The organism is Glycomyces sp. NPDC021274 (assembly GCF_040641195.1).
Lineage (GTDB): Bacteria > Actinomycetota > Actinomycetes > Mycobacteriales > Micromonosporaceae > Glycomyces.
This window is the reverse complement of the sequence record NZ_JBFADC010000008.1, coordinates 1-115,343: the sequence shown is the minus strand read 5'-3', so window position 1 is coordinate 115,343 and position 115,343 is coordinate 1. Positions and strand designations below refer to the sequence as shown.

Sequence of the window (115,343 nt, the reverse complement as noted above, 5' to 3'; positions counted from 1 at the left end):
CTCCTCCTCCGCCGAGGAGCCCGGCAAGGTCATCCGCAACGAGGACGTCTTCATCGAGAAGGTCAAGCAGCGCAACGAGCTCAACCAGCGCCTGCGCCACCTGCTCAGCCCCGTCCTGCTGCTCCAGTCGAGCCGCGGCGAGGAGCTGCACGCCGCGATCGAGGCCGCCGTCGCCGAGGCGGGCGAGCCCGTCGCGAAGGACGTGGACGAGGCCGGCCGCTCGCACGAGATCTGGGCGATCGGCGGCGAGGCCGGCGAGGCACTGACCGCGCTGGCCGGGGACGGCGACCTCATCGTCGCCGACGGCAACCACCGCTCGCTGGCCGCGCAGGTGGGCGGGCTCGACCGGTTCCTCGCGGTGATCACCACCCCGCAGTCGGTCGTCATCCGCCCCTACCACCGCCTCGTCAAGGGCCTGCCCGGCTCGGCCGCGCAGCTGGTGGAGCAGATCGGCCAGATCGGCGCCTCGGTCATCGAGACTGACGGCCCGCCCGAGACGCCGTCCGAGGGCGGCACCGTGGTCGTCTACGGCCAGGGCCGCACCTGGGAGATCGCGTTCCCCGCGACCGAGGGCTCCGTGGTGGACCGGCTCGACCACACGCAGGTCGAGAACGAGGTGTTCACGGGCCTGCTCGGCTGGGACGCGGGGGACAAGCGCATCACGTACGTGGGCGGCGACTACCCGGCGTCGTGGCTCGCCGCGCAGGTGGACGCGGGCAAGGCCGACCTGGCGATCCTCATCGCGCCGGTCACGGTCCCCGACTTCATCGACGTGAACCTCCAGCGGTTGAAGATGCCGCGCAAGTCGACCTGGTTCGTGCCCAAGGCGCGCGCCGGTCTCGCCATCGTCGAGCTCCCGAAAGGCTAGAGTCCCATCGTGCGCATTTATCTCGCCTCCGACCACGCGGGCCTCGAGCTCAAGGACCACCTGGTGAAGCATCTGGGCGGCCGCGGCTTCGAGGTCGTCGACGTGGGCCCGCACCAGTACGACGCCGAGGACGACTACCCGCCGTTCTGCCTCAACGCCGCCTCGCAGGTGGTCGCGGACCCGGGCAGCCTCGGCATCGTGGTCGGCGGCTCCGGCAACGGCGAGCAGATCGCCGCGAACAAGGTCCCGGGCTGCCGCGCGGCCCTGGCCTGGAGCGTGGAGACCGCGAAGCTCGGCCGCCAGCACAACGACGCGAACGTGGTCGCCATCGGCGGCCGCATGCACTCGCTCGAGGAGGCCACGGCCTTCGCCGACGCGTTCGTCGACGAGGACTTCTCCGGGGCCGAGCGCCACCAGCGCCGCATCGACATGCTCACCGAGTGGGAGACCACGCACGAGCTGCCCGAACTGCCTTAGGCGGCACGAGACCACAGGAGAGGCCCGGGCGAACGTCCGGGTCTCTCCTCGTCGCTAAAACCAGGCGAATTCGGCACATCGGATCTGGAGTATTCCGACGCGTGTTGGTAGCGTCAGTACATGTCCAAGGGTCTTCGCGTTCTCCTCCAGATCTTCCAGGTGCTGTTCCTCCTGGCTGCCCTGCTCTTCATGACCATCAGCTTCCTCATGGCCTACATCGACTTCGGCGGCACCGAGGGCGAGGAGCGGTTCATCGACACGTGGATCCTCGGCTTCGCACTGCTGTCGATCGCGGCCTCGCCCGCGCTGTGGTCGCTGATCCGCCGCGGCGGCCAGGCGGCCCCCGCCGCGCAGCCCGTCGGCGCCTACGACCGCGTGCAGGCCCCGTCCCAGCCGCAGCAGCAGCCCGGCGGGGTGTTCGAGCCGATGCAGTCGAACCAGGCCCCGGCGCCGCCGTCGAGCTCGTACGGCCAGCCCTCCGCTGGTGGCATCACGCCGACCTCCTCGCCGCAGGCGGGCAGCCCCTGGGGTTCGGGCCGCTGAAGCCCGACCCGAACCGGGAGGGCGCGGGTTGCTCGCTGAGATGATGCGAACAGCACCGCCTCCGGGGGCCGTGGAAGGTGGGTTCCGGGCGTTACGCTGTATGAATTTACGGCTCGCAAGCGTCGCCGAGGGCGGGCTCGGAACTACCTGCGCGAAGGACCACTCATGTCGAACGCCACCGTCGACCTCGTCTGCGGCCCGGCCGACCCCCTGCCGGGGTCTGAGCAGAGCTACCGGCTGACCGGCCTGCTCGGCTCGGGCGGGCAGGCCGACGTGTACCAGGCCGTTCGCGTCTCCGCCGGGGTCGCCTCGGCGCCCTTGAGCGTCAAGGTCCTGCGCCTGAACCCGCACGACACCCGCGAGCACCAGTTCCGGTCCTGGGACAAGGGCGACGCGGTTCTCATGGACCTGCACGGCCGGGGCGTGGGCGCGATCTGCCGCCGCATCGACGCCTTCTACGGCCGCCTGCCGCACCCGCCCGGCCAGGCGCCCCAGGGCGAGCCGGTGCCGTTCCAGGTGCTCGAGTACCTGCCCGGCCACGACCTGCGCCAGCTGCTGCAGTGGCGGCTCGGCCGCGTGGACGCGGCCCGCACCCTCAAGTCCGTCGCCGAGGTCATGCAGGCGATGCACCATCCGCCCGTGGGCGCGCACCCGGTGCTGCACATGGACCTCAAGCCCGCGAACGTGATCATCGGCCCCGACGGCTCGGCGAAGGTCATCGACTTCACCGGCGCCCGCTACTACACCCCGGCGCACCTGACCACCATCGCGTACACGCGCGAGACCGCCGGCCCGGAAGCGCACCAGGGGACCGTGGGCCCCGCCTACGACGTGCACGGCTTCGGGTCGATCGCGTTCTACCTCGTCACCGGCGCGAGCGCCCGCACCGACTCGCCCGGCCAGGAGCAGTCGGTCCCGTGGGCGCGGCTGCGCAAGCACCCGGTCCTGGAGTCGAACCCGCGCCTGCGGGAGCTGCTGACCGCGCCGCTCGACGACAACCCGGAGAACCGGCCGCGCACCGAGGAGCTGCCGCGCTGGATCTCCGAGCTGTGCGCCGTCGTCTCCCGCGCGAACCTCCCCGACCTCGGCGTCGACTGGCACACCCAGCACACCGGCGGCCCGCACTCGATGCCGGTGGGCGGCGCGCCCATCGACTCCGCGGCCACCCGCCGCCTCGACCGCCCCGCGGCACCGGTCGCCGCGCCCACCCAGGTCGCGCCCGCCGCGGACAGCACCCGCGTGATGGCCGACGGCACCCGCGTCATGGAAGCCGGCGTCCCGGCCCCGAGCCCGGTGCAGGACAAGCCGGTCGCCGGGCGCGTCCGCGTTCCGGGCCAGAACGAGCGCCAGGACGGCTTCTCGCCCGGCCGCTCCGCCGGCCCGCCCCCCGGCCGGGGCCCGCTGCCGCGCCTGAAGCTCTCCACCGACCCCGAGGAGCCGAGCGAACGCGAGCTCGACAAGGCCGACCGGCCGCCGCTGCTCGGCCCGCCCGGTTCGCTCTCGAAGGGCTTCGAGCTCTCCGTGATCGGCGGCCTCTTCTCGCTCATCATGTGGCTGATCTGGGCGATCCAGCAGGGCATGGACACGCTGCGCAGCCAGGTATTCAGCTACCTGTTCGTGCTGGCCGTCGCCGTGGGCCTGTTCTTCCTGATCCGCATCGCCGGCGGCATCCTCTGGGGCCGCTGGCTGCACACCAAGCGCAAAACCGCCCGTCTGGCGCACCTGGCGACCGGGATCTTCCTCTTCATGGTCGGCATGAGCTACCTCGATCAGCTCAGCTGGAGCTGGATCTCCCTCGACTTCGGATGGTTCGACTGGATCACCGACCTATTCGGAGAGTGACGAACCGCTGCCGAATCGCGTGCCGCGCTCGTTTTCCACGGTTTCCCGCGCGACTTCGCGACTTTCTCCAACGCTGCCGAAGCGATCGCTACTACGCTTTCCGGTAACGAGCACCGCGGGGATCTTGCCTGATTTTCCGACTCCCGCGGTGCAACCGCGAAGGGCGGAACGCGCGTCTAGGTAGACGACAGATCCCCCTGGAAACCGGAAAGGCATTGAGATGACCGCATTGACATCGGTCGGTGCCGCAGCTCTCACCCCTGAGCAGCGTGAAGCCTTCGATCGCGACGGCTATCTGATGATCCGCGGCGCGCTCGACGCCGATGAGATCCAGCGTTGCTCCGACGCGCTCGACCGCGTGTACGAGGTCGAGAAGGAAGCGGGCCGGCTCAGCCCAGAAGGCGCGATGCACCGCCTCGACGCCGTGACCTCCTGCCCGGAGCTCGCATTTCTCCTGAACCACCCCAAGACCTTCCACTATGTGTGGTCGATCCTGGGCTGGAACTTCCACGTCTACCACTCGCACGTGGACAAGCACCCGCCCATCGCCGGCAAGCGCCCGTTCCGCTTCGAATGGCACCAGGACGGCGGCCGCCAGAACCGCGAGACCGAGACCGACCCCCGCCCGCGCCTGTCGGTCAAGCTCGCCTACTTCTTCAGCGACCTGACCGAGGAGGGCCGCGGCAACACCAAGATCATCCCCGGCTCGCACCTGTGGAACACCATCGACGGCCCGCCGCGCCGCGACGTCGAGTGGCCCGACCCCGAAGGCGCCATCGAGGTCACCGGCAACGCCGGCGACGTCATGTTCTTCGACCGCCGCATCTGGCACGCCCGCAGCGACAACTACTCGGACCTGACCCGCAAGGTCGCGTTCTTCGGGTTCACGCCGCGCTGGATCCGCGCCCGCGACCTGGTCGACCACCTGCCCTCAGAACCGTGGTGGAACGACCTCGACCCGGTCCAGCAGCAGATGCTCGGCGGCCACATGGCCACCGGCGACCACGGCTGGGGCCACTGGCCGAAGGAGACCCCGCTGTACAACTGGCTGGCCGAGCGTGACCTCCTCGACCCGGATTACCCGCCGCTGCGCCCGTAAGGGCCCGCACGTGGCAGGCTGACCGCATGAGCACCAGTGACGCCGAGCTCGCGCGCGACATCTTCAACCGTTCGCACCTGACCGGGGAGTTCACCCTCCGGTCCGGTGTGGTCGCGCGCGAGTACTTCGACAAGTACCTGTTCGAGTCCGACCCGGTCCTGCTGCGGCGCATCGCCGAGGCGCTGGCGCCCCTGGTGCCCGCGCACGGCGTGGACGCGCTGGCGGGCCTGGAGCTCGGGGGCATCCCGATCGTGACCGCCCTGTCGCAGGTGACGGGCCTTCCGGCCCTGTTCGTGCGCAAGGAGGCCAAGACGTACGGCACGTGCCGTCTGGCCGAGGGCGGCGAGGTCGAGGGCCGGCGGCTGTTCATCGTCGAGGACGTCATCACCTCGGGCGGCGCCGTGCTCGACGCCGTCGAGGAGCTGCGGAACCGCGGCGGCATCGTCGAGCAGGGCCTGTGCGTCATCGACCGCGAGTCGGGCGGGTTGAAGAACCTGACCGACGTCGGCGTGGCGATCCAGCCGCTGTTCACGATGACCGAGCTGAAGGCCGCGGGAGCGAACTGAAGCGAGCAGGAAGGGGGCGGACGCTACGGCGTCCGCCCCCTTTCCGCTGTGCGCCTACCGCGCCCAGAGCCAGATCTCGGCGCCCTTCTCGGCCTCGGTGCCGCCGTCGATCGACTGCTCGAAGACGGTGCCGCTGAACCAGATCTGCGCGGTCTTGACGGTGAACCCCAGGCTTTCGAGCTCCTCGGTCGCATCGTCGACGTCCATGCCCAGGACGTCGGGGACCGCGATCATCTCGGGGCCGGAGCTGACCACGAGGTTCACGGGGTTCTCGGGGCCGACCGGCGTGTCCGGGCTCGGGTCCTGCTCGATGACCAGGCCTTCGGCGATGGTGTCGCTGGTGCGCTCGGTGACCTCGCCGACCGGGAGCCCCGCGGTCTCGATCGCGGCCCGCGCGTCGGCCTCGGTCAGGCCCACCACGTCGGGCACCTTGTTCGGCGGGAAGCCGTCGGAGACGAAGAGCGTCACCGTGGCACCGGCGTTGACCTCCTCGCCCGCGGGCGGGTCGGTGCGGGTGATCTCGCCGGCCGCGGCGTCGACGCTGTACTCGTGCTCGACCTTGACCTCGGCGGTGAACGCCGCGAGCTCTTCGCGGGCCTTCGCCTCGGTCAGGCCCGCGAGGTTCGGCACCTGGTACCGCTCGGGCCCTTGGGAGATGACGACGGTGATGGTGGCGCCGCGGCGGATGCGGTCGCCCACGCCCGGTTCCTGCGAGACGATCCCGCCGACGGGGACGCTCTCGCTGTAGCCGTCCACCAGGTCGACCTCGAAGCCCTCCTCCTCGGCGTACGCGGCCACGGACTCCCGGGTCTGGTCCAGCAGCGACGGGGTCGCGGTGTACCGGCCGATGCCGATCCACCACCCGGCGGCGGCGACGCCGACGAGCAGGAGCGCGATGAGGCCGAGCGTGAGCAGCGCCTTCCACGAGCGCTTGGTCTTCGGCGGGTCCACGACCATGGTGGTCTGCACGACCCGGGTGGGCCGCGGGACCTTCCCGGTGCTGCCCTTCGCGGGCCGCACCTCCACGGCCTGGAGCCGGCGCAGGAACGCCCCGGCGTCGACCGGCCGCGCGCCGGGCCGCCGCGCGGCGGCGGCGGTCACGAGCTCCGCGAGGCCGTCCGGCACGTCAGGGGTCTTCAGCTGCGGTGACGGCACGTCCTCTTCGACATGCCGGCGCGCCACCGCGCCCGAGTCGGGGCCGTCGAACGGCACCTCACCGGTCAGCAGCTCGTACAGGAGGATCGCAGTCGAGTAGACATCGCTCGCGGTCGTCGCGGGCCTGCCGTTGACCAGCTCGGGCGCGACGTACGCGGCGGTGGCGACGAGCGGCCCGCCGGTGTCGCGGTCGCCGTGGACCGCTTCTGCCAGACCGAAGTCCACCACTTTGACGCGGTCGCCCCGGCCGCCGTTCTTGAGCAGGATGTTCTCGGGCTTGATGTCGCGGTGCACGAGCCCGGCGTCGTGCGCGGCCTGGAGGCCGTCGAGCACCTGGCCGCACAGTTCCACGGCCTCGTCGATGCGCAGGCGCCGCCGCCGGTTGAGCAGGTCGCGCAAGGTCGTGCCGGGCACGTACTCCATGACGACGTACGGCAGACCCTCGTGGACGCCCTGGTCGAACACGGCCACCACGTTCGGGTGCGAGAGCCTGGCGATCGTCTTGGCCTCGTCGGCGAACGCCTTCACGTCGAATCCGGCCACGGCGGCGTTCGTGATGATCTTCACCGCCACCGTGCGGTCGAGGCGCTCGTCCCGCGCCTCGTAGACATCGGCCATCCCGCCGCGCGCGATGAGCCGCGCGAGCCGGTAGCGCCCGTCGACGCGCGCACCGGTCAAGTCCCCTGTCGTCGTTGTCAACCCGCACCTCACTCGTTTACGGCTGGTACGCGGGCGCCGTGCCCCTCCACCTGGTGAACAGTGTAAGAGCTCGATACGACTTCTACAGGACCTCTGCGCCGGGGAACACAGGCTTGTCGGGCGCCACGACGCCGAGCCGCTTCGTCGCCCGCGTGAGCGCCACGTAGAGGTTCCGCAGGCCCGAGGCCGCGATCGCGTCGGGGTCGACGACGATCACGCTGTCGAACTCGAGTCCCTTGGCCTGCTTCACGGTGAGCACGGACGCCTCCGCGATCCCGGCGAGTCCCGCGGCCCGCTCGGCGGTCGTCACGATCGCCACGCTGCCCTCGCCGACGGCGGCCTTCTCGGCCGCGCACAGCGCTTCGACCCGCCCGTCGAGATCCTCCTGGGCGATCTCCAGCCACGGCCGGTGGCCCGATTCGCGCACCGCGCGCGGCCGGGCCGCCTCGACGTCGATCGCGTCGAGGACCCGCGTCGCCACCTCCATGATCTCGGCGGGCGTCCGGTACGAGACCGTCAACTGCTCGGCCCGCCATGCGAGCCCGGAGCTGCCGAACACCTCGCCCCAGCTCTTCGGGGCCGTCGGGCCCGCGGCCTGCGCGAGGTCCCCGGCGATGGTGAACGAGCGGGTCACGCAGCGCCGCAGCAGCGCCCGCCACTCCATAGGGGACAGTTCCTGGGCCTCGTCGACGATCACGTGCCCGAAGATCCAGCGCCGGTCCGCCGCCGCCCGCTCCGCCACGGACACGAACACGTCGTCCACCTGCCGCTCGCCGAGCCAGAACTCGTCGATCACGTCGGTGGCCTGCAGGATCTCCGACTCCTCGTCCTCGAAGTCGAACGAGGCCGAACCGGCCGCGATCGTCAGGACGTCCTGCGCGTACGCGATCTGCTCGGCGGTCAGCTCACCGGCGCGCTTGGGCGCCTCGATCTCGCCCAAGTGCTCCGCGGCCTCGTCGAGCAGCGCCACATCGGCCTCGCTCCAGCCGCCGGGCCGGCGGAAGAGCAGCGCCCGCTCCTCCTTCTTGAGCACCGCGGCCGCCGAGGCGATGAGCTCCCGGGACGCGAACAGGTCCTCCAGCAGCTCCCTCGCCGAGAGCTGGGGCCACAGCACCTCGATCTGGCCCCTGATGACCGGGTCGGAGGCGATCTCGACCGCGAACTGCGCCCGGTCGGCCAGGCCCAGCAGGTTCTCCCCGCCGAGCGGGTCCTCGCCGATGATGTCCGCGTACTGCGTCGCGAGGTCGGCGATCACCCGCTTGTGGAAGGTCTCGCGGGCCTCGTTGTGCGGCAGGCCCGTCTCGCGCGCCGCGTCCCGCGCCGCCGTGATCTTCTCGGGCCGCAGGTACAGCTCGTGGCCCTCGAAGTCGATCGGCACGGGCTCGCGCGGCACCACCTGGCGGTCGGCGACCGCGCTGGCGATGACGCCGGCCATCACGGCCCGGCCCTTGATCGCGGCGACGGCCTCGGTCTCGGGGCGGTCGGCGACGACGCCGGGGAACAGCTGCGCGGGCGTGCGCAGGAGGACGTCGGACTCGGCCAGGCCCGGCAGGACCTCGGAGATGTACCGCAGGAACTGCTTGCCGGGGCCGATGATGAGCACGCCCTGGCGCTTGAGCCGCTCGCGGTGCTCGTAGAGGAGGTAGGCGGCGCGGTGGAGGGCGACGGCGGTCTTGCCGGTGCCCGGCGCGCCGTCGACGATCATGACGCCCTCCAGGGGCGCGCGGATGATCCGGTCCTGCTCGGCCTGGATCGTGGCGACGATGTCCTGCATCGTGCCGGTGCGGGCCGCGTCGAGCGCGGCCATGAGCGCGCCTTCGGAGCCGATCGTGGAACCCGACTCGCCCGCGGCGTCCAGGTCCAGGACCTCGTCGTTCACCGAGCGGAGGCGGCGGCCCTTGGTGTGGAGGTGGCGCCTGCGGCGCACCCCGGCCGGGGACGCGGCGGTGGCGAGGTAGAACCGGCGGCCGGCCTCGCTGCGCCAGTCGACGAGCAGCTGCTCGCCGCCTTCAGCGTGGATCCCGATGCGGCCCAGGTACATCGGCTCGTCCGAGGCGAGGTAGTCGAGGCGGCCGAAGCACAGCCCCTCCTCGACGGCGTCGAGCTGGGCGATGCGGCTGCGGTACAGGTGGGTCTCGGCGTCGCGCTGCGAACGCTCCTGGTCGTTCTCCACGTGCTTGCGCCGCGACTCCCCGAGCCGCTCGGCGGCCTCGTCGCGGAGCCGGTCGAGGCGTGCGTACAGCTCGTTGAGGCGTTGCTGCTCGAACTTGACGGCCGGAGTGATGGCAGCGGACACGGCTCTCCTCGGATGCGGAGCGGATGGGATTCAAGACGAAGGTGCGCGAATGGTCTGGGCGCTGCGAGCGTGGTGGCCTCGCCAGTGTCTCCGAGCGTCAAGCGCAACTGAAAAAGCTTAGCGCTTGCGAGGGGGCATCGTCTCGTTCCGGGCGTGAACGTGACCGCCCGCTCGGCCGAACGCCCGGATGTCCGCACAACCGCTGTTCCACTATGTGAGCATTGGTAACGTACGTATAACAAGCATTTGACCTGCTCTGCGCGTCCCATTAGGGTGAGCCGGAAATGTGCCCGGAGTACCGCGTGACTGGAGAGAGCCAAAGATGGCCAAAGAGAGAGTGATCAGGGAGAACTGGGGGACCAGAGTCGGGTTCATCCTGGCCGCCATCGGTTCGGCGGTCGGACTCGGCAACATCTGGCGCTTCCCCGGCGTCGCCTACGAGAACGGTGGCGGCGCCTTCATGGTGCCCTACCTGGTGGCCCTGCTGACGGCGGGCATCCCGCTGCTCATCATGGAGTTCACCATCGGCCGCAGGCACCGCGGCTCCGCGCCGGTCGCCTTCCGGCGCATGAACCGCAACGCCGAGGTCATCGGCTGGTGGCAGGTCGCCATCTCGATCGTCATCGCCGTCTACTACGCCGCCATCATCGCCTGGGCCGGCTGGTACGCGATCTTCTCGATCGGCCAGCAGTGGGGGACCGAGCCCGAGGCCTACCTCTTCACCGACTTCCTGCAGATGACCCCCGACCTCTACGAGTTCGGCGGCTATCAGATCGGCCTGCTCCTCGCCATGGTCGTAGTCTGGGCCTTCACGCTCTGGGTCATCGGGGCGGGCGTCAAGAAGGGCATCGAGACCACCAGCAAGGTCTTCATCCCGCTGCTCCTGGTCATGTTCGGCGTCCTCGTCGTGCAGGCCCTGACGCTCGACGGCGCCATCGACGGCCTCAACGCCTTCTTCACCCCCGACTGGAACGCCCTCGTCGACGAGCCCAAGGTCTGGCTCAACGCCTACGGCCAGATCTTCTTCTCGCTGTCGATCGGCTTCGGCATCATGATCACCTACGCGTCCTACCTGAAGAAGAAGTCGGACATCACGACCTCGGCGCTCACCGTGGGCTTCGCGAACTCCTCGTTCGAGATCCTCGCCGGCATCGGCGTCTTCTCGGCCCTCGGCTTCATGGCCCTGCAGTCCGGGACCCCGATCGACGAGCAGGTGAGCACCGGCGTCGGCCTGGCCTTCGTGGCCTTCCCGACCATCATCAACACCCTGCCCTACGGGGCCGACCTGTTCGGCGTGCTGTTCTTCGGCTCGCTCGTGGTCGCCGGCTGGACCTCGATGGTCAGCATCGTCCAGGTGCCCATCGCGGCCATGGAGGACCGCTTCGGCTGGGGCCGCAAGAAGGCCACGATGATCTTCGGCGGCGGCATGGCCCTCGTCTCGCTCGCGCTGATGCCCGCCGCCAACGGCCTGATGATCCTCGACGTCTCCGACTACTTCATCAACCAGTACGGCATCGTCGTCGCGGCCCTCGTCTCCATCGTGGTCGTCGTCTGGGTGCTGTGGAAGTGGGCCGCGCTGCGCGACGACGCCAACGCCACCTCGACCTTCAAGATCGGTCCGGTCTGGCTGGTCTGCCTCGGCGTGATCACCCCGATCATGCTGGCCATCATCCTGTTCCTCAACGTCCGCGACCTGCTCTCCGCCGACGCGGAGAGCTCCCTGTTCGGATACCGCACCTACCAGGCGTTCGGCTGGTCAGTGGCCGGAGGGGCGCTGGCCTTCGGCGTCATCATGGCGCTGATCCTGCGGCGCAGGGAACTGCCCGAGCTCGAGACCGAAGAAGAAGTCCAAGAGGAAAAGGAGGCGACCCGATGAGCGCCAGTGCCCTGACCATGATGATCATCGCGATCGTCATCATCGGCGGAGGACTCCTCGTCTCGGCCGTCACGCTGATGACCCACCCCGACGAACCGGAAGACTGACCGACCGCCGAGGGGCCGATCCCCGGATCGGCCCCTTCTTCCTGCGCCCCTCCGCAGCCGAGACTGAAGTGGAATGACGCATGACCACCAGAGAGACGTGGGGGACCCGCGCCGGGTTCATCCTGGCAGCGGCCGGATCGGCCATCGGCCTGGGCAACATCTGGCGCTTCCCCGGCGAGGCCTACCAGTACGGCGGCGGGGCCTTCCTGCTGCCCTACCTGTTCGCGATCCTCACGGCGGGTATCCCGCTGCTGCTGCTCGAGTACACGATCGGCCGCAAGTACCGGCTGGGGCCGCCTTCCTCCTTTCGTTCGCTGTACCGGCCCGCCGAAGGCATCGGCTGGTGGCAGAACGCGATCGCGTTCTTCCTGGCGACCTTCTACGCCGTCATCATCGCCTGGGCACTGAGCTACATGTTCTTCTCGCCGAGCCTGGCGTGGGGCGACGACGCCGGGGCGTTCTTCGGCGTTGAGTACCTCCAAGCGGGCGAGCCGCTCGACTTCTTCGAATATCGCCCGGCGATGCTCGGCGCATTGGCCGCGGTCTGGGCCGTGGTGCTGTTGATCATGGCCGGAGGTGTCCGCAAGGGCCTCGAACTCGCCAACCGGATCTGCATCCCGCTGCTCCTGGTGTTGTTCGGCATCGTCGTGGTCCGCGCCCTGACGCTCGAAGGGGCCGTCGACGGCCTGAACGCCTTCTTCACGCCGCGGTGGGACAAGATCGGGGACCCCGAGATCTGGCTCGCCGCCTACGCCCAGGTCTTCTTCTCCCTGTCGATCGGCATGGGCACGATGATCGCGTACTCCTCCTACCTGAGGCGGAACAGCGAGTTGTCGACGACGGCGGTGACGGTGGGCTTCGCGAACTCCTCATTCGAGCTGCTGGCCGGCATCGGGGTGTTCTCGGTCCTCGGCTTCATGTCGAGCGATGCAGGCGTCCCGATCGACCAGCTGGTCGGCACCGGCGGCGGGGTCGCCTTCGTGACCTTCCCGACGATCCTCAGCCAGATGCCCGGCGGCGCCTTCGTCGGTGTGCTGTTCTTCGCCACCTTGGTCGTCGCGGGCATCACCTCGCTGATCTCGATGGTGATCGTGCCGTTCAGTTCCTTCGAGGACCGCTTCGGATGGAGCCGCAAGAAGAGCGTGCTGGTGCTGGGCCTGCCGATGGCGGCGTTCTCGCTCCTCATCTACCCGACCGCGAACGGCTCGTCCATGGTGGACGCGGTGGACTTCGCCGTCTCGGGCTACGGCCTGGTGCTCGGCGGGCTCGCCACGATCGTGCTGGCCTTCGCTACCGGCAAGATCAAAGCGCTTGCGGCCGAAGCGAACCGAACGTCGATGCTCAAACTCGGCAACGTCTGGTACGCCTGCCTGGCGCTGACCGCAGCGGTGCTCGTCTTCACGCTCTACAAGAGCATCCAGGGGCAGATCGCGGACCTCTCCGACCCGGCGGTGGCGAACGAGCTCATCTACATCAACTGGGGCGTGGGCGGGGCCATGATCCTGTTCGGTGCCATCATGACCGCGGTGCTGTGGCGTCGTCCGCTCCCGCAGCGGGCCGCCGACGAATCGGTCGCGGAGACCGTCTGACCGCTCCATCGGCAATGGCCGCACGCGCTTCGCGTGCGGCCATTGCCGTTGCGTGCGAAAAGAGCACGCGTATGCGGGTTGCGGTGATTGGCGCGCGCTTGCCCCTTGTGTTGAGCAACCTTAACTGTTAGGTTCCTTTCTAATTCAGTTCATCGACTTTCATCGATGCGTTGAAGGCCTGCTGACCCATCGTCGATAGGAGACGAAGATGCGCGCGAAGCGCAAAATCATCCTGTCCATCGCCGGCGCCGCAACCCTCGCGGTCTCGGCGTCCATGGCGGCCCTGGCCTGGGGCCACGGCTACACCTCAGACCCGCCGAGCCGCTCGGCGCTCTGCGCCGACGGCGAAGTCGCCGACTGCGGCGCCATCTCCTACGAACCCCAGAGCGTCGAAGGCCCCAAGGGCTTCCCCGCCGCCGGACCCGCCGACGGCGAGATCTGCTCGGGCGGCCACGCCGAGTTCGCCGAACTCGACGACCCGCGCGGCGGCGACTGGCCCACCACCCCCGTGAACGCCGGCACCCGGACGTTCACCTGGACGATGACCGCCGCGCACGCCACGGCGACCTTCGACTACTACCTCACCAACGACCGCTACGACCCGACGAAGCCGCTCACCCGCGACATGCTCGACCTCAAGCCCTTCGCCTCCTTCAACATGGGCGGCGCCCGGCCCGACCACACGATGACCCACAGCGTGACCCTGCCCGAGCGCAGCGGACAGCACCTCGTCCTCAGCGTCTGGAACATCGCCGACACCGTGAACGCCTTCTACTCCTGCATCGACGTCCACTTCGGCGGCAGCGGCGAGGAGACCCCCACGACCGCGCCGACCACCGACGCCCCCACCGAGCAGCCCACGGGCGGCACCGACTGCGGCGCCTGGGACGCCGCGGCCGTCTACACCGCCGGCGACACCGTCACGCACAACGGCATCACCTACCGCGCCGGCTGGTGGACCACCGGAGAGGAGCCGGGCACCACCGGCGAATGGGGCGTCTGGCGGCCGGCCGCCGCCTGCTAGCCGCGCCTGCACCGCCACGGGCCGCCCAGCACGAGGCCCGTGGCGGTCATCTCCCTTGACGACGCCCTCGACCCTGGCCTAACCTTGACGACGTCCTTGTTCCCGACGTTAGGCACTCACTTGAAGCTCTAGGTCGTAGACATCGCGCCATCACGTCTCTGTGCACGTGACCGGTGTGTCTTCGATCAAGAGGGTGCCTGTTCCCGGGATTCCTTTTCTTCTCTGCCGTCTCCGGCGCGATGTCTCTCATCTCGATTCCGTTCCACATCGACCTGAGAGAGGTCTCATGACCACCTATATCAACGTCCAGCAGCTGCGCTTCCTCTGGCCCGAGGGCGAGCGGGTCTTCGACGGGCTCGACGTCGTCTTCTCCGACGGCCGCACCGCGCTCATCGGCGACAACGGCACCGGCAAGTCGACCCTGCTGAAGCTCGTCGCCGGCCTCCTGAAGCCAGAGTCGGGCACGATCACGGCCTCCGGGCTCATCGAGTACCTCCCGCAGGAGCTGCCGCTCCGCTTGGGCGACACCGTGTCCGACCTGCTCGGCATCGCCGGGAAGCGCCGCGCGCTGGCGGCCATCGAGGCCGGCGACGTGGACGAGGCCAACTTCAACGTGATCGGCGAGGACTGGGACTTCCTGGACCGCTCCCGCGTGGCCCTCGACGAACTCGGGCTCGACCACGTGGGCTTCGACCGCACCGTCGGCACCCTGTCCGGCGGCGAGTCGATGCTCGTGGGCCTGGCCGGCCGCCTCGTGCGCCGCCCCGACGTGCTGCTCCTCGACGAGCCGTCGAACAACCTCGACACCTCGGCGAGGAAGCGCCTTTACCAGGCGATCCGGCGCTTCAACGGCACCCTCGTGGTCGTGAGCCACGACCGGGCGCTGCTGGAGCACGTGGACGCCGTAGCCGACCTCTACAAGGGACGCATCCGCGTCTTCGAGGGCAACTACAGCGCCTACGAGCAGGTCATCGAAGCCGAGCAGGAGGCCGCCGCCCGCGCCGTGCGCGACGCCAAGCAGGACCTCACCCGCCAGAAGAAGGAGCTCATCGCCGCCCGCACCCAGAACGACCGGGGCGCCTCGTCCTGGCGCCGCGAGCAGGCGCGCGGCGGCACGCCGAAAATACTGCTCAACGCCAAGAAGAACGCCGGCGAGGTGTCCTCCGCGAAGCTGCTCAACGCGAAGCTCGACGACGTGGCCGAGGCCCGCGACCGCCTCGACGAGGCCGAGGAGGGCCTGCGCGACGACGGCGGGATCAGCATCGACCTGCCCGAGACCAGCGTCTCCTCCCACCGCGACATCGCGATCATCAAGGGGCTCAAAGTGAGCGACCTCTACGGGGAAGGCGGCCTCGGACTGCACCTCCGCGGCCCCGAGCGCGTGGCGGTCACCGGGGACAACGGCGCGGGCAAGACCACGCTGCTGCGCGCGATCGCCGACGCCGCCCGCGTCCCGCACGGCTTCCTCACCCAGCGGCTGGAACTGCTCGACGACGACGCGAGCGTGCTCGACAACGTGCGCGCCAAAGCGCCCGAGGCCCCGGAGAAGATCCTGCGGACCCGCCTGGCCCGCTTCGGGATGCGCCGCGACTCGGTCTTCCAGCTGGTGTCGACCCTCTCCGGCGGCCAGCGCCTGCGGGCGGCCCTCGCCGCCGTGCTGTCCTCGCAGCCGGCGCCGCAGCTGCTCCTGCTCGACGAGCCGACGAACAACCTCGACATGAGCTCGATTCGGCAGCTCCAGCAGGCGCTCACGGCGTTCCAGGGGGCGCTGGTGGTCGTGAGCCACGACGAGGCGTTCCTCGACGGGCTGGGCCTGACGCGCCGGGTGGAGCTGACGCGCGGGGAGGGGATCGCGGTCGACGTTCCGGTCGCGGCGTAGCGACCGGCGTGGAATCCCGGATGGACGGCATCGGCGGGCCGATACTGGGTTCGCCCAACGATGAAGGAGCGCCGATGCCGTCCACCCGAGCAACGACCCTGGCCGCGGTCGTCCTCGCCGGAGTCCTCGCGGGCTGCGGCGACGACGACCCGAAGGACCCCGAGCTGGGCGGTGCGTGGAGCGCCGCGCTCGCGGTCACGACGGCTTGGAAGGAGGCGGCCCCGCGGGCGACCGGCACCGCCGACGTCTCCTCGACCGGCAGCACCTCGGTCCAGCTCGCGGTGGTCGGCCTCGCCCCGAGCACCGAGTACATGGCGCACGTCCACGACGGCGAATGCGACGAGAACCCGCCCGGCGGCGGCCACTGGCTCGCCGACCCGAACGGGGAGGACGCGGCCGGGAACATCATCGAACTGAGCTTCAGGACCTCGGACACGGGTGTCGGCTCCGCCACGGTCTCGACCGACCTCGTGCTCGACGACCGGGCCGAGAGCGTCGTCGTCCACGCTCCTCAGGCGCTCACCGAGTCCGAGGGCCTGGACGCCGACCGGGTGCTGTGCGGAGACCTCGAAGACGACTGACCCACTGCGGCGGTTAATGCGTGGCGACCGGCCCGGGTGCCCACGTATCCTTGACCCTCGTCATGCCCAGTAGCGTCCCCGACTCCCGAACCAGCCTGCGCGAGCGCGTCTTCGCCCTGCGCACGGCCGATCAGCGTGCGCTGCGCCGCCGCCTGCGCGAGGCCCGCGAAGCGGAAGGACCGGCCCGCGCCGAGGCCTTCGCGAAGCTCGAGGCCGAGGTCGAGCGGAAAGAGGCCGCGCTGGCGGCCCGCGCGGCCGGCGTCCCGAAGATCGTCTACCCCGAAGAGCTGCCCGTCTCGCAGCGCAAGGACGACATCCTCGAGGCGATCCGCGACAACCAGGTCGTGATCATCGCGGGCGAGACCGGCTCGGGCAAGACCACGCAGATCCCGAAGATCTGCCTCGAACTCGGCCGCGGCGTGCGCGGCATGATCGGGCACACGCAGCCGCGGCGCATCGCCGCCCGCGCGGTGGCCGAGCGCATCGCCGAAGAGGTCGGGTCGCCGCTCGGCGAGGCCGTGGGCTGGAAGGTCCGCTTCACCGACCAGGTGTCGGACAAGAGCTACGTCAAGCTGATGACGGACGGCATCCTGCTCACCGAGATCCAGCACGACCGGCTGCTGAGCGCGTACGACACGATCATCATCGACGAGGCGCACGAGCGCAGCCTCAACATCGACTTCATCCTCGGGTGCCTGCGCCAGATCCTCCCCAAGCGCCCCGACCTCAAGGTCATCGTCACCTCCGCGACCATCGACCCCGAGCGCTTCTCGAATCATTTCGCGGGGGAGAAGGGCCCGGCCCCGATTCTCGAGGTCTCCGGCCGCACCTACCCCGTCGAGATCCGCTACCGGCCGCTGCAGGCCGAGGACGGCGAGGAGCAGCGCGACCAGATCGACGGCATCCTCGACGCCGTCAACGAACTGGGGCGACTCGGGGACGGCGACATCCTCGTCTTCCTCTCCGGCGAGCAGGAGATCCGCGACACCGCCGACGCCCTCGAGAAGGCGAAACTCCGCCACACCGAGGTCGTCCCGCTGTACGCGCGCCTGTCCGCGCAGGAGCAGCACCGGGTCTTCTCCTCGCACACCGGCCGCCGCATCATCCTCTCCACCAACGTCGCCGAGACCTCCCTGACGGTGCCGGGCATCCGGTACGTCATCGACGCCGGGTACGCCCGCATCTCCCGCTACTCGGCCCGCACCAAGGTGCAGCGCCTCCCCATCGAGGCGATCAGCCAGGCCAGCGCCAACCAGCGGGCGGGCCGCTGCGGCCGCGTCGCCGAAGGCGTCTGCATCCGCCTCTACTCCGAGGACGACTTCAACGCCCGCCCGGAGTTCACGGACGCGGAGATCCTGCGCACCAACCTCGCGAGCGTCATCCTGCAGATGACCGCGGCGAAGCTCGGCCGGGTCGAGTCCTTCCCGTTCGTCGACGCGCCGGACTCGCGGAACATCAAGGACGGCATGGACCTCCTGGTGGAGCTCGGTGCTCTCGAGGACGTGCGCGACGGCGAGCGGCGCCTCACCAAAGCGGGGCGCGACATCGCGAAGCTGCCGATCGACCCGCGCCTGGCCCGCATGATCCTCCAGGCCCGCGAGGAGGGCTGCGTCCACGCCGTCGCGGTCATCACCGCCGCCATGTCCATTCAGGACCCGAAGGAGCGCCCGTCGGACAAGCGCGCCCAGGCCGACCAGTCCCACGCGCGCTTCAACGACCCCGACTCCGACTTCTCCGCCTACCTCAACCTGTGGCGGTACCTCGAAGACGAGCGCAAGACCCGCTCCTCCAGCTCCTTCCGGCGCATGTGCAAGCAGGAGTACCTGCATTACCTGCGCATCCGCGAGTGGCAGGACCTGGTGCGCCAGATCCTCGGCGTCCTCAAGAGCCTCAAGATCGCGATCGAGGACCCGGGCACCACCCCCGACCCCAAGAAGGTCCACACCGCGCTCCTGGCCGGGCTCCTCTCCCACATCGGCGTCAAAGAGGCCGACACCCGCGAGTACCTCGGCGGGCGCAACGCCAAGTTCGCGATCTTCCCCGGCTCGGGCCTCGCCAAGAAGCAGCCGCGCTGGGTCGTCGCCGGCGAGCTCGTGGAGACGAGCCGCCTGTGGGGCCGCGTGTGCGCCAAGATCGAACCGGAATGGGTCGAGCCGCTCGCCGAGCACCTCAGCAAGCGCACCTACTCCGAACCGCACTGGTCGAAGAAGGCCGGGGCGGTGCTCGCGTTCGAGCGCGTCACCCTCTACGGCGTCCCGATCGTCGCCCGCCGCAAGGTCAACTTCGGCCGCATCGACGTCGAGACCAGCCGTGAGCTGTTCATCCGCCACGCCCTCGTCCAGGCCGAATGGGACACCCACCACAAGTTCCTCGCCCAGAACCTCGCCAAGATCAGCGAGGTCGAAGAGCTGGAGAACCGGGTGCGCCAGCGCGGCCTCCTCGCCGACGAGCAGACCCTCTTCGACTTCTACGACGAGCGCCTCCCGGCCGACATCGTCTCCGGCCGCCACTTCGACTCCTGGTGGAAGAAGCAGCAGGACAAGACCCTGCTCGACTTCGACGAGTCGCTGCTGCTGGGCGACCGCGCCGAAGGCGTCGCCGCCGACGCGTACCCCGAGGTCTGGACCTCCGAAGGCGCCGACCTCGAACTCGACTACGAGTTCGAACCCGGCTCCGCCCGCGACGGCGTCACCGTCGCCGTCCCGCTCCCGGCGCTCCAGCAACTCGACCAGGACGCCTTCACCTGGCAGGTCCCGGGCCTGCGCGCCGAGTTCGCCGAAGCGCTCATCAAGAGCCTTCCCAAGTCCCTGCGCCGCAGCTTCGTGCCCGCCCCCGACTTCGCGAGGGCCGCCGTCGCCCGCATGGCGCCCGCCCCCGGCCGGCCCATGATGGCCGCGCTCGCGGACACGCTCAAGTCGATGACCCACGTGCACGTCCCCGAAGACGCCTTCGACCTCACGAAGGTCCCCGGGCACCTCCTGGTCACCTTCCAGGTCAAGGACGAGGAGGGCACGGTCCTCGCCGAAGGCAAGGAACTCGGCGCGCTCCAGCGCCAGCTCGCCCCCAAGACCCAGGAGGCCGCGTCCGAGGCCTTCGACCTCGAACGCACCGGCCTCAAGACCTGGGACTTCGACGCGCTGCCGAAGATCCACGAGACCCCGCGCAAGGGCTACACCGCGAAGGCCTACCCGGCGCTGGTCGACGAGGGCGGATCGGTCGGCATCAAGGCCTTCCCCGATCCTGGTTCGCAGGCCGCGAACATGTGGGCGGGCACGCGCCGGCTCCTGCGCCTGAACTGCCCCGACCCGCGCCTCAAAGACGCCCTGACCCGCAACGAGCAGCTGGCGCTGGCCACCGGGTCCTACGCGAACGTGGACGCGCTCCTGGCCGACTGCGTGCGCACGGTCCTCGACAAGGTCCTCATCGAAGGCGGCGGCCCGGCCTGGGACCGCGAGGGCTTCGAGGCACTGCTCAAGCGCGCGCGGCCGGAGGTCGCGGGTGAGGCCGCCGCGGTGGCCCGCAAGGCCGCGGCGGTGCTGACCGAGGCGCGCGAGGCGTCCCGGCTCCTCGAGGGCAAGTTCGACCTGCGCGTGCTCCCGGCACTGAGCGACATGCGCCGCCAGCTCGAAGGGCTCGTCGGCGCGGACGGTTTCGTGGGCGCGACCGGCTGGTGGCGCCTCGACGACCTGCTCCGCTACGTGAAGGCCATCAGCTTCCGCGCCAAGCGCGCGGTCGCCGACGTGGCCGCGGACAAGGGCAAGATGGACGTCATCCAGTCCCTTGAGGCCGAACGGGACTCGCTCGCGCGCACCCGGCCGGCCGCACTCCGCTCCGGTGAGGGCCGCGAGGTCCGCTGGATGCTCGAAGAACTGCGCGTGAGCTTCTTCGCGCAGCAGCTCGGCACCCGCTACCAGGTCAGCGAAAAGCGCATCCGGAAGCTCCTCCAGACCCTCTAAACGCCGATCGCACCCCGGATGTCACACCCCGGGTGCATGATCGAGTTCCGGTGTACGCCGCGCACGGTACGGCGAACCGCCACCACAAAGGTGATGTCAAACACGCATCAGTATGACATCATGATCTCGGGTGCACGCTGCCCCGGAAACCAGAACTCGAAACCCTTCCACGACACCACTCCGAAGGAGGACGAAGTGTCGCAAGACAACGCCATCGAAACCGAGGGCCTGACCAAGCACTTCGGCGACCTCGTCGCACTCGACCACGTCGACCTCACGGCCCGGGCCGGGACCGTGCTCGGCGTCCTCGGCCCCAACGGCGCGGGCAAGACCACCATGGTCCGCATGCTCGCCACCCTCTCCCAGCCCACGGCCGGGACCGCCCGCGTGGGCGGCTACGACATCGTCAAGGACGGCGCCCAGGTGCGCACGTTCATCGGCCTCACCGGCCAGTTCGCCGGCGTCGACGAACTGCTCACCGGCGAGGAGAACCTGCGGTTCATCGGCCGCCTCCTCGGCATGCCCACCCGGGACGCCAAGGCCCGCGCCCGCGAACTGCTCGCCCAGTTCAACCTCTCCGACGCCGCCGAGAAGCCCGCGAAGGCCTACTCCGGCGGCATGCGCCGCCGCCTCGACCTGGCCGCCAGCCTCGTCGGACGGCCCCGCATCCTCTTCCTCGACGAGCCCACCACCGGGCTCGATCCCAGGGCGCGCGGTGAGCTCTGGGGACTCGTGCGCGGCCTCGTCGCCGACGGCACCACCGTCCTGCTCACCACGCAGTACCTCGAAGAGGCCGACCAGCTCGCCCACGAGATCGCCGTCATCGACCACGGCAAGGTCATCGCCACCGGCACGCCGACCCAGCTCAAGGCCAAGATCGGCGGCCAGAGCCTGCGCATCCAGCCGGAGGACCACGCCCGGCTCGACACCGTGCGCGACCTCGTCGCCGCCCGCTTCCCCGAACTCGAACCCGTGGTCGAGGCCGGGGCGATCACCGTCGGCGTCAACGACGACGGCATCATGCCGGCCCTCGCCGCCGACCTGCGCGACCGCGGCATCGCGCTCACCGAGTTCCACCTCGGACTCTCCAGCCTCGACGAGGTCTTCCTGACCCTCACCGGCCGCCGCACCGAATCCGAAGACACCGATGCCGAAGGCACCGATCTCGACAGCGCCGCCCAGACCGAGGAGCCCGCGAAATGACCGCCGCCACCATCGAAACCCCGGTGGTCCACCGCCCCGGGATCGGCGCCACCGTCAGCCAGACCCTCTCCATGGCCTGGCGGCAGATGGTCCGCATCAAGCACAACCCGTTCGAACTCGTCGACCTCAGCCTCAGCCCGATCATGTTCCTGCTGCTGTTCGTCTACGTCTTCGGCGGCCAGATGGCCGGATCCACTTCGGACTACCTCCAGTACGTCCTCGGCGGCCTCATCGCCCAGAACGCCATCTTCCTCACCATGTACACGGGCACCGGCATCAACGCCGACCTGCGCAAAGGCGTGTACGACCGCTTCCGCTCCCTGCCGATCGCCCGCTCCGCGCCGCTCGCCGGCAAGATCTTCGCGGACATGTTCAAGCAGGTCTGGTCGATCGTGGTCATGCTCGGCCTGGGCCTCCTCATGGGCTTCGAGCTGCGCACCGTGGCAGGCGCATTCCTCGCGATGCTGGTGCTCGTGGTCTTCGCGCTGGCGATCTCGTGGATCTCGGTGCTGATGGGCGTGGTCGCGGACTCGGAGGAGAAGGTCCAGATCTACGCGTTCGTGATCATCATGCCGCTGACCTTCACCTCCAGTGCCTTCGTCGACATCAACACGATGCCCGGCTTCATGCAGGCCTGGGCGAAGGTCAACCCGGTCACGCACCTCGCGGACGCCATGAGGGGCCTGCTGTCGTTCGGCCCCATCGCCCAACCGCTGATGTGGACGTTCGTGTGGGCCGTGGCGATCTTCGCCGTCACCGCCCCGCTCGCGATGCGCGCCTACAAACGCAAGATGGTCTGACAGCGAAGGGCCGCAACCGGAACGGTTGCGGCCCTTCGCCGTTCAGGCCTCCTCGGCCCCGCGCTTGCGCAGTATCAGGTGACCCGCTTCGAAGCCGCGCGTGCTGTGCGGCGAGGCCGACTCGATCAGCCGCGCCTTCTCCCGGAACCCGTGCTCCCGCAGGACGCCCGCGAGGCGGTTGGTCGAGTGCCGCCAGGCCGGCGCGACCGCGTGGTCGAACTTCCAGCCCAGCCTGGTGTCGTCGGTGTGCGCGAAGAACCCCAGCACCAGCACGCCGTCCGGCGCGAGCACCCGGTGGAACTCGGCGAACACCTCGGGCAGCCGCTCAGGCGGCGTGTGGATGATCGACCACCGCGCGAGGACGCCGCCCAACGAGGCGTCGGCGAGGTCGAGCGCCGTCATCGACCCTTCGACGAACGCCGTCCCGGGATATTCGCGGCGGGCGATCGCCAGCAGCTCGGGGGAGAGGTCGATCCCGACCGCGTCGAGACCCAGTCCGCGCAGGTGTGCCGTCACATGCCCTGGGCCGCAGCCGATGTCGGCGACCGCAGGCGGATCGACGGCCCTGGCGAGACCCGCGAACACCTCCAGCATCGCCAGGTCGAAGAGGTTCTCGCCCCAGGTCTCGCGCACGAGGTCGTGGTACTCCTCGGCCATCTTGTCGTATCCGGTCCGGGTGGTGCTCAAGAACTCTGGCTCGCTCACAGCAGCCGAGCCTACCCGCCGACCCCGCCCTGCGGCCGATGGTCTTCCCGGAAAGCTGCATGAGAGGTTACACTTTGTTGATGGCAGACACTTATTCGATCACCGAGGCTCGCAAGGAGCTCGGCGCTATCGCCCGCCGCGTGCAGCGCAACGAGCATGTGCTCATCACCGACCACGGCCAGCCCGTGGCTGCCGTCGTGCCGCCGAATCTGATCGAGGATCTGGAAGACGCCCTGGCCGTCGCCAGACTGGAGCGGGACAGGGCGCTCGGCATCGCCGCCGCCCCAGTCCCGTGGAGTGAGGCGCGTAAGGCGCTACTGGAAGCGGCGGGTCGCGGAGAATGACGTATCGGGTCGAGGTGGAACCGTCGGCGTTGTCGGCGGCGACCCGATACCTCAAAGACGATCCGGACTCGGTCGAGGCCCTGCTGGCCGCGATCGACGGTCTTGAGACCGATCCGAAGCCGATGGAGTCACGGCCTTGGGGCCCGAGCTATCGGCGAGCGCACTTCGGTGCGTGGCGTGTGCTGTATTTCCTCGATGAGGTCGAGCGCCTGGTCCGTGTCGTGAACATCGGCAAGTCGGGCTCGTGAACGCCGCTGGTCCCGTTGCCCGTGACAACGGATGGCAGATCGGCGTCAGGTGGCCGCGGCGCTAGTCAGCCACGGTCGGTGGCCGACGCTGCCGGCGGCTCCGAAAACGATGATGCGCATGGGGTGTCCTTTCGGGAACGGTGCGGCGGCCCGGCGCGATCGTGCCGGGCCGCCTCGGGATCAGATGCGGGCGAGGGTCTTCGGTTCCGGGTCGGGCTCGGGCGCGGGAGCCTTCGGCCGGTTCTGGAGCTGGGCGGCCACCGTCGCGGCCAGGGCCACGGCGAAGCCGGCGGTCTGCCAGGGCGCGAACGTCTCACCGAGGGCGAGCCAGCCGACCGTGGCGGCCGTGAGCGGGGACAGCAGGCCCAGGAAGCTCAGGGGCACGATCGAGAGCCGCCCGATGCCGCGGAACCAGAGCCAGTAGCCGAGCGCGGTGTTGACGAGCCCGAGGTAGAGGTAGCCGAGCAGGTTCGTGCCGGTCATCACCGGGATGGCGCCTTCGACCGCGAAGGCCAGGGGGACGAGCAGGAGGCCGCCCGCGGTGAGCTGCCAGCCCGCGAGGGCGGCCGGACCCGCGTCCTTCGGCATGCCCCAGCGCTTCGTGAGGGTCACGGCGATCGCCATCGAGACGGCGCCGCCGATGCCGGCCACCGCGCCGATGGTGTCAAGCTCCGCTTCGGCGGTCAGGACGACCATTCCGACGCCGCCGACGCCGGCGAGGCCCAGCAGCCAGGTGCGCAGCCGCACCTTCTGGTGGAGGATCAGCAGCGTCGCGCCCGCCGTCGCCAGCGGGCCCACGGCCGCCGCCACGGCCGCGACGCCGCCGGGGAGCCGGTAGGTCGCGATGAAGAGCAGGGCGAAGAACGCGGCGATGTTCAGCGTGCCGATCACGGCCGACTTCCACCACCAGGAACCCCTTGGAAGCCTTCGTGACAGGAGGATGAGGAGGAGTCCGGCGGGGAGCGCCCGCAGCATGGCGGTGAGGAAGGGGCGGTCGGCGGGGAGGAACTCGGTGGTCACCACGTAGGTGGTGCCCCACATGACGGGGGCGAGGGCGGTGAGGAGGAGGTCCTTGGTACTGCGGTGCATCGTGGCTCCTTGGGGTAACTTGATAAGAAGTAGATTACTCTCAAGCTACTTAAAGTCAAGATACTTTGGCTTGAGTTAGATCACCCCGAGGTACTTCAGCGACAGGAACGCAGGTGGGCCACAATGACCCTCATGACCGAAGACGCCGTGGAGCGCGACGCCGTTGACAGGATCGTCGAGCAGTGGCACCGCGAGCTGCCCGATCTCGAACTCGAATCCATGGCCCTGTACGGGCGCATCCACCGCATCTCGCAGAAGCTCGGCGCGCGGCTCCACGAGCTCCGGGCCCGGCAGGGGCTGGGGCGCAACGAATTCGACGTGCTCGCCTCGATCAGGCGGTCGGGGGAGCCGTTCACCCTGTCGCCCAAGGAGATCGGCGCGACCCTGATGCTCAGCTCGGGCGGGCTCACCGGGCGCCTCGACAAGCTCGAGGCGGCCGGATTCGTCGAGCGCCTGCCCGACCCCGCCGACCGGCGCGGCCTGAAGGTCCGCATGACCGAACGCGGCCGCGAGGTCATCGAGGAGGCCGTGCGCACCGGCGTCGACCTGCAACTCGAGACGCTGTCGGTCCTCACCGACGAGGAACGGAAGCAGCTCGGCGCGCTGCTGCGCAAACTGCACCTCGGCTTCGAGGACCAGCCCTTCGACGATTAGGCCGGTCCGCAGCCCATCGCGGCGAAGCCTGCGAGCCGCGAATTCAGCGCTGCGTCAGGTCGACGCTGTAGTCGAAGATGTCGTACACGATCACCGGAGGCGGCGGCGTCTGCGGCTGCGCCGCAGGGGCCTCCGGCTCCGGCGGCGGGGGAGGGGTCAGGGCCTTGCACCGGTCGAGGGCCGCCCGCATCGGCGCCTCGCCGAACGGGTTGTGCGCCAACGCCTCCTGCTCGGTGAGGAACCCCTGCGCCACCTCGGCGCACATCCGCGCCACCTCGGCCAGGTCCCTCGCCTGCGCCCGCGCCCACCAGTAGTCCGCCGGGTCGCCGTGCCCAGGCACCACGACCGAGGGCTTCCAGCTCAGCAGGTACTCGACCGCCTGCGGCCACTCGTACGGGAAGGCCCCGTCGTACGACGGCGGCGCGCCGTTCTCCAGCAGGTCCCCGGCGAACAGGACGCCCGCGTCGGGCACCTCGATCACCATGTCCGTGTCGCTGTGCGCCAGGCCGGCCTGGCGCAGCACCACCGTGCGCCCGCCCAGGTTCAACCCGATCGCACCGGTGACCCGGCAGTTCGGCGGCACGAGCTTCGTGCGGCCGATGCGGCGGGCCTCCTCCTCCCGGCCCTCCCTGCGATACGACGCGGCCCGGATCTTGCGGGCCTCGTCGCCGACGCGGAGGTAGTGGGCCCCGTCCCCGACCGCCCAGATCGCGGACTCGCCGAACGCGGAGGTTCCGAACCAGTGGTCGAAGTGGTCGTGCGTGTACGCCACCTGCCAAGGCAGGTCGGTCTTCTCGCGGATCGCCGTCGCGAACTCGAACCCCGCCTCGGCGTTGATGCCGGTGTCGATCACCAGGCAGCACTCGTCACCGATGACCAGTCCCAGCGTCTGGTCCAGCTCCTTCAGGCGTCGCACCCACACGCGCGGGGCCACCTCGATCCACCGATCACTCATGCCCGCAATCGTATGCGGTCCCTGCGCGATCACATCGAAGGTCATCACAGCGTCCCGGTGGGAGCGAGGCCCGTCGCTTTGCGGAGGGGCCGCCGGGAAGCGCTTCACCCGCAGGTTCTACGTTCGTTCCGGATGGTCGCGAAATCTTCGAGCACGGTCCTTGAACGCAGCGGGGGGAATAAGGCGCGATGCGCCTTCCCATCCCGTTTCGTCCCTCCTTCCAGGACACGGTTCGATCACGGAATGACCCGATTTGGCGAGCTTTCCACTCGTGTAAGTTTCGGGGGTGAAATGAGCCCCCTCCCTGTACGAAGGAGTACGTCCCCCATGCACCTCAGTCGTCGCGGCCTGTTGTACGGAACGGCAGGCGTCGCAGCCGTATCGCTCGCCGCATGCGGCAAGGGCGAGGATTCCAAGCAGCTCACCGGCTTCACGGGCATCGCCATGCCCACCATGACGTCCGACCGGTGGGTACTGGAGGGCGCCGACCTCGAGAAGCGGCTGCAGGACCTCGGTTACAAGACCATCCTCGAAAACGGCGAGGACGACATCCCCACCCAGGTCGCCCAGATCGAGTCGATGATCGAGCAGGGCGTCGAGTTCCTCATCGTCGCCGCCATCGGCAACACCTCCCTCGGCGGAGTCCTCCGGAAGGCCAAGGACGACGGCATCACGATCATCGCCTACGACCGGCTCATCCTCGAGACGCCCGACGTCGACTACTACGCCTCGTTCGACAACTACCAGGTGGGCGTGCTGCAGGCCAGCCACATCATCACGAAGCTGGGTCTCGACCAGGACACCACCGAGCAGTACAACATCGAGCTGTTCTCGGGCTCGCCGGACGACAACAACTCCCAGTACTTCTTCCAGGGCGGCCTCGACACCCTCGAGCCCTACATCTACGGCGGCTCGGTCGTGATCCCCTCCAACGAGACCGAGCTGGACGTCACGTCCACCCTGAAGTGGGACCGCAAGGTCGCGCGGACCCGGATGGCCAAGCTCCTCGAAGACCACTATCAGGACCGGCCCCTCCATGCGGTGCTCTCGCCCTACGACGGCATCAGCCGCGGCATCGTCGAGGCGCTGGTCGCGGCCGACTTCGAGCCCGGCTCTGACGACTTCCCGATCATCACCGGCCAGGACGCCGAGCTGCGGTCCCTCAAGGCGATCAAAGAGGGCACCGGCCAGACCGAGACGGTCTTCAAGGACACCCGCCTGCTCGCCGAGATCGCCGTGGACATGGTGAGCGCGATCGTCGACGGCTCGAGCCCCGACGTGAACGACCGGGGCACCTACGACAACGGCTTCAAGTTCGTCCCCTCCTTCCTGCTCGACCCGGTCGACGTGACCGTCGAGAACTACAAGGAGGTCGTCGTCGACTCGGAGTACGCCACCGAGGAAGCGATCGACACCGCCCCCGCGGACGTGGACTGAGCGCGCGCATCTGACGGACAAAGCGGCGACGGCCGGGCGTTTCGCCCGGCCGTTTCCCTGTGCTCACTCGGTTCCGTTGCGCCACTTCTGGTCACCGTCGACCCGTTACGCGATCGTTATGCGACCTCTCCTCGCGCGGCGGCGTGTCTCCTTTGGTAAGTTGCCGAAGCCGGACGAGCGCTCACACCCTCGGCCGCGCGGCTCCGAATCCCCCCAAAGCAATTGCCATCCTTAGGAGAACCATGAACCGTACCCTCAAGCGGGTGCTGGGACTGAGCGGTAGCGTCGTCCTCGGCCTCGCAGGAGCGGTCACCTTCGCTTCCGCCGCCCAAGCCCACCACCCTGAGATCAAGGGCACTGTCGACTGCGCCGATGACGGCGGCTGGACCGTGACCTGGCAGGTCACCGACTGGGATGACGACGACAAGACCGCAGGCACGATCACCTCCGTCGACGCTGAACTCAACGAGGACTCCGAGATCAAGGTCGGCGCCCCGCTGCCGGGCATGAACTCCGGCGACTACCTGGAAGGGACCCAGGACTTCGCAGCCGACGTGCCCTCAGCCGAGATCACGATCGCTGCTAAATGGGAGTACGACGGCAAGGTGTTCGAGGACACCAGGACGGGCAAGGTCGACGCGCCCATCGGCGGCTGCACCGAAGAGCCTCCGGCCGAGCCGGAGCCTGTGGTCGAGGCCTATGGCGGGTACGACTGCTTCAGCGTCTACGTCGAGGCCAACAACCTGAACGAAGAGGCCCTCGCCGAGTTCACCTTCGTCCCGAGCAACGGCGACCCGATCTCGTACACCCCCGAGGTGGACGAGTGGTTCTGGGAGGAGTTCCTGGTCGAGGACGCCGCGGCCGGTCTGACCGTTGACATCCTCGTCGACGGTGAGCTCTACGAGACCATCACCTGGCACGACAATCCGCTGTGCCACTACGCGTCCGTCGAGGTCGACTGCGAGTCCGGCCTGACCTACACCCTCACTGTCCCCGCCGACGGTGAAGAGATCACCTTCTACTTCTACCCGAGCTACAACGAGGAAGAAATCGTCGAGGTCGTCGCCCCCGGTGACTCCAAGACCGTTAACTTCCCGCCGGTCGACAACGAGGAGTTCGTCGTCTACTGGTACATCGAATCTCCGAAGGACGCCGCCTCCGGCGACAATTCGTGGACCCCGTGCGACGAGGAGACCCCCTCGCCGAGCGACACTCCGTCCGCTCAGCCGCAGCTGCCCACCACGGGTAGCTCGATGACGATCATGATCAGCTCGGCCGCCGCGCTCATCGTGGCCGCCGCCGCCATCTTCCTGATCATGCGTCGCCGCCGCGCCGCGCAGGACTGGTAGCAACACCCGGAGCCTGACTGAACGGCTCTGACGAACGGGGGCCGCGCGAATGCGCGGCCCCCGTTTCGTGCGCTCAGAGGGTGAAGGTGACCTCGTCGGTGCCCGTCCCGGCCGCGTTCTCGATCGTCACCTCGACGGTGAACGTGACGCCCTCGGTGCCACGGAACGAGGACACGGTGCAGGGCTTCTCCACCATGATCTGGTACACCTGGGTCGTATCGCCGTGGGTCTCGCGGTCGTAGTTGTGTGTGGTTTCGAAATCGCAGGTGATCGTCCCGCCGCCGTCCTCGGCGGTGACGTCCAGCCTCGCGGACGCGCCAGAGGTCGAGCGCACTTCGATGGCAACAGTCGGAACTGCAACGGTGGAGGCGGAGCCGGTCGTCTGCTGTGATTCGCCCGCTGCGTTGACCGCGGCCACGCTGACTTCGACGGTCTCGCCGTCTGCGAAGCCGTCGAGCAGCACCTTGGTGCCGGTGACGTCCTGGCTCTCGCCGTTGGCGGTCACCACATAGTGATCGATGGGCCGACCATTCGATTCCGGCTGGCCCCATTCGGCTTCGACCGTGCCCGCCGTGTCGACCTCGGTCGTCACCTCGAGGCTGCCTGGAGCGTCGGGGACGTTGTACGGGGTCACGGAGGGGGACTGCGGAGAGGGCTCGGCCGCCGCGCCTCCCGCGAGCGTGCGCACGGTGAACATGTATCCGGTCCCGTACCTGAGTTCCCCGGCGGTGAACGTGTGGGAGGTTCCGGCGGTCTCGGCCATGACCTGGCCGCTGCCGTCGCCGCCGACGGACTCGATCTGGTATCCGGTGACGGCCGGACCTTCGCTTCCCGCCGCAGGCCAGGACAGGTCGACCGTCCCGTCAGCGTTGGCGACGGCGCTCACCGAAGCGACCGGATCGGGAAGCGCCGAGGTCGGGACGATCGGGAGCGAGGTCGCGGCGGGTCCGCTGCCGATCGCGTTGTGGGCGGTCACTGTGAAGGTGTAGGCCTGCAAGTTGGTGAGCCCGTCGACCTCGAGCGAGCGCTGGTTCGGGGCGACCTCCCAGGTCCTGCCCGCACCTTCGATGACGTACTTGGAGATCGCGGAGCCGTTTCGGGAGGCCGCATTCCATGACAGCGAGACCGACCTGTCACCGCCGACGCCGGTGAGGTTCGTGACGGCGCCGGGAGCCGAGGGTTCAGCCGCTTCACCGCCCTCTTCGGACTCCGAGCCCTCGCCTTCGTCGCCGTTGCCTTCATCGCCTGGCTCGTCTTCCGCTTCGGGCGGCGGGGCGTTGCCGCCGAGGATGTCGTCGCGGTCCTTCTCGGCCTGCCGCGCGTTCCCGTTCGCGGACACGACCACCGCCGCGTTCGTGTTCAACGCATTCGCGAACAACGTGTCACCGGTGTGGTACATCTCCACCGGACCGCCGCCCGCATCGATCTCGATCCGGTCCAGCTCCTTACCGTCCAGGTCGTACACCCACACCAGACCCGACGCACCATCGGGCACATAGATCCGCTGATGGAACTCCACCGACGCACCCAGCAGGTTCGACGGGGCCGCCGCGATCGCGAACCGCTGCGACTCCTCATCGTTCACCGTGATCACCGACGGCGGGTCCGTCACGGTCACCGACGCGATCGTCCCCGGACTCGTCTCCGCCGTCTCCGCCGGACCCGCAAGCTCGACATCGGTCACCGACCTGCGACCATCCGAACGCAGCGTCGTCATCTGCTTCGCCGTCGAGTTCAACACCGCCACACCGTCACCGAGCACCGTCAGCGCCAACTCCTGGCGCGGCTCGGCCACGACCTCCGTCGCCACGGTCTTCGCGCCCTGGTCCTTCGGCTCGATCTGCACGATCGTGCCCTCACGCGGCACACCCACCCACAACTTCCCCGACTTGTCGAACGCACCACCGGTGAGCCCGGCCGGGAACTGCAACGGGTCACCGATCGCCGCGAGCGTGCTCGGATCCACCTGGTTCACCAGGCCCTGCGTCTGATCGATGATGAACGCGCCCTCGTCATGCAGAGCGAGACGGACGCCTTCACCGGGAGTGGTCTCGGCCGAGCCGGTGAGCGCGAGTGTCGTCAGGTCGATGGCCGAGACCTTCCCCGAGACGATCTCGCGCAGGAGGAGGTGCGAGTCGGTCTGCACGATCTGGACGGCGTTGCCGGCGGCGTCGGTCAGTTCGAAGCGCGCGTCGGTGGCGGCGGTGAGGCCGTTGACCCGGGCGATCTCACCGGCCGGGGTCGTCCACAGCCACAGGCTCTCGTCCTCCAGCTCACTGTCGCGGCTGAACGCACCCGTCCCCAGCAGCGTCGCCACCAGCGCGCCGACGAGTACCACCGGCAGGCCTATCGCTATGAGCAGACCTTTGACGTTGAGGCGTCGATGGGCGAACGGTGCCGAGAGAGGCATGGGGAGTCCTTCGCGCGCGGAGGGGGGAACGCAGGTGCGTCTGGGACAAGTGGGGTCGGTGATACACCACAAGGGACGTGGCGCATGACCGGACCCCCATGGTAGCGAAGCGCTTCCACCACTCCCCGAAAGGGGTTTTGTCCTACGTCAGGCGATGCCGCCGAGTCGGAGCAGCGCCGTCGTGCCGGCCGCGGCGATGACGACGATGAGGATCGGGGCCCTGCGCCAGGCGAGGAGGCCGCCGACGAGGACGCCGGCGGGGAGGGCCCAGCCCGCGAAGCCGCCGTCCGCGAACAAAGCGCCGGTGATCACGAGGGCCGCGAGGACCACGATGGCGCCGCGCTTCATGAGGATCTCCGACTGCTCGGAGACGTTGATGCGGCTGCGCATGAGCGGTCCGGCGAGGCGGACCAGGAAGACGCCGACGGCGAGGGCGAGCACTGCGGTCATGGTCATGCCGCGTCCTCCTTCGGTTTGCGGCGCGGCCAGGTCGCCAGGAGGCCGAGGAGGCCCAGCAGGACCGGGATGCCGGTGGGCAGGAACGGCGCGGTCGCGGCGGCGACGGCCGCGCCGACCAGGGCGGCCAGGAGCGTGTCGCGGTCCTTCAACGCGGGCATCACCAGCGCGAGCAGCAGCGCGGGGAACGCGGCGTCGAGGCCGAACACGTTCGGGTCGGGGATGAAGCCGCCCGCGAGGACGCCGATCACGGTGCCGGCGTTCCAGGCGACGAACATGGTCAGGGTGGTGATCCAGTACGCGGCCTTCGCGCGCTGCCGGTCGTCGCCGGCCGCGAGCGCGAACGCGGTCGACTGGTCGATGAGCATGAAGGTGCCGAGAAAGCGGGTCCACCACTTGTCCCAGTAGAGGTTGCCGACGGCGAGGCCGTAGGGGATGTGCCGCAGGTGGACGAGCACGCCCGCGGCGAGGCCGGCGATGACGCCGCCTCCGGCCATGACGACGGCGAGCATCGCGAACTGGGAGGTGGCCGCGAACGTCAGGAAGGACATGGCGACCGGGATCCACCAGGGCAGCCCGGCCGAGGTGGCCAGGGCGCCGAAGGAGACGCCGACTATGCAGATGCCGATCGACATCGCGAGGGCGTCGCGGAAGACGGCCCGGTCGCGTTCGGGTAGGAAGCGGGGAGGCACCGGGCGAGTATCCCTCGCGGCGTCCGGGGTGAACAAACGTTCAAGGGGCGCGGCAGGTGCATCACACACCCGCCGCGCCCCTCGAGCACTGCGTACTACGCCTCGTAAGCCGTCCCTTTTGGTACTACTCGTTACACTTCGTAGTACAGGTCGAACTCGTGCGGGGTCGGGCGGAGGCGGATCGGGTCGATCTCGTTCTCGCGCTTGAAGGAGATCCAGGTCTCGATCAGGTCCGGGGTGAACACGCCGCCCTCGGTGAGGAAGTCGTGGTCGGCCTCGAGGTTGTCGAGCACCGCGTCGAGCGAGCCGGGGACCTGCTGGATGTCGCCGTACTCCTCCGGGCCGAGCTCGTAGAGGTCCTTGTCGACCGGCGCCGGCGGTTCGATCTTGTTCTTGATGCCGTCCAGGCCGGCCATGAGCATGGCCGAGAACGCCAGGTACGGGTTGCTCGACGGGTCCGGCACGCGGAACTCGACGCGCTTGGCCTTCGCGTTGGAACCGGTGACCGGGATGCGGGTGCACGCCGAGCGGTTGCGCTGCGAGTAGACCAGGTTCACGGGGGCCTCGAAGCCCGGCACCAGGCGGCGGTAGGAGTTCACCGACGGGTTGGTGAAGGCCAGCAGGCTCGGGGCGTGCTTGAGCAGGCCGCCGATGTAGTGGCGGGCCGTGTCGGAGAGGCCGGCGTACCCGGTCTCGTCGTAGAACAGCGGCTCGCCGTTCGCCCACAGCGACTGGTGGGTGTGCATGCCCGAGCCGTTGTCGCCGAACAGGGGCTTGGGCATGAACGTGACCGTCTTGCCCGCCTGGGTGGCGGTGTTCTTGATGATGTACTTGAACTTCTGGACGTCGTCGCCGGAGTGCAGCAGCGTGTCGAAGCGGTAGTTGATCTCCGACTGGCCCGCGGTGCCGACCTCGTGGTGGGCGCGCTCGATGGTGAGCCCGCCCTCGATGAGGTTGGTGACCATGCGGTCGCGGAGGTCCGCGAAGTGGTCGACGGGGCCGACCGGGAAGTACCCGCCCTTGTGGCGCGGCTTGTAGCCGAGGTTCCCGCCCGGCTCGTCGGCGCCGGTGTTCCAGGCGCCCTCGATCGAGTCGATCTCGTAGAACGCCTGGTTCGCGGTCTGGTCGAAGCGGATCGAGTCGAAGATGTAGAACTCGGCCTCGGCCCCGAAGTACGCGGTGTCGGCGATGCCGGAGCCGGCCAGGTACTGCTCGGCCTTCTTGGCGACGTTGCGGGGGTCGCGGCTGTAGGCCTCGCGGGTGAAGGGGTCGTGGACGAAGAAGTTCAGGGCGAGGGTCTTCTGCTCGCGGAAGGGGTCGACGAACGCGGTCGCCACGTCGGGCAGCAGCAGCATGTCCGATTCGTGGATCTCTTGGAAGCCGCGGATCGAGGAGCCGTCGAAGGCGAGGCCCTCCTCGAGGAGGTCGTCGTCGAAGGACTCGGCCGGGATGTTGAAGTGCTGCATGACGCCGGGCAGGTCGCAGAAGCGGACGTCGATGAACTTCACGTCGTTGTCGCGGACGTAGCCGAGGAGCTCTTCAGGGCTGGAGAACACGAAGGTATTCCTCTCGGTAGGTGAGTGCCGGCGGGTCCGGAAAGGCCGGTTCCCCCGTCAGCCGTACTCAGGGCCGGCTCGCAAGCTTCGCCGGGCAGGCCGACCTCGCTGTCGACGCCTAAGCTTATTAGGCGAAACGCTAACCTCGATCAATTGCCCCACCGTAAATCAAATGTTTCGTACGTGTTACTTGCGTTGTTCAGGTCTGTTCCACATTGACCGAAACCACTGCTCACGGCGGCGCACAAGCCACCTTTCGGGCCGCCAGTAGACTCGCGCCATGACGAGCGAACGCAGTGCGAACTCCTCCCGAACCACCGGCGCAGGCCAGGATCTGGCGACCCTCGGTGCGCGCTTCGTTGCACTGTTCATCGACTGGATCGCCTGCACGGTCGTCGCCGTCGTCCTGACCTGGTTCGACCTGGTCACCGCCGACCCCTTCGGCCAGGCGCTGGTGCGCGCGGTGCTCTTCGCCGCGTACTGCACGGCCCTGCTGGCCTTCGGCACCCAGACGCTCGGCATGTGGCTCATGCGCATCGCGTGCGTCTCGGCCGATCACGGCGGGCCGATCGGGCCCCTGCGCTCCCTGGTCCGCGCGGTCCTGCTCTCGCTGGTGCTCCCGGCCCTGACCGCGCTGGCCCACCCCTACCACCGCGGGCTGCACGACCTCGCCGCCGGCTCGGTGATGCTGAAAGTGTCCCCGCGCCGGCCGTAGACCCGCTGCGTCAGCTCCGCTGCAACCAGCGGCTCTACTCAACTCCGCTGCAGCCAACGGACGAGCAGCGGCGACGGCACCGGGTAGGCGCCTTCGCGCCGGACCCGCGTCGCGACCTCCTGGTCGGAGGACACGACGATGACCGGCCGGCCTTCGGGTTCGACCCGGGCGAGCTCGACCACCACGTCGTCGGCGATCTGGCCCTTGGCGCTGAACAGGACCCGCACGCCGCGGGCGCCCGGTTTGGCGCCGAAGATCGCGTCGGCGCCGTCGAAGACCACGGTGATCTCCGCGTTCGTCTGCGCCGCGACCGCCCCGAGGCCGTGCACGAGCCGGTTGCGCTGCTGCTCGAGCGTCAGCGTCTCGCCCCAGGCCGAGATCGTGACGTTGTAGCCGTCGACGATGAGGTGCGGGTTCGGCAGCGACAGCAGGTGGTCCAGGCGCTGCGGATCGGTCTGGTCGAGGCCCCGCGAGCCCTCGGCGGTGCGCTCCTCGGGTTCGTCGCAGAGTTCGTCGGCGATGTAGTCGGCGGGCCGTTCCGCGACCGGTTCGAGCCCCAGTTCGCGGCGCAGGCCCGTGGCCGTGCCAGAGAGCGTCTCCATGAGCAGCCAGAGCCGGGCCGAGGTGAGCCGCTCGTGCTCCCTGTCGGCCTTGCGAACGCGTTCGAGCTGCGCCTTCAACGACTCGACCTCCGCTTCGATGCGGCGGCGTTCGGATCGGCGCTCGGTGTCGAGGTGCTTGAGGCGGCCCCGTTCGGCGGCGAGGTCGCCGGCGGCCTTGGCGGCCCGGTCCTCGGCGTCCTTCAGGTCGCGGCGGGCCCGCCGCAGCTCCTCCTGCAGGACCGCGGCGGCCGACCGCTGCTCGGCGAGCGCCCCGCGGAGCTTCCCGTTCTCCTTCTCCAAGGACGCCAACCGCTTCGCGTCGCCTTCGGTGGTGGTCTCGGCGGCGGGGGCCTCCGGGGCCTCGGCCACGGCCTGGGTCGCGGTGGCGATGAGGTCGCGCCAGCCTTCGGGCCGGATCAGGTACGCGAGCGCGGCGACCTCGGCCGGGTCGGCCATCGGCGAGACCTCATCGCCGTGGGCGATGGCCGCGATCAGCGGCGAATCGGTCGTGGTGAGCACCTCGGCCAGGCCCTCGCGGAACGCGGCGTCGGCGGCGAGCGCGACGACGAGCTCGGGTTTCGCGAGCTTCGCCCGCTTGACCGGACTGAACTTGAGGAAGCGTCGGAGCCGGGCCGGAACCCTCCCCGGGCCGAGCCCCGGCATCGCCACGGCGGCGATCTCGACGGCCCTGCGCCGCACCGGTTCCGAGAGGAAAACGGCCGGGCCGTCGCTGTCCTGAACGGCACCGCCCGACGACTCGGCCCCAGGTTCGGCGGGGTCCTCTTCGGACGCCCCGTCCGCACCGCCCCCGTCCCCGGAGGCCGTCGGTTCAGGGCCTTCGTCGCCGCTTGCCTGGCCGCTCAACATAGGCACCAGTGTGCCACCGCCGTCACAGGCGGGGACTGCCGACCGCGGCTCTTCACTCCCTGGTCATGCGGATCGCAGCGCGCGTCCGGACCCGCGTGTCAGACTGGTCGGATCATGTAGGGGGTCATGATGAGCCGGACACTGCTGGTGACGAACGACTTCCCGCCCCGCCGGGGCGGCATACAGACCTTTGTGCACGGCATGGCCTTGCGGCTGCCCTCCGACGACCTGGTGGTCTACACCTCGACCTCGCCCGGCTGGGCCGAGTTCGACGCCGTCCAGCCCTTCACCGTCGTGCGCGACCGCAGCACGATGCTCGTGCCCACCCCCCGGGTCGCCCGCGCCGTCACCGCCGTCGCCCGCGAGCACCGCTGCGACCGCGTCTGGTTCGGCGCCGCCGCACCCCTCGGCCTGCTCGCGGCAGGTCTCAAGCACGACACCGGGATCGAGCGCGCCATCGCACTCACCCACGGGCACGAGGTCGGCTGGGCGATGATGCCCGGCACGCGCGGCGCCCTGCGGCGCATCGCCGAATCGCTCGACGTCATGACCTACCTGGGGGACTACACGCACCGGCGCATCGCGCCGGTCGCCGGGCACCTGACCCGGCTGGAGCAGTTGACGTTCGGCATCGACACCGAGACGTTCCATCCCGGCGTGGACGGTTCCCTCGTGCGCGAACGGCACGGCCTCCAAGGCCTGCCGGTCATCGTGTGCGTCTCGCGGCTCGTGCCGCGCAAGGGCCAGGACATGCTCATCGCGGCCCTGCCGCATGTGCGCGAGCAGGTGGGCGCGGACGTGCGGCTCCTCATCGTCGGCCAGGGCCCCTATGAGGCGCGGCTGCGCGCGCTCGCGCGGATGCACGGCGTGCAGGAGCAGGTGGTCTTCACCGGCGGCGTGCCCGAGCACGAGCTGGCCGCGCACTTCGCGGCCGGCGACGTGTTCGCGATGCCGTGCCGCACGCGCCGCCGCGGCCTCGACGTGGAAGGGCTCGGCGCGGTGTTCCTGGAGGCGGCCGCGTGCGGCCTGCCGGTGATCGCCGGCGACTCCGGCGGCGCACCGGACACGGTGCTGCACGACCGGTCCGGGTGGGTGGTCGACGGCCGCGACCTCGGCGAGATCACCTTCCGGCTCTCGCAGGTCCTCGCCGATCCCGCGCTGGCGCGAACGTTCGGCGAGGCCAGTCGCGAATGGGCCCTGAGCGAATGGACGTGGGACCGGCAGGCCGGCAGGCTCGAGGGCATGTTGTACGGCGAGACGGTCTGAGGGGCGCGGCGCGGGCGCGGCCGGCTTTCGGCCGTGCGGCATGCGTAGGGGATGCCCCGTACCCACCCGCTCCACCTCCGACCAACCGAAAAGGACCACACTCCCACAAGGGTCCGACAATCCGGTGTCAGCGCAGGTCAAAGGCGCTTTAGAACTTCGGCTGGTCCGGGGCTTCCAGGAGGCCGAGCTTCAAAGCGGTCATGAGCGCCTGGGCGCGGTTGCCCGCACCGAGCTTCTCGTAGAGCTTCGAGATGTGCGTCTTCGCCGTCGACTCCGAGACGTACAGCTGCTTCGCGATCCCGGCCACCGAGAGGCCGTCCGCGAGGAGCTTCAGCACCTGGGACTCGCGCGGCGAGAGCTGCGGGCCCGTCGGGGTCAGCCGCCGCTGCATCGCCTCGGCCAGGTCCGCGGCGCTGAACGCCGTCGGGTTCGCCGCCGCGTGCCGCGCCGCCGAGACCACGTCGTTCGCCGGGGCCGACTTCGGCACGAACGCCGAAGCGCCCGCGTCCAGGGCGCCGAACAGCTGGTCGTCGCCCGCGTACATCGTCAGCACCACGATGCCCATGTTCGGGTGGGCCTTGCGGAGCTTGCGCGTCGCGTCCAGTCCCGAGCCGTCGGGCAGGCGCAGGTCCATGATCACCACCGACGGCATGAGGGAAGCGGCATGCCGGAGTGCGTCCGCGGCGGTGTCGGCCTCGCCGACCACCTCGAACTCGGGGTCGCGGTCGAAGGCATGCCGGAGACCCTTGCGGATCAGGTCGTGGTCGTCGACGATGAGCACGGTCGTCTGACCGGTCGTCTCCTGCGCCTCAGCGTTCATGTCGTCTCTCTCCTCATTGGCTGCCACGGCCACGCAAGGCCTTGCTTGCAAGCCTTCAGTTGTTGTCGCGGTCGGGCCGTCGGGCCGGCTGTTCAGTTCTCGCAATGCGGTCGGCGGCCGCCCAGGCGGCGGAACCGGGCCGCGGGGTCTCGGCCCGGGGCGTCGGTCGTGCCCCGGCGTTGAGCACCACCGCCACGGTCGTCCCGTGCGGCTGGTGCGGCCGGATCTCCAGTGATCCGCGGATCCGCTCCGCCCGCTCGCTCATGATCGCCAGTCCGTAGCGCCCCTCCGAAGCCTCACCGGAGAGGCCCTGGCCGTCGTCGGTCACCTCGATGCGCGTGTAAGGCGGGTCGACCTCGCACGTCACCCACAGATTCTCGGCCCGGGCATGCTTGCGGGCGTTCGTGATCGCCTCCTGCGCGATCCGCAGCAGCTCCGCCTCGGTACTCGCGGGGAGCCTCGCCCCGCCCTCGTCGAGCGACAAGTGCACCCTGAGGCCGGCGGAAGCGCCCACAGTACGAGCATAGTCCGCGATCGCGGAGGCCAGACCGCCCTGACGGTCGACGTTCGACCGCAGTTCGAACAGGGAGAACCGCAGCTCGGTCACCAGCCGCGTCACCTCCGAGCGCAGGTCCTCCAGCTCGCCCTTCGCCTCCCCGGCGTCGGCCGGCAGGATCGCCATGGCGTTGTCGATGCCGTAGCCGAGCATCGCCAGCTCCTGGGCGATGCCGTCGTGGATCTCGCGGGCGAGGCGCTGGCGCTCCTCTGTGGTCGCCATGGACCTGACGTCCTCGAACAGCAGGGCGGTCTCCAGGCGCAGGGCCGCGCCCTTGGTGCGGTCCTCGGCGGCGGTGATGGCCTCGGGGCCGAACGCGGCCGGGTCGTCGGATTCGATCGCGACGAGGCCCACGGTGCGGCCCTCGGCGACGAGCGGGATCACCAGGGACGCCACGGGCCCTTGGGTCGAGCGCGAGAGCGGCACCTGCCCGGCCTGCGGTTTCTGGCCGGCCCAGGCGTCGGCGAGGAGCGAGTTGAGCTGCGGGGAGGTCTCCCAGTCGACGCGTTCGTCGGCGTGCTGGGCGAGCACGACCAGGCGTCTGCCGGAGGCCGCGGAGAGCACGGCGGCGCGGGCGACGCCGGGGATCCGGGAGGCGGTGTCGACGATCTCGGTCGCGATCCCGCCCGGGTCCAGGGTGGACCCGGGCAGTTGGCGGGCGACGACGCGCAGCTGCGTGAGCAGTGCGGCCGCTTCCGCGTACGGCAGCTGCGAGTGGTGCAGGTCCGAGGAGCGGGAGCGGCGCATCCACCATGCGCCGACGGCCGAGGCGAGCCCGAAGGCGAGCGCGATGGCGACCGTGGTCACGTAGGTGCCGCGGTCGTACGCGGAGACCCGCGGGGTCTGCGCGATGAGGCCGATCGCGGCGACGGCGACGAGCACGGGCGGGCCCCATGCGCGCATGCGGCTGTGCCGGTCGTCCTCGCCGGTCGTGTCGGCCGCGTCGAACGCGGCCGTGGCGAACGGCGCGATGAGGTACGGCAGCATCCAGGGCGGCAGCCCGTCGGTGGCGAGCGTGCCGAGCACGACGACGGCGACCTCGGCGAGCTGCCCGGCGGGAGCCAGGAGCCGGTGCCGGGGGAGCACGACGCCGGGCAGCGCCGCGAGCGCCAGGATGCCGCACCAGGTCAGGGCGTCGGCGAGCCCTTCATTGGCCCAACCGAAGACCGCGACCAGCGCGAACAGCACGCCCCTCAGCGCGACGGCGGGCAGTCGCCACTGGCGCTCCAGCACCGCCTCATCGCCCATGCGGGCACCTCGCTTACTCGTTTCGTTGCGCTTTCGCCGTGTCGTAGAGCGCGTTGATCTCGCTTGAGTATTTTTCCATGACGACGTGTCGTTTGACCTTGACCGACGGGGTGATTTCCCCGGCGTCCTCGCTCAGTTCGACCGGCATGATCCGGAACTGCTTGATCTGCTCTGCCCGCGACACCGTGCGGTTGGCCTCGTCGACCTTCTCCTGGAGTTCGGCGCGCAGCTCGGGGTCCTCGGTGAGGGCGCTGATGGGCGTCTCCGGGTCCTTGTCGTGGCGGGAGAGCCAGTCGCGGAGCATCTCGCCGTCGAGGGAGATGAGGCAGCCGATGTAGGGGCGGCCCTCGCCCACGACCATGGCGTACGCGATGAGCGGGTGGGCGTCGAGGATCTTCTCGAGCGGTCCGGGGGCGACGTTCTTGCCGCCCGCGGTGACGATGATGTCCTTCTTGCGGCCGGTGATGGTGACGTACCCGTCGTCGTCGATCTCGGCGATGTCGCCGGTGGAGAACCAGCCGTCGGCGTCGAGGACCTCGGCGGTGGCGGCGTCGTTGTTCCAGTACCCGGGGAATACCTGCGGGCCCTTGGCCTGGAGTTCGCCGTCCTCGGCGACGCGCAGGGCGGTGCCGGGGGTGGGGCGGCCGATCGAGCCGACCTTGATGGCGGTCTGGAGGTTGAGCGAGAGGACCGGCGAGGTCTCGGTGAGGCCGTAGCCCTCGTAGATGGTGACGCCGGCGCCGCGGAAGAAGTGCCCGAGCTCGGGGCCGAGCGCCGCGCCGCCGGAGACGGCGGAGGTGCACTCGCCGCCGATCGCGGCCCGGATCTTGGAGTAGACGAGCACGTCCCACAGCTTGTGCTTGAGCTTGAGCATCAGGCCCGGGCCGCCCGGCTTGTCGAGGGCGCGGCTGTACTCCTTGGCGACGACCGAGGCCTTCTCGAAGAGGTGGCCCTTGCCGCCGTCGACGGCCTTCTGGTACGCCCCGGCGTAGACCTTCTCGAACACGCGGGGGATCGCGAGCAGCGTGGTCGGTTTGACCACGGGCATGATCGCGGTGAGCTTGGTGCGGTCGGCGTGGGCGATGGTGGTGCGCGATTCCATCCCGGCGAGCTGGAGGATGCGGGCGAGCACGTGGGCGAGGGAGAGGAACAGCAGCATGCGGGCGCCGTCGTAGAGGACGCCGGGCACCTCGGGGATGACGTTGCGGATGTCGGCCAGGAGGTTGCGGTGGGTGAGCATGCAGCCCTTGGGCTTCCCGGTGGTGCCGGAGGTGTAGACGATGGTGCACAGGTCGTCGGCCTTGCGGCTCGTGCGGCGCTCCTCGATGTCCACGTCGGCGTCGGCGCCGAGCGCCCCGAGGGCGTCGAGCGCGCCGTCGTCGATGGTCCATACGTGCTTGACCTGGGTGCCGAGGCCTTCGACCATCGCGGCCATCTCGGTGTCCTCGCAGATCACTGCGACGGAGCCGGAGTCTTCGAGGATGAACTTCGCCTGGTCGGCGGAGGAGGTCTCGTAGATGGTGACAGTGACGGCGCCGGCGGCCCAGATCGCGTAGTCGAGGAGGGTCCACTCGTAGCGGGTGGCCGACATGAGGGCGACGCGGTCGCCGGGCTGGATCCCGGCCGCGGCCAGGCCCTTCGCGGCGGCGATGACCTGCTCGCGGAACTCGACCGACGTGACGTCCTGCCAGGTGGCACCGTCGTCGAACGAGCGCATGAAGAGGATCGAGGCGGGGTGGTTCTCGGCCGCGTCCCACAGCGCGGTGAGGGTGTTGTCTTCGTCGGGCACAGTCACCACGGGGGGGACGGCGAACTCGCGCATGGAAAGGCTCCGTTCAAGACGCCATGTTCACGGCTTTGTAAAGTGGCTCACAGCTCATGTTACCGGTGGGTCAACTTCCAATGGAAGAGGGACTGTGAGGCAGACCATGATGCTAAGGGCAGCTTAGCGGAGCAGGAGCGGGACCGTCGAACGCACGCTGAGGGACTGTCACGCAAGCGACCCTCTCCCCTCGCGCCCGGTGATACCTTCGCCGAGGGGGACGGAACGGCCGATTTCATCTCCAGGTCATCGCGCTGTAAAGTCCTCGGTGGCCCGCAGCGTCGCGCGGCATCCCACGCCTCAAACCGTGAACCGCTGGAGGGTACAGCAGTGAGTCTGACTATCGGGGTCGACATCGGGGGCACGAAGGTCGGCGGCGGCCTCGTCGACGAGCACGGCAACGTCCTCGCCACGTCCCGGCGCCCCACCCCAGCGGACGACACCTCCGGCGTCATCCAGGCCGTCAAGGAAGTCGTCGACGAGCTGCGCACCGGCCGCGAGGTCGAGGCCGTCGGCATCGGCGCGGCGGGCTGGATCTCCTCCGACCGCTCCACGGTGATGCTCGCCCCCAACCTCTCCTGGAAGGACGAGCCGCTGCGCGACAAGGTCGCTGCGGCCATCGACCTCCCCGTCGTCGTCGAGAACGACGCCAACGTCGCCATCTGGGGCGAGCACAAGTACGGCGCCGCCAAGCGCCACCGCTCCTCCGTCCTCTACACGATCGGCACCGGCGTCGGCGGCGGCATCGTCGTCAAGGACAACCTCCTGCGCGGCACCAACGGCGTCGCGGCCGAGATCGGCCACATCCGCTCCGTGATGCCCGGCGGCCGCGACTGCGGCTGCGGGCGCAACGGCTGCCTCGAGCAGTACGCCTCCGGCCGGGCCCTGACCCGCGCCGCCCAGGAGGGCGCCGCCGAGCACCCCGAGAAGGCCGCGGTCCTCCTCAAGCTCGCCGGCGGCGACCCCGAGTCGATCACCGGCCGCCAGGTCACCGAGGCCGCCCGCCAGGGCGACGAGGTCGCCCTGAGCGCCTTCGACTTCATCGGCTTCTACCTCGGCAACTCCGCCGCGGACATGGTCAACCTCATCGACCCCGGCGTCATCCTCATCGCCGGCGGCGTCGTGGACGCGGGTGATCTCCTCCTCGACCCGATCCGCAAGCACTACAAGGAGGCCCTGGCCAGCCGCGCCCAGATCCCGGTCGCCGAGGTCCGCGCCGCCGAGCTCGGCTCCAAGGCCGGCGTCATCGGCGCGGCCGACCTCGCCCGCCACCGCGAGATCGTCCCCTAAGGACACCGAACGAAACAGGGCCGGAGCGATCGCTCCGGCCCTGCGCTCGTGCCGCGTCAGCAGATGTTCCGCGAGCCGTTGCCGCTCAGGGTCCAGTTGGTGTTCTCACCGCACGGCGACTCCCGCACCGAGGTGTTGTCCACCCGCAGCGTGATCCAGATGTCGCGGTTGTTGGCGAACTCCGAGCGGGCCGCGAGGCGCACCTCGCCGCCGCCGTTGACCGTGCCGCCCCTGATGGAGACGTTGTAGCAGTTCTCGATCAGGATCGAGTTGTTCCCGTTGTTCGCCAGGTCCACGTTCTTGATGACCACGCCGCCGGACTGCGAGACGCAGAAGACGCCGCGCCCGCCGCCTCGCGAGATGACGTTGTCGACGTAGATGTTGGTGCTGTACGAGCCGTTCGACAGCCGGCCGTTGGTGTTCGCCATCCGGAACGTCGCGTAGCCGGTCCCGGCGGCGACGTTGTTGCCGTCGACCGTGCCGACCCAGCCGTTGCGCGAGTTCTGGATGAGCAGGCCCGACTGGCCGACGTTCCGTGCCGTCACCTTGGTGATGTTGAAGCCGTCGATGTTCCAGGTCTCGACGGCGTGGCTGCCCGCGCCCGACACGTAGATGTCGTTCATGGTCACGTTGTAGTTCCAGGCGGCGTCGCGGTCGAACCGGATGCCCAGGCCGCCGCTGAGGGTGAGGTCGATGTCGCCCAGCTTCAGGCCGTTGGTGCCGGAGAACCGGAGGCCGAAGTAGGGGTTGCCGCTCATCTTCAGGTACGCGATGTTGACATTGGTGGTGTTGATCGCCTCGATGGCGCCGCGGCCGGAGCGGTTGCCCACGGTGATCATGCCGCAGCCTTCGAAGGTCTTGCCGCTCTGGATGGTGATGGTGCTGGCCCCGATGTTGCCCGAGGCCATCACGGCGACGCGCTGGCCGCTGGAGATGGTGTCGACGCCGGCCTGGACGGCGGCGCGGTAGTCGCTGCCGGAGTAGACGGTGGTCGAGCCCTCCTTGGTCACGTAGGCGCCGCTGGAGCCGGTGACGGTGGCGTGGGGGGAGTTGGCGCCGCAGGCGGCCTGGGCGACTGCGGCGCCGTCGAGTACCGGGAGGGCGACGGCGCCGGCGGCGCCCACGAGGAAGGCGGCGGCGGTCGCGACGAGGGTGCGGAGTCTTCGCGTCGGTGCGAGGGACATTGGTGCTCCTGTGCATGGTTCCGATGAAACGATTCAATTGAGGCATTGATATGAATCGATTTAAAGGATCATAGCGGGCGCATCGCCGTTTGGAAAGCGTTCGCTGCGGACAAATCGTATTTCCAAGCGGCCCAGGGGCGAAGGGGCGACGGTGCCCTGGGCGCGAACGGCGGGGGCCGTTCGAGACGAACGACCCCCGCCCTGCTCGGTCAGGTGACTGTCAGCAGATGTTCCTCGCCCCGTTGCCGGAGAGGTTCCACGTGGAGTTGTCCGCGCACGGCGACTCCCGCACTGACGTGTTGTTCACGGTCAGCGTGATGTTGGTGTCGCGGGTGTTGGCGAACTCCGAGCGGGCCGCGATGCGCACTTCGCCGCCGCCGTTGACCGTCCCGCCCTGGATGGTGACGTTGTAGCAGTTCTCGATGAGGATCGAGTTGTTGCCGTTGCCCGACAGGTCCACCTGGCGGATGTTCACCCCGCCCGACTCCGAGACGCAGAAGACGCCCCTGCCGCCGCCGCGGGAGATCACCTTGTCGACGTAGATGTTGGTGTTGTAGGACCCGTTCGACAGCCGGCCGTTCCGGTTGGCCATGCGGAAGGTCGCGTAACCGGTCCCGCTGCCGACGTTGTCGCCGTCGACGAGCCCGATCTGGGCGTTGGTCGTGTTCTGGATGAGCAGGCCGGACTCGCCGACGTTCCGGGCGGTGACGGTGCCGATCTCGAGTCCGTTGATGTTCCAGGTCTCGACGGCGTGGCTGCCGGCGCCCCTGACGTAGACGTCGTCCATCGTCACGTTGGTGCTGCCCGGCTGATCGCGCTCGAACCGGATGCCCATGCCTCCGCTCAGTTCCATGTTGATGTCACCGAGGTGCAGGTTGCTGTTGCCGTAGAACCGCATGGCGAAGTACGCCGAACCGGTCAGGTTCAGGTAGGGGATCGACACGTTCGAGGTGTTCAGCGATTCGATGGCGCCTCTGCCGCTGCGCCATCCGATGTCGATCGTGCCGCAGCCCTCGAAGATCTTGCCGCTGCCGATGGAGATGGTGTTGGCGCCGATGGATCCCGAGGCCATGACGGCGACGCGCTGGCCGCTGGAGATGGCGTCGACACCGGCTTGGACCGCCGCCCGGTAGTCCGAACCGGAGTAGACGGTGGAGCTGCCTCTGCGGGTGACGTAGGCGCCGGAGGAGCCGGTCACCGTGGCGTTCGGGGTGCCTGCACCGCAATCCTGGGACGGCTCGCCCGTGGGCCCTCCGGTGGGTTCCCCGGTGCCGCCGACGGGGACGAGCTGGAACTGCTGGTTGGTCCCCCCGTTCACGGTGTACTGCGAGATGCGGGCTCCCGAAGCGGTGGATCGCTCCCACACGTCGAGGGCCTTGCCGGAGAACCGGCTGACGATGGTGGCGTAGCCGCCGCTCTCGTTGACCTGCCACTGCTGGTTGGTGCCGTTGACGTCGTCGTACTGGGCGATGGTCGCCCCGTCGGCCCGGTTCTGCTCCCAGACGTCCAGCACCTTGTTCGAGTGCCGGGCCTGGATGCGGTAATAGCCCCCGCCCGAGTCGACGAAGCGGAACTGCTGGCTGGAGGCCCCGCTGTCGTTGAGCTGGACCAACTGGGCGCCGTTGGCGCTCGATCCGCCCTCGATGCCGAGCGTCAGCCCGGAGGAGCGGCTGACGATCTTGTACCACGTGCCGACCTCGACCGCGCTCGCCTGCGGAATCGCGAACAGCGTGATGGCGGTGGCGAATACGGCCGCCGACAGGGCGGTGACGAGGAGTAGGAGCTTCCGTTTCAATGCTCTGGTCATGTCTGGTCCTCTGCGTCTGTGGGGGATGCCTTCGGGGTGAAGCGATCGGTGCCGGGTCTGAGGTCGGCCGGCAGGTGCCGGCAGGCGGTATGCGCCTCGCCGGAGGGGCTCCGAGCGAGGGGCGCTTCCTTCGGGAGCCCTGCCTTGGAACGTTTCAGTTTCACGGTGAAGGTGTTGCGATGCAGTCGATCGGCGGGTTCCGCGGTGCGGGCGGGCCCCGGCGGTGACGGGAGGCCGCATCCGCGGCGGGGTCGGGATGTCCGGGCGGGCCGGAGGCTCCTGGTCGGAGCGCTCCTGCCGGTATCCGATCGATGTCGATCAAATATAAACATGTATCGATGCAATGTCAATCGATGCACCCGGCGAAACCCCCGGCAATCGGGGCGTTCGGGGCGGGCCGCGCCAGTCGGGGGGGAGTCGACGCGAGCGCCCGCTGGTGTGAGTGAGTGCGGCGACGGACGACGGCCGGCACCCGCTCGGATGCCGGCCGTCGACCGATGGGACCCGCAGAAGCAGGCGGAGTGCTTAGTCGCGCTTGTAACCCACCACGAGCTCGCTCGCGAGCTGCTCGCAGAACAGCCCGATGTCGGTGATCACGCCGATCGCCTGCGCCGAACCCCGGTCGGCGAGCTTCGTGACCGTCGCGGGGTTGATGTCGACGCTCACGAGCGGCACCTTCGCGGGCAGGAGGTTCCCGGTCGCGATCGAGTGCAGCATCGTGGCGACCATGATCGCGAAGCCCACGCCCGGCAGCGCGGCGCGCATCGCGCGCTGGCCTTCGATGACGTCGGTGTAGACGTCGGGCAGCGGGCCGTCGTCGCGCACGGAGCCGACGAGCACGAACTCCTTCTGGTTCTTGACCATCGCGTGCATGATGCCGCCCTTGAGGACGCCCTGGTCGACGGCCTCGCGGATGGAGCCGCAGGAGCGGATCTTGTTGATGGCCCGGATGTGGTGCTCGTGGCCGTGCGGCACGCCGTGCCCCTTGTCGAGGTCCACGCCGAGCGAGGTCCCGTACAGGTTCGACTCGATGTCGTGCGCGGCGAGGGCGTTGCCGGCGAAGATGACGTCCGCGTAGCCCTCGTTGATGAGCGCCTCCAGGGCCTTCCCGGCTCCAGTGTGGACGATCGCGGGGCCACCTACCCACAGGATCTTCTCGCCGCGGGCCTTGACCTCGCGCATGCGCTCGGCGATCTGGCGCACCTGGAGCGCTTGGGGCCGCTCGGAGGAGACGCCGCCGCTCATGAACTCGAAGTTCGAGGACTCGGGGTTCTTGCGCTCGGGCTCGGGCAGCGGGAGGACCTTGACGCCGAGGCCGCCGCAGACGACGAGCTCGCCGGCCTTGACGTCGGAGACCGGGAGGGTCCAGGCCCTGGCGCGGTCCTCGGACACGATGATGCCGCAGTCCATTTCGGAGTTCTCGACGGCCATCCAGTTGCCGTTGAGGCGGATCTGGGTGTCGAAGTTGGTGGTCGAGTAGAAGTCCTCGGGGAAGACGCCGTCGCGCGGGGCCGGCTTGAGGACGGCGATGCCGGGGTCGAGCGGGTTCGCGCCGTGCGTCTGGAGGCGCATGACGATGCGTTCGACCTGCTCCGGCGTCTCGGCGGAGACGGTGAGCTGGACGTAGGACTCGTCGGTGTGGTGGCGGCCCACGTCGAAGCGGTCGATCGTGTAGGCCCCCGAGTACTCGAGGACGTCGTCCATGACGCGGGCGAAGACGCCCTGGTCGATGAGGTGTCCGCGCAGCTCGACGGTCTTTGCGTGTTCCACGTTGGTGCTCCTGTTGCTTCCCGGCCTCGTGTCCCCGGCGAACTACGGGCTCGCGGGCGTCGCCGCGGGCGCCGGCCCGGGGACGCCGAGACGAGCCTAGCTCTCGGCCGCGGGGGTGCAGAGCGAAGGCTCCTGGGGGATCAGGCGGCGGCGGGCGGCGGTGCGGCCGCGGCCTTGGTGGCCTCGATCTCCTCGGGCGTGGGCCAGTTGCGGGTGACCAGGTACTGGATGAGGAAGCCGATGAGGCCCCAGGCGCCCACGACGTACGGCAGGGACGCGCCGAACTCGACGATGAGGCCGATGCCGGCGATGGCGATGCCCTGGCTCAGCTGCAGCCCGGAGTTGGCGGCGGCGACCACGCGGCCGCGCCAGCCGTCGGGGATGCATTGGGCGAGGGTCGCGTTCATCGGCGCCATGATCATGTTCGCGACGCCTGCGCCGATCGCGATGAGCAGCACCCCGGCGAGCGGCGGGTCGAGCAGCGCCGTCGCGAGGACCGCCGGGCCGATGAACGCGAGCGGCCGGATGAGCTTGTCGCGCACCGAGGGCCGCACGAAGCGGGTGAACAGGAGGGTCGCGACGACCGCGGCGGCGGCGTCGACGGCCATGATCAGGCCCTGCGTCTTCGAGTCCGCGTGCAGGTGCACCGACCACAGGACCGCGACGCCCTCGGGGACGGCGGTGAGGGCGAAGAGTCCCCAGATCCCGAAGGACACGGTGCGCAGGACCTTGTTGTCGCGCAGCATCCGGAGGCCGTCGGCGGTCTCGGTGAGCACGTGGCGGCGCTCTTCGCGCTTGTTGACCGAGGGCCGGTACTGCACGAGGAGGCTGATCGCGATCGCGCTGACCACGAAGAGCGCGGCGTTGATCGCGAGGGCCGTGTACGGGTCGACCGCTGCGAGCAGGCCGCCGGCGAGGTAGCCGATGATCTGGGCGGTCGCGGCGGCGCTGAACGTGAGCGCGATCGCGACCGACAGGGCGTCACCGGTGAGGATCTGCGCGAGGGTCGCGACGCGGGCGGCGTTGTAGGCGGGCTGGACGGCGGCGACGGCGAAGACGATCGCGATCATGACGCCGATCGGCAGGCCCGGGATGAGTAGCAGGCTGATGAGCGCGGCGCGCAGCACGTCGCACACGATCATGACGTTGCGGTACGAGTAGCGGTCCACCACGGCCCCGAGGACCTGGGCGAGGCCGAGGTAGGGCGCGAAGCTGATCGCGAACGAGGCGGCGGCGAGCGCCGAGGACTCGGTCTGCTGCCAGACGAGGAAGGTGACGGCGACGCGGTTGAGCATCGCGCCGGCGTTCGAGAGGCAGAACGCGAGGAGGAACCCGGCGGCCTCGCGGTCGCCGAAGACCTGGGAGAACGACGGCTTGCGGTCGGACTCGGGCGCGTCGTCCGCGGGCCCGGCCGGAGCCGGCGGGGGGTTCTGGTTCGACACTGGGCCTTCCTCGTTCTCGGCTCCGCGAGCGTCGGCCTCGGGCGCCGGTCTGCACCGTTGCAGCTGGCCGCCACGGGGTGGTGCGGCCCCGCCGGCATCGGACGCGGAAGGGGCCGCGTCGGCGCAGGGAATCGCCGAGATCCGTTACCTGAAGGGCGGTAAGTGACAATCCTCCGCGATTGCCGCAAGTGTCACTAGTCTGCCCGTGGCGCATGTGGTTGTCAAGCGTCCCACTGTGTTCAAAGTGCAAAAACCCGGACGCAGCCGGTGGGTCCGTAATGACCGCCCAAAACTACGCCTGCCGCCTCGCGAAGGCGGCGGCGGCCTCGGTTCGATAACGGTGGAGTCAAGGGCTTCGCTCGACGGTGTAAATGGACGGCTCGCAAGCTTCGCCGAGGGGGAAACGGCCGCGCGCCCCTGTCGGACGGTCCGCATCCGGCGGTATCCTCCAACCAGTTTTGTAGGAACCATCTAAGGAGTCGACTGATGACCGCCAGCGCCGAATGGACCGCCCGCGACGCAGCGGCCGTGTGGCACCCCTTCACCCAGCACGCCACCTGGACCGGCGACCGGCCCGTCGTCGTCGACCGCGCCGAAGGCCCCTGGCTCATCGACGTCGACGGCCGCCGCTACCTCGACGGCGTCTCCTCACTGTGGACCACGACCCTCGGCCACGGGCACCCCGACATCAACGCCGCCATCACCGCCCAGCTCGCCAAGCTCGACCACTCCACGTTCCTCGGTACGACGCACACGCCCGGCATCGAACTCTCCGAAGCGCTCATCGCCTTGGCGCCCAAGTGGGACGGACCGAATCTGACCAAGGTCTTCTACGCCGGCGACGGCTCCTCGGCGGTCGAGGCCGCTCTGAAGATGGCCTACCAGTACTCGACCCAGACCGGCCACGCCCGGCCCAAGTTCGTGCGCCTCGACCAGGCGTACCACGGCGACACCCTCGGCGCGGTCGCCGTCGGCGGCCACGCACTCTTCCACGAGGCCTACAAGCCGCTGCTGCTGGAGACCATCGGCGTCATCTCACCCGGCGACCGCGCCCTGGGCCGGGACCGCAACGAGATGGCCGACGCCGAACTCCGCTCGATCATGCACGAGCACGGCGACCAGGTCTGCGCGATCATCGTCGAGCCGATGATCCAGGGCGCGGCCGGCATGCTCGACTACGACGCCGGGTTCCTCCGCACCGCAAGGGAACTCGCATACGCCTACGGGGCGCTGCTCATCTTCGACGAGGTCGCCACCGGCTTCGGGCGCACGGGGAGGATGTGGGCCGCCGAGCACGCCGGCGTCGTCCCCGATCTGCTCACCTGCGGCAAGGGCATCACCGGCGGGTACCTGCCGCTCTCGGCGGTGCTCGCCGCCGAGCACGTCTACGAGGCGTTCCTGACCCGGCCCGGCGACACGACGCCCCGCACGTTCTTCCACGGCCACACCTACACTGCGAACCCGCTGTGCTGCGCCGCCGCGCTCGCGAACCTGCGGGTCATGGGGGAGCAGGACGTGATCGGCCAGGCGGCGAGGCTCGGCGACCGGCTCGCGAAGCTGCTGGAACCCGTGGGCGCCAAAGACGGCGTGGTCGAGATCCGCCAGCTGGGGACGATGATCGGGGTCGAGGTCGCCTCGGTCGGCGACCGCACGGGTTTCGCGGTGTGCCAGGCCGCTCGCGAGCGGGGCGTGTGGCTGCGCCCGCTCGGCGACACGGTGGTGCTGATGCCGCCGCTGATCCTCGGTGACGACGAGACCGACCTGCTCGTGAACGCCCTCGCCGAAGCGCTCGACGAGGTCATCGCGTGAGCACCGCGGAAGGCGCGCGGCAAGTCGACGGCAAGCCCGGCTCGAAGGGAGCCGAGCCCGGCGCGGCGGCAGCCGCGCACGGTCACGACCCGGTAGCCGTCGCGTCGGGCGGCGCGGGCGCCGCCTCCAGCTCCGTCCCCTCAGATCGCGCGGCAGCCCACCGGAACGAACCGGGCGCCGATGCCGCCGCCGTCTGGACCCGCCTTGGACGCAAGGCCGACCTCCGCGCCAAGGCCGGACTGACCCGCACCGTCCGCACCCGCGCCGAGGCGATCGACCTGGCCGGGAACGACTACCTCGGGCTCTCCCGCCACCCGGCCGTCCTGACCGCCGCGGCCGCCGCACTCGCCGACCACGGGCTCGGCGCGGGCGGCTCCCGCCTCGTGCGCGGCACCACGAGCGTCCACGAGCAGTTCGAAGCCGACTTCGCCCGACACACCGGCACCGAGACCGCCGTCCTGTACTCCTCGGGGTACATGGCCAACCTCGGCGCGGCAGCCGCGCTGGCCGGCCCGGTGCTGCTCGACGCCCATGCCCACGCGTCGCTCCACGACGCCGCCCGCCTCGCGGGTGGCTGCTCGGACACCTTCGCGCACAACGACCTCGAGGATCTCGAACGCCAACTGCGGGCGCTGCGGCCTGCGCTCGTGGCGGTCGAATCGGTCTACTCGGTCCTCGGCGACGCCGCGCCGCTTCGCGAACTCCACGCCCTCACCAGCGCGTACGGGGCGATCCTGCTCGTCGACGAGGCCCATGGGATCGGCACGGTCGGACCGCGCGGCGCCGGCGGCGTCGCCGCGGCCGGGCTCGCGGGCGATCCGGGGATCGTCATCACCGCAACGCTCTCGAAGGCCCTCGGTGCGGCGGGCGGCGTGGTCGCCGGACCGGCCGCGCTGCGACGGCACCTGCACGACACGGGCCGCACCTTCATCTTCGACACCGCGCCACCGCCCGCGGTCATCGCCGGAGCCGGTGCGGCGCTGGCGATCGCGCGCGAATCCGATAGCGCCCGAACCGAACTCGCCCACCGCGCGGCCCGGGCTGCGGAACTGCTCGAGGTTCCGGTCCCGGCCGCCGGGGTGCTCTCGCCGCCCGCAGGAGACGCGCGGGCGGCCACCGGCTGGGCCGAACGATGCGCCGCAGCGGGAGTCGCGGTCGGCTGCTTCCGCCCGCCGTCCACACCGGATCATCGCTCGCGCCTGCGGATCACGATCAACACCGGCATCGACGCGGCCGACTTCGACCGGGCCCTTGCCATCGTCGCGGCGACCGGCCCGGACCTCGCCGAATGACGACCAGTGCCACATCACATGTCACACAGCACTTCTTGTCCCGCCATGGCCGGCCCAACCGGTCGCCGTCATCGCAGTGCCGCATCGGCGGCAGTTAGGTTGCACCTGTGATCGCCTTCGAAGGACCGGTCCTCGTGACCGGCACCGATACCGGGGTCGGCAAGACCGTCGCCACCGCCGCGCTGGCCGCCTTCCTCATGCGGCAGGGCCGCAGCGTCGAGGTCGTCAAGCTCGCCCAGACCGGTGACGACGACGACGCCGCCGAGGTCACCCGCCTTTCCGGCGCACCGGCCCGCGCCCTCGCCGCCTACCCCGATCCGTTGGCGCCCTTCGCCGCCGCGCGGCGCAGCGGCCTGCCGCTGCTCGACCTCCACGAGGTCGCCGAGACGATCCTCGGCCTCAAGTCCGAGGTGGTCCTGCTCGAGGGCGCCGGCGGCCTGCTCGTCCAGCTCGGCGCCGGTGGCTGGACCGCCCGCGATCTCGCCGTGGAGCTCGGGTGCCCGGCCGTCGTCGTCGCCCGCGCCGGGCTCGGGACCCTCAACCACACGGCCCTGACGCTCGAAGCACTGGAGCGGCGCGGCATCGAGGCATCCGTCCTCATCGGATCATGGCCGCTCGAGCCGGGCCTGGCCGAGTACGAGAACCTCACCGACCTCCCGGGCCGGCGTCTCGGTTGGATTCCCGCCGACGCCGCCGCACTCGCCCCGGAGGTCTTCCGCCTCAGCGCCTCCGAGTGGTTCGACCTGGAAGGGGACCTGCGCCGCTTCGGCGGCGTCGCTTAGCGGACCCCAAGGGGCCTGTCGCTGCGCAGCGCCCAAAGACGATGCTGCCCAACCGAAGCCGGGGAGTCGCCCCCGCTACCTGCGACTATGCCTGCTCGGCGTCGAGTCGTCACAGTCATGGCGCTCGCTCCCACGTGACTTGGCGGGGTCCAGTACATTGTCATCGAACCGGCCCATTAGGTGCCGAATCAGTGCGATGCGGGCGCCTCTACCCCCGGCGCCCGCATCGCACCACCGATCCGGAGGCCGTTTACGCGGGCACGCGTCGCTCGGCCTCGCGCAGCGCCTTGAACCTCGGGAGCGCGAGACCGAGGAGCCAGTCCAGGCCCCAGTCAATCCCCGACGCCTCGACCGGCCGGAACTCGCAGCGCATCCGGATCCCGTCGTCCTCGTCGCCGGTGTCGACCACCGTGTGGTCCCACGAGTCGCGCGGGTCCTCCGTGCTCATCCACGAATACGTGGTCACCTGGTAGTCGAAGTTGCGCCACTCGGGCACCGCCATCAGCTTGCTGCCCAGCACCTCGCCGAACGTGAGGCCCTGGACGCCGGTCTCCTCGACCGCTTCGCGCATCGCCGTCTCACCGGGGGTCTCGCCCGGCCGCGCCCCGCCGCCGGGCACCTGGACGCCGGCCTCCGGCTGGTCCCGGTGGAGCATCACGAGGACCTCGACTCCCGACCGCTCGGGCAGATCACGAAGGACATATGCGGTGCCGCGTTGGCGGAACTCCAGGAATTCAGGCATCCCGACAGCTTGGCAAGCGCCTGCACCGCATCGCAACACATTAAGAACGTGCTGCAGTCGGGGCACCGAGACCAGGTACGCGGAGAAGCGGTCTCAGGCCAGGCCCGCCTCGCGGGCGAGCATGGCGATCTGCGTGCGATTGCTGAGACCGAGCTTGCCGAAGACATGGGTGATGTGCGCCTTGACGGAGGCGACGCTCATGAACAGTTCGGCGGCGATCTCGGCGTTCGTCCGGCCCTGCGCCACCGCGAGGACCACCTCGTGCTCGCGGGTGCTCAGGCCGGCCAGCGCGGCCCGGGCCGCCACGTAGGCGTCGGTCTCGGCGGCCGCCCGTTCCATGAGCCGGCGGGTGATCTGCGGTGACAGGATCGGGTCGCCTGCGGCGACGCTGAGGATCGCGGCGACGATCTGCTCGGGCGGCGTGTCCTTGAGCAGGAAGCCGCTGGCGCCGGCCCGCAACGCGTGCAGGATGTCCTCGTCGGCGTCGAAGGTGGTCAGCACGATCACTTCCGGCGGGCTCGGCAACTGCCGCACCCGGCGGGTGGCGGTGATGCCGTCCATGCGCGGCATGCGGAGGTCCATGAGCACCACGTGGGGATTGAAACGGTGCACGGCCGAGAGCACCTCGTCGCCGTCGGCGGCCTTGCCCACCACGGTGATGCCGCGGGCGCCGTCGATCATCATGGACAGACCGGCGCGGACCATGGCGTCGTCGTCGACCAGGAGGACGCGCAGCGGAGCATTCACGTCGGCAATGGTAGCCAGGCCCGGACTCGGAACTCGCCGGCCGGACTCGTCCCGTGGTCGAGGTTCCCGCCCGCGAGGCGCACCCGTTCCGCCATGCCGATCAGGCCGAAACCGCCGCCGGGTGCCGCGGGTGCGGCCGATCGGTCCGGCGGCAGCGGATTGCGGATGTCGATCACGAGACGGTCATCGGAGCGGCGTTCCAAGCTGATCTGGACGGGTTGGCCCGCAGCGTGTTTGCGGGCATTCGTGAGTCCTTCCTGGACTACCCGGTAGGCGGTGCGGCCGACGAGGTCGGGCACGGTCTCCCCGCCGGTCGCCGCGTCGTGCAGATCCACTGCCGCACCGGCGTCCCGGGACTCGTCGACCAGGCGGGGAATGTCGTCGAGCACCGGTTGCGGGAGCAAGTCGTGGTCATTCGCGTCCTCACGCAGCACGGTGATCACCTCCCGCAGCTCGTTCAGTGCTTCGTGCGCTCCGGCGCGGATCACTCCGGCGGCGGTCGCGAGCTGCTCAGGAGGGGAGTCGGGGCGGTACTCCAAGGCGCCCGCGTACGTCGACAGGAGCGACAACCGGTGGGCCAGTCCGTCGTGCATCTCCCTGGCGACCAGGTGGCGCTCGCGCATCCGGGCCTCGGCCACCCGCCGCCCCTGCTCGGCCTCGGCGCGCCGGGCGCGTTCACGCAGCGAGTGGATGAGCGCGCGCCGGTCCCGGGCGAACTGGCCCCAGCTGAGCAGCGCACTGAACGCGACGGCGATGAAGAGCAGCCACCAGATGTAGTCGATGCCCGGGTAGCCGCGCCAAATGCCCTGCCAGGCATGGGCGATGAAACCGGCCGCGGCCACGGTGGCGGCAACGCGAAACCGGGACTGCTGCGCGACGCACAGCACGCCCATCGCGGCCGACGGCGTGGCCGCGGGCGACAGCAGCGCCAATGCCACCAGCACCACCGTCGCGCTGACCGGTCGTCGCAGCAGCAGCGGCGAGACCAGCAGACTCGCCGCTCCGAACGCGATGTCGAAGCTCGGCAGCCAACCCGTCCAATGCCCGACCGCCTCGCCGAAGAGGGTCAGCACGGTCAGCGCGACCGCGCTGACGAGCGCACTGATCATCGCGCCGGTGGACGGCGCGTTCGGGGAATCGGTGCCGCAAGGAGACCTGTTCGTCACCCGCCAAGCCTAGGGACGCATCGTCGTCGGGCGACACCTACCAAAGTCGATTTCCCGCTCGACAGAAGTCGAGGGCCCGATCGCGGGTCGACCGATGCGACGAGGGGCCTTGCGCGGCAAGGCTATGGGAAGTGGCGCGGCGGCGAATCGCCGCGCCAGGCCACCACCGAAGGGAACCCCCATGTCCACGGAGATCACCGCCGAACCGGTCGCCGAACCGAGTACCGGCCGCCGAATGCTCGTGGTCGCGGCTGGTGCTGTTGCGTCGATCGCCGTCTGGGTCCCGACCGGCATCATCGGCGGCATCCTGCCGACCGTCCTGCTCAACGGCAACGAGCAGGTCGTCCGCTTGTACGCGATCGTCGTGTCGAGCCTGGTCGCGGGGTTGGCGGCGTGGGCGCTGCTCGCACTGCTGGAACGAAAGGCCAAGCGACCGAGGCGAACCTGGCTCCTCATTGCGACGGCGACACTCGCGGTTTCACTCGTGAGCCCGCTGGCGAGCGCCATCGACACGGAAACCCGAGTCGTGCTCTGCGCGATGCACCTGATCGTTGGAGCCGTGCTCATTTTCGGCCTGGGCCGTTCGGCACGCCGTTCCGGCGTGGCCGAAAGCTGATTCACCGTATTACCGAGCCGTATCCGCGTCGCCGCGCACGTGGCGCCGCACACCACCACTGGAAGGTCGAACCCATGAAGAACCACGACGACTCCCCGACACCTCCCGAACCATCGCGCGGCGCTGTGCGCCGTCGCCGACTGCTCGCCTCCGCAGCGGGAGGCACCGCCCTGCTCGTCGCGGCCGGCGTCACCGTCATGACCGCGAGTCTCGCCACCGCAGCGGCACCCGCCGGCGGTCAGGCGGTCATCGACCCGCCTGCCGCCCTTGACACTTCGGATCAGGCTCCGGAGACGGTCCTGCTGCCGACCGGCGACCAGGTGCGAATGGAACCGGACGGCACGATCGGGTTGCTTCCCGCCGAAGGCCGAGAGGACGTCGGATTCCTCGCGGTCCCGGCCGCGGACGGCAGCGGCGACACGATCATCGTCCCGCAAGACAACTCCGAGGACATCCTTTCGGGTACCGAGGACTCCCGCCGCTACAACGTCACCCAGCTCATGGCCGACGGCCACGCCGACGCCGCCGACGTGGAGGCGTCCCAACTGGAGTCGTACGCGGGCCTGCCGCCGACGACCGATGACGCCGGTGCCGAAGCCGCCCAGACGCTCACCGTCACCATCAAGGACCGCTCCGGCGGCGTCCCCGACAACAGCCACGTGACCTGGTTCGACACCACCGACCCTGACCACAACGGATCACTCGAGTTCGACGCCGACGGCACCGCCACCGCCGACCTCACGCCCGGCGCCTACCTCCTCACCTACTCGTTCGGGAACGGCGCCACCGACACCGAGCCGGGGGAGCAGATGCACGGCATCAGCCACGTCGAGATCGAGGACCAGAGCACGGGCCTCCTCCTCGACGGCGCCAAGGCCCAGCCCGTCTCGGTCGAGGTCGAGCGGTCCGATGCGACACTGGCCAATGACGTCCTCGCACTGGCCGCCCTCGCACCCGGCGGCTCGGGCGTCGAGTTGACCAGCTTCGGGCGCGACGCCACCAACCGCTACCTCATGCCGGAAACCGACCTGCCCGGGTACGACCTCGGTTTCCGGTACCAGCAGACGCTGACCGGCACCGAAGGCGGGCCGTACGAGTACAACCTCGCGTTCGCCCAGCACGGCGGCATTCCCGATGACACCGCATTCAGCGTCGCCGACGACGAACTCGCGGCGGTCCGGACCGAGTACCGCGGCTTCGGCAAGGCCGTGGACGGCTTCACCTGCAAGATCGGCGACCACGCCGCCGCATCCATCGGCATGGGCGTCTGCTACCTGACTCCCACGTCGTTCCCCTCCGAGCGGCTCGAGCTCTTCACCGCCGATCCCGCGATCAACTGGAGCAACCTGATCGAAGGCGGACGGTACGACGCGGACGACAACCTGTTGGACGGCTTCCGCGAGGACGCGGACTTCGTCTTCGAACCCGGTGAGACCGAGCGGACATTCCCGCACGGCCCCTTGACGGCCGGCGGGAGCGCGATGTTCCTCTACAACGATGACGGCGTCACCCGCACGGAAAGCTTCGCCAACCTGGGCGCCGGTGTCAACGGCGAGAACGTGAACCTGGTCGGATACGCCGGCGACGCGACCTTGCTCCTGGACGGACTCCAGGTCGACCAGGTCAGCGGCATCGACCCGTCCTTCGGCTTCGGCTTCGACCTCACCGATCCCGCCGCGGGCCGCTACACGCTGGCCGTCGATGGGACGCGCAGAACCGCGACAGGACCGTTCGCCACCACCTCCTCCATCGCATGGTCCTTCGACCTCGATCCGACCGCGATGAACCCCGACGGCTACCAGCTGCTCACCCTCCCGGCGGTCGGCATCACCGCGGAGGGCGTCGACGGCGGTTGGACCGAGGACCGCGACCAGGAGCTCACCCTCGAGCTGGTGGACGGTGAGGGCGAGGCCGTGACGGCAGAAGCGATCACCTTCGAGGTGTCCTATAACAACGGACGGACCTGGAAGGCGGTCGACGTCGACCTTGACGGGAGCACCGGCACCGTTGAACTCGACCATCCCCGCAACGCCCGGTACGTCTCGACCCGGATGACCGCGACCGACGAAGCGGGCACCGAGGTCACCCAGACCACGATCCGCTCTTACGGGCTCCGCTGACAGCGAGGCGATGAGCGCCGAGCACCCCCAACGAACATGAGGACCGAAAGCGCTCATCGTCGAGCCATTGCGCCGCACCGCAAAGCACGAGCATTGAGATCAAGCCCCGGTGATCCTGCGTGCAGGTCACCGGGGCTTTTGCGGCGAGGACATCGATCACAGGCAGCGCGACGCCGCAGATCCAGGCTCGTTGTAGTTCCCGCGCAGTGCCAGGACGGCATCGGCCGCGCACGCAGCCATCACCTCCCACAAGCGATCCGTCAACTGGCCCGCTCTAACCGGCGAACCGCACCACGAGCGGGCTCGGCATCCGGAACGAGAGGTTCGGCTCGCTCACCGGAGCGGCCACCACGCGGCAGCGGGGGAGCAGCGGCGCCAACGCCGCCACGACCACCTCCGCCTCCAGCCGCGACAACTGGCTCCCGAGGCACCGGTGCGCCCCCGCGCCGAACGCCAAGTGCCGCCGCGAACCCCGCTGACCCGGCACCATCCGCATCGGACACTCGGCCACGCCCTCGTCCACGCCCGCAGCCCCGAGCCACACCAGCACCGACTCGCCCGCCCGCACCGCGAAACCGCCGATGTCGGTGTCCCGCTTCACGACCCGCCGCCACGACGTGATCGGCGGCAGCAACCGCAGGCCCTCCTCGACGATCGCCGCCGGCTCCGCAGCCAACAGGTCCGGCTCCTCGATCAGCCGGTGCAGCAGCAGCGTCAAGAACTGCGAAGTCGTCTCCTGGCCCGCCACCAGCAGAAAGAAAAGTGCCGCAGTCGCCGCGTCCTCGCCGTACTCCTCGAGCAGCACCCTCGTCGCACCCGACGACCCGGCGGTCCAACTCCGCAGCAGCGCATGGAACGGCCCCACCACCGCGGCCAGCTCGCGCTGGCGCTCCGGTGAAGGCTCACCCCAGAACAATTCCAGGGCGGCCCGGCTGAAACGCTTGACCTCCACGGCCGCTTCGACTTCCAGCCCCAGCAGCCGCGCGAGCGCCGCGAGGGGGATCTCCGAGGACACCGCCGCGTCCACGTCGACCGTTTCGCCCGCCCGCAACCGCCAGGCGACCCCGGCGGCCGTCCGGCGCGCCAGGCCCTGGAGCCAGGGGCGCAGCGCCTCCACGTTCGCGGGCGCGAAGACCTCGCCGAACGCCGCCCGGATCTGCTCGTGCGAGTCGGTGTCGTTGTTGGCGAGGGTCGCCGGCAGCCGGAACCGGTGGCGCGTCAGCTCCCGCAGCGCGCCGGCGGGGATCGGGGTGACCGCGTCGAGCGCGTTCGCGGCCGAGAACCGCTCGCGGTCGGCCAGCACCTGCCGGGCGAGACGGTGCGAGGACACCACCACCTGCCCGTCCCGGCGGAGCACCGGGGCATCGGGACGGGGATGTTTCCACAGCTCGAAGAGCACGCGCGCAGCCTACCTCCCCCGAAAGTACGAGTCCCGTTCACGGTAATCTGCTCTCAGTCTTTCGGCGCCCCGCACCACGACCCGCCCCCCGGCGGTCGACCCGCGGGAACGCCGTCCGGCACCTGACTGAATGCCCATCGAAGGAGACCGTCCCTTGCAGGAGTACTCCTCCCAGGCCGCCTACGACCGCGGCGAGGCCGTCTGCGTGATCGGCGCCGGAGCGTCGGGCCTCATCGCGGTCAAGAACCTCCGCGAGAACGGCTTCGAAGTGGACTGCTACGAGCGCGACACCGTGCTCGGCGGCCTGTGGAACCCCCAGAACCAGCACAGCGCCCTCTACCCCAACACCCACCTCGTCACCTCCCGGTCCCAGACCGAGATCCCCGACTTCCCGATGCCCGACGACTGGCCCGACTACCCGTCCGCCGGCCAGATGCTCGAGTACCTGACCTCGTACGCCAAGCACTTCGGGCTCTCCGAGCACATCTGGTACGGCTCCGAGATCTCCCACCTCGAGCCGGTCGACGGCGCCCGCTTCGAAGTCGTCGTCAAACCCGCCGCCGGCAGCGCCGCCCGGCGGCTGCGCTACGGCGCGGTCATCATCGCGACCGGCCACCACTGGGCCCCGAACCTCCCGTCCTACCCCGGCCTGGACGAGTTCCGCGGCACCGTCCTGCACTCCTCGCAGCTCAAGGACCCGTCCCGCCTGCGCGGCAAGCACGTCCTCGTCATCGGCGGCGGCAACTCCGGCGTCGACATCGCGTGCGAAGCCGCCGTGAACGCCGCCAGCTGCGTCCACTCCGTGCGCCGCGGCACCTGGCACCTGCCCAAATACCTCGGCGGAGAACCGGCCGACTACGCCCTCGCCCGCCTCGCCTCCCGTCCGAAGTTCCTGCGCCGCTTCCTCACCGACCGCATGCTCAAGGGCCCCAAGCGACTCGCCGAACGCATGGGCATCGAGACGCCCGGCAACGGCCCCGGCGACGAAGAGCCCGTGCGCAACGGCCGCTACCTCGAACACGTCGGCGACGGCTCCATCAAGCGCCGCGGCGAGGTCGCGGGCTTCGACGGATTCGACGTCGCGTTCGCCGACGGCACCGAGATCCGTCCCGACCTCGTCGTCCTCGCCACCGGCTACCAGCCCAAGATCGCCTGCGTCGCACCGGAACTCCTCGGCGGCACCCCCGAAGCGCCCGCCCCGCGGCTGTTCGCGCGCATGTTCTCGCCCAAAGCCCAGACCCTGGCCGTCGCCGGACTCGTCGAACCCGGCGTCGGCGTGCTCCCGATCGTCCACTGGCAGACCCACGCGATCGCCCGCTGGCTCCAGATCCGCAAGAGCGACCCCGAACGCGCCGAGAGCTTCAAGCTCCAGGTCAACGCCGAATCAAGTCAGCACGCGGTGGAGCACGTCGACCCGCGCCGCCGGCTCGTCGTGGACGCCGAGGAGTACCTGGCCAGCCTGGGCCGCATCATCGACACCCTCGAACAGGAGCCCGCCAAATGAGCCTCACCGCCTGGGTCCGGCGCGCCCGCACCCCCGAGCCGGCCCCGGTCCGGCGCGAGATCGCCGTCTTCGAGCCCGCCGACCTCTTCGACATCGAGATCAAGGACAACCCCGAGACGAACCCGGTGCTCTGCTGCACCGGCGACCCGGTCGGCGCGGCGGCCTTCAACGCGTTGTGGCTCAAGCGGATCGCCGCATCGGGCCGGTACGCGGCGGCCGTGAGCGTGCGCGGCCAGGGCGGCACGCCCGCCGCCGACGGCGGCCCGGAGGCCCGCGCCCACGACGTCGTGCAGGCCGCGGTCACCGTGCCCCGCCAGACCGTCCTCATGGGACACGGCGAGGGCGTGGCGTGGGCCGCGCTGGCGGCCGGGCGCTACCCGGCGGCGGGGCTGGTGCTCGTGTCGCCGCAGCGCGTCCCGAAGCAGTTCCCGAAGCCGGTGGGCGAACCGCCGGTGCTGCTGGTGGTGAGCGAGTCCGAGACGCAGTCGAAGGAGGTCCAGGCGGTCGCCGAGGCGTACGGCATCACGCCGCTCACTTTCGCCGGGGCTCCCGATGACGTGTTCAAGGGCGCCGCCGCCGAAGCACTCCTCGGCACGGTCCTGTCCTGGCTCGACGCGCAGCAGCGCTGACCCCGGCGCACACGTTCCTCAGACGACCGCGCCGTCGTCGGTGTCGTCCGGTTCCTTGTCCGGTCGCAGGCGGCTGATGAGCAGCCACACGCCGATCAGGAACCCCACGAAACCGACCAGCCGTCCCGGGTTCGTCCCCAGCGGCGCGATACCCGGATTCACCAGCAGCGCGATGCCGCCGATGATGAGCAGCAGCCCGCCGATCGCCGGCAGGCTCGGCCACGGCACCGGAGGCGGCTCCGGCGGCTCGTAGTCGTCCTCGTCTTCCGGCAGCTCCGTGTCCCACAGGTCCAGCAGCGTCGGCCCGTCGTCCGAGGAGGACGACGCCACCGGGGGCGTCATCGGCACGACCTCGGTCGGATGCTCCTCGGCGTCGAGCCCCTTCACGAGCCCGCTCCCCGTGTCCAAACCCTTGATGAGCTCGTTGAAGCGCCGGTCGACGTCCTCGGGGCGCAGCTCCTCCGGCCCGCCGCTCCCGCCGCCCTGCTCGCTGCTGTCGGGCTCGCCGTTGCCCTCCTGCTCACTGCGGTCAGTCATGGACACCTCGGGTCTTGACCAGCTGCCGGTTCATGAACTCGACACTCCCGGAGAAGATCGTCTCAGCGTCGTAGTCGAGCGTCGCCACATGGAAGCTCCGCGGCAGCACCGTCGACTCGACGTCCTTGGAACGCACGCCCGCGCGGATCACCGCACTGTTGCGCGGACTCACCACATGGTCCTCCGCGCTCGTGAAGATCCGCAGCGGCACCGTCACCCGCGCCAGCTCGGGCCGCGTCACCTGCCACAACCGCCGCAGCGACACGTACGCCGCCACCGGGGTCCGCGACGTCGTCTTCTCCCGCACATCCGGCTTGTTCAAGTCGGAGCCGATCGAAGACACGCTCGGCATCACGTACCGCAGCATCGGCGCCAGGAAGCCCTGCGGCTTCGAGTCGTAGATCGCGGGGTTCACCAGCACCAGCCCCGACAGGTCGCCCCCGCGCAGCTGGGCCAGGCGCAGACACAGCGACCCGCCCATCGACAGGCCGCCCGCGAACACCGGCCTGCCCAGTGCGAGCGCCTCGTCCAGCGCCTCCTCGAGCCGCCCGTACCACTGCTGCCATGTCGCCTTCGCCAGCACCTGCCACGTGTCGCCGTGGCCCGGCAGCAGCGGCGAGACGACATTGAAGCCCTGGTCGCGCAGGTACTCGCCCCACGGGCGCATGCTCGCCGGATCAGAGGTGAAGCCGTGGCACAGCACCATCGTGGCCTTGGCTTCGGCACCGAGGTCGAACGTGAACTCCTCGGAAACGTTCGTCACGTCGCCTCCCGGGTAGCTGAATGACGGGGCGCGGGAACCGCCAGGGCTCGTGCACGGCCCGCAGGTCGCACGGCGGCCGAGCGGTCCCGTTTCGCGCCGCTTGCCCATTCTCGCACGGGTCCGCCGACCGCCGCCACCGCGCGGGACGCCCCGCCGCACCGGACCGCGCGCCCGGGAGCGTTCGACGTCAGACGGATTGACCGGTACCGATACGCTTGAGCGCGTGATCTACTGGGTGCTGAAGGCGACGCTGGGCTCGCTGCTGTGGGTCGTGTACCGGCCGCAGGTCGAAGGGCTCGAACACGTGCCCGAGGACGGCCCGGCGATCCTGGCCTCCAACCACCTCGCCGTCACCGACTCCTTCTTCATGCCCCTGGTCGTCAAACGCCGGGTCACGTTCATCGCGAAAGAGGAGTACTTCACCGGCACCGGCTTCAAAGGCTGGTTCGTGCGCACCTTCATGAACGCCGTCGGCGCCATCCCCGTCGACCGGGCCGGCGGCGACGCCGCCAGCGCCTCGCTCGACACCGGCAAGCGCGTCCTCTCCGAAGGCCGCCTCTTCGGCATCTACCCCGAAGGCACCCGCTCGCCCGACGGCCGCCTCTACCGCGGCAAGACCGGCGTCGCCCGCCTCGCCCTCCAGACCGGCTCGCCGGTCGTGCCCGTCGCCATGCTCAACACCGGGGAGCTGCAGCCCATCGGGAAGCGCATCCCCCGCATCGGCCGCGTCAAGATCAGGTTCGGGCCCTCGCTCGACTTCAACCGCTACCGCGAACTCGTGGGGGACCGGTTCATCGAACGCGCCGTCACCGACGAGGTCATGGACGCCCTCAGGGCACTCTCAGGCCAGGACTACGTCGACGAGTACGCCGCGAAGTTCAAGGACAAAGGCAAGTAGTAGCCGCTGGGGTCCGGGGGCTATTGGGCTCCGCCGCTCTACTGCCTTATTCGGCTCCGCCGAAGCCTGCCCGCCGCCGCAGCGCCGGGAGGTCCACCACGACGATCTTGCGGCCCTCCGTGCGCAGCCAGCCGCGGTTCGCGAAGATCCCGATCGCCTGGTTCACGCTCTGGCGCGAACCGCCGGCCATTTCCGCCAGCTGCGTCTGGTTCAACTCGATCGTCGTCATCGGCGACGAATGCTGCTCCGCGAGCCGCACTAGCGTCTTCGCCACCCGCCCGGGCAGGTCCAGGAACACGTGGTCGGAGGACTGCTCGGTCAGCCGCCGCACGATCATGCCCATCGACCGCAGCACCGCGTCCAGCATCTTCGGGTTCCCGTGCACGAGTTCGAGGAACGACGACCGCGCCAGTGCCAGCGCCGACGTGTCCTCGAGCGCCTCCGCGCTGGCCGACCGGGGCGATCCGTCCAGCAGGGAGACCTCGCCGAGCACCTCGGGCGCGCGGGCGACGTGGAGCATCGCGCGCTCGCCGGTCGCGGCGGTGCGGAAGACGCTTACGGCTCCCGACCGGATCATGATGAGTGATTCGCCCGGCTCGCCTTCGAAGAACAGGAGGTGCCCACGCCGGTAGTGGCGCTGTACCGCCACTCCCGCGATCTGCCGCCGTGCCTGCGGGTCGAGGCCGGCGAACATGGCGACGCCTGCAAGCGGGTCTTCAGATGGGCTGACACCCATAGTTCTCCCCCTTCGGTGGGTCCCGGGTCCGCGGGTTCCCTCCGATGATCGCTGTCTTTTCCGTCGTTGTACAGAGCCCGGTGTCGGAAACTTCACGCTCCGTTGAGCCATGTGTCCAGACGGCGCACTTGTCACTCGACCGAGTGTACGATCAAGTCTACGTGCTTTCGCGTCGATTGTCCGGTATCGCATCGCCCGCGTGCGGATCGCGAGGTCAGATTCCGGCTGCCTGATCGTATGGCGTAGCGTCGACTCCAGTCCGGCGACATACGGGTGGGGTCCGAGAACGGCCGAAAAAACACCGCTCGAGATCATACGAAAGGCCGATGCGTGGCGTACCGATACTTCTACGACTGCGAGTTCATCGAGGACGGTCGCACGATCGAGCTGGTCTCGATCGCCGTCGTCGACGAGCAGGGTCGCGAGTACTACGCCGTGTCGACCGAATTCGACCCCTCCCGCGCCATCGACTGGGTGCGCCGCAACGTCCTCGACAAGCTCCCGCCCCCCGCCAGCTCGCTGTGGAAGAGCCGCGCCACGATCCGCGACGAGCTCTACGAGTTCCTCGTCTCGCCCGTGCGCAAGAAGACCGGCTCCCACCCGGGCGAGCGGGTCGAGCTGTGGGCCTGGATCGGGGCCTACGACCACGTCGTGTTCGCGCAGCTGTGGGGCACCATGCCCGAGCTGCCGCGAGCGCTGCCGCGCATGACCAAGGACCTGCGCCAGCGCTGGGAGGACCTCGGGCGCCCCGAACTGCCGACGACGCCCGACGCCGACATGCACGACGCGCTCACCGACGCCAGGCTCAACCTCGCCCGCTGGAAGGCCCTCGAGTCCTTCCGCGCCGAGCGCGCCGCGTACGGCCCGGTCGATTCCCGCCGCTAGACCGACCCGCCGAACCCCTGGTCGCCGCCCCCCGCCGCCGATATAGGCTGGGCGTGTTTCGGCAATGGGGCCGCCCAGTTAACAGTCCTCACTCCAGGGAGTAAGACACATGCGCATTGGCGTGCTCACCGGCGGCGGTGACTGCCCCGGTCTCAACGCGGTCATCCGTGCCGCGGTCCGCAAGGGCAGCAAGGAATTCGGCCACGAGTTCGTGGGCTTCCGCTACGGCTGGAGGGGCCCCATCGAGGGCATCACCCAGCCCCTGGACTGGGACTCGGTCGAGAACATCCTCGACCAGGGCGGCACGATCCTCCACTCCTCGCGCACCAACCCTTACAAGATCGAGGGCGGCGTCGAGGCCATCAAGAAGAACATGGCCGCGCTGGGCGTCGACGCGCTCATCGCGATCGGCGGCGAGGACACCCTGGGTGTGGCCACGAAGCTGACCGCCGACGGCGTCAACTGCGTGGGCGTGCCGAAGACGATCGACAACGACCTCTCGGGCACCGACTACACCTTCGGCTTCGACACCGCGGTGAACATCGCGACCGAGGCCATCGACCGCCTGTGGACGACCGCCGACTCGCACGACCGCTGCATCGTCGTCGAGATCATGGGCCGCCACGCGGGCTGGATGACGCTGCACGCGGGCATCGCCGGCGGCGCGAACGTCACCCTCATCCCCGAGGTCGCGTTCGACATCGAGAAGGTCGCGAACTTCGTCAAGGAGCGCAAGGAGGCCGGCAAGGCCACCATCGTCGCCGTCTCCGAGGGCGCGCACGCCCAGGAGGGCATGGTCCTCAAGGACGGCGAGGTCGACGCGTTCGGCCACGTCAAGCTCGGCGGCGTCGGCGACTGGGTCGCCAAGGAGATCAAGGAGCGCGCGGAGATCGAGACCCGCGCGATCATCCTCGGCCACCTCCAGCGCGGCGGCACCCCGACCGCGTTCGACCGCGTGCTCGCGACCCGCCTGGGCCTCGAGGCCGCCAAGGCCGTGAACGAGGGCGACTTCGGCAAGATGATGGCGCTCCAGGGCACCAACGTCGTGCGCATCCCGATCAACGAAGGCACCGACGTGCTCAAGACCGTCCCGGTCGAGCGTTATGCCGACGCCGAGGTGTTCTTCGGCGTGTAGCCGACGGGCACGCCGAGAACATTGCCGGGCCTTGGCTGTGCACATTTACGGCTCCGCAAGCATTCGCCGTAAGCGGCCCCCGGTTTTCCACAGTAGTGGGGGAAACCTGAAGGGGAGCTGAAGCCGGATCGGCCATAAAGCACTGTCATAGCGCAACCACGGGCACGCCCGGTCGTTAGACCAGGTGTGCCCGTGGCTTATCGAGAGACTGATCCCTCTGTGATGGTCGGCGAGATCCCGCATCTCGCCGATTTCACGTATCACAAGACCCTGCCGGACATCGACTTCGAGACGATTCCCGTGCCGGGTCTCGACGCCGACTTCTACCGGCGCCCGGTCGGCGACCGGACCCTCAGCGTCGGCGTGTACCGCTTCGGCGGGGCCGAGACGCACCGGGCCTGGGGCTGGGTCGGCGAGGCGCACTGCTCGTGGCACGCCTACCGCAACCCCGCCACCGGCGGATTCGACGGTCCCTTCCAAGGCTGCCCGGTGTTCCGGCTGCTGCGCGAAGGCGGTCGGCTCACCGGTTTCACCCTCGGCTCAGGCGGCCTCGCCCGGCAGTTCCTTCTGGGGCAGGGCCTCTTGGACGAGCGCTTCGCTGGCGGCCCGCTCCTGGCGGGTCACCCTGCGGGTGTACCAGATCGCGGCGACCGTGAGCGCGAGGCCGAGGAACAGGCCGCTGCCGGCGAACAATGCCGAGGCGCTCGGTGAGAAGCCGAGGATCGCGACCGGCAGCTGCACGAAGGCGATCAGGCCTGCCAGCAGCCACTTGCTGCGTCCCTTGCCCCAGAGCAGCGCCGTCCATATCGGAGCGACCACGATGGCAAGGATCGCGATGTCGAGTGCCCAGTGCACCACCGGGTTCTGCACCCTGTCGTGCTGGAACGCCATCGCCGGGCTCGAGACCGAGACGATCATGGCGGCGACGGTCGCCACGAATGCGAGACGACGTGTCATACGCAACCTCCTCTGCGTGGGAAGCCTTAACGCTACGTCCGGCAGTCGTGCATGTCTGTCGGGTATCCGCCACTTGGAGTTATTTTCCGAGGCCACAGCCCCCGTTTCGGGGGCGGGTGGGGCGGCCCGCCCGGGCCGGGCGCATTGCGGCACGAATTGGGGGAGGACGGCCTTGCCCCGCCGCCATACAGTGCTCGTGAATCGACAGTGGGAGGAACCTGTGGTGGGTCAGGTCGGCCGGAGCGGCGCCGAACGGGCGGGAGCGGTCCTCGAGACCGAGACCCGGCTCGACCCGGCGGCCGAACGCGAGGCCCGCGCCGCACTCGCGGGCTGGCAGCAGTTCGCCCGCAAGTACCGGCTCGCGTTCCGCGCCGAACTCCATTCTGAGGACCTCGGCGGCGAAACCTCGGTCGTATTGGATTCCCTTGGGCGCCTGGGGTTCCCGGTCGCACACGTGCGCGGTTGGACGCACGGCGTGTGGGGCGACCGGCCGGCCTTCGGGTTCAGCGCGCTCGACGCGACCGCCGCGGGCTCGATCTACCAGCTGCGGTGCAACGCCGTCCGGCTGCGGAGCGCCGGACCCGACGTCGTGCAGCACCGGCTCCTCGACGGCGACTCCTCGATGGCCGGGAACTGGCATCCGCGCCGGGCGCGCTACAAGACGGTCGCGCTGCCGGACCTGCCGCGCCCGCAGCCCCGCCAGCGCGGCCGCATCGGACGGTTCACCGCTGACGCCCTGGACCGGTTCTTCCGGCCGGTGCCCAGGCAGCTCCACACCGACGACCCGGCATCCGCGGTGAGCGTCGCCGCCGCCGCAGAGGCCGCGGGTCTGGACCTGTTCCGCTGGTCTTGGGCGGCGAAGGAGGGCTGGCTCGTGACGTGGAAGAGCGACGGCACCGGCGCCGACACCCACCACCAGCGCGCCCGCTTCATGGACTTCCTCCCGGCGCTGGCCGACTGCTTCGACCGCGCATGAGGCGGCAGCGGCCGTCAGATGCTTCAGGTCCCCTTCAGGTTCGCCGCGCTAGCGTCGAAACCGGGGGCCCTTCCCTAGGCGGACGCGGACACTCGGCGTGCGTCGAAACGGCGGCCATCCCGCCTCCCGCGACCGCGACCCGGCGGCCGACTTCAGCTTCGCTTCAGGTCGCTTCAGCTTGGCTTCAGGTTCGCCTCGCTATCGTGGAAAACCGGGGAACCAAACCCAGCCCGATGCAGTGCTTTCGGCGTGCACGGCGGAGGCCGACCTCCCTGTCCGGGTGGTCGGCCTCGATGCCTGTAGCCGTATCGCCTAGCCGTGGGTCTTCGTCAGCTCCGCCGCCACCACAGTGTGGCGCAGCAGGAGCGCGGTCGTCACCGGGCCGACGCCGCGGGGGACCGGGGTGAGCCTGGCGGCGATCGGAGCGACCGACGCGTAGTCGACGTCGCCGACCAGTCCGCCGTCCTCGGTCGGGTTGGTGCCCACGTCGATCACCGTGGCACCGGGCTTCACGAAGTCCGCGGTGATCATCCCGGCGCGGCCCACGGCCGCGACGAGGACGTCGGCCTCGCGGCAGACCGCGGCGAGGTCCTTCGTGCGCGAGTGGCACACGGTCACCGTCGCCGACTCGTTCAGCAGCAGCAGCGCCGCCGGCTTGCCCACCACAGTGGACCGGCCGACCACGACCGCCTTGGCGCCCTCGAGGACCAGGTCCTCGCGCTTGAGCAGCTCCAGCACCGCCGCGGCCGTCGCCGGCGCGAAGGTCCGCAGCCCGGCGGCCAGGCGGCCCAGGCTCTCCGAGTTCGCGCCGTCCACGTCCTTGTACGGGCTGATGTACCCGCCGACCTGCGAGAGCGTCACACCCTCCGGCAGCGGCGTCTGGCAGATGATGCCGTGGACCCCGGGGTCCTGGGACAGCTCCTGGAGCTTCGCGGTGATTTCGTCCTTGCCGGGGTCTTTGAGGTGCTCGACCCTGCAGTCGATGCCCTCCTTCTCCGCGGCCTTGCGGATCGAGCGCACGTACCAGGCCGTGCCCTCGTCGTCCGTCGGCACCACGACCGCCAGGGTCGGCACGATGCCCTCGTCGCGCAGCCGCGCCGCGTCGGCGGCGACCGCCGCGCGGATGTCCGACGCGACCGCGCGCCCGTCGATGTCACTCATGCTCGAATCCTCTTCGCCACGATCTGCATGATCGCCTCAGCCTGCACCTTCGCCTGGAGCGCCTCGTTGAGCGTGCTCGCGAGCCGCTCCCGCTCGGCCGGGTCCTTGATCGCGACCACGTTGATGTCCACGTTCAGCGCCGCCGACTCCAGCGCCGACTTCGCCGCCGAAGCCGCCACGGCCACGTCCGAGATGACGTTCGGGTTGGACCCTTCCAGGATCCGACCCGACAGCTTGATCACCTCGGCCGACACCCGCGCCACCGCGAGCGGCACCGCCGCGGCCTCGACCAGGCCCGCCTGGATCGCCGCGGTCCGCGCCGCCTTCTCCGCATCGGAGGACTTCGGCAGCTTGTAGGCGGCGACGACGCCCGAGAACGCCTCCGCGTCGTCCTCCGCGAGCTGCAGCGCCTCCCCGCGCAGCCGCTCGGCCTCGGCCAGGGCCTCCCGCATCACCGCCTCGTGTTCGGCGAACTTCGGCTTGCCGATGGTCAGGTTGCACACCATGGACACCAGGGCGGCGGCCATGGCCGCGCTCATCCCCGCTGCCGCGCCGCCGCCGGGCGCCGGGAGCTCCGAAGCAAGGTCGGTCAGCCAGTCATCAATAGTCGTCTCGCGCACTCGGCCAGCCTAGACGCGCCACCAAAGGTGGGATGTCTGCGCCGGTCCCCGGTGTGTCGCGCCGCCCGCTCCCGCGTGTGAGGGTTCACCCATTGAGACACGCAAATCAGCGTGGTGACCCCGCACCGCCGCCACGTACGATTACCGCGTGAACCGCCAATGGCATGATCTGCGAAACCCTGGCCTCGTTCCCGTCGTCGCCGACGCGGAGGAAGCCGAGCGCTATCAGCTCGACGCCTGGCGGAACCTGCCCCGCGAGCAGGTTCCCCCCTGGGACGACTACGCCGAGGTCGAGGACGTCGCCGGAGTGCTCGCCGGCGTCCCGCCGATCGTCGCCCCCTACGAGGTCGACCACCTCCGCGAGCTCCTCGCCGAGGTCTGCGAAGGCCGCGCCTTCCTCATGCAGGGCGGCGATTGCGCCGAGACGTTCATCGACAACACCGAGCACCACGTGCTCGCGAACATGCGCACGCTCCTGCAGATGGCCGTCGTGCTCACCTACGGCGCCTCACTGCCCGTGGTGAAGGTCGGCCGCGTCGCCGGCCAGTACTCCAAGCCGCGCTCGGCCGCCCTCGACTCGCTCGGCCTGCCCGTCTACCGCGGCGACATGTTCAACTCGCTCGAAGCGACCGAAGAGGCCCGCGTCTGCGACCCGCAGCGCATGATCCGCGCCTACGCCAACTCCGCCGCCACCATGAACATGCTCCGCGCCTACCTGCGCGGCGGCCTCGCCGACCTCATGGCCGTGCACGACTGGAACAAGGACTTCGTCCGCACCTCCCCGGCCGGCGAGCGCTACGAGGCCATCGGCCGCGAGATCGACCGCGCCGTGCGCTTCATGGCCGCCTGCGGCGTCGAGGACGAGAACCTCCACACCGCCGAGGTCTTCGCCTCCCACGAGATGCTCGCCATCGAGTACGACCGGGCGCTCACCCGCATCTTCAACGGCAAGGCCTACGCCCTCTCCGGCCACATGCTGTGGAACGGCGAGCGGACCCGCCAGATCGGCGGCGCCCACATCGACTTCCTCTCCCGCGTCGCGAACCCGGTCGGCTGCAAGATCGGCCCGACCGCCACGCCCGAAGGCGTCGTCGAGATGTGCCAGAAGCTCAACCCGGACAACATCCCCGGGAAGCTCGTCATCATCACCCGCATGGGCCACAAGAACGTCCGCACCGTCCTGCCCCCGATCGTGGAGAAGGTCCAGGCCGCCGGGTGCAAGGTCGTGTGGCAGTGCGACCCGATGCACGGCAACACCTACGAGTCCGCCTCGGGTTACAAGACCCGCGCGTTCGACCAGGTCGTCGATGAGGTCCTCGGCTTCTTCGAAGTGCACCGCCAGACCGGCACCCACCCCGGCGGCATCCACATCGAACTCACCGGCGAGGACGTCACCGAATGCGTCGGCGGCGCCCAGGAGATCCGCGACGACCAGCTCTCCGACCGCTACGAGACCGCCTGCGACCCGCGACTCAACACCCAGCAGTCGCTCGAACTCGCGTTCCTCGTCGCGGAGATGCTGCGCCACTGAGGCTGTCCTTCAAAAGGGACGGCCCATAGAGTGAGCGCATGAGCGCACACGATCTGTTCCTCCTCGGCGGAGTGTTCCCCGGCATCGCACCGGCGGCGGCACTCCGCCGAGTCGTCTCCTATGCGCGGCAAGCGGAGACGGCCGGCCTCGACGGCGTGTGGACCGCCGAGCACCACTTCATCGAGTACGGCGCGAGCCCGTCCGCGACGCTCATGGCCGCCCACCTCCTCGCCGCCACCGAACGCCTCCAGATCGGCACCGCCGTCGCCGTCCTCTCCAACCGACACCCCGTCGCCCTGGGCGAGGAGGCCGCCACCCTCGACGCCCTGGCCCCCGGCCGCTTCCGCCTCGGCGTCGGCCGCGGCGGCCCCTGGGTCGACCTCGACGTGTTCGGCTCCAGCCTCGACCGGTACGAACGCGGCTTCGAGGAAGGCCTCGGACTCCTGACCCGCTGGCTCTCCGGCGACGCCGAAGTCGCCCACGCCGGCGAGTTCTTCGACGTCCTGCCCGTGCGCGTCATGCCCCCCGGCACCGGCCGCCCCGTCTGGGTCGCCGCCACCGGCGAAGGCACCGCCCGCCTCGCCGGACGCCACGGCCTGCCCCTCCTGCTCGGCATGCACGCCCCCGACGACGACCACATCGCCCTCCTCAACGCCTGGCGGCAGGAAGCCGAAGCCGCCGGGTTCGACCCCGACGCCGCCGAGCACGTCTCGACGCACCTCGCCCACATCGCCGACAGCCACGCCACCGTCGACCGCCTCCGGACCTCGCTCACCGAACTCCTGACCAGGGGCGTCGGCCAGTACGTGAGCCTCAAACCCAAACGCGGCGAACGCGACCACGCCGCCTACGTCGACTGGATGATCGAACGCCACGCCGTCGGACCAGCCGACCACGTGGCCGAACGGCTCGCCGTCTCCGCCGAGAAGACCGGTGTCCGCCGCCAACTCCTCATGGTCGAGGGCATCGGCGACCCGGAAGCAGTGGGCGACAACATCGCCGCCCTTGGCGAAACGCTCAGTACGACCGGTACGGCGCTGCCGGAGGGCTCTGCGGCGGCAGCCCCTTGAGCGGTTCGCGGCCGCGCTGGCGGAACCACTGGTTCGCCGAGCCCGTGAACAGGCAGATGAGGGTCACGAGCGGCATCGCGAGGCTGAGCAGGGTCCAGATCAGCCGCCCGCCGTCGGCGGGCGCGCCCGCCTGGCTGGCCGTCTCGAACCCGGTGTAGATCCCGATGAAGCCGGACACGAAGGCCAGCAGCATGACCGCGATCGTCACGATCTGCGCCCAACGCCGGCCCGCGCCGATCTTGACCGCGAGGACGCCGAAGAGGATCACCACCGCGATGGTCACCGCGAGGACGATGGTGACGAGCGCCGCGAGGTTCTCGAAGCCCTGCGAGAGGTCGTCCTCGAACTCGAAGTCGCTGAAGTCCAGCGCATCAGACCACAGCAACGCGGTCAGCCCGCCGCCGCTCCGCAGCAGATCAGGAACGAGAACTGGAGCCAGAGCATGACCTGGGCTGCGGTTACGGTCCCGGGTTTCCGGTGCAGCAGCTCAGGTGGCAACGGGTTCGAGGGCGGCGTGGTGGGCGGCGTGTACATGGGCGGGTTCCTTCGAAGGCGGGTCCGCCCAGTCTAAGCAGCCTCATCCATCCGGCCAGCCTCGCTGCCGTCGAACCAACGGCGGCCTTCCCAGCCGTAGACGCATCGCAGCACGATCGCCTGGACGATGAGCGAAGGTGTGGCCCCGATGAGGACGACCACTGCCAGAGCCGGTTCCCAAATCGCGAAAGTCGCGATGGTCACGGCGGTGAAGCCGACCAGCACCGCCGTCCCGATGATGATCGTGGTCCGCGCTCGGCGGTCCGCCTCACCTGCCCAGAGGTCGATGAGACAGGCGTAGGTGACGATCGCGGCGAAGCCGATGACCCATGCCCAGATGATCGCGATCCCGCCGGGATCTTCATGCCAGTCGAATCGCTCGACAGGCCAAGCGATCGCGATGACCAGCGGAAACCCGAACGAACAGTTCCCTGTGATCATGACCAGCGCGACCTGCACCCGGGTGAGGATCCGCGCGGTGGTGATGGCCTTCGGCCACTTGGCACGGGGCACAGGCTGAAGCAAGATCGGCATTCCAGGTGTTCCTTCAAGGTTGCAGTGCTGAGTGTGATGCAAGGTCTACGGGTTCGGTTCGCGCAGATACGCCTCACATTCGCGAAACCACTGCTCCGTCGGTTCGGAGTGGGTGCACATCCAGGCGAACAACTGGAGCAGGACTGAGGGGAGCGCCGAGACGAGCGCGAGAACGGATCCGCCGCCTTCGAACTCGAAAAGCAGTAGCGCGCTGGCGCCGGCCAGAACGATGAGCATCGCCAGTCCGGCCGCGACCCAGGTCCGTGCGCGACGGTCACCGTTGCCGAGCTGCCTGATGGTGATGACTGCATAGGCGGCGGCACCGACCGGCACGATCACCATCGCGATCCAGAGCCCAGAATCCACTCCGCTCAGACCGGGGAGGTAGAACACGACAGCCGCCATGAAAGCTGGCCACCAGGCGAACACGGGCAGCAGGCCGCAGCAGAACAATGCGGCGGCCTGAAGGCCGACGAACACCTGGGCGGCGGTCACCGTGCCGGGCCGGTCGGGGGTCTTCGGGGGGACGGTCACGGAAGAGCCTCGCGTCGAGGCTGGGGCGCGGGGTCGGACATGGGCGATCCTTCGAGGGCTTTAAGTTGAACATGTTCAACTTAGCGTCTCCGACTCCGTTGCGAAAGCACTCGAGACCGGCCCCACATCCGGGGACCGGTCTCGAGTGCTGGGCGATGTTCTTGCGTCAGGTGTTGAGGGCGTATCTCAGGGCCTCGAAGACCGTCTGGTCCTGGTACTCGTATCCGTTGGCCTGCAGGACACCTGGCTTGATCTTGGCGCCGCGCAGCATCTCGACCGCGGCCTCGCCTGCGACGAGTTTGACCGCCCAGCCGGGGATGATCCAAGGCGTGGGGCGGTGGACGACGGCGCCGAGGGCCTTCGTGAACTCGCGGTTCGTCGTCGGGGCCGGGCCGACCATGTTGACGGGGCCTCGTACTGATTCGTCCTCGATCGCCGTGACCGCCGCGCCCACCCAGTCTCGCAACGAGATCCAGGGCAGGTACTGCTTGCCGCTGCCGAATCGTCCGCCCAGGAAGCACTTCCACGCCGGCACGAACCGGTCGAGCAGGACGCTCTCCGGGCCGAGTACGTGGCCGGTCCGCAGCTTGACGACTCGTGCGCCCGACTCCTCGGCCGCGGCCGTCGCCGACTCCCATTTCAGGCAGAGCCGTCCGAGAAAGTCGGCCGCCGCGGGGGTCGATTCGTCCACTTCGACATCGGCGCGGTCGCCGTACCAGCCGGCGGCAGACGCGTTGACCATGACCGGCACGTTCGCTGCCGCAACGGCTTCGGCGAGGACCTTCGTCGGGACCACGCGGCTCGCCTCGATGCGCTTCTTGTACGCGGCGTTCCAGCGCTTGCCGCCCACGTTCACCCCGCACAGGTTGACGACCGCGTCCACGCCGTCGAGGATCTGCGGGTCCAGGGGTCCCTTGTAAGGGTCCCAGATGATCTCGTTCTCCTCGTCGGGCTTGTGCCGCACCAGTCGCACGAGGTCGTGCCCTTCGCCGACGCTTTCGAGGGCTTCCATCAGGGGCTTGCCGAGATAGCCGCTCGACCCGGCGATGACGATCCGCATACCGACAGCCTATGGCCTCGGCTCGCGGTACCACTCTTGAACCTGGGCGCGGAGGTTCGGGGCCTGCAGTTCGGCGTTCTGCTGAATCTCCGCGAGGGACTGCGCGGCGAGAGCGCGCCGCCATTCGAGTTCGGCGCCGCGCATGGCGGTGTCGATCGCGCAGGGGGCGCGGAACGCCGAGGCGGGCTCGTCGCCCCAGACTCCGTTCTGGCGGATCTCGGCGCACTGGAAGGCCTCTGCGGGGCCCTCGATGGCGGTCAGGATGTCCATGAGCGTGATGTCGTTGAGGCTCTTGGCAAGACGGAAGCCGCCCTTCTTGCCCGCGGTGGACGTGAGGATGCCGGCCTTGACGAGCGGTTGGAGCTGCTTGTTGAGGTAGGCGGGCGGCAGGCCGTACCCGGCGGCGAGCCGGGCGGTCGAGACGGGCCCGTCGACACCCATCCAGTCCAGGAGCAGGCAGCAGTGCGCGGCCCATTCGACGCCTTCGCTGATCTTCATAACCTCGATCTTAGCTGTCCAGGTTTTACACGGGTGCTGCTGACTCGTTCCTGTTCTGGACTTGCGATTCGGCGCGTGCCCCTCGGTTGCGGATCAGTATCTAGACATGTAATATCTAGATATGAGTTCCGGCAAGGGCCGGAGCACCTGCCAGAGGAGCACCCATGGACACCGTCCCCGCACCCGTCATCGCCCGCGCCGCCACCGCTGAGCGGCTCGCGCACGCCCAGCAGTCGGTCATGACCCTGCTCGCCGACTCCTCGCAGACCGGCGGGGCGCTTTCGGTGCACCGCTCGACCTTCCCCGACGGCGGCGACGGCGCACCCTCGCACTTCCACACCGGCACCACCGAATCGCTGTTCGTCATCTCGGGTCGCCTGCAGGTCCTCACCGGCGACGAGGTCATCGTCCTGGAGGCCGGGGACTTCATCACCATCCCGCCGGGCCTGCCGCACGCCTTCGGCGCCGCCGCCGGGCACGACGCCGACGTGCTCGCCGTGTTCACCCCGGCCGCCGACCGGTTCGACTACTACCGCCTGCTCGAGCGCGTCGTCGCGGGCGAGGCCGACCCGAAGGAGATCCCGGCCTCGGGGGAGCGCTACGACAACCACTATGTGGCGAGCGAAGCCTGGCAGCGGGCCCGTTCGGGGGAGTAGACGCCGAGGGCCGCAACACGAGAGTGTTGCGGCCCTTGCTGTTTCGGTACTAGAGGCCGAGCCTGGCGAGGTTGAGGCGGCCGAGGCGCCCGCGCCACGGCACGCCCGCCCTGATACCGGCGAGCACTGAGCGCTGCAGGGTGTTGTCCTGCGGGAGCTCCTCCACCGGCGTGTCCTCGGTGCGCGCGAAGACGAAGCGCCATAGGTCGGCCCGGTTGCCCTCGGCGCCGACGGCCGCTTCGATGTCGAAGAGCGCGGCGAAGCCGGTGATGTTCGAGCGTTCGGGCAGCCAGTCGCGCAACTGCGGGTCGAGCAGCCAGGACTCGCACTTGAACACCAGGTCCTCGGGTCCGTCGAAGCGCTCGGGGAAGACGGCCGGGAAGAACTCCAGCGCCCATTCGACCGAGTCGCTCACGGCGTCGAGCGTGAGCGGGCCGCCCTCACCGCGGATGTGGATGCCCACGAACGGGTTCGCTTCGTCGCCCTCGACGCAGAACTGGAGCCGCCCGAGCTGGTAGAGCGCCCCGCGCAGGTGCCCGGTGAACCAGTGCGCGACGTCGAGCCCGGCCCTGCCGTAGATCCGGCGGTTGAGCCGCAGCTTCTCGCCCACGTCGAGCAGCAGCCGCCGCGAGAGGTCCTCGTCGATGCGGTGCTCGCGGTGGTAGGCGAGCATGTCCGGGACGGCCGCCAGCAGCGGGTACAGCCCGAGCAGCGGGTGCGCTTCAGCAGGCTTCGGCCAGGTCAGCCATTTGCGCCCGCCCATGTCGGCGACGATCGACTGGTAGAGCCGGTCGGCGGTCTCGCGCGCGCCGGGGTCGAGCGCGCCGAGGGCCTTCGCGGCGTCGTCGGCGTCATCGGTCTCGGCGCCGCACCAGTCCAGGAGGAGTTCGCGGACGTCGGCGGCGTCGGGTTCGGGGTACGCCTTCACGGCGCCGGGCAGCGGCAGGTCCTGAGTCACCGGCCTATGTCACCACGCCCGGCCCCCCGGCGGCAACATCGGGTCGGTCACCCTAGTCTGGGTTCCGTGCGACGGTTGCTGACGCCTCCCTGGATCGTCCTCCACTTCTTTGCGGTGGTGTTGACGGTCGCCTTCGGGCTGCTCGGCTGGTGGCAGCTCTCCCGCGCACAAGGCGGCAACGCCATCAGCTGGGGATACGCCTTCGAATGGCCGCTGTTCGCGCTCTTCACGGTCGCCTTGTGGATCCGCCAGATGCGCCTCGAACTGCGCAAGGACCGGCCCGTGACGCAGCAGCGGCGCGGGAAGCCCGAACCGCCGCCGATGACCTCGCCGTTCGAGTCGGACATCATTGCGGCTCGCCGTGATGATCATGAGCGCAGTATCGCGGCTCGCCGCGACGACACCGCACCGTCACTGGACCAGAGAGCTCAGGGGAGCCACGCATGAACGCCGCTCTGAAACGCTTCCGGATCGTCGCCTGGATCGTGGGCACGTTCCTGATCCTGCTCATGTTCGTGGCGATGCCGCTCAAGTACCTCGCCCACAACGACACGATGGTCTCGGTCATCAGCCCGATCCACGGCCTCTGCTACATGGTCTACCTGGTGCTCGCCTTCCACCTCGCCCAGCAGGCGGGCTGGAAGTTCTGGCCGCAGACGGTGGGCCTCATGCTCGGCGGCACCGTGCCGGTCGCGTCGTTCTTCGTGGAGCGCTGGGCGCACCGCCGCATCCTCGAGGAGCACCCGCAGGCCGCCGACCCGAAGGTCCGCACCGAAGAAGCGGTCTGAACGCAGCTGCGGAAGAGCCCGGCGAGCATCGGCTCGCCGGGCTTTCCATCTGCTTTAGGCCTGCAGTGCCGATCCCGCCTTGAACGTGTCCCAGTCGAGGGTCCAGCCGGTGAAGCCGTCGCCTTGCGGCACTTCGAGGCCGGTGTTCTTCACGATCACCGGGTCGCCCCAGCGCACGAAGTTGTAGAGCCACTCGCCCATCTCGTCGGAGACGTTGAGGCAGCCGTGGGAGCCGTTCGCGACGCCGAGCCGGTCCGCCGCCCAGGGCGCGCCGTGGATGAACTGGCCCGAGAAGGTCAGGCGCATCGCCCACTTGACGTCGGTCTCGTAGTCGTAGAGGTCGGAGACGAAGGTCGACTCCTCCTCGCGGCTCATGATGATCATGGTGCCGGAGAACGAGCGCGCGTCGTTCCCGTCGATCTCCCTGGCGCCCAGGGAGATCGGGATGGTCTGCACGATGGAGCCGTCGCGGAAGGCCCGCATCTGCTTGGTCTCGTCGTCCGCTTCGAGGTAGCGCGACTCGGCGTCGGTCGTGAAGCTGGTCTCGGCGTCGAACTCGCCGTATCGGCCGTCGCCGATGTCGAGGCCGCCGATGGCGAGCCGCACCGAGACGGCGGTGTTCGGCTGCCAGTACTCCTTCGGCCGGTACTCCAGGGCCCGCCCGGTGATCCAGTGCCAGGAGCCCTCCTGCGCCGGCTCGGAGGTGACGAAGAGGCGCCGTTCGACCGAGGCCCGCAGGTCTTCGGGGATCTCGTAGTCGGTGAAGCGGAACGCGAGGATCGCGCCCATGCCGACCGTGGAGCCGTCGCCGGGCAGGTAGTTCTCGATGCCGACCCGGTTTCCCGGGGAGGCGATCGTGGTGAACGTCGAGGTCGCGGTGGCGGTGAGGCCCGCCGCGTCGTCGGCGGTGACCGTGGCCGTGTAGGTCGTCTCCCACGAGAGCGGGCTGGCGGGGACCCAGGTGGTCCCGTCGGGGTGCATGGCGCCTTCGACCGCTGCGCCCGCGGCGTCGGTGAGCGTGAACTCCTTGAACTCGCCGGCTTCGACGGTCCAGGAGATCTCGGTCGCGGCGGTCGCGTCGGCAGCGCCGTCGGCGGGCGTGATCTGCACCTTCGCGGCACTCTGCGGCGCTTCGGAGGACGCGTCGTCGCCCTCGCCTTCGCCGATGGTGCCCGAATCCTTCGTGCAGGCCGCCGCCGCGAGGCCCACGACGGCGAGGCCGCCTGCGGCGAGCGCGCCGCGGCGGGAGAGGGAGGACGGTCCGAAGCTCATGTGACCACGGTACACATGGGCGGCGACAGGTCGTCTACTTCGCACCTGTGACCTATTCGGCCCCAGGTCAAGACAACCGGGCCGCCGTTCAGCGAATGCTCAGGTGCACGTGGTTCGTGTGGTCGGAGTTGGGGTCGCCGTGGGCGCCGGAGTAGGACTTCCAGCCGTCGCCGGGCATCCAGATTTGCCGGTACCAGATCACGTACTGGACGCCGAGCGCGTCGGCGTTCTCGACGAGCCAGGCCGCGAGGTTCTGCCCGTAGTCGTAGTCCTCGCCCTGGGCGTCGCCGCGGAAGCCGTCGGGCTCGGAGGAGAAGTCGCAGGCGCGGCCCTTGCCGTGCTCGCCGAAGGAGGAGGGCCGGTAGCACGCCACGAAGCGGGTGAACCCGGCGATCTGGGACTGCGTGAGGGCGTGGAGGGTGCGCGGGCTCAGGCAGCCGTCCGTGGTCGGGTCGTCCTCGGAGCAGCCTTCGCCGGGCAGCGTCCCGTCGGAGTTGCGGGGGGCGGGCTCGGCGGGCGGCGCGTCGGAGGCGGAGGGCCCGACGGCGTCGTCGCCGCCGGAGGCCGCGAGTTCCAGGGCGGCCTCGTTGCGGGCGTCCTCCATCTCGTCGGCGAGCTTCTCCTGCTCGTCGATGTTGTCGGCGAGCGTCTCGCGGGTGGCCTCGATCTCCTGGAGGCGGGCGATGAGCTCGTTGAACCGGTCGGCGCGGGACTCGCCGAGGAACTGCAGCAGCTCCATGGCGGCGACGGCGTTCTGCGGGTCGCCCGAGGCCATGAGCGCGGCCGTGGACTGGAAGTCGGAGGTGGTGGACGCGACGTACGCGTACTCCTCGAGTTCGAGCTGGAGCGCGGCCGACTCCGCCTCCGAGTCGTCGAGCTCCTGCTCGAGGTCCGCCTGCTGCTGCTTGAGCGCGTTGAGCTCGTCCTGCGCGTCGAGGTAGGCCGCGATGGCGGCGCTGAGCGCGTCCGAGGCGCCTTCGTCCTCCTGCGCGGAGGACTGCGAGGCGGGTGCGACCAGGAAGACCACGCCCGCGAGCGCCACGATGGGGAGCGAGAGCACGCGCTTGGCGCCGCTGAGGAAGGATCGCGGGGCGCGGGAGCGCGCGGGGGAGGAAGTGCCGGCGTTCAAGGCTTGAGGGTCCTTCGGTTGCTCGGAGCCGATTGGACGGGATGGTCGGCGTACAGCCTAGAACGGGAAAATTCCTCGAATGCATCGGGTCATTGCGCATAACCACTGGTAGTCGCGGAACTACCAGGTTTTCGGCCCGAGTGTGGCGTGGCTGACTCAGGAGCCGTTCATCTTCGTTCCGCCTGATAGGATTGTTCGAATTCGAACCAGCCGCGAGGGCCGGTGCCGAAGCCGAGGAAGGAGGGCCGCCGATGAGCGCGGGAGATTTCGAGAGCCGCTGGCTCGCCCCTGACGTGAACGCCGTGTGGACCCGGTTCCTCCACGTCACCCACCGCCTCGAGCACCACATCGACCGGCGGCTCCAGGAGCAGCACGGCATCACCCACACCCAGTACGAGATCATGGTGCGCCTGGCCGACAGCGACGGGCGCGCGATGCGCATGAGCGATCTCGCCGACCGCATCGTGACCGCCAAGAGCGCCGTCACCTACCAGATCAACAAGCTCTCCGAGATGGGCCTGGTCGAGCGCCGCAAATGCGGGCGCGACAACCGCGGCATCTGGGTGCACCTCACCGACGGAGGCGCCGAGCGCCTGGAGCACGCCGCGCCCTGCATCCTCTCGCTGGTGCGGGAGCTGTTCCTGGACTCCCTCAACTGCGACCAGGCCGCCGAGCTCGACAAGCTCCTCGGCACCTGGTCGGACAACCTCGACGAGCGCGACCGCAATCCGATCGGCCACCCCGACCACCGGGGCCTCGAGAGCGCGCCTGAGCTGTCGTAACCGCTTTCGGTGCGGCCCGCCGGTGTAAGGCTCGCAGACGGTGTGTGCCGGTGTAGGGTCAGGCCGTGCCGAGCTTTCCGCGTCCTGAGACGACCGTTCCCTACCGAATCGACGGCCTGGCCGACCTCCTCCCCGAAGCCGGGGAGCTGCGATTCGACGTCACCGGTGTGAGTCTCGCCGCCGACGCCGTGGAGCCCGGCGACCTCTTCGCGGCCCTGCCCGGCGCCAACCGCCACGGTGCCGAGTTCTGCGCCCAGGCCGCCGAGCGCGGCGCGGTGGCCGTCCTCACCGACGAACGCGGTGCAGCCCTCATCGAAGGGACGCTGCCGGTCCTCGTCGCCGCCGATCCCCGCACGCTCACCGGAGCGATCGCCGCCCGCGTCTGGGGCCGCCCCTCCGAGCGCCTCAACCTCCTCGGCATCACCGGCACCAACGGCAAGACCTCGACCGCCTACCTCGTGGAGGCCGGCCTGGCCTACGCCGGGCGAACCACCGGCATCATCGGCACGGTCGAGACCCGCATCGCGGGCGAGCGCATCGAATCCGCCCGCACGACTCCCGAAGCCCCCGAACTCCAGGCCCTCCTCGCCGTCGCCCTCGAGAAGGGCGTCACGGACGTGGTCATGGAGGTCTCCAGCCACGCCCTCGTCCTCGGCCGCGTCGAAGGCTGCCACTTCCGCGCCGCCGGGTTCACCATGTTCGGCACCGACCACCTCGACTTCCACGCCGACCTCGACGACTACTTCGACGCCAAGGCCCGCCTCTTCGACGGCCGCGCCGACATCGAGATCCTCAACGACGACGACAAGCGCGTCGCGACCCTCTCCACCGACGAGAACCTCGGCTTCTCCCTCACCGACTCCAGCGCCGACTACTACGTCTCCGACATCACCGGCGACGGCTTCACGCAGCGGTTCCACCTCGAATCCCTGCACGGTGAGGGCGACGGCCTGGTCAACATGCCCGGCCGCCACAACGTCGCCAACGCCGCGCTCGCCGTAGCCCTCCTCGAAGCCGTCGGCATCGACACGCAGACCGCCCTCGCCGGGGTCGCCTCCTGCACCGGTGTGCCCGGCCGCATGGAACTCGTCTCCGGCGACGGCCCCGTGCGCGGCGTCGTCGACTACGCGCACAAGCCCGAGGCCATCACCGCCGTCCTCGAAGCCCTCCGCGACTCCACTCCCGGCAGGGTCATCGCGATCCTCGGCGCCGGCGGCGACCGCGACCGCTCCAAGCGCCCGCTCATGGGCGCCGCCGCCGCACGCGCCGCCGACCTGGTCATCGTCACCGACGACAACCCCCGCACCGAGGACCCCGCCCGCATCCGCGCCGAGGTGGCCGCCGCCGTCGAGGGCGTGCCCTGCCGTAATATCCCGGGACGGGAAACCGCCGTCAACGAGGCCGCCGCCCTGGCCGAGCCCGGCGACACCATCGCCCTCCTCGGCAAAGGCCACGAGACCGCCACCGAGACGGCCGAGGGCCTCGTCGCCGGCGACGACCGGGAACTCCTGGCGCGTGCGCTACGCGATGCCGCCAGGGTGAAACCGGCGCACGACCTTGAAGCGTGATAGTCCCGAACACCGCACGCACTCACAACAGGAGGAGACCGCCGCGTGATCCCCATGAGCCTGGCCCAGGTCGCCGCCGTCATGGACGGCAAGCTCAGCGAGACGGCCAGCCCTGAAGCGGTCGTCACCGGCGGCGTCGAGTACGACTCCCGCAAGGCCGGGCCCGGCGGACTGTTCCTGGCGATCCCCGGCGAGAAGGTCGACGGCCACGACTTCGCCGCGAAGGCCGCCGCCCAGGGCGCGCTCGCGACCATCGCGACCCGTCCGATCGAGACGCCCGCGATCTACGTGGACAACGGCATCGACGCATTGACGAAGCTCGCCAAGCACATCGCGGCCGCCTCGAAGGCGCGGATCATCGGGGTCACCGGCTCCAACGGCAAGACCTCCACCAAGGACCTCATCGGCCAGCTCTGCGCCCGCCTCGGGAAGACCGTGGCCACCGAAGGCAACTTCAACAACGAACTGGGCCACCCCTACACCGTGTGCCGCGTCGAGCCCGACACCGAGTACCTCGTGCTCGAACTGGCCGCTCGCGGTCTCGGGCACATCACGCAGCTGTGCGAGATCGCGCCGCCCGAGGTCGGCGCCGTCCTGAACGTGGGCATCTCCCACCTCGACGGTTTCGGCGACATCGAGACGACGGCGCAGGCCAAATCCGAGCTGCCGCGGTTCCTCTCGGCTGAGGGCACCGCGGTGCTCAACGCGGACGACCCCCGCGTGGCCCGCATGGCCGAGGCGACGCGAGCCGGCGTCCTGACCTTCGGCATTGAGAACCCCGCCGACATCATGGCCGTGGACCTGGACCCCGGCGACGGCCGCTACAGCTTCACGCTGACCGCACCCGGCGGCCAGTCCGCACGAGTCAAGTTGCGGCTGTACGGACTCCACCACGTCTACAACGCGCTCGCCGCGGCGGCCGTCATCTGGAACATCAGCGCCCCGCTCGACGTGATCGCCGAGTGGCTGTCCGAATCCGGCCGCCTCTCCGAACGCCGCATGGACGTCTTCACCCGCCCGGACGGCACCACCGTCATCGACGACTCCTACAACGCCAATCCCGCCTCGATGGGTGCGGCCGTCCGCACCCTCGGGCAGCTCCCCACCGAGGGCCGCCGCATCGCGGTCCTCGGACTCATGGCCGACCTCGAAGAGCAGAGCGAGACCTGCCACCGCCGCCTCGGCGAACAGGCCCGCGACGCCGGCATCGACGAGGTCATCGCCATCGGTGAAGGCACCGAACCCATCATTGAAGGTGCCGACGGCGTCACCGCCACCCATGTACCCGATCAAGCCGCAGCCATCGCGCTGCTGCAAAGCCGGCTGCGCCCCGGCGACGCCGTCCTGGTGAAGGGCTCCCGATACCGGACCTGGGACGTCGCCGACCACCTGCGCGCCAAGGAGGACACAGACCAGTGAGAGCCGTAATCGTCGCCGCGTTCGTGGCGTTCGCGCTCACCATGGCGCTCACGCCCCTCGCGGCGAAGCTCTTCCGCCGCTTGAAGGCGGGACAGCCCATCCGCTCCGACGGCCCCCAGACCCACCTCGCCAAGGCCGGCACCCCCACCATGGGCGGCGTCGTCTTCATCTTCACGACGGTGCTCGCGTACGTCGCGGGCCACCTCGTGCTCATGGCCCTCCCCGAGAACGTCGACGGCGTCACCTTCAACCGCCCCACCGGCTTCACCGCCACCGGCATCGTCCTCATCGGACTCTTCGTCACCTGCGGCTTCGTCGGCTTCATCGACGACTGGCTCAAGATCCGCCGCAAGCACTCCGGCGGCATCTCCGGCCGCGCGAAGGTCTTCGGCCTCACCATCGCCGCCACGATCTTCGGCATCCTCGCCGTCTACTACACCGGCTCCATCGACTCCCCGGACATCTCCGAGACCGTCGCGACCCCGTACCTCTCCTTCACCCGCGACATCAGCGAGATCCCCCTGACGAAGATCGGCATGGTCATCCTGATCGTGCTCCTCGTCAACGCCACCGCCAACGGCGTCAACCTCACCGACGGCCTCGACGGCCTCGCCACCGGCGCCTCCATGATGGCCTTCGTCGCCTTCGTGATCATCGGCTTCTGGGAGTACCGCCACTGGTGCGGCGGCGCCCAGCCCGCCGACAACCTCTGCTACGACGTCCGCGACCCCCTCGAGATCGCCCTCATCGCCGGCGCCGCCGCCGGCGCCATGTTCGGCTTCCTGTGGTGGAACACCTCGCCCGCCCAGATCTTCATGGGCGACTCCGGCTCGCTCAGCCTCGGCGCGCTCATCGCCGGACTCGCGTTCGCCTCCAAGACGATCCTGCTCCTGCCGATCCTCGGCGCGCTGTTCGTCATCACCACCGCCAGCGTCATGATCCAGGTGACCAGCTTCAAACTCACCGGGCGACGAGTCTTCCGCATGTCGCCCATCCAGCACCATTTCGAACTCGGCGAGAACCGCTGGTCCGAGGTGACCATCGTGGTCCGCTTCTGGATCATCGCCGGCATCTGCACCGCGCTCGCCCTCGGCTTCTTCTTCGCCGACTTCCTGCGGATCGCGGGGTAGGGGATGAGGATCGCCGACAACGTGCTCGTCGCCGGGGCCCGGGTCGCCGGAGCCGCCTGCGCCGACGTCCTCCTCAACCGCGGCGCCGCGGTCCGCGTCTACGACCGCGAGGACTCCGAGCGGATGCGGGCGCTCGCCGCCCGCGGCGCGACCTGCGTCGTCGCCGCCGAGTTCGACCCCGCACTCCTGGACGGCGTCGAGCAGGTGGTGCTCTCGCCGGGCTTCCCGCCCCACCACCCGATCGCCACCGCCGCGAGCGCCGCCGGGATCGAGGCGTTCTCCGAGCCCGAACTCGCCTGGCGGCTGCGCGAACCCGGCGCCGCGCGCTGGCTCGCCGTCACCGGCACCAACGGCAAGACCACCACCACGACGATGCTCGCCGCGATGCTCGCCCAGGCCGGTCTCCGCACCGCCGCGGTCGGCAACATCGGCGTCCCGCTCGTCCACACCGCCAACGGCCCGTTCGACGTGCTCGCCGTCGAGCTCTCCAGCCACCAGCTCCACTGGTCCTCCGAGCTCGCCCCGACCGCCGGGGCCGTGCTCAACCTCGCCCCCGACCACCTGGACTGGCACGGCGGCTTCGACGCCTACGCCGAGGCCAAGGCCGCCGTCTGGCGCGGCGGCCGGGCCGTCGCCAACCTCGACGACCCGTCCGTGGTCGCCCTCGCCAAGCACACCGACGCCGAAGTCACCGGGTTCACCCTCAACCACCCCGAACCCGGCCAGTACGGTGTGGCCCTGGGCTTCCTGGTCGACTACACCGGCCCCGAGCCGGTCCAGATCTGCTCGGTCGACGACGTGCACCCGGCCGGCTGGCACAACGTCGCCAACGCCCTCGCCGCCGCCGCGCTCGCCCGCCAGGTCGGCGTCACGCACGCCGACATCGGCGACGCCCTGCGCAAGTACGTGCCCGAACCGCACCGCAACGTCACGCTCGTCGAGCATGCCGGCGTCACCTGGGTCGACGACTCCAAGGCCACTAACCCGCACGCCGCCGCCGCCGCGCTCGCCTCCTACGACTCCATCGTGTGGGTCGCGGGCGGCCAGCTCAAAGGCGTCGACGTCGAAGGCCTCGTCGCCCAGTACGCCCCGAAGATGCGCGGCGCCGTCCTCATCGGACAAGACCGCGCGGTCGTGGCGGAAGCGCTGGCGCGACACGCCCCGGGCCTCCCCGTGGTCGTGCTCGACGGCCGGGACGATGCGGTGATGACCGAAGTCGCCTCGCACGCCGCGGCACTGGCCGAACCGGGGGACACCGTGCTGCTCTCCCCGGCCGGGGCCTCCTACGACATGTTCACCTCCTATGCGCACCGCGGCGACGCGTTCGCGGCCGCCGCGCGCGCCCTGATCGAGGGTGAGGCCGGGTGAGGAGCGGGTTCACCGAGTTGCTGCGCGGCCTGCTCGACAGGCCGCTCGCCTCGTACTACCTGCTGCTCTCCTCCTCGGCGCTGCTCCTCACCATCGGCCTCGTGATGGTCTTCTCGGCCACCATGGTCGAGTCCTACGAGGCCACCGGCGACCCGTTCGCGGTGATTCTCCAGCAGGTCGTGTGGGCCGTGGTCGGCCTCGTCTGCTTCTGGGTCGCCCAGCGCCTGCCCTCGCGCACCTATCGGGCCGTGTCGCGCCCGCTCCTGGTGGTCGCGATCCTGCTCGGCCTCGTCCTGGTCGTCATGTCGATCCGGCAGAAGCAGCAGGAGGCCGCGGGCGGCGACTCCACGGGCGGCATCGCCACCGACCAGCTGTGGATCGACCTGGGGCCCTTCCAGTTCCAGCCCGCCGAGATCGCCAAGTTCGCGCTGCTCCTGTGGGCCGCGGACTCCCTGGTGCGGCTCGGCCCGCGAATCGCGTCCTGGCGCGAGCTCGCGATCCCGATGTTCCCGATCGCCGGGCTGCTGCTCATCGTCATCGGCTACGCCGACCTCGGCACGATGCTCATCATCCTGGCGATGTTCCTGGGGCTGCTGTGGGCTTCGGGGGTGCCGTTGCGGATCCTCGGTGTGCTCGTGGCCATCGGCCTGCTCGGCTCGGCGGTCCTCGTCGCGTTCGAGGGCTACCGGATGCAGCGCATCATCTCGTTCTCGCGGCCCGAGGACTTCGCGGACACCTGGGGCTACCAGGCCATCCAGGGCTACTACGCGATCGCGGACGGCGGCTGGTTCGGCCTCGGCCTCGGTGAGAGCCGCCAGAAGTGGGACTGGCTCCCCAACGGCCACAACGACTTCATCTTCGCGCTCATCGCCGAGGAGCTGGGCGTCGTGGGCTGCCTGGTGATCCTCGCGCTGTTCGCCGTGCTCGTCTACACGGGTTTCCGCATCGCGCGCCGCTCGGACGACCCGTTCCGGGCGCTCGTCGCCGCGGGCGTCACGATCTGGATCGCGGGCCAGGCGTTCATCAACATCGGCGGCGTGCTCGGCCTCATCCCCATGACCGGGGTGCCGCTGCCGTTCATCTCCGACGGCGGCACGGCGCTGGTCGTCATCCTCGCGGCCGTCGGGATGCTCGCCGGGTTCGCGCGTGCCGAACCCGACGCCGCGACGGCGCTGCGGGCCCGCAACCCCTCACGTCTCGTACGCTTGCTGTGGGCCCCCCTGCCGCCCGCACCCCGCTCCGAATCCGATTCGGAGTCCACCCAGAAAACTACGACCAGAAAGACATGACGTTGCCTCAGCTTCGATCGGTCGTCCTCGCCGGCGGCGGCACCGGCGGCCACATCTACCCGCTCCTGGCCTACGCCGACTGCCTGCGCCGGCACGACCCGCACGTCCGCGTCACATGCCTCGGCACCGAGAAGGGCCTGGAGAACGACCTCATCCCGAAGGCCGGCTACGACCTGCGCAACGTCCCGGCCCACCAGCTGCCGCGGAAGATCAACCTCGACCTGCTGCTCACCGCGCCGCGGATGCTCAAGGCCATGAAGGCCACCCGCGACGTCATGGACGAGGTCCAGGCCGACGTCGTGGTCGGCTTCGGCGGCTACGTGGCCGTGCCCGCCTACCTGGCCGCGTGGCGGCGCAAGACCCCCATGGTCATCTTCGAGTTCAACGACCCGCCCGGGGTCGCCAACAAGATGGCGCTCAAGTTCAGCGACAACCTCGCGCTCGGCTTCCCGCACCTGCCGCAGGCCTCGCCGATCCTCGCCGAAGGCACTGTCACGGGCGTGCCGCTGCGGCCGGCGATCGCGCACCTCGACCGGCACGCGATGCGCGCCCAGGCCTGCCAGTACTTCGGCCTCGACCCGCGGCGCCCCGTCCTGTTCGTGTACGGCGGCTCGCAGGGCGCGGCCTCGATCAACAACGCGGTCTCCGGTGCGGCCCAGGCGCTCACGCACCGCGGCGTCCAGGTCCTGCACATCACCGGCGCGCGCCGGGACGAGCCGATCCACATCCCCGAGGGCCTGCCCGTCCCGTACCGGACGCTCCCGTACCTCGACCGCATGGACCTCGGCTACGCCGCCGCCGACATGGTGCTCGCCCGCGGCGGCTCCATGACCGTCGCGGAAGTGTCCGCGCTCGGCGTGCCCACCGTCTTCGTCCCGATGCCCTGGGGCAACAAGGAGCAGTACCGCAACGCGGGTCCCGTCGTGGACGCCGGCGGCGCGATGTTCTGCGACGACGAAGCGCTCAACCCCGCATGGATCGAGGCCAACCTCATCCCGGTCATCACCGACCCGCACCGGGTCGCGGCGATGTCCCGGGCCTCGGCCGCGTTCGGCAGCCGCACCGGCGACGAGGCGCTGCGCAACTACACACTGAAAGTGCTGGAGCAGGCATGAGCGACGACCCCAACGACCTGACGAGCCCCATCGACGAGGGCGTCACCGCGGAAGACCTGGGCCGCACGCTGTTCATCGGCGTCGGCGGTGTGGGCATGAACGGCCTCACCCGGCTGTACGCGACCCGCGGCCTCCCGGTGTCCGGCTCCGAGCTGAAGGACTGGCCGAGCCTGCCCGAGCTCGAGCGCCTCGGCGTCACGCTCCACCGCGAGCACGTGCCCTCCAACCTCGACGGCATCGACACGGTGGTCCGCTCGACCGCGCACAACGACGAGCACCTCGAAGTGGCCGAGGCCCGCAAGCGGGGCATCCGCGTCTACCACCGCTCCGAGGCCCTTGCCGCGGCGATGACCGGGCGCCGCTCGATCGTCGTCACCGGCACGCACGGCAAGACCACGACGACGGCGATCATCTCGCAGATGCTGGCGCACGCCGGCCTCGATCCGTCCTATGTGAACGGCGGCGAGAACATCGGCGCCCACACGGGCGCGCACGGGAACGGCGAGTACTTCGTGGCCGAGGCCGACGAGTCGGACCGCTCGTTCCTGCGGTTCCGCCCCGAGATCGGCATCATCACCAACATCGACGTGGACCACCTGAACACCTACGGCGACATGGACTCCCTCACGGAGGCCTTCGAGCGCTTCGGCCGCAACACTGACAAGGACGGCCTGCTCGTCCTGTGCGCCGACAGCCCGGGCACCGCCGCGCTCGCCAGGAAGTTCCGCGCCGAGGGCCGCACTGTCGCCACGTACGGCTTCTCGGACGGCGCCGACATCCAGCTCGGCGAGGTCGAATCGGGCAAGGACGGCGTCGACTACACCGTCCTCGCCCACAACCAGCTGCTCGGCCGCTTCCACCTGCCGATGCCCGGCAAGCACATCGCGCTCAACTCCGCCGCCGCGATCGCCGTGGGCCTGTACATCGGGCTCGAGCCCGAAACGGTCGCTGAGGGCATCGCCGCGTTCGGCGGCGTCAAGCGCCGGTTCGAGAAGCGCGGCGAGATCGGCGGCTACGCGGTCTTCGACGAGTACGCCTACCACCCGACCGCGATGACCGAGGCCATCAAGACCCTCAAAGAGGTCGCCGCCCCCGGCAAGCTCGTCGTGGTCTTCATGCCCTACCGCGTGTACCGCACCGTCGAGATGCGCGCCGACATCGCCGAAGCGCTCTCCTTGGCGGACAAGGTCGTGGTGATGGAGATCTTCGGCCCCGGCGAATCCATCCCCGAAGGCGAAGGCGGCCAGGCGCTCCTGGACGCCGTGGACCTGCCCGACGCGGACAAGGTCTTCGTCGCCGAATGGGACGACGTGCCCGCCGCCGTGAAGGCCCTCGCGGGCGAAGGCGACGTCGTGGTCACCATGGGCGCCCCGCCCGTGCAGCTCATGCCGGACGACCTCCTGCGCTGATCCCGGAGCCGGCCCGCGACCGCGGGCCGGCCCGGCACCGCTTGGAACGCAACGCGATCGAGCGGTACCGGAGTGTCGCAACCGGTCGGTAGGATGGCGGGGAGAACGCCATCCCCCACCCACGCACTCCGGCAGGTGAACCCCCGCGATGAGCGTCAGAAAGCGGATCGCCGACGCGAAACGCTCCGGCCAGACCAACCTCGACCTCTCCCGGCAGGGCCTCGGCACCGTCCCCGCAGCCGTGGAGGGCCTCACGCAGCTGCGGTCCCTCGACCTCTCCGTCAACGGACTCACCCGCCTGCCCGAATGGATCGGCGAGCTCACCGGCCTCCGGCGGCTCAACCTCTACGGGAACCGCCTCACCACCCTGCCCGACTCGATCGGGAACCTCACCGAGCTCACCGAACTGAACCTCGGCGAGAACCAGCTCACCGCGCTCCCCGCGTCGATCGGGAACCTCACCCCCCTGACCCGGCTCGACCTCGACATGAACCGGATCACCGCGCTCCCGGGCTCCATCGGGCGCCTCACCCGCCTCGCCAGGCTCGACCTCTTCCGCAACCAGCTCACCGACCTGCCCGCGTCGATCGCCCGCCTGCGCGCCCTCACCCGCCTCGACATCGGCGACAACCGCCTCGGCACCCTCCCCGAACCGGTCACCGAGCTCACCGAGCTCACCCGGCTCGACTTGTCCCGCAACGGCTTCACGGCCCTGCCCGACACCGTCGGGCGCCTCACCGGCCTCGTCCACCTCGGACTCGAACGCAACCGGCTCACCACCCTGCCCGACTCGATCGGGAAGCTCACCCGCCTGAACCGGCTCGACCTCACCCGCAACCGGTTCCAGGCCCTGCCCGAGGCCATCGGCGACCTCACCGAACTCGTCCGCCTCGACCTCGAAGGCAACCGCCTCACCGCCCTGCCCCGGTCCATCACCAAGCTGGAGAACCTCGCCGGCCTCTACATGGAGGGCAACCTCCTGCCGCCCGAACTGCGGGCCGCCGCCGCGGCCGGGCCCCGCGCGCTCGCCGAGTTCATGGAGGGCGTCGACACGGCCGGCGCCGACTTCCGCGAGGCCAAGCTCGTCCTCGTCGGGGAAGGCGAGGTCGGCAAGAGCTCGCTCCTGGCGGCGATGCGCGGCGAACCGTTCGACCCCGCCCGCGGCTCCACGCACGGCATCGCGGTCAAGACGCTCGCGGTCGCCGGTCCCGGCGGCGACCCGGACGAGGCGATCTCCTTGAACGCCTGGGACTTCGGCGGGCAGAAAGTCTACCGCCCCACGCATCAGCTGTTCTTCACGGCCCCGGCCGTGTACGTCGTGGTCTGGAAGGCCCGCCAGGGCCCCATGCAGGGCTTCGTCGACTACTGGATCGACTTGATCCGCCGCCGCGCGGGCGACGAGAACGTGAAGATCCACGTCGTCGCCACCCATGTCGACCTCGACGGCCAGCATCCCCGGATCGACCAGGGCTCCCTCCTGGAGCAGCACGGCGCCCTCATCGGCGGGTTCCACTTCGTCGACAGCGCCACCGGCACCGGCATCGAAGTGCTCAAGGCCGCCCTGTGGCGCTCGGCCGCCGCGATGCCCCAGATCAACCGCGAGGTGCCCGAGGGCTGGCGGGACCTGCACCGCTCCCTCACCGAGAGCGGCGAGTCCTATCTGGAGTACGACGACTACCTTTCCCGCGCAGCGGGGTTCGGCCTCGACGCCGAGGCGGCCGACGCGCTCGCGCGGATCGCCACCGAACTGGGCTACTGGATCCACTACCCGGAGATCAGCGGCCTCGACGCGATCGTGGTCCTCAAGGGCGACTGGCTCAGCACCGCCGTCAGCCTCGTCCTCGACGACGCCGAGACCGCCGCGCGGCACGGCCTCGTGGAGCACTGGCGGCTGCGCGAGCTGTGGGACGACCCCGAGCAGCCGCCGGCGCTGCGCTACGACCCCAAGTTCCACGCCGCGCTCCTGCGGCTCATGGAGAAGTACGACATCTCCTACCGCATCGCCGCACCCGAGGGCCGCCCGCAGAGCAGCCTCATCGCGCAGCTCGTCGACGAGGCGCCGCCGCCCCTGGGCGAGGTCTGGGACGCCTTCGGCGCGGGCCTCAGCGAAGGCGCCGAACTGTGCGAGTTCCTGGACGCCAAGGGCGCCAAGGGCATCCCAGAGGGCCTGCTGCACCAGCTCATCGTCCGCTGGCACCGCCGCTCCCTCGGACGCGAGCGCTTCGAGGACAGCGTCCACTGGCACAACGGCCTCGTCATCCAGCCCGACCCCTACTCGCGCGCGCTCATCCGCATCGAGGGCCAGCGGCTCCGCGTCGCGGTCAAGGCCCTCTACCCCGACCAGTTCCTCCACGAGTTCATCCGCGACCTCGAGGAGTACGTCGGCGAGCTGTGGCCGGGCTTCCGCCTCAAGCGGCTCGTGCCCTGCGCCGAGCAGTGCCTCGACCCTGACGGCTCGAAGCTCGGCCTGTTCGGCCTGGAGCGGCTGCTCACTCGCCGCCGCGGCGGCAAGCGGTACGCGGAGTGCCGCCGCTGCTGGGCCGACGTCCCGATCGACGCGCTCGTCCACCGCGGCCCCGGCGACGGGCCCGCCGAGGAGGAGCCGAAGCCCGCCAGGCTCCCCGCACCCCGCGTCGATTTCGCGGACCTGGTGCGGCGCACCGGGGAAGCCGAGGCGAACGAGATCGAGCGGTGGACCAAGACCCACCGCGAGATCCAGAAGCTCATCCAGCTCGTCTCGGACGAGGCGAGCCGCGGGCCGCGCTTCTACACGGTCGAACTGCGCGACCGGCAGGCCTGGCACCAGCGCCTCACTCACGTGGGCGTCCGCGTGGTGCTCTGGTGCGAGCACTCCCGGATGCCGCTGTACGCCCTCGACGGCGACCCCGCGAGCGGCGTCTACGACATCGACATGCCCCGCGACTGGCTGATCCGCTCGGCCCCCTGGATCAAGCGCACCCTCAAGGTCCTGTGGTCCACGGTCCTGCCCGGCGGCGCGGCGGCCCTCGACCTGTTCGTACCGGCCTTCGACCAGGAGGCGATCGAAGGCCACCTCGAGCTCGCCGAGGAGTCCTTCAAGACGATCGCCGAGTTCGGGGAGCAGTCGCTCAAGACCGCCGAGGAGAAGGCCTGGATGGCCTCGGACGGGCGCTCGGGTGCGGAACTGCGCCGCCTGCACGCCTTCCTGGAGAAGGTCGACCCCGGCTTCGGCGGGCTCGAGCGGGTCCAGGACCTCGACAAGTTCCTGTGGGTCCACCGCCGGTTCGTCGGCGAGTACGAGCCCGGGACGCCCACCTTCGAATAGCGCGAGGGGCGGCCGCCGGATCCCCGGCGACCGCCCCTCGAACGCATTCGGCTAATCCCAGGCGGCGCCGTTGCGCCAGTAGCCCATGAACGCCCCGCACTCCTTGGGCAGGCCCAGCTCCTTGCGGACGGTGAACCGGAGGGTCTTGACGACGCCCGTCTCGGCGGCGATCCACACGTAGGCGTCGCTCTGCGCGACCTCCTGCGGCGCCTCCCAGATCATCTCGTCCTCGTTCTCGTCGAACTGCTCGGTCCGGGCGAAGTCCATGCCGCGCGCCGCCTCGGTCACGGCCGGGATCAGCTTGTCGCCCCACACCGCGCCGTCGCGGGGGAGCCACACGACCTCGACGTCCTCGGGGGAGTCGATGACGAGGACGTCGGCCGCCTCGGGGACTTCGATGAACGCCTTGCCGCGCGCGGTGATCGGCAGGTCCTCCAGGATCGCCGCGATCGCCGGGGCCGCCGTCTCGTCGCCGGCGATGAGGAGCTCCGCGCCGTCGGGGGCGTGGAAGTCGAGGCCGCCGTGCGGGCCCTCCCAGCGCGCGTCAGGGCCCAGCAGCAGGATCTCGTCGCCCACCCCAGCATTGCGGAGCCAGCGCAGCGCAGGGCCGCACTCGTCCTCGCTGTGCGCCTCGTGCACCACCATGTCCACGTCGACCTCGCCGGCGGCGCGGCGCACCGCGCGCACCGTGTAGGTGCGCACGCCGCACTGCTCCTCCTCGGGGAGGGCGCGCAGCTCGGAGTACCACCGCTCGCTCGTGGGCATCTTGTCGAAGCCGCAGGCCGGGGCCGGGAAGATGAGCTTGAAGCGCTGGTCGTAGCCGTTGTCGGCGAAGTGCGCGAGCGCCGGACCCGCGAAGGTCACCCGGGTGAAGGCGGGGCTCAAGCGCTGCAGCGCCTGCACTCTCACGGGGAACACCTCCCACGACCGGACCGCCCTGCTCTCAACGGCCTCGGACCCGGTCTGCTCCTCAGTCTGCGTCGCCACGCGGCACTCCCCTTCTTAGCTAAGGTTTGCCTTACCTTATCCGAGGGGCCGGGCGAGCCGCCACCGCCGAGGGGCCGGGACGTGGAATCATCGACCCATGCGCGGCCCAGAGAACACGCCCGAACCCGGGCCCTGGCGGCTCGTCCACGTAGTGCGCCGCAAGCTGCCCAATCGGCGGCTGCGGTGGATCGCGACCGGCATGCTCGCCGTGCTGGCGCTGGCCTTCGTGATCGTCTGGACCACACCGCTGTTCGAGGTCGAGCGGATCGAGGTCACCGGCACTTCGGTGCTCACCCCTGAAGAGGTCGCCGTGCTCGGCCAAGATGCGGTGGGCCGCTCCGTGCTCGGTGCCGACCTCGACGCGATCGCGAACGCCGTCGCCGGGCTCGCCCCCGTCAAATCCGTGGAGGTCACCCGGGCGTGGCCGGACGCGGTGAGCGTCGCCGTCACCGAACGCGAGCCTTATATGGCCGTTCCGGTGGGCGAAGAGACTTTTCTCATGGTCGATGTCGAAGGTGTGGTATTCGACGAGACCGACGCCGCTCCCGGATCTATTTGGAGGGTCGAGCTCGCCGACCCCGGACCGGGCGACCTGGCCACGATCGAGACCCTCATAGTGCTGCAGGCACTCCCGCAAGCCCTCGCCGACGAGGTGGAACACGTGGCCTCGCCGTCCCCGGCGAGCGTCACCCTGTATCTCGAAGATGGACGGACGCTCCGGTGGGGCGACGGTTCCGAAAGCGAGCAGAAAGCCGAGGTCGCCGATCGATTGTTGGCGGGCGGGTACGAACATGTCGATGTCAGCGCACCAGATGCCCCCACTGTGAGTTAGCGTTAAGGGGGGAGCGGGTGTGCGCGCACATCCCGTTTGCCGTACCCAGGGCCGAAGGGGAAGGAAGGCAGCAGCGATGACACCACCGCACAACTACCTCGCCGTGATCAAAGTCGTTGGAGTCGGAGGCGGCGGCGTCAATGCTGTCAACCGGATGATCGAGGCGGGCCTCAAAGGCGTCGAGTTCATCGCCATCAACACCGATGCGCAGGCGCTCTTGATGAGTGACGCCGACGTCAAGCTCGACGTGGGCCGCGAACTGACCCGCGGTCTCGGCGCGGGCGCCAACCCCGAAGTGGGGGCCAAGGCCTGCGAGGACCACCGCGACGAGATCGAGGAAGTCCTCAAGGGAGCGGACATGGTGTTCGTGACCTGCGGCGAAGGCGGCGGCACCGGCACCGGTGGCGCGCCCGTCATCGCCAACATCGCCCGCAAGCTCGGCGCGCTCACGATCGGCGTGGTCACCCGGCCGTTCGCCTTCGAGGGCAAGCGCCGCCAGACCCAGGCGGTCTCGGGAATAGACGATCTGCGCAACGAGTGCGACACGCTCATCGTGATCCCGAACGACCGGCTGCTGCACCTCGGCGACCGCTCGATCTCCATGATGGACGCGTTCCGCCTCGCCGACCAGGTGCTGCTCTCCGGTGTCCAGGGCATAACCGACCTCATCACCACGCCCGGCCTCATCAACCTCGACTTCGCGGACGTCAAGAGCGTCATGAGCGGAGCGGGGTCGGCGCTCATGGGCATAGGTTCGGCCCGCGGTGAGAACCGCGCCGTCGAAGCGGCCCGCGCCGCGATCGAGTCGCCGCTGCTGGAGCAGAGCATGGAAGGCGCCCGCGGCGTCCTCCTCTCGATCGCCGGCGGCTCCGACCTCGGCCTGTTCGAGATCAACGACGCGGCCGAGCTCGTCTCCGACTGCGCCCACACCGACGCGAACATCATCTTCGGCGCGGTCATCGACGACGCCCTCGGCGAAGAGGCCCGCGTGACCGTGATCGCCGCCGGCTTCGACGTCGAGGACGAGGCCGAATTCGAACTGGCCCAGCCGAGCCGCATCACCGCACTGCCTGAGCAGAAGCCCGAGCCGGTGCGCGAGACCAAGCCCGAGCCGGAGCGCGAGTCGAGCAACGGCAAAGTGCTGTTCGACGACGTCGACGTCCCGGCCTTCCTGAAAGACGGCTTCTAGCGGCGGCGGACCGTCGGGACCCGACAGTCTCGGCGGCCCGTCGGCGCCGGTGCGAAGCGCCGACGCAGCACGCAGCACGCAGTGCGGACGCGCCGACAACGCGCAATGCGACGGCACCGACGAAGCCCGCGAACCACCCGCTCACCGCAGCCGACCCGCTAGGACCTCCACCCTTGACCACCCGATCGCGCCGAATCCAGTTGCAGGACAACCTCGACCGGACGCGCGAGGCCATCGCGGCCGCATGCTCCGACGCCGGCCGCCCCGCCGACTCGGTCCGCCTCATCGCCGTCACCAAGACCTTCCCCGCCGCCGACGCCGCCGCCCTCGTCGAACTCGGCCAGGCCGACCTCGGCGAGAACCGCGACCAAGAGGCCGCCCCGAAGGCCGCCGCACTCGCCGCCGCCGGCCTCGAACCCGTGTGGCACTTCGTGGGACAGCTCCAGCGCAACAAGGCCCGCTCCGTCGCCGCGTACGCCGATTGGGTGCATTCCGTCGACCGCGCCCCCCTCGCGAACGCCCTCGGCAACGCCGCCACCGCCCACGGCCGCAACCTGAACGCGCTCATCCAGGTGAGCCTCGACGGCGACACCGCCCGCGGCGGGGTGCCCGTCACAGGCCTCGAAGCGCTCGCCGAAGCGATCGCCGCCGCCCCCGCACTCACCCTCAAAGGCGTCATGGCCGTCGCCCCCCTCGGCTGGGACCCCGCCAAAGCCTTTGCGCTGCTTGCCGAATGCTCCGCGACCGTGCAGCGCGTCGACCCCGGCGCGACCGAGGTCTCCGCCGGCATGAGCGGCGACTACCGGGCCGCGGTCCTCGCGGGGGCCACAATGGTCAGACTGGGCAGAAACGTGCTCGGCGAACGTGAACCGATGGCGTAAGGTGTGGGGCAGCAGTGGACAAATAGCCGCACGAGGACAGTTGACTAGTCGGGCAAAATCACCTCCGTGTAAGGAGTCGGCGCTAGGATGAGACCGCGTACCTGACTCAACAGGGGCGGCCCGAGGAGGGAGCACGATCGATGGGCGCGATGCGGAAGGCAGGCATCTGGCTCGGCCTCATCGAGGACGAGGACGATCGCGGCTACGGCAACGGCTACGAGGACAACGACGAGTTCGCCGAGGAGCAGCAGCAGGCGGCGGCACCCCAGCGGGTGCGGGGCGCGCAGCGCACCACCGGCCGGGTCGGCCGGACCGCGTCCGACGACCGCAGCCCCGTCCGCCAGCTCAACCGCGGCTCCGGTTCGGTGACACCGCTCTCCTCCCGTGAGCCCGGTGTCCGGGAGACCCTGACGCGCGACAACCTCGCGCTGGCCGAGCCCGCGACGGTGCGGCCGGTCCCGGCCGAGGAGGAGTCGCACGCGAACTACCGGATCACGACGCTGCACCCGACGACGTACAACGAGGCGCGGACGATCGGCGAGCGCTACCGCGACGGCACCCCGGTGATCATGAACCTGTCGGAGATGGAGGAGGCCGATGCGAAGCGCTTGGTCGACTTCGCGGCGGGCCTCATCTTCGGGACCCGCGGCTCGTTCGAGCGGGTGACCAACCGCGTGTTCTTGCTCTCGCCGCCGCATGTTCAGGTGACGGCGGAGGACAAGGCCAAGATCGCCGAGGGCGGCTTCTTCAACCAGCCCTGATCCGAGGGATACACTGCGAACCGTGAACCTGGCACTGCAGCTGATCTATCTGGCGCTCTTCGCGTTCTACCTCTTCCTCCTGGCCCGTCTGGTGTGCAGCGTGGTGGTGCAGTTCGCCCGCCGCTGGGAGCCCGGACCGAAGTCCGCGGCGGTCCTGGAGACGGTCTACAGCGTGACCGACCCTCCCCTGAAGGGGTTGAGGAAGGTGATTCCGCCTCTCAGGCTTGGTAGTGTATCGATTGATCTGGCGTTCCTGGCGCTGCTCTTGGGCGTGTGGATCCTGATGGACGTAGTCATCAGGAACCTCATCGTCTAGCGGCGCCGGGCGGGGGTGCGAGGCACGGTTATCGTGTTGAGTGGCCTTGTGCGCCAGGCGAACAGCTGAGAAGGAGTTTCGAATGCCGCTGACCCCAGCCGACGTTCACAACGTCACGTTCAAGAAACCCATGCTCGGGAAGCGCGGATACGACGAGGACGAGGTCGACGGTTTCCTCGATGAGGTGGAGCGAGAGCTCGCACGCCTCAGCGATGAGAACGGCGAACTTCGCGCACAGCTCGAGAGTCTCCGCGCCGGCGCTCCCCCCGGGGCAGCCGACCACGCCGAGATGGCCGCCGCACTCGACCGAGTGCAGCGGGAGAAGCACGCCATGGAGCAGCAGCTCCAGGAGCTCGACGGCGAGTTGCACGAGATGCACCAGCAGATGGTGGCCGCTCAGCAGCAGGCGCAGCAGCTCCAGCAGGAACTCGCGCAGCGCGGTCCGGAGCAGCAGGCCTCCGCCCCCTCCGGCGGCGGCGAGCAGGAGGCCCTGCGCCTCCTCATGGTCGCCCAGCGCACCGCCGACGAGCACCTGGAGGACTCCCGCCGGGAGGCCGACACCGTGCTCGGTGAGGCGCAGCGCGAGGCCCAGTCGATGGTCACCGAGGCCCAGCGCGAGGCGCAGACGATGGTCTCGCAGGCGCAGCGCGAGTCGAAGACCATGATGGCCGAGGCTCAGCGCGAGTCCAAGGCCCTCCTCCACGACGCCCAGCGCGAGTCCGAGTCCCTGGTCACCGAGTCGCGTGCCGCGGCCGAGGACCTGGTGGGCCAGGCCCGCGACAAGGCCGAGCGCATGGAGATGGAAGCCGAGCAGGAGCGCCAGAAGGTCATCGGCCAGCTGGAGGACTCCCGTTCGTCGCTGCTGAAGAACATCGAGGAGCTGAAGACCTTCGAGCGCGAGTACCGCACTCGTCTGAAGCTCTACCTCGAGAGCCAGCTGCGCGACCTCAACGGCCAGCAGGGCCGCACCGAGGACGAGGGCTTCGAAGAGGCCCCGCAGCAGACGGCCCCGAACGAGCGCACCGGCGCCAGATCCGCGTTCGTCATGCAGGGCGGGCGCGGGTAGCCCCTCCCGCTCCTTCCCCGGGACATCCTCCTCCGGCAGGGCTCGCGAGCGCCGCAGAATGGCCTCGCCAGGCCATAACCTGAACGGGGATCGCCTCGTTAATCATGGTTGAGCGGGTGAGGGCGCGGCTAGCGCCGCCGCCCTCACCGCCGCACCACGCTTCACCACCATGCTTCAACGATGCCGCGGTCCCTGTTCGGGGACCGCGAAGGACCGCGCGAGGGCCCCGCTACCTTGCGCAGGGGAGGAATCGACGTGATCGTCAGCAGCCTGCTGATCCTCGTCACCGCGGCGGTCTTGCTGGTCACAGGCATGATCACCGGGAACAACCAGTTGCTGGTCTCGTCCATCGCGGCGAGTCTGGCCACCGGCGTGGCCCTGTACGCCGGGATTCGCGGCCGGGGCGCCAAGCGCCCCCGCGTGGCCCAGCACGGAGCCGGCTCGACGCGCGGCCCGCAGCGGTCGCCGCGCCGACCTGACGACGACGACACCCAGCAGTTCCGCCGGATAGGCCTGGACGACACCCCGACCACGGAGATGCCGCTCCTCGAGGGCAAGGTCTTCGAGCCCACGGACTACGCGGTGGACCGCGATCCGGAGATCCGGTTCGAGGACGTCCCGCCGCGGCAGAGCCGCGGCGACGCCCTCAACCGCCATCGCGCCCCCGAGTCCACGGTCGGCGAGCCGACCGAGCAGCGCATGACGAGCGTCGAGTCGGCGGCCCTCATGCGGCTCGACACCGAGGTCGCCGTCGTCGACGGCCGCCCCCGCTTCCACCACTCGGCGTGCGCGCACCTCACGGGGCGCGACCACGAGCCGCTGGCGGTCTCGGAGGCGCTCGAGCTCGGCTTCACCCCGTGCGCGATGTGCGAGCCGGTCTCGCGGCTGCTCCTCGTGCCCACCGCAGGGAGCCGCTGACGGCGGCTCGTCCGGCAAAGGATTGCCTCAACGCCGCTGCTCGCGATCACGCTCCCGGTGACGCGCAGTCCGGACCCAAGTTCCCGAAGTAATTGACCTACTTGCAGGACTTGCGTATCCTGTGTGCTTATTGCGCGGCAGGCCCCCGCCTCGGCGGGGCCTGACGCGCATTGTCCTCGTTTCGACGAGGCCGTCACGAGTACGCGATTTCGGGAGCCGCCATGCCGAACACCCGATGCGGGCCGCAGCTGCGGCGCCGCCGTGCGCTGACGCCACCGGAACCCGAGCCGACATACCCCTCCAGAGGCGCGTCATGAGTCCAGCGAAGAAGACCCAGAAGCAGGCAGCGAAGAAAGCGGTCAAGAAGGCCGCCGCGAAGAAGGCGGTGGTGAAGAAGGCCGCCGCGAAAGCGCCCACGGCGAGTGCGGCGAAGACGGGCGCGAAGAAGACCGCCGCCAAGAAGGCCGCGAAGCAGGCGCCGCCCGCGCCGGCCGTCGAGGAGGACACTGTCGAGGAGAGCACTGTCGTGGACGACGCCCAGCAGCTGCGCACCGAGAGCGAGCAGGCCGAGTTGCGCGCCGCCCTGAAGGAGCGGCTGGACGAGCTGGTGGAGGAGCAGCAGCGCTACACCGACTCGATCACCCTCGCCCAGCGCGAGCGGTTGAGCGACACCGCCGGGGACGACCAGATCGACTCCGGTTCCAAGACCGTCGAGCATGAGCACGAGGTCGCGGTCGCCGGTTCGCTCTCCGAGCGCATCCGGCAGGTCAGCCACGCGCTCGAACGCCTCGACGAGGGCGGCTACGGCTTCTGTGAGAAGTGCGGTAATCCCATCCCGGCGGCGCGGTTGGCCGCGTTCCCGTCGGCTACCCTCTGCGTCAGTTGCAAACAGCTGGAGGAGCGACGCTGAGCGAGGACACGCAGCCCGAGACCGACGCAGGTTCGGGTCCCGACGAGACCACCACCCCTGACAAGAGGATGCCCGCCCGGAGGGCCGGGCTGACGATCGCCGCACTGCTGCTGGCGGTGTTCGCGGTCGGTCTCGACCAGTGGACCAAGAACCTGGCCGAGGCGAACCTGGAACCGTCCGATCCGGTGCGGATCCTGGGGGGCCTGGTGTACCTGGACCTGACCTGGAACTCGGGGGCGGCGTTCAGCCTCGGCACGGACTACACGTGGATCTTCACGATCATCGCCTCGGCGGTGGTCGTCTTCCTGATCGTGCTCTCGACCCGGATCGTGTACCCGGTGTGGGCGATCGCGATCGGCCTGGTCCTGGGCGGCGCCGCGGGGAACCTGTTCGACCGGTACTTCCGGGAGCCGGGCTTCGCGCACGGGCACGTCGTGGACTTCATCAGCGTGTTCAAGCCGGACGCGCAGGCGTTCCCGATCTTCAACATCGCCGACTCCGCGCTGTGCTGCGGCGTGGTGCTCATCGTGCTGCTCGAACTGACCGGGCACGGCTTCTCGCCGGAGTCCCGCAAGGCGTCGCCGAGCAAGGGCGGCAAGCAGAAGGAGACGGCATGAGCGGCGTGGCCGCGCGCCAGACGCGCGCCCTGCCGGTGCCCGAGGGCTTCGAGGGCCAGCGGGTCGACCAGGTCGTCTCGCGCCTGCTGGGCCTGTCCCGGACCGTGGCCGCCGAGCTGGTCGCGGACGGCGATGTCACGATCGACGGGGCGCCGTGCCAGACCAAGTCCGAGCGCGTGACCGCCGGGGCCTGGCTGGAGGTGGTGCTCCCGCCGCCGCCCGAGGACCTGCTGGTGCGGTCCGCCGAGCCCGTCGAGGGCTTGGAGATCGTGTTCGACGACGACGACATCGTGGTGGTCATGAAGCCCGTGGGCGTCGCGGCGCACCCGAGTCCGGGCTGGTCGGGTCCCACGGTGACGGGCGGCCTCGCCGCCGCCGGGTACCGGATCTCGAGCCACGGACCCGATGAGCGCCAAGGGATCGTGCACCGCCTGGACGTGGGCACCTCGGGCCTGATGGTGGTCGCCAAGAGCGAGGCCGCGTACTCCGAGCTCAAGCGTGCCTTCAAGGAGCGCCGGGTGTCGAAGCGGTACCGCGCGGTGGCCCAAGGGCATCCGGACCCGCTCTCGGGGACCGTGGACGCCCCGATCGGGCGGCATCCGCGCCACGACTACAAGTGGGCGGTCGTCGCGGACGGCAAGCCGAGCGTCACGCACTACGACACGATCGAGGTCTTCCCCGGGGCGTCCCTCATGGACGTCGGGCTGGAGACCGGTCGGACGCACCAGATCCGGGTGCACTTCTCGGCTCTCGGGCACCCGCTGGTGGGCGACGCGACCTACGGTGCGGACCCGAAGATGGCCGAGCGGCTGGGCCTGACCCGCCAGTGGCTGCACGCGTACCGCCTGGAGTTCGCGCACCCGACGCGCGGCGCGACGGTCACCTTCACGAGTGATTACCCCGCGGACCTCGAATTGGCACTGGCGCGGTTGCGAGAGGACTCCTAGGGAGCCACTAGACTGGACCTCTGAAGGTCGCAGCTTCCGAAGGACGCCGTTCTGAGAGGACGCTGCGGCGGCGCTCGCGGCATCGTCGCACCGGGCGTAACGCACGCCTCACCCCCGGGCCCGCGGGCCCGCGATTCGCAACGGGCCTTGAGGGATCGTCGTGATCTAATAGTCGCGGGTGGTAATGGTTTCCGGTCGGGGTGGCGACGCTTCAGTCGGCCGCAGCGCAGCTGCGAGCCGCGGATTGGTCCGCCCGAGAGGAGGTTGTGAGTGAACACGCCCGAAGCTTGGAACAACGACCGGTCAGACGGTTCCCGCTGGCAGAAGCTCCTGGGACGCGGTCGCGGACGTGCCGGAGGCGCGCAGCAGACCCCGACGCCCCCGCCGCGCGAGGCCTACCCGCCCTCGCCGCCGGTCGGGCCGCCGCCCGGCCAGGCGCACTACTCCGTGCCCACCGCGGGCCGCCGCCCTCCCGTCGCCACGCAGACGCCGCCGAGCGCCGCGCAGATCGCGGGCCAGGTGCGTCCGCCCCAGCAGGGCCTGCCGCCGCAGCCGCGCCGCCAGCAGCACACCGAGCCCAGTCCCGTAGCGCTGCAGCGCCTGCGCCGCGACCTCGGCCGCAGCCGGGTCATCGCCTTCATCAACCCCAAAGGCGGCGTGCACAAGACGACCGCCACCGTGCTCTCGGCCGCGGCCATGGGCACGGCCCGCAACGGCGGCGTGATCGCCTGGGACGACAACGAACTGCGCGGCACGCTGGGCCTGCGGGCCGGGTCCGCGCGGCACGGGCGCACCATCCGCCACCTCGTGGAGCACCTCGACCAGGTCGAGGCCGCCGGGGTGCACCTGCCCGAGCACCTCGACGAGTTCCTGCGCCACTCCTCCGACGGCTCCTTCGACGTCCTCGCCGGCGACGAGGACCCGAAGCTGCAGCGCCGCCTCGACCCGACCACGGTGCTGCGCGTGCTCGACATCCTCACGCGCACCCACGGCATCGTCTGCATCGACACGGGCAACAACGTGGAGTCCCCGAACTGGCGCACCGTGGTCTCCTCGGTGGACCGGCTCGTGGTCACCACCGTGCCCCGCGAGGACGCGGCGTTCTCGGCGGACTGGATGCTCGACCACCTCGAGGAGGGCGGCTACGGGAACCTCGTCAAGAACGCGGTCACGCTGCTGTCCATGCCGACCCCGAACCCCGGGCCGCTCCTGAACGACCTCCAGCGGCACTTCTCGCAGCGCACCCGCGCGTGCGCGGTGGTGCCGTACGACCCGTCGCTCGAGCCGGGCGCGAAGATCGAGTTCTCGGCGCTCCGGCCGGAGACGCGCGCGGCGTGGTTCGAAGCCGCCGCAACCATTGTCGACGGTTTGTAACCGCCGCGTTCCGCACCGTCCGCTCCCGTACATCCCTGACGGGCGCGGGCGCCGCTGTGGCAGGATTCCAGGCGTGACTGACGACGCCGAGCGCACCGTGAACCTCCGTCCGGACGACAGTGCGGGCAGGGAAGGGGCGGCCGTCGCCCCCGCGGACCCGGCCGGCTCCCAGGGCGCCGCTCCCCGCGAGGGCGATGCGCACGTCTACGGCAGGCGCACCCGCTCGGAGCGGACGATCGGCCGCGACCTGCTCGCCGCCGGGTTCCTGGCCGTCGTCCTCACCGCGATCGGCGTCCCGGCCGCGATGCTGTGGCAGGTGGCCACCCCGCGCGTGGAGTTCGTGGTCGTCGAAGGCGGCTGGGCCTCGGTCGAGACCTACCCGAGCGGCTACGTCGAAGGCGATCTGGTGTTCGCCGGGATCGGCCTGGTCCTCGGCATCCTCGCGGCGGCCTTCACCTGGGCCGCGATGCGCGAGCGGCGCGGCCCGCTGCTCCTGCTCGGCCTGGTCATCGGCTCGATCGGCTGCCAGGTGGTGGCGTGGAAGATCGGCGCGAAGGAATGGCAGCACTTCTGGGACTCGGTCGAGCACGCCCCCGTCGGCGCCCACATGTGGCGCCCGCCGTCGGTCCTGTTCGTCGAGCTCGACCCCGCCGCGGCGTGGGCGGCGCTGAAGGTCGGCAACCTCACAACGGCCCTCGACTCGCTCCAGCTCGGGGCCCTGGCGGTCATGGCCCTCGCCGCGACCTTCACTTACACCGTCTGCGCGGGCTGGTCACGTCGGCCCAGTCTTCGAACAGACGCTCCCGAATAGCGGTATGCCTTTTGACCTGGAAAGCCGGGCTACTACGCTTGGACCGTGCTCAGACGCATCGATCTTTCAGGAGAAGTACCCGGCTACTCGGCCCGCGCCCTGCGCGAGCTGATGCCGCGCGCCGCGTTCGACGTCAGCGAGGCCCTGCGCTCGGTCCAGCCGCTGATCGACGACATCAAGCATCGCGGGACCGCCGCGGTCGTGGAGATCGTCGAACGCTTCGACCACGTGCGGCTCGAGCACCTGCGCGTCCCCGACGGCGCGATCAAGGCCGCCGTCGATGAGCTCGACCCCGAGCTGCGCCGCGCCTACCAGACCTCGATCGACCGGGTGCGCGCCGCGCACGAGGCCCAGCGCCTCCCCGAGGTCGCCACCGAGGTCGCGCCCGGCGGCACCGTCACCGAGCGGTACCTGCCGGTGGGCCGCGTGGGCCTGTACGCGCCCGGCGGCCTCGCCGTGCTCGCCTCCTCCGTGATCATGAACGCCGTCCCGGCCCAGATCGCCGGGGTCGGCTCGATCGCGCTCGCGTCACCCGCGCAGAAGAACAACGGCGGCCTGCCCGACCAGGGCATCCTCGCCGTCGCCGGGATGCTCGGCATCGACGAGGTCTACAGCGTGGGGGGACCGGCCGCCATCGGCATGTTCGCCTTCGGGACCGAGGAATGCGCCCCGGTCGACATGATCACCGGCCCGGGGAACATCTACGTCACCGCCGCGAAGCGGGCCGTGCGCGGCCTCGTGGGCACCGACGCCGAGGCCGGGACCACGGAGATCGCCGTGATCGCGGACGCGACCGCCGACCCGGTCCACGTGGCCGTCGACCTCATCAGCCAGGCCGAGCACGACCCGGCCGCCGCCTCGGTCCTCATCACCGACTCGGCCGACCTGGCCGACGCGGTGAACGCCGAACTCGTGCGCCGCGTGCCGGACACCCGCCACGCCGGCCGCATCGCGACCGCGCTCGCGGGGGAGCAGTCCGGGACGATCCTCGTCGCCGACATCGACGAAGCGGTGGCCGTGGCCGACGCGTACGCCGCCGAGCACCTCGAGATCCAGACCGCGGACGCCCGCGAGGTGGCCCTGCGCATCCGCAACGCCGGGGCGATCTTCGTCGGCGCCTACTCGCCGGTCTCCCTCGGGGACTACTGCGCCGGCTCGAACCACGTGCTCCCCACGGGCGGCTGCGCCCGCCACTCGGCCGGGCTGAGCGTCCACACGTTCCTGCGCGCGGTCCACATCATCGACTACACGCGCGAAGCGCTCGCCGTCGTCGCCGACGACGTGGTGGCCTTCGCGAACTCCGAGGACCTGCCCTCGCACGGCGAGGCCGTGTCCGCGAGATTCGAGACGAAATGAATACCGAGTTCACTCCGGTTCGGGCGGTGGCGGGCGACGGGAGGGCGAGCGAGATCGAGAACCTGCTCCGCGAGGACCTGCGCGGGCAGTCGCCGTACGGCGCGCCGCAGCTCGACGTTCCCGTCCAGCTCAACACCAACGAGAACGCGTTCGCGATCCCCGACGAGGTGGCGGCCGTGGTCGCCGAGTTCATCGGGCGCGAACTGCGCGGCCTCAACCGCTACCCGGACCGCGACGCGTCAGCGCTTCGCGCTGACCTCGCCTCCTACCTTGCTCAAAAGGGAGGCGGGCACGGCCTGACGGCCGACCACGTGTGGGCCGCCAACGGCTCCAACGAGATCCTGCAGCAGCTGCTCCAGGCCTTCGGCGGGCCGGGCCGCACCGTGCTCGGCTTCATGCCCTCGTACTCGATGCACCCGCTGCTCGCCCGCGGCACCGGCACCGCCTTCGTGGACGCCGGACGCGAGGACGACTACACGCTCAGCCCCGAGTACGTGCGTGCGGCGATCGTGAAGCACGACCCGGACGTGGTCTTCCTCGTCTCGCCGAACAACCCGACCGGGACCGCGCTCGAACCCGCCGTCATCGACGCCGCGTACGAGGCCGCCCGCGGCATCGTCGTGATCGACGAGGCCTACGCCGAGTTCGCCCGCGACCCGCGCTCGACCGCCTTGGGCCGCCTGGAAGGCCGCAAGCGCCTCGTCGTCACCCGCACCATGAGCAAGGCCTTCGCGTTCGCCGGCGCCCGCGTCGGCTACCTCGCGGCCGACCCGGAGCTGGTCGAGAAGCTGCTGCTGGTGCGCCTGCCGTACCACCTCTCGAGCATCACCCAGGCCGCCGCGCGCGGCGCGCTCGCGTGCGCCGCCCAGCTCCAGGCCGAGGTCGACGAGCTCAAGCACCAGCGCGACCGCATCGTCAAGAACCTGCGCGCCAAGGGGCTGCCGGTCGCCGACTCCGACGCGAACTTCGTGCTCGTCGGCGGCCTCCGCGACGCCGCCGCCGTCTGGCGCGCCGTCCTCGACCGGGGCGTCCTCATCCGCGACGTCGGCCTCCCCGGCCGCCTGCGGATCACCGCCGGAACCGAGGACGAGACCACCGCGCTGCTCGACGCGTTCGACACCGCGCTCGCGCAGCGACCCGAACTGTTCGATCGTGCCTCTGAAGGCCGCGCCATTGAAACGCAACAGGAGCAACAACCGTGAGCCGCACCGCGCACATCGTCCGCACCACCGGTGAGACCAGCGTCGACGTCTACGTCGACCTCGACGGCACCGAGAAGACCGTCGACATCTCCACCGGCGTCGGCTTCTACGACCACATGCTCCACCAGCTCGGCAAGCACGGCGGCTTCGACATCAAGATCGCCGTCAAGGGCGACCTCCACATCGACTCCCACCACACGATGGAGGACACCGCGATCGCCCTCGGCCAGGCCTTCGCCGAGGCCCTGGGCGACAAGGCCGGCGTCGTGCGCTTCGCCGACGCCTCCGTGCCGCTCGACGAGGTACTCGCGCGCGCCGTCGTCGACCTCTCGGGCCGCCCGTACATGGTCCACGAGGAGCCGATGGACATCGCCCCGATGATCAGCACGGACTACCCGACCTCGATGACCCGCCACATCCTCGAGTCGTTCGCGTACCACGCCCGGATCTGCCTGCACGTCACCGTGCTCCGCGCCTCCAACCCCGGCCAGAAGCCCGACGCGCACCACGTGATCGAAGCCCAGTTCAAGGCCCTCGCGCGGGCCCTGAAGTACGCCACCCGCATCGACGGCACCGACATCCCGTCCACCAAGGGCGTGCTGTGAGCTACGCCGGCCCGATCCTGCTCATGGCGGTCGCCGGCGTCCTCCTCGGCGGCTCGATCACCCTGCGCAAGAACGAGAAGTACGCCGCCGCGATCATCGTCGCGGCCTGCGCCGTGGCCGCGTTCCTCGGCGGCGTCTACCTGATCTACGGCTAGGGGAGTCCGATGGCGAAACCCAGTGTGGCCCTGTTCGACTACGGCTCGGGCAACCTCCGCTCCGCGTTCCGCGCCCTGGAGCGGGCCGGAGCCGACGTCGAGCTCACCAGCGACCTCGACAAGGCCCGCCGCGCCGCAGGGCTCTTCGTGCCCGGCGTGGGCGCGTACGCCGCCTGCATGGAGGGCATCCTCAAGCACGGTGTGGACGCGGTGATCCGCGAGCGCGCCGCCGCCGGAGCACCCGTGCTCGGCGTCTGCGTCGGCGAGCAGGTGCTCTTCGAGGAGGGCGTCGAGCACGGCGTCAGGACCCGCGGCGTCGGCGTCTTCGAGGGCCGCGTGGAACTCCTTGCGGCCCAGCGCATCCCGCACATGGGCTGGAACACCGTCGAAGCGGCCGAAGGGATGCGGCTCTTCGCCGGCATCGATCCCGCCGAGCGGTTCTACTTCGTGCACTCCTACGCCGCCAAGGCGGTGCCCCCGGGGGCGCTGGCCGCGATCTGCACGCACGACGAGCCGTTCATCGCCGCCGTGGAGCGCGGCTCGGTGGCGGCCACCCAGTTCCACCCCGAGAAGTCCGGCGACGCCGGGTACGCGCTGCTGTCCAACTGGATCAAGGACCTGGCTTCCTGAAAGGCATGACATGACCGAACTTCAGCTTCTTCCGGCCGTCGACGTGACCGGCGGCAAGGCCGTGCAGCTCGTGCAGGGCGTGGCCGGCTCCGGCAAGGCGTACGGCGACCCGATCGAGGCGGCCCTCGAATGGCAGCGCCAGGGCGCCGAGTGGCTGCACCTCGTCGACCTCGACGCGGCCTTCGGGCGCGGGACGAACCATGAGCTGCTCGCCGAGGTCGTGTCGAAAGTGGACATGCAAGTGGAGGTTTCCGGCGGCATCCGCGACGACGAGACCCTCACGCGCGCCCTGGACTCCGGGGCCCGCCGCGTCAACATCGGCACCGCCGCGCTCGAGAACCCCGAGTGGTGCGACCGGATCTGCGGCGAATACGGCGACCGGGTCGCGATCGGCCTCGACGTCAAGGGCGGGCGCCTGGCCGCGCGCGGCTGGACCCGCGAGGGCGGCGAGCTCTTCGCGACCCTGGAGCGGCTCGAGCGCGCCGGGTGCGAGCGGTACGTCGTGACCGACGTGAACAGCGACGGGATGCTCTCGGGCCCGAACCTGGACCTGCTGCGCTCGGTATGCGACGCCACCGACAAGCCGGTGATCGCCTCCGGCGGCGTCTCTTCCCTCGACGACCTCCGCGCCCTCGCCGGCCTGACGGGCATCGGCGTCGAAGGTGCCATTGTCGGAACGGCCCTGTATGAGCGTAACTTCACGGTCGCTGAGGCGTTGAACCTGTTGAAAGGACTGTAACCACCGGGGAGGCGCGCATGGCATTGGTCGAACGGGTACCGGAGACCGGGCCGTGGGCGCAGCTCTACGGTTACTCGCGGGCGGTCGCGGTGGGGCCCTTGGTCCTCACCAGTGCCTGCACCGCCGATGTCGAAGCGCGCCCGCATCTCAAGGGCGACGCCGCCGGGCAGGCCCGCGAGGCCTTCCGCACCGCCCTGGACGCGATGGTCCACGCCGGGGCGGGCGTCTCTGACGTGGTGCGCTCCCGCCTCTATGTGACCGACCCGGCCCACGCCGACCCGGTGGGCCGGGTCCACGGCGAGTTCTTCGGCGTCGTCAAGCCGACCGCCACCGTGGTGATCGTGAACGGCCTCTTCCACCCCGGCCAGCTCGTGGCCGTCGAGCTCGAGGCCTTCCGCGCCTGGCGGGACATCGACTGACGCGGCTGCGTTGCACATGGCGCTCGGCCGACATGACCGGGCTTCACGCTGCGATCGGCTGATGCGACCGCGCTTCGCGTTGCGCGCGATGTCGGACCCGTGCGGCACGATTGAAATGGGGGCCCCCGGGCGCCCGATTTGCGTAGACACTCCCGAACCTCATACGATGATCCGGAGGCTCGCGATCCTGTGCACCTGAACGAGCGTTCAGTAGTATGGGCCGTGAGCCTGACCGGGGCTCGCCGAAGCGGCCGCATCGGGCGTCCGCGGGCCACGAGCCCGCGGCCACGTCGGGGCCGGCGCGGCAGGAACGACCGAAAATGGGGTGTCACCGTGGACGCTGAGTCGATCGCCGAAGGCCGGAAGCGCTGGGAGCAGCGCTACGAGTCCGCCGCTCGACGGGAGGCCGACTTCACCACCCTCTCGGGGCTCGAGACCGAACCGGTCTACGGCCCGCCCGAAGGCGTGGCCGACCCCCGCATGGACCGCATCGGCTGGCCCGGCGAGTTCCCCTTCACCCGCGGGCTCTACCCCACCGGCTACCGCGGCCGCCCCTGGACGATCCGCCAGTTCGCCGGCTTCGGCAACGCCGAGCAGACCAACGCCCGCTACAAGATGCTCCTCAAATCGGGCAGCGGCGGCCTCTCCGTCGCGTTCGACATGCCCACCCTCATGGGCCGCGACTCCGACGAGGCCGCCTCCCTCGGCGAGGTCGGCCACTGCGGCGTCGCCATCGACTCCACCGCCGACATGGACCGCCTCTTCGACGGCATCGACCTCGGCGGCGTCACCACGTCCATGACCATCTCCGGGCCCGCGATCCCCATCTTCTGCATGTACCTCGCCGCCGCCGAACGCCAGGGCGTCGACATCGCCACACTGGACGGCACACTCCAGACGGACATCCACAAGGAGTACATCGCCCAGAAGGAGTGGCTGTTCCCGCCCGAGCCGCACCTGCGCCTCATCGGCGACCTTATGGAGTACTGCGCCGAGAACATCCCGCGCTACAAGCCGCTCTCGGTCTCCGGCTACCACATCCGCGAGGCCGGATCGACCGCCGCGCAGGAACTCGCATTCACCCTCGCCGACGGCTTCTCCTATGTGGAACTCGGCCTCTCGCGCGGCCTCGACGTCGACCGCTTCGCCCCCGGGCTCTCCTTCTTCTTCGACGCGCACATCGACTTCTTCGAGGAGATCGCCAAGTTCCGCGCCGCCCGCCGCATCTGGGCCCGCTGGCTACGGGACGTCTACGGCGCCACGACCGACCGCGCCCAGTGGCTCCGCTTCCACACCCAGACCGCCGGCGTCTCCCTCACCGCGCAGCAGCCCTACAACAACGTCGTGCGCACCGCCGTCGAAGCCCTCGCGGCCATCATGGGCGGCACGAACTCGCTGCACACCAACGCACTCGACGAGACCCTCGCGCTCCCCACCGACCAGTCCGCCGAGATCGCCCTGCGCACCCAGTCGGTGCTGCGCGACGAGACCGGCGTCCTCAACGTCGCCGACCCGCTCGGCGGCTCCTGGTACGTCGAGGCCCTCACCGACAAGATCGAGGCCGAGGCCGAGAAGATCTTCCTCCAGATCCTCGCCCTCGGCGGCACCGTGCCCATGACCGACGCCGCCGGCGCCGTCGGGCGCGGCGAGGACCCCGCCGCAGCCGCCTTGGAGGCCATGAAGATCGACGCCGCCGCACGCTCCGGCGACGTCGACGCATCCGGCGAAGCGGCGCCGCGCCACGAGATCGGCCCCGTCACCTCGGGCATCCTGCAGGGCATCGAGGACGGCTGGTTCAACGCCGAGATCGCCGAGGCCGCCTTCACCTACCAGCAGCAGCTCGAGGACGGCACCAAGCACATCGTCGGCGTCACCGAACTCCACGACACCGTCACCCCCGACCTCGAGATCCTCCGCATCTCCGGCGACGTCGAACGCGAGCAGAACGCCGTGCTCGCACGCCGTCGCGCCGGACGCGACAACGCCGCCGTCGACCGCGCGCTGGCCGAGATCGCCACGGCCGCAAAGGGCACGGCGAACCTCATCGAGCCGATCCTGGCGGCGGCCCGGGCCGAGGCGACCCTGGGGGAGATCTGCGGCGTGCTGCGCGTGGAGTGGGGCGAGTACCGCGAGACCACCGGCCTCTGACCGGTGCGGGAGCGGCCGCATTGCTGCCTCCGGTGACGACGGGCACAGCGGGAGGTTTCGGATCGGCGGGCAAAGGGTACCCAACCGCGCAGTAACAACGAAATATGGGATGAGTGTCCCCGCAGGTCCCGTAACTCCCCAATAATCCGAAATTAACCTCTTTTATTCTTGCCCAAGGCTCGCGCCGAGACTTACAATGAGAAGCGTCAGGCCCCCCGAGCGGGCAACATGCTTCAACCGATGTCCACAAGGACTGGAGGGCGATCGCATGGCGGACAAACGAACAGAAGGCAAGCGCAAGGGCTCCGACGAGTACGGGCACCTCGCGCCGCTATTCAGGGAGCTGGCCTCCCTCGACGAGGACGACCCGCGCCGGGCAGAGGTGCGGGATCGACTGGTCACCGGCCACCTTCCCCTGGCGGAGCACATCGCACAGCGGTTCGCTGGCAAGGGCATCGCCAAGGACGACCTCGTGCAGGTCGCCTCAGTGGGCCTCATCCACGCCGTGGATCGCTTCGATCCCGACCAGGGGGCGGACTTCCTTTCTTATGCGGTACCAACGGTGATGGGCGAGGTGCGACGGCACTTCCGCGACACCAGCTGGCCGATGCGGGTGCCGCGCCGGCTGCAGGAGCTGCGGATCGCGCTGAACCAGGCGGGCGGCGAGCTGTCGCAGCGACTCGGACGACCGCCGACGGACGAGGAAGTGGCCGAGCACCTCGAGATCACCGTCGCCGAGGTGCAGGAAGGCTACGAAGCCCGGCAGGCCTACCGGGCGGTCTCGCTCGACGAGCCGCCGTTCGCCGACGGGGAGCGCTCGACGCTCGCCGAGTCGGTGGGCGAGGAGGACGCCGCTCTCGAACTCGTGGAGAACCACGAATCGCTCGTGCCGCTCATCCAGGAACTCCCGCAGCGGGAGCGCAAGATCCTGGCGTTGCGGTACTACGGCGACATGACGCAGACGCAGATCGCCGAGGAGGTGGGCATCTCGCAGATGCACGTCTCCCGGCTCCTCCACCGCACACTGGAGGATCTGCGCGATGGACTGGACAAGACCGCCCGTTAGGGCGCTGTCCGAGTAATGGAGCACCACGCCGGAGCGGGGGGGCGGGGGGCCCCCCGCGCCGGGGGGGGGGGCCATTAAAAGGGCAGCCCCCAAACCGGCGGGCGTGTACAGTCCAAAACGCCCAACCAACACAGTGGGGTGGGGGAGC

The 115,343-nt window shown here is 69.9% G+C and carries 106 protein-coding genes (1 of these 106 running past the window's edge); 69 read left to right on the top strand and 37 right to left on the bottom strand.

All coding sequences use genetic code 11. The features are described from left to right. The 6 genes from AB0I03_RS18385 to pyrE form a co-directional block, all read left to right on the top strand. Nucleotides 1-868 carry the 3' portion of a DUF1015 family protein gene (locus tag AB0I03_RS18385; protein WP_360414205.1) on the top strand. 338 nt of this gene lie to the left of the window's left edge, so the window shows 868 of its 1,206 coding nt (coding positions 339-1,206); its start codon lies beyond the left edge, outside the window; it ends in the stop codon at nt 866-868. 9 nt (nt 869-877) lie between these two features. After that, nucleotides 878-1,345: a ribose-5-phosphate isomerase gene (locus tag AB0I03_RS18380; protein ID WP_360414202.1), complete on the top strand. Its 468-nt coding sequence runs from the start codon at nt 878-880 to the stop codon at nt 1,343-1,345. Between the two features lie 120 nt (nt 1,346-1,465). Further along, nucleotides 1,466-1,888, top strand: coding sequence for a hypothetical protein (locus tag AB0I03_RS18375; RefSeq protein WP_360414199.1), 423 nt, complete (start codon nt 1,466-1,468; stop codon nt 1,886-1,888). A gap of 165 nt (nt 1,889-2,053) precedes the next feature. Further along, nucleotides 2,054-3,730 (top strand): protein kinase, encoded by a 1,677-nt coding sequence (locus AB0I03_RS18370; RefSeq protein WP_360414196.1) that lies wholly within the window; start codon nt 2,054-2,056, stop codon nt 3,728-3,730. Nucleotides 3,731-3,950: 220 nt separating this feature from the next. After that, nucleotides 3,951-4,829 (top strand): phytanoyl-CoA dioxygenase family protein, encoded by an 879-nt coding sequence (locus AB0I03_RS18365; protein ID WP_360414193.1) that lies wholly within the window; start codon nt 3,951-3,953, stop codon nt 4,827-4,829. 26 nt (nt 4,830-4,855) lie between these two features. Beyond that, the gene (gene pyrE / locus AB0I03_RS18360; protein ID WP_360414190.1) at nt 4,856-5,395 is read left to right on the top strand and encodes an orotate phosphoribosyltransferase; all 540 of its coding nucleotides are present in this window, start codon (nt 4,856-4,858) and stop codon (nt 5,393-5,395) included. A gap of 54 nt (nt 5,396-5,449) precedes the next feature. Here pyrE and AB0I03_RS18355 read toward each other — a convergent pair whose 3' ends face one another. Together AB0I03_RS18355 and AB0I03_RS18350 are read right to left on the bottom strand one after the other, a co-directional pair. After that, entirely contained in the window at nt 5,450-7,249 is a 1,800-nt protein-coding gene (locus AB0I03_RS18355; RefSeq protein WP_360414187.1) for a PASTA domain-containing protein, read from the bottom strand. A gap of 82 nt (nt 7,250-7,331) precedes the next feature. Continuing rightward, nucleotides 7,332-9,545: an ATP-binding domain-containing protein gene (locus AB0I03_RS18350; protein ID WP_360414184.1), complete on the bottom strand. Its 2,214-nt coding sequence runs from the start codon at nt 9,543-9,545 to the stop codon at nt 7,332-7,334. Between the two features lie 322 nt (nt 9,546-9,867). Here AB0I03_RS18350 and AB0I03_RS18345 point away from each other — a divergent pair, with 322 nt between their 5' ends. From AB0I03_RS18345 to AB0I03_RS18305, 9 genes are all read left to right on the top strand, one after another. After that, nucleotides 9,868-11,421 carry a sodium-dependent transporter gene (locus AB0I03_RS18345; protein WP_360414181.1) on the top strand — a complete coding sequence of 518 codons (1,554 nt, stop codon included), beginning with the start codon at nt 9,868-9,870 and terminating at the stop codon, nt 11,419-11,421. Further along, a complete protein-coding gene (locus AB0I03_RS18340; protein WP_360414178.1) occupies nt 11,418-11,528 on the top strand; it encodes a methionine/alanine import family NSS transporter small subunit in 111 nt (36 codons plus the stop codon). The genes AB0I03_RS18345 and AB0I03_RS18340 overlap by 4 nt, the downstream gene beginning before the upstream one ends. An 80-nt stretch (nt 11,529-11,608) precedes the next feature. Continuing rightward, nucleotides 11,609-13,117, top strand: a complete 1,509-nt coding sequence (locus AB0I03_RS18335) for a sodium-dependent transporter (RefSeq protein ID WP_360414175.1) — start codon at nt 11,609-11,611, stop codon at nt 13,115-13,117. Nucleotides 13,118-13,325: 208 nt separating this feature from the next. Then, nucleotides 13,326-14,141 carry a lytic polysaccharide monooxygenase gene (locus tag AB0I03_RS18330; protein WP_360414172.1) on the top strand — a complete coding sequence of 272 codons (816 nt, stop codon included), beginning with the start codon at nt 13,326-13,328 and terminating at the stop codon, nt 14,139-14,141. A 286-nt stretch (nt 14,142-14,427) separates the two neighbouring features. Further along, nucleotides 14,428-16,020: an ABC-F family ATP-binding cassette domain-containing protein gene (locus AB0I03_RS18325; RefSeq protein ID WP_360414169.1), complete on the top strand. Its 1,593-nt coding sequence runs from the start codon at nt 14,428-14,430 to the stop codon at nt 16,018-16,020. Nucleotides 16,021-16,094: 74 nt separating this feature from the next. Then, complete coding sequence (locus AB0I03_RS18320; RefSeq protein ID WP_360414166.1) at nt 16,095-16,601, top strand: hypothetical protein; 507 nt, start codon at nt 16,095-16,097, stop codon at nt 16,599-16,601. Between the two features lie 62 nt (nt 16,602-16,663). Further along, complete coding sequence (gene hrpA, locus AB0I03_RS18315; RefSeq protein WP_360414163.1) at nt 16,664-20,557, top strand: ATP-dependent RNA helicase HrpA; 3,894 nt, start codon at nt 16,664-16,666, stop codon at nt 20,555-20,557. Between the two features lie 195 nt (nt 20,558-20,752). Beyond that, nucleotides 20,753-21,760 (top strand): ATP-binding cassette domain-containing protein, encoded by a 1,008-nt coding sequence (locus AB0I03_RS18310; RefSeq protein ID WP_360414160.1) that lies wholly within the window; start codon nt 20,753-20,755, stop codon nt 21,758-21,760. Next, nucleotides 21,757-22,560, top strand: a complete 804-nt coding sequence (locus AB0I03_RS18305) for an ABC transporter permease (protein WP_360414157.1) — start codon at nt 21,757-21,759, stop codon at nt 22,558-22,560. The genes AB0I03_RS18310 and AB0I03_RS18305 overlap by 4 nt, the downstream gene beginning before the upstream one ends. 42 nt (nt 22,561-22,602) lie before the next feature. Here the strand turns inward: AB0I03_RS18305 and AB0I03_RS18300 are convergent, their stop codons facing one another. Beyond that, nucleotides 22,603-23,265, bottom strand: a complete 663-nt coding sequence (locus AB0I03_RS18300; protein ID WP_360414154.1) for a class I SAM-dependent methyltransferase — start codon at nt 23,263-23,265, stop codon at nt 22,603-22,605. A gap of 80 nt (nt 23,266-23,345) precedes the next feature. Here AB0I03_RS18300 and AB0I03_RS18295 point away from each other — a divergent pair, with 80 nt between their 5' ends. Beyond that, nucleotides 23,346-23,609 (top strand): type II toxin-antitoxin system Phd/YefM family antitoxin, encoded by a 264-nt coding sequence (locus AB0I03_RS18295; RefSeq protein WP_360414151.1) that lies wholly within the window; start codon nt 23,346-23,348, stop codon nt 23,607-23,609. Then, entirely contained in the window at nt 23,606-23,857 is a 252-nt protein-coding gene (locus tag AB0I03_RS18290; protein ID WP_360414148.1) for a type II toxin-antitoxin system RelE/ParE family toxin, read from the top strand. Before AB0I03_RS18295 ends, AB0I03_RS18290 begins: the two co-directional genes overlap by 4 nt. Nucleotides 23,858-24,037: 180 nt before the next feature. Here the strand turns inward: AB0I03_RS18290 and AB0I03_RS18285 are convergent, their stop codons facing one another. Then, on the bottom strand, nt 24,038-24,946 hold the full coding sequence (locus tag AB0I03_RS18285; RefSeq protein ID WP_360414145.1) for an EamA family transporter: 909 nt from the start codon (nt 24,944-24,946) through the stop codon (nt 24,038-24,040). Nucleotides 24,947-25,078: 132 nt separating this feature from the next. Here AB0I03_RS18285 and AB0I03_RS18280 point away from each other — a divergent pair, with 132 nt between their 5' ends. After that, nucleotides 25,079-25,600: a MarR family transcriptional regulator gene (locus AB0I03_RS18280; RefSeq protein WP_360414142.1), complete on the top strand. Its 522-nt coding sequence runs from the start codon at nt 25,079-25,081 to the stop codon at nt 25,598-25,600. Between the two features lie 43 nt (nt 25,601-25,643). Here the strand turns inward: AB0I03_RS18280 and AB0I03_RS18275 are convergent, their stop codons facing one another. Next, complete coding sequence (locus AB0I03_RS18275; RefSeq protein ID WP_360414139.1) at nt 25,644-26,555, bottom strand: MBL fold metallo-hydrolase; 912 nt, start codon at nt 26,553-26,555, stop codon at nt 25,644-25,646. Nucleotides 26,556-26,882: 327 nt separating this feature from the next. Here AB0I03_RS18275 and AB0I03_RS18270 point away from each other — a divergent pair, with 327 nt between their 5' ends. Together AB0I03_RS18270 and AB0I03_RS18265 are read left to right on the top strand one after the other, a co-directional pair. Further along, nucleotides 26,883-27,992 carry a sugar-binding protein gene (locus AB0I03_RS18270; RefSeq protein ID WP_360414136.1) on the top strand — a complete coding sequence of 370 codons (1,110 nt, stop codon included), beginning with the start codon at nt 26,883-26,885 and terminating at the stop codon, nt 27,990-27,992. Between the two features lie 242 nt (nt 27,993-28,234). Continuing rightward, a complete protein-coding gene (locus AB0I03_RS18265) occupies nt 28,235-29,341 on the top strand; it encodes an LPXTG cell wall anchor domain-containing protein (protein ID WP_360414133.1) in 1,107 nt (368 codons plus the stop codon). A gap of 73 nt (nt 29,342-29,414) precedes the next feature. Here the strand turns inward: AB0I03_RS18265 and AB0I03_RS18260 are convergent, their stop codons facing one another. From AB0I03_RS18260 to glnA, 4 genes are all read right to left on the bottom strand, one after another. After that, the gene (locus AB0I03_RS18260; RefSeq protein WP_360414130.1) at nt 29,415-31,751 is read right to left on the bottom strand and encodes a fibronectin type III domain-containing protein; all 2,337 of its coding nucleotides are present in this window, start codon (nt 31,749-31,751) and stop codon (nt 29,415-29,417) included. Nucleotides 31,752-31,898: 147 nt separating this feature from the next. Then, nucleotides 31,899-32,207, bottom strand: coding sequence for an AzlD domain-containing protein (locus AB0I03_RS18255; RefSeq protein WP_360414127.1), 309 nt, complete (start codon nt 32,205-32,207; stop codon nt 31,899-31,901). Continuing rightward, entirely contained in the window at nt 32,204-32,899 is a 696-nt protein-coding gene (locus tag AB0I03_RS18250) for an AzlC family ABC transporter permease (protein WP_360414124.1), read from the bottom strand. The genes AB0I03_RS18255 and AB0I03_RS18250 overlap by 4 nt, the downstream gene beginning before the upstream one ends. 131 nt (nt 32,900-33,030) lie before the next feature. Next, nucleotides 33,031-34,455 carry a type I glutamate--ammonia ligase gene (gene glnA, locus AB0I03_RS18245; protein ID WP_360414121.1) on the bottom strand — a complete coding sequence of 475 codons (1,425 nt, stop codon included), beginning with the start codon at nt 34,453-34,455 and terminating at the stop codon, nt 33,031-33,033. 280 nt (nt 34,456-34,735) lie between these two features. On the opposite strand from glnA, the gene AB0I03_RS18240 reads away from it, so the two are divergent. Further along, nucleotides 34,736-35,170: an RDD family protein gene (locus AB0I03_RS18240; protein ID WP_360414118.1), complete on the top strand. Its 435-nt coding sequence runs from the start codon at nt 34,736-34,738 to the stop codon at nt 35,168-35,170. Nucleotides 35,171-35,208: 38 nt separating this feature from the next. Here AB0I03_RS18240 and AB0I03_RS18235 read toward each other — a convergent pair whose 3' ends face one another. Further along, nucleotides 35,209-36,639: an NYN domain-containing protein gene (locus AB0I03_RS18235; protein ID WP_360414115.1), complete on the bottom strand. Its 1,431-nt coding sequence runs from the start codon at nt 36,637-36,639 to the stop codon at nt 35,209-35,211. A gap of 129 nt (nt 36,640-36,768) precedes the next feature. Between AB0I03_RS18235 and AB0I03_RS18230 the strand changes: the two genes are divergently transcribed. Beyond that, entirely contained in the window at nt 36,769-37,905 is a 1,137-nt protein-coding gene (locus AB0I03_RS18230; protein WP_360414112.1) for a glycosyltransferase family 4 protein, read from the top strand. Nucleotides 37,906-38,053: 148 nt separating this feature from the next. On the opposite strand, the gene AB0I03_RS18225 is transcribed toward AB0I03_RS18230, so the two are convergent. From AB0I03_RS18225 to AB0I03_RS18215, 3 genes are read right to left on the bottom strand one after another with little or no spacing between them, the layout of a single operon-like run. Beyond that, a complete protein-coding gene (locus AB0I03_RS18225) occupies nt 38,054-38,725 on the bottom strand; it encodes a response regulator transcription factor (RefSeq protein WP_205324017.1) in 672 nt (223 codons plus the stop codon). A gap of 55 nt (nt 38,726-38,780) precedes the next feature. Further along, complete coding sequence (locus AB0I03_RS18220) at nt 38,781-40,529, bottom strand: GAF domain-containing sensor histidine kinase (protein ID WP_360414108.1); 1,749 nt, start codon at nt 40,527-40,529, stop codon at nt 38,781-38,783. A gap of 13 nt (nt 40,530-40,542) precedes the next feature. Continuing rightward, nucleotides 40,543-42,351, bottom strand: a complete 1,809-nt coding sequence (locus AB0I03_RS18215; protein ID WP_360414105.1) for an AMP-dependent synthetase/ligase — start codon at nt 42,349-42,351, stop codon at nt 40,543-40,545. A gap of 330 nt (nt 42,352-42,681) precedes the next feature. On the opposite strand from AB0I03_RS18215, the gene AB0I03_RS18210 reads away from it, so the two are divergent. After that, nucleotides 42,682-43,641, top strand: coding sequence for an ROK family glucokinase (locus tag AB0I03_RS18210; RefSeq protein ID WP_360414102.1), 960 nt, complete (start codon nt 42,682-42,684; stop codon nt 43,639-43,641). Nucleotides 43,642-43,697: 56 nt separating this feature from the next. Here the strand turns inward: AB0I03_RS18210 and AB0I03_RS18205 are convergent, their stop codons facing one another. The 4 genes from AB0I03_RS18205 to AB0I03_RS18190 all read right to left on the bottom strand — a co-directional run bounded on the left by AB0I03_RS18205 (nt 43,698) and on the right by AB0I03_RS18190 (nt 49,844). After that, nucleotides 43,698-44,825, bottom strand: a complete 1,128-nt coding sequence (locus AB0I03_RS18205; RefSeq protein WP_360414099.1) for a right-handed parallel beta-helix repeat-containing protein — start codon at nt 44,823-44,825, stop codon at nt 43,698-43,700. 220 nt (nt 44,826-45,045) lie between these two features. After that, on the bottom strand, nt 45,046-46,632 hold the full coding sequence (locus AB0I03_RS18200; RefSeq protein WP_360414096.1) for an RICIN domain-containing protein: 1,587 nt from the start codon (nt 46,630-46,632) through the stop codon (nt 45,046-45,048). A 525-nt stretch (nt 46,633-47,157) separates the two neighbouring features. Next, entirely contained in the window at nt 47,158-48,402 is a 1,245-nt protein-coding gene (locus tag AB0I03_RS18195) for a TIGR00300 family protein (protein WP_360414093.1), read from the bottom strand. Between the two features lie 140 nt (nt 48,403-48,542). Then, entirely contained in the window at nt 48,543-49,844 is a 1,302-nt protein-coding gene (locus AB0I03_RS18190; RefSeq protein WP_360414090.1) for an MFS transporter, read from the bottom strand. 486 nt (nt 49,845-50,330) lie between these two features. On the opposite strand from AB0I03_RS18190, the gene bioA reads away from it, so the two are divergent. The 3 genes from bioA (at nt 50,331) to bioD (ending at nt 53,727) form a co-directional block, all read left to right on the top strand. Next, nucleotides 50,331-51,653 (top strand): adenosylmethionine--8-amino-7-oxononanoate transaminase, encoded by a 1,323-nt coding sequence (gene bioA, locus AB0I03_RS18185; RefSeq protein WP_360414087.1) that lies wholly within the window; start codon nt 50,331-50,333, stop codon nt 51,651-51,653. A gap of 239 nt (nt 51,654-51,892) precedes the next feature. Continuing rightward, a complete protein-coding gene (locus AB0I03_RS18180) occupies nt 51,893-52,945 on the top strand; it encodes an aminotransferase class I/II-fold pyridoxal phosphate-dependent enzyme (RefSeq protein ID WP_360414483.1) in 1,053 nt (350 codons plus the stop codon). Between the two features lie 107 nt (nt 52,946-53,052). Further along, complete coding sequence (gene bioD / locus AB0I03_RS18175) at nt 53,053-53,727, top strand: dethiobiotin synthase (RefSeq protein WP_360414084.1); 675 nt, start codon at nt 53,053-53,055, stop codon at nt 53,725-53,727. A gap of 250 nt (nt 53,728-53,977) precedes the next feature. Here the strand turns inward: bioD and AB0I03_RS18170 are convergent, their stop codons facing one another. The 3 genes from AB0I03_RS18170 to AB0I03_RS18160 form a co-directional block, all read right to left on the bottom strand. Continuing rightward, the gene (locus AB0I03_RS18170) at nt 53,978-54,469 is read right to left on the bottom strand and encodes an NUDIX domain-containing protein (RefSeq protein ID WP_360414081.1); all 492 of its coding nucleotides are present in this window, start codon (nt 54,467-54,469) and stop codon (nt 53,978-53,980) included. Nucleotides 54,470-54,562: 93 nt separating this feature from the next. Next, on the bottom strand, nt 54,563-55,225 hold the full coding sequence (locus tag AB0I03_RS18165; RefSeq protein ID WP_360414480.1) for a response regulator transcription factor: 663 nt from the start codon (nt 55,223-55,225) through the stop codon (nt 54,563-54,565). After that, entirely contained in the window at nt 55,213-56,382 is a 1,170-nt protein-coding gene (locus AB0I03_RS18160) for a histidine kinase (RefSeq protein ID WP_360414078.1), read from the bottom strand. Before AB0I03_RS18160 ends, AB0I03_RS18165 begins: the two co-directional genes overlap by 13 nt. A 181-nt stretch (nt 56,383-56,563) precedes the next feature. On the opposite strand from AB0I03_RS18160, the gene AB0I03_RS18155 reads away from it, so the two are divergent. Continuing rightward, on the top strand, nt 56,564-56,998 hold the full coding sequence (locus AB0I03_RS18155) for a DUF6069 family protein (protein ID WP_360414075.1): 435 nt from the start codon (nt 56,564-56,566) through the stop codon (nt 56,996-56,998). 74 nt (nt 56,999-57,072) lie between these two features. Then, the gene (locus AB0I03_RS18150; RefSeq protein ID WP_360414069.1) at nt 57,073-59,118 is read left to right on the top strand and encodes a hypothetical protein; all 2,046 of its coding nucleotides are present in this window, start codon (nt 57,073-57,075) and stop codon (nt 59,116-59,118) included. A gap of 274 nt (nt 59,119-59,392) precedes the next feature. Here AB0I03_RS18150 and AB0I03_RS18145 read toward each other — a convergent pair whose 3' ends face one another. After that, the gene (locus AB0I03_RS18145) at nt 59,393-60,517 is read right to left on the bottom strand and encodes a cytochrome P450 (protein ID WP_360414066.1); all 1,125 of its coding nucleotides are present in this window, start codon (nt 60,515-60,517) and stop codon (nt 59,393-59,395) included. A gap of 154 nt (nt 60,518-60,671) precedes the next feature. On the opposite strand from AB0I03_RS18145, the gene AB0I03_RS18140 reads away from it, so the two are divergent. Further along, nucleotides 60,672-62,021 (top strand): NAD(P)-binding domain-containing protein, encoded by a 1,350-nt coding sequence (locus AB0I03_RS18140; RefSeq protein WP_360414063.1) that lies wholly within the window; start codon nt 60,672-60,674, stop codon nt 62,019-62,021. Next, the gene (locus AB0I03_RS18135) at nt 62,018-62,650 is read left to right on the top strand and encodes a hypothetical protein (protein WP_360414060.1); all 633 of its coding nucleotides are present in this window, start codon (nt 62,018-62,020) and stop codon (nt 62,648-62,650) included. Before AB0I03_RS18140 ends, AB0I03_RS18135 begins: the two co-directional genes overlap by 4 nt. A gap of 18 nt (nt 62,651-62,668) precedes the next feature. Here the strand turns inward: AB0I03_RS18135 and AB0I03_RS18130 are convergent, their stop codons facing one another. Together AB0I03_RS18130 and AB0I03_RS18125 are read right to left on the bottom strand one after the other, a co-directional pair. Continuing rightward, nucleotides 62,669-63,187, bottom strand: coding sequence for a hypothetical protein (locus AB0I03_RS18130; protein WP_360414057.1), 519 nt, complete (start codon nt 63,185-63,187; stop codon nt 62,669-62,671). Beyond that, nucleotides 63,180-63,950: an alpha/beta fold hydrolase gene (locus AB0I03_RS18125; protein WP_360414054.1), complete on the bottom strand. Its 771-nt coding sequence runs from the start codon at nt 63,948-63,950 to the stop codon at nt 63,180-63,182. Before AB0I03_RS18125 ends, AB0I03_RS18130 begins: the two co-directional genes overlap by 8 nt. Nucleotides 63,951-64,173: 223 nt before the next feature. On the opposite strand from AB0I03_RS18125, the gene AB0I03_RS18120 reads away from it, so the two are divergent. Beyond that, nucleotides 64,174-64,848 (top strand): lysophospholipid acyltransferase family protein, encoded by a 675-nt coding sequence (locus tag AB0I03_RS18120; protein WP_360414051.1) that lies wholly within the window; start codon nt 64,174-64,176, stop codon nt 64,846-64,848. A 46-nt stretch (nt 64,849-64,894) separates the two neighbouring features. Here the strand turns inward: AB0I03_RS18120 and AB0I03_RS18115 are convergent, their stop codons facing one another. Continuing rightward, nucleotides 64,895-65,584 carry a Crp/Fnr family transcriptional regulator gene (locus AB0I03_RS18115; RefSeq protein WP_030158415.1) on the bottom strand — a complete coding sequence of 230 codons (690 nt, stop codon included), beginning with the start codon at nt 65,582-65,584 and terminating at the stop codon, nt 64,895-64,897. A 330-nt stretch (nt 65,585-65,914) separates the two neighbouring features. Here AB0I03_RS18115 and AB0I03_RS18110 point away from each other — a divergent pair, with 330 nt between their 5' ends. After that, nucleotides 65,915-66,469, top strand: a complete 555-nt coding sequence (locus AB0I03_RS18110; RefSeq protein WP_360414047.1) for a polyadenylate-specific 3'-exoribonuclease AS — start codon at nt 65,915-65,917, stop codon at nt 66,467-66,469. Nucleotides 66,470-66,578: 109 nt separating this feature from the next. Next, nucleotides 66,579-67,604, top strand: coding sequence for a 6-phosphofructokinase (locus AB0I03_RS18105; protein ID WP_360414044.1), 1,026 nt, complete (start codon nt 66,579-66,581; stop codon nt 67,602-67,604). A 540-nt stretch (nt 67,605-68,144) separates the two neighbouring features. On the opposite strand, the gene AB0I03_RS18100 is transcribed toward AB0I03_RS18105, so the two are convergent. Beyond that, the gene (locus AB0I03_RS18100) at nt 68,145-68,561 is read right to left on the bottom strand and encodes a hypothetical protein (protein WP_360414041.1); all 417 of its coding nucleotides are present in this window, start codon (nt 68,559-68,561) and stop codon (nt 68,145-68,147) included. 223 nt (nt 68,562-68,784) lie between these two features. Here AB0I03_RS18100 and AB0I03_RS18095 point away from each other — a divergent pair, with 223 nt between their 5' ends. Further along, on the top strand, nt 68,785-69,537 hold the full coding sequence (locus tag AB0I03_RS18095; RefSeq protein ID WP_360414038.1) for a hypothetical protein: 753 nt from the start codon (nt 68,785-68,787) through the stop codon (nt 69,535-69,537). A gap of 312 nt (nt 69,538-69,849) precedes the next feature. On the opposite strand, the gene AB0I03_RS18090 is transcribed toward AB0I03_RS18095, so the two are convergent. Next, nucleotides 69,850-70,698 carry a bifunctional 5,10-methylenetetrahydrofolate dehydrogenase/5,10-methenyltetrahydrofolate cyclohydrolase gene (locus tag AB0I03_RS18090; protein ID WP_360414035.1) on the bottom strand — a complete coding sequence of 283 codons (849 nt, stop codon included), beginning with the start codon at nt 70,696-70,698 and terminating at the stop codon, nt 69,850-69,852. Next, entirely contained in the window at nt 70,695-71,318 is a 624-nt protein-coding gene (locus AB0I03_RS18085; protein ID WP_360414032.1) for a cyclodeaminase/cyclohydrolase family protein, read from the bottom strand. The genes AB0I03_RS18090 and AB0I03_RS18085 overlap by 4 nt, the downstream gene beginning before the upstream one ends. 169 nt (nt 71,319-71,487) lie before the next feature. Between AB0I03_RS18085 and AB0I03_RS18080 the strand changes: the two genes are divergently transcribed. Together AB0I03_RS18080 and AB0I03_RS18075 are read left to right on the top strand one after the other, a co-directional pair. Further along, entirely contained in the window at nt 71,488-72,849 is a 1,362-nt protein-coding gene (locus AB0I03_RS18080; protein ID WP_360414477.1) for a class II 3-deoxy-7-phosphoheptulonate synthase, read from the top strand. A gap of 38 nt (nt 72,850-72,887) precedes the next feature. Beyond that, complete coding sequence (locus AB0I03_RS18075; RefSeq protein WP_360414029.1) at nt 72,888-73,919, top strand: LLM class flavin-dependent oxidoreductase; 1,032 nt, start codon at nt 72,888-72,890, stop codon at nt 73,917-73,919. Here AB0I03_RS18075 and AB0I03_RS18070 read toward each other — a convergent pair. From AB0I03_RS18070 to AB0I03_RS18045, 6 genes are all read right to left on the bottom strand, one after another. After that, complete coding sequence (locus tag AB0I03_RS18070) at nt 73,867-74,304, bottom strand: hypothetical protein (RefSeq protein ID WP_360414026.1); 438 nt, start codon at nt 74,302-74,304, stop codon at nt 73,867-73,869. The genes AB0I03_RS18075 and AB0I03_RS18070 overlap by 53 nt on opposite strands. Before the next feature lie 5 nt (nt 74,305-74,309). Further along, complete coding sequence (locus tag AB0I03_RS18065) at nt 74,310-74,453, bottom strand: hypothetical protein (RefSeq protein ID WP_360414023.1); 144 nt, start codon at nt 74,451-74,453, stop codon at nt 74,310-74,312. Nucleotides 74,454-74,486: 33 nt separating this feature from the next. Further along, on the bottom strand, nt 74,487-74,987 hold the full coding sequence (locus AB0I03_RS18060; protein WP_360414020.1) for a hypothetical protein: 501 nt from the start codon (nt 74,985-74,987) through the stop codon (nt 74,487-74,489). Between the two features lie 45 nt (nt 74,988-75,032). Further along, nucleotides 75,033-75,521 carry a hypothetical protein gene (locus AB0I03_RS18055; protein WP_360414017.1) on the bottom strand — a complete coding sequence of 163 codons (489 nt, stop codon included), beginning with the start codon at nt 75,519-75,521 and terminating at the stop codon, nt 75,033-75,035. A gap of 166 nt (nt 75,522-75,687) precedes the next feature. After that, entirely contained in the window at nt 75,688-76,581 is an 894-nt protein-coding gene (locus AB0I03_RS18050) for a TIGR01777 family oxidoreductase (RefSeq protein WP_360414014.1), read from the bottom strand. A gap of 9 nt (nt 76,582-76,590) precedes the next feature. Continuing rightward, a complete protein-coding gene (locus AB0I03_RS18045; RefSeq protein WP_360414011.1) occupies nt 76,591-77,079 on the bottom strand; it encodes an Rrf2 family transcriptional regulator in 489 nt (162 codons plus the stop codon). A 164-nt stretch (nt 77,080-77,243) separates the two neighbouring features. On the opposite strand from AB0I03_RS18045, the gene AB0I03_RS18040 reads away from it, so the two are divergent. After that, nucleotides 77,244-77,735, top strand: coding sequence for a cupin domain-containing protein (locus AB0I03_RS18040; protein WP_360414008.1), 492 nt, complete (start codon nt 77,244-77,246; stop codon nt 77,733-77,735). Nucleotides 77,736-77,784: 49 nt separating this feature from the next. Here AB0I03_RS18040 and AB0I03_RS18035 read toward each other — a convergent pair whose 3' ends face one another. Next, nucleotides 77,785-78,693 carry an acyltransferase domain-containing protein gene (locus AB0I03_RS18035; RefSeq protein WP_360414005.1) on the bottom strand — a complete coding sequence of 303 codons (909 nt, stop codon included), beginning with the start codon at nt 78,691-78,693 and terminating at the stop codon, nt 77,785-77,787. A gap of 66 nt (nt 78,694-78,759) precedes the next feature. Here AB0I03_RS18035 and AB0I03_RS18030 point away from each other — a divergent pair, with 66 nt between their 5' ends. Both AB0I03_RS18030 and AB0I03_RS18025 read left to right on the top strand, forming a co-directional pair. Beyond that, the gene (locus tag AB0I03_RS18030; RefSeq protein WP_360414002.1) at nt 78,760-79,140 is read left to right on the top strand and encodes a hypothetical protein; all 381 of its coding nucleotides are present in this window, start codon (nt 78,760-78,762) and stop codon (nt 79,138-79,140) included. Then, nucleotides 79,137-79,481: a DUF3817 domain-containing protein gene (locus AB0I03_RS18025; protein WP_360413999.1), complete on the top strand. Its 345-nt coding sequence runs from the start codon at nt 79,137-79,139 to the stop codon at nt 79,479-79,481. The genes AB0I03_RS18030 and AB0I03_RS18025 overlap by 4 nt, the downstream gene beginning before the upstream one ends. Before the next feature lie 54 nt (nt 79,482-79,535). On the opposite strand, the gene AB0I03_RS18020 is transcribed toward AB0I03_RS18025, so the two are convergent. Both AB0I03_RS18020 and AB0I03_RS18015 read right to left on the bottom strand, forming a co-directional pair. Then, nucleotides 79,536-80,753 (bottom strand): Ig-like domain-containing protein, encoded by a 1,218-nt coding sequence (locus AB0I03_RS18020; RefSeq protein WP_360413996.1) that lies wholly within the window; start codon nt 80,751-80,753, stop codon nt 79,536-79,538. Nucleotides 80,754-80,841: 88 nt separating this feature from the next. Next, nucleotides 80,842-81,882, bottom strand: a complete 1,041-nt coding sequence (locus tag AB0I03_RS18015; RefSeq protein WP_360413993.1) for a hypothetical protein — start codon at nt 81,880-81,882, stop codon at nt 80,842-80,844. A 251-nt stretch (nt 81,883-82,133) separates the two neighbouring features. Here AB0I03_RS18015 and AB0I03_RS18010 point away from each other — a divergent pair, with 251 nt between their 5' ends. From AB0I03_RS18010 to AB0I03_RS17970, 9 genes are all read left to right on the top strand, one after another. Beyond that, nucleotides 82,134-82,664 carry a MarR family transcriptional regulator gene (locus tag AB0I03_RS18010; protein WP_360413990.1) on the top strand — a complete coding sequence of 177 codons (531 nt, stop codon included), beginning with the start codon at nt 82,134-82,136 and terminating at the stop codon, nt 82,662-82,664. A 65-nt stretch (nt 82,665-82,729) separates the two neighbouring features. Next, nucleotides 82,730-84,232 (top strand): UDP-N-acetylmuramoyl-L-alanyl-D-glutamate--2,6-diaminopimelate ligase, encoded by a 1,503-nt coding sequence (locus tag AB0I03_RS18005; RefSeq protein WP_360413987.1) that lies wholly within the window; start codon nt 82,730-82,732, stop codon nt 84,230-84,232. Nucleotides 84,233-84,277: 45 nt separating this feature from the next. Continuing rightward, nucleotides 84,278-85,651: a UDP-N-acetylmuramoyl-tripeptide--D-alanyl-D-alanine ligase gene (gene murF / locus AB0I03_RS18000; RefSeq protein ID WP_360413984.1), complete on the top strand. Its 1,374-nt coding sequence runs from the start codon at nt 84,278-84,280 to the stop codon at nt 85,649-85,651. Beyond that, nucleotides 85,648-86,781, top strand: coding sequence for a phospho-N-acetylmuramoyl-pentapeptide-transferase (mraY, locus tag AB0I03_RS17995; RefSeq protein ID WP_360413981.1), 1,134 nt, complete (start codon nt 85,648-85,650; stop codon nt 86,779-86,781). Before murF ends, mraY begins: the two co-directional genes overlap by 4 nt. Before the next feature lie 3 nt (nt 86,782-86,784). Beyond that, a complete protein-coding gene (gene murD, locus AB0I03_RS17990) occupies nt 86,785-88,149 on the top strand; it encodes a UDP-N-acetylmuramoyl-L-alanine--D-glutamate ligase (protein WP_360413978.1) in 1,365 nt (454 codons plus the stop codon). Then, complete coding sequence (gene ftsW, locus AB0I03_RS17985) at nt 88,146-89,438, top strand: putative lipid II flippase FtsW (protein WP_360413975.1); 1,293 nt, start codon at nt 88,146-88,148, stop codon at nt 89,436-89,438. The genes murD and ftsW overlap by 4 nt, the downstream gene beginning before the upstream one ends. Before the next feature lie 2 nt (nt 89,439-89,440). Further along, a complete protein-coding gene (locus AB0I03_RS17980) occupies nt 89,441-90,553 on the top strand; it encodes a UDP-N-acetylglucosamine--N-acetylmuramyl-(pentapeptide) pyrophosphoryl-undecaprenol N-acetylglucosamine transferase (RefSeq protein WP_360414474.1) in 1,113 nt (370 codons plus the stop codon). Then, the gene (gene murC / locus AB0I03_RS17975) at nt 90,550-91,962 is read left to right on the top strand and encodes a UDP-N-acetylmuramate--L-alanine ligase (protein ID WP_360413972.1); all 1,413 of its coding nucleotides are present in this window, start codon (nt 90,550-90,552) and stop codon (nt 91,960-91,962) included. The genes AB0I03_RS17980 and murC overlap by 4 nt, the downstream gene beginning before the upstream one ends. A gap of 148 nt (nt 91,963-92,110) precedes the next feature. Next, nucleotides 92,111-95,266: a COR domain-containing protein gene (locus AB0I03_RS17970; protein ID WP_360413969.1), complete on the top strand. Its 3,156-nt coding sequence runs from the start codon at nt 92,111-92,113 to the stop codon at nt 95,264-95,266. Nucleotides 95,267-95,317: 51 nt separating this feature from the next. Here AB0I03_RS17970 and AB0I03_RS17965 read toward each other — a convergent pair whose 3' ends face one another. Then, nucleotides 95,318-96,169, bottom strand: coding sequence for a siderophore-interacting protein (locus AB0I03_RS17965; protein WP_360414471.1), 852 nt, complete (start codon nt 96,167-96,169; stop codon nt 95,318-95,320). 181 nt (nt 96,170-96,350) lie between these two features. Between AB0I03_RS17965 and AB0I03_RS17960 the strand changes: the two genes are divergently transcribed. The 21 genes from AB0I03_RS17960 to AB0I03_RS17860 all read left to right on the top strand — a co-directional run bounded on the left by AB0I03_RS17960 (nt 96,351) and on the right by AB0I03_RS17860 (nt 115,195). Next, nucleotides 96,351-97,085 carry an FtsQ-type POTRA domain-containing protein gene (locus AB0I03_RS17960; RefSeq protein ID WP_360413966.1) on the top strand — a complete coding sequence of 245 codons (735 nt, stop codon included), beginning with the start codon at nt 96,351-96,353 and terminating at the stop codon, nt 97,083-97,085. Nucleotides 97,086-97,161: 76 nt separating this feature from the next. Then, on the top strand, nt 97,162-98,274 hold the full coding sequence (gene ftsZ / locus AB0I03_RS17955) for a cell division protein FtsZ (RefSeq protein WP_360413963.1): 1,113 nt from the start codon (nt 97,162-97,164) through the stop codon (nt 98,272-98,274). A gap of 173 nt (nt 98,275-98,447) precedes the next feature. Continuing rightward, on the top strand, nt 98,448-99,155 hold the full coding sequence (locus tag AB0I03_RS17950) for a YggS family pyridoxal phosphate-dependent enzyme (protein WP_360413960.1): 708 nt from the start codon (nt 98,448-98,450) through the stop codon (nt 99,153-99,155). 140 nt (nt 99,156-99,295) lie between these two features. Further along, nucleotides 99,296-99,916, top strand: a complete 621-nt coding sequence (sepF, locus tag AB0I03_RS17945) for a cell division protein SepF (RefSeq protein WP_360413957.1) — start codon at nt 99,296-99,298, stop codon at nt 99,914-99,916. A gap of 22 nt (nt 99,917-99,938) precedes the next feature. Beyond that, on the top strand, nt 99,939-100,232 hold the full coding sequence (locus AB0I03_RS17940) for a YggT family protein (RefSeq protein WP_360413954.1): 294 nt from the start codon (nt 99,939-99,941) through the stop codon (nt 100,230-100,232). An 82-nt stretch (nt 100,233-100,314) separates the two neighbouring features. After that, entirely contained in the window at nt 100,315-101,298 is a 984-nt protein-coding gene (locus AB0I03_RS17935; protein ID WP_360413951.1) for a DivIVA domain-containing protein, read from the top strand. 255 nt (nt 101,299-101,553) lie between these two features. After that, nucleotides 101,554-102,216 (top strand): hypothetical protein, encoded by a 663-nt coding sequence (locus AB0I03_RS17930; RefSeq protein ID WP_360413948.1) that lies wholly within the window; start codon nt 101,554-101,556, stop codon nt 102,214-102,216. A gap of 526 nt (nt 102,217-102,742) precedes the next feature. After that, nucleotides 102,743-103,126, top strand: coding sequence for a TraR/DksA family transcriptional regulator (locus tag AB0I03_RS17925; protein ID WP_360414468.1), 384 nt, complete (start codon nt 102,743-102,745; stop codon nt 103,124-103,126). Next, the gene (gene lspA, locus AB0I03_RS17920; RefSeq protein ID WP_360413945.1) at nt 103,099-103,743 is read left to right on the top strand and encodes a signal peptidase II; all 645 of its coding nucleotides are present in this window, start codon (nt 103,099-103,101) and stop codon (nt 103,741-103,743) included. The genes AB0I03_RS17925 and lspA overlap by 28 nt, the downstream gene beginning before the upstream one ends. Beyond that, nucleotides 103,740-104,690: an RluA family pseudouridine synthase gene (locus tag AB0I03_RS17915; protein ID WP_360413942.1), complete on the top strand. Its 951-nt coding sequence runs from the start codon at nt 103,740-103,742 to the stop codon at nt 104,688-104,690. The genes lspA and AB0I03_RS17915 overlap by 4 nt, the downstream gene beginning before the upstream one ends. A 270-nt stretch (nt 104,691-104,960) precedes the next feature. Further along, on the top strand, nt 104,961-106,064 hold the full coding sequence (locus AB0I03_RS17910; RefSeq protein WP_360413939.1) for a chromosome partitioning ATPase: 1,104 nt from the start codon (nt 104,961-104,963) through the stop codon (nt 106,062-106,064). 73 nt (nt 106,065-106,137) lie between these two features. Continuing rightward, a complete protein-coding gene (locus tag AB0I03_RS17905; protein ID WP_360413936.1) occupies nt 106,138-106,875 on the top strand; it encodes a hypothetical protein in 738 nt (245 codons plus the stop codon). A gap of 45 nt (nt 106,876-106,920) precedes the next feature. Further along, nucleotides 106,921-108,231 carry a histidinol dehydrogenase gene (gene hisD, locus AB0I03_RS17900; RefSeq protein ID WP_360413933.1) on the top strand — a complete coding sequence of 437 codons (1,311 nt, stop codon included), beginning with the start codon at nt 106,921-106,923 and terminating at the stop codon, nt 108,229-108,231. Further along, the gene (locus AB0I03_RS17895; protein WP_360413930.1) at nt 108,228-109,433 is read left to right on the top strand and encodes a histidinol-phosphate transaminase; all 1,206 of its coding nucleotides are present in this window, start codon (nt 108,228-108,230) and stop codon (nt 109,431-109,433) included. The genes hisD and AB0I03_RS17895 overlap by 4 nt, the downstream gene beginning before the upstream one ends. Next, complete coding sequence (gene hisB, locus AB0I03_RS17890; RefSeq protein ID WP_360413927.1) at nt 109,430-110,038, top strand: imidazoleglycerol-phosphate dehydratase HisB; 609 nt, start codon at nt 109,430-109,432, stop codon at nt 110,036-110,038. The genes AB0I03_RS17895 and hisB overlap by 4 nt, the downstream gene beginning before the upstream one ends. After that, nucleotides 110,035-110,193, top strand: coding sequence for a hypothetical protein (locus AB0I03_RS17885; RefSeq protein WP_360413924.1), 159 nt, complete (start codon nt 110,035-110,037; stop codon nt 110,191-110,193). The genes hisB and AB0I03_RS17885 overlap by 4 nt, the downstream gene beginning before the upstream one ends. A 9-nt stretch (nt 110,194-110,202) precedes the next feature. After that, a complete protein-coding gene (hisH, locus tag AB0I03_RS17880) occupies nt 110,203-110,823 on the top strand; it encodes an imidazole glycerol phosphate synthase subunit HisH (RefSeq protein WP_360413921.1) in 621 nt (206 codons plus the stop codon). A 10-nt stretch (nt 110,824-110,833) separates the two neighbouring features. Continuing rightward, on the top strand, nt 110,834-111,562 hold the full coding sequence (priA, locus tag AB0I03_RS17875) for a bifunctional 1-(5-phosphoribosyl)-5-((5-phosphoribosylamino)methylideneamino)imidazole-4-carboxamide isomerase/phosphoribosylanthranilate isomerase PriA (RefSeq protein ID WP_360413918.1): 729 nt from the start codon (nt 110,834-110,836) through the stop codon (nt 111,560-111,562). A 17-nt stretch (nt 111,563-111,579) separates the two neighbouring features. Next, complete coding sequence (locus AB0I03_RS17870) at nt 111,580-111,981, top strand: Rid family hydrolase (protein WP_360413915.1); 402 nt, start codon at nt 111,580-111,582, stop codon at nt 111,979-111,981. 333 nt (nt 111,982-112,314) lie between these two features. Continuing rightward, nucleotides 112,315-114,129 (top strand): methylmalonyl-CoA mutase family protein, encoded by a 1,815-nt coding sequence (locus AB0I03_RS17865; protein ID WP_360413912.1) that lies wholly within the window; start codon nt 112,315-112,317, stop codon nt 114,127-114,129. A 268-nt stretch (nt 114,130-114,397) separates the two neighbouring features. Beyond that, nucleotides 114,398-115,195, top strand: a complete 798-nt coding sequence (locus AB0I03_RS17860; protein WP_360413909.1) for a SigB/SigF/SigG family RNA polymerase sigma factor — start codon at nt 114,398-114,400, stop codon at nt 115,193-115,195. Nucleotides 115,196-115,343 lie beyond the last annotated feature (148 nt).

Coding starts and splice junctions, on each gene's coding strand:
- AB0I03_RS17970 (WP_360413969.1), top strand. CDS start 92,111: ATGAGCGTCAGAAAGCGGATCGCCGACGCGAAACGCTCCGGCCAGACC.
- priA (WP_360413918.1), top strand. CDS start 110,834: ATGACCGAACTTCAGCTTCTTCCGGCCGTCGACGTGACCGGCGGCAAG.
- AB0I03_RS18340 (WP_360414178.1), top strand. CDS start 11,418: ATGAGCGCCAGTGCCCTGACCATGATGATCATCGCGATCGTCATCATC.
- AB0I03_RS18010 (WP_360413990.1), top strand. CDS start 82,134: ATGAGCGCGGGAGATTTCGAGAGCCGCTGGCTCGCCCCTGACGTGAAC.
- AB0I03_RS18225 (WP_205324017.1), bottom strand. CDS start 38,725: ATGAACGCTGAGGCGCAGGAGACGACCGGTCAGACGACCGTGCTCATC.
- AB0I03_RS18275 (WP_360414139.1), bottom strand. CDS start 26,555: ATGAGTGATCGGTGGATCGAGGTGGCCCCGCGCGTGTGGGTGCGACGC.
- AB0I03_RS18205 (WP_360414099.1), bottom strand. CDS start 44,825: ATGTCCCTCGCACCGACGCGAAGACTCCGCACCCTCGTCGCGACCGCC.
- AB0I03_RS18115 (WP_030158415.1), bottom strand. CDS start 65,584: ATGGGTGTCAGCCCATCTGAAGACCCGCTTGCAGGCGTCGCCATGTTC.
- AB0I03_RS18240 (WP_360414118.1), top strand. CDS start 34,736: ATGACGAGCGAACGCAGTGCGAACTCCTCCCGAACCACCGGCGCAGGC.
- AB0I03_RS18215 (WP_360414105.1), bottom strand. CDS start 42,351: ATGCGCGAGTTCGCCGTCCCCCCCGTGGTGACTGTGCCCGACGAAGAC.
- AB0I03_RS18170 (WP_360414081.1), bottom strand. CDS start 54,469: ATGCCTGAATTCCTGGAGTTCCGCCAACGCGGCACCGCATATGTCCTT.
- AB0I03_RS17860 (WP_360413909.1), top strand. CDS start 114,398: ATGGCGGACAAACGAACAGAAGGCAAGCGCAAGGGCTCCGACGAGTAC.
- AB0I03_RS18060 (WP_360414020.1), bottom strand. CDS start 74,987: ATGCCGATCTTGCTTCAGCCTGTGCCCCGTGCCAAGTGGCCGAAGGCC.
- AB0I03_RS18330 (WP_360414172.1), top strand. CDS start 13,326: ATGCGCGCGAAGCGCAAAATCATCCTGTCCATCGCCGGCGCCGCAACC.
- AB0I03_RS18025 (WP_360413999.1), top strand. CDS start 79,137: ATGAACGCCGCTCTGAAACGCTTCCGGATCGTCGCCTGGATCGTGGGC.
- AB0I03_RS18230 (WP_360414112.1), top strand. CDS start 36,769: ATGAGCCGGACACTGCTGGTGACGAACGACTTCCCGCCCCGCCGGGGC.
- AB0I03_RS18325 (WP_360414169.1), top strand. CDS start 14,428: ATGACCACCTATATCAACGTCCAGCAGCTGCGCTTCCTCTGGCCCGAG.
- murD (WP_360413978.1), top strand. CDS start 86,785: ATGAGGATCGCCGACAACGTGCTCGTCGCCGGGGCCCGGGTCGCCGGA.
- AB0I03_RS17870 (WP_360413915.1), top strand. CDS start 111,580: ATGGCATTGGTCGAACGGGTACCGGAGACCGGGCCGTGGGCGCAGCTC.
- AB0I03_RS18305 (WP_360414157.1), top strand. CDS start 21,757: ATGACCGCCGCCACCATCGAAACCCCGGTGGTCCACCGCCCCGGGATC.
- AB0I03_RS17960 (WP_360413966.1), top strand. CDS start 96,351: ATGCGCGGCCCAGAGAACACGCCCGAACCCGGGCCCTGGCGGCTCGTC.
- AB0I03_RS18105 (WP_360414044.1), top strand. CDS start 66,579: ATGCGCATTGGCGTGCTCACCGGCGGCGGTGACTGCCCCGGTCTCAAC.
- AB0I03_RS18155 (WP_360414075.1), top strand. CDS start 56,564: ATGTCCACGGAGATCACCGCCGAACCGGTCGCCGAACCGAGTACCGGC.
- sepF (WP_360413957.1), top strand. CDS start 99,296: ATGGGCGCGATGCGGAAGGCAGGCATCTGGCTCGGCCTCATCGAGGAC.
- AB0I03_RS18365 (WP_360414193.1), top strand. CDS start 3,951: ATGACCGCATTGACATCGGTCGGTGCCGCAGCTCTCACCCCTGAGCAG.
- AB0I03_RS17895 (WP_360413930.1), top strand. CDS start 108,228: ATGAATACCGAGTTCACTCCGGTTCGGGCGGTGGCGGGCGACGGGAGG.
- AB0I03_RS17915 (WP_360413942.1), top strand. CDS start 103,740: ATGAGCGGCGTGGCCGCGCGCCAGACGCGCGCCCTGCCGGTGCCCGAG.
- AB0I03_RS18235 (WP_360414115.1), bottom strand. CDS start 36,639: ATGTTGAGCGGCCAGGCAAGCGGCGACGAAGGCCCTGAACCGACGGCC.
- AB0I03_RS18040 (WP_360414008.1), top strand. CDS start 77,244: ATGGACACCGTCCCCGCACCCGTCATCGCCCGCGCCGCCACCGCTGAG.
- AB0I03_RS18260 (WP_360414130.1), bottom strand. CDS start 31,751: ATGCCTCTCTCGGCACCGTTCGCCCATCGACGCCTCAACGTCAAAGGT.
- AB0I03_RS18100 (WP_360414041.1), bottom strand. CDS start 68,561: ATGACACGTCGTCTCGCATTCGTGGCGACCGTCGCCGCCATGATCGTC.
- AB0I03_RS18255 (WP_360414127.1), bottom strand. CDS start 32,207: ATGACCATGACCGCAGTGCTCGCCCTCGCCGTCGGCGTCTTCCTGGTC.
- AB0I03_RS18345 (WP_360414181.1), top strand. CDS start 9,868: ATGGCCAAAGAGAGAGTGATCAGGGAGAACTGGGGGACCAGAGTCGGG.
- AB0I03_RS18285 (WP_360414145.1), bottom strand. CDS start 24,946: ATGCACCGCAGTACCAAGGACCTCCTCCTCACCGCCCTCGCCCCCGTC.
- AB0I03_RS18090 (WP_360414035.1), bottom strand. CDS start 70,698: ATGAGTGACATCGACGGGCGCGCGGTCGCGTCGGACATCCGCGCGGCG.
- AB0I03_RS18290 (WP_360414148.1), top strand. CDS start 23,606: ATGACGTATCGGGTCGAGGTGGAACCGTCGGCGTTGTCGGCGGCGACC.
- AB0I03_RS18135 (WP_360414060.1), top strand. CDS start 62,018: ATGAGCCTCACCGCCTGGGTCCGGCGCGCCCGCACCCCCGAGCCGGCC.
- AB0I03_RS18375 (WP_360414199.1), top strand. CDS start 1,466: ATGTCCAAGGGTCTTCGCGTTCTCCTCCAGATCTTCCAGGTGCTGTTC.
- ftsZ (WP_360413963.1), top strand. CDS start 97,162: ATGACACCACCGCACAACTACCTCGCCGTGATCAAAGTCGTTGGAGTC.
- AB0I03_RS18370 (WP_360414196.1), top strand. CDS start 2,054: ATGTCGAACGCCACCGTCGACCTCGTCTGCGGCCCGGCCGACCCCCTG.
- hisH (WP_360413921.1), top strand. CDS start 110,203: ATGGCGAAACCCAGTGTGGCCCTGTTCGACTACGGCTCGGGCAACCTC.
- AB0I03_RS18045 (WP_360414011.1), bottom strand. CDS start 77,079: ATGAAGATCAGCGAAGGCGTCGAATGGGCCGCGCACTGCTGCCTGCTC.
- hrpA (WP_360414163.1), top strand. CDS start 16,664: ATGCCCAGTAGCGTCCCCGACTCCCGAACCAGCCTGCGCGAGCGCGTC.
- AB0I03_RS18050 (WP_360414014.1), bottom strand. CDS start 76,581: ATGCGGATCGTCATCGCCGGGTCGAGCGGCTATCTCGGCAAGCCCCTG.
- AB0I03_RS18295 (WP_360414151.1), top strand. CDS start 23,346: ATGGCAGACACTTATTCGATCACCGAGGCTCGCAAGGAGCTCGGCGCT.
- AB0I03_RS18065 (WP_360414023.1), bottom strand. CDS start 74,453: ATGTACACGCCGCCCACCACGCCGCCCTCGAACCCGTTGCCACCTGAG.
- AB0I03_RS18075 (WP_360414029.1), top strand. CDS start 72,888: ATGAGCGCACACGATCTGTTCCTCCTCGGCGGAGTGTTCCCCGGCATC.
- AB0I03_RS18130 (WP_360414057.1), bottom strand. CDS start 63,187: ATGACTGACCGCAGTGAGCAGGAGGGCAACGGCGAGCCCGACAGCAGC.
- AB0I03_RS18270 (WP_360414136.1), top strand. CDS start 26,883: ATGCACCTCAGTCGTCGCGGCCTGTTGTACGGAACGGCAGGCGTCGCA.
- AB0I03_RS18200 (WP_360414096.1), bottom strand. CDS start 46,632: ATGACCAGAGCATTGAAACGGAAGCTCCTACTCCTCGTCACCGCCCTG.
- AB0I03_RS18280 (WP_360414142.1), top strand. CDS start 25,079: ATGACCGAAGACGCCGTGGAGCGCGACGCCGTTGACAGGATCGTCGAG.
- AB0I03_RS18020 (WP_360413996.1), bottom strand. CDS start 80,753: ATGAGCTTCGGACCGTCCTCCCTCTCCCGCCGCGGCGCGCTCGCCGCA.
- murC (WP_360413972.1), top strand. CDS start 90,550: ATGAGCGACGACCCCAACGACCTGACGAGCCCCATCGACGAGGGCGTC.
- AB0I03_RS18265 (WP_360414133.1), top strand. CDS start 28,235: ATGAACCGTACCCTCAAGCGGGTGCTGGGACTGAGCGGTAGCGTCGTC.
- AB0I03_RS18150 (WP_360414069.1), top strand. CDS start 57,073: ATGAAGAACCACGACGACTCCCCGACACCTCCCGAACCATCGCGCGGC.
- bioA (WP_360414087.1), top strand. CDS start 50,331: ATGACCGCCAGCGCCGAATGGACCGCCCGCGACGCAGCGGCCGTGTGG.
- AB0I03_RS18335 (WP_360414175.1), top strand. CDS start 11,609: ATGACCACCAGAGAGACGTGGGGGACCCGCGCCGGGTTCATCCTGGCA.
- AB0I03_RS18220 (WP_360414108.1), bottom strand. CDS start 40,529: ATGGGCGATGAGGCGGTGCTGGAGCGCCAGTGGCGACTGCCCGCCGTC.
- AB0I03_RS18320 (WP_360414166.1), top strand. CDS start 16,095: ATGCCGTCCACCCGAGCAACGACCCTGGCCGCGGTCGTCCTCGCCGGA.
- pyrE (WP_360414190.1), top strand. CDS start 4,856: ATGAGCACCAGTGACGCCGAGCTCGCGCGCGACATCTTCAACCGTTCG.
- AB0I03_RS17935 (WP_360413951.1), top strand. CDS start 100,315: ATGCCGCTGACCCCAGCCGACGTTCACAACGTCACGTTCAAGAAACCC.